A 115,343-nucleotide genomic window follows, 5' to 3' on the forward strand; every position below is an offset into this window, starting at 1 on the left:
GCTAATAGATATGATGGACATCAATATAAGACCTATAAATATGAATTGGACACTAAGAACAGTCTTACTTCAAATAACGTAGATGATATTGTTGAAGATAACAATGGATTAATATGGTTAGCTACTAGCAAGGGATTAAACAAGCTTGATCCCAGTACTGAAAAGATAACAAGGTATACAAGTGATGAGAATAATGTCAATACTTTATCCAGTAGTAATGTATGGGCTCTTTTAAAGGATAGGGATGGCAATATATGGGTTGGAACAACAGCAGGGCTGGATATATATAATAAGGCTACAGATAGTTTCTATAGGTATAACAATAATCCAAAGGATGATAATAGTTTAAGTAATAATTTTATAACATGTTTGTTTCAAGATTTGGATGGATTGATATGGATAGGAACTAAAAATGGACTTAATAGTTATGATCCTTCTAAAAAACAATTTACAAGATATTTTAGTAACGAAAATTCAGATGGAAGCAATAATAATTATATAACAAAGATATGCGAAGATAGTAGTGGAAATATATGGGTAGGTACAAATGGTAGCGGACTAAGAAAATACAACAAGTATAAGAATACCTATGTAGAGTATAGAAATAAAGTTGAGGATAAAAGTTCAATTCCATCAAATAGTATCCAAGCCTTATATAAGGATTCCTTAGGAAGCTTATGGATAGGAACAAATAATGGCTTGAGTAAATACGATAGCGTTACAAATAAGTTTGTTAACTATAAAAACAAGTACTATGATCCAAAGAGCCTCGTAAATGATGATGTCGTAAGTATATATCAAGATAGATCAGGACTTATTTGGGTAGGAACCAATAAAGGAATAAGTACTTTTCAGACTTATGTGAATTTTAAAAATTATTCTATGAACCCTGCAGAAAAAAATGGCTTAAGTGATGATATGATAAGCGGTGTATATGAAGATAATGAAGGAATGCTTTGGATTGGAACAAATTCTGGAACTCTAAATATGGTTAATAGATCTACTGGTGAGGTTAAGTACTATGAAAATGGGTCTAACTCTAAAATAACAAGTTTAAGTGGAGATTCTGAGGGCCATATTTGGGTATCTACTGAAAATGGGTTGTATGATTTCAACAAAAATACTAAAGAGTTTAAATTATATACTACTAGTGGTAAGAATGATAAAACTGAAAATACTTCTATTGCAGATAAAAATGTTAAGTTTACATATGAAGATAAGAGTGGAATTCTTTGGATCTGTACTAGAGATGGCTTGGATTCTTTAGACATAAGAAGTGGGCAAGTTACTCATTATAAAGATCTATTTAAGCAGAATGGTGTAACCGATAGCTTTATTTCGTACATATATGAAGATAGTGAAGGTGTAATGTGGGTTGGCTGTGGTCTAGATGGTGGACTTATAAGATTTGATAGAAAATCAAATAAGATAAAGATATACAGAAATAATAGCAATGATAAAAATTCTCTTACTTCTAATAGCGTAAAATCTATAGCAGAGGATAAGCTAGGCAACATATGGATTGCTACGAATCATGGGTTAAATAAACTAAATAAGGAAAAAGAGCAATTTGAAAGATATACAGAAAAGGACGGACTTGTTAACAACTATTTGTACGGTGTTTTAATAGATGAATATAATAATCCATGGGTAAGCACTAATGGAGGAATTTCAAAGTTTGACGTAAATAAAAATACCTTTATAAATTATGATGAATCAGATGGACTTCAAGGGAACGAGTTTAATGAATATTCTTTTTATAAAAGTTTTTCTGGAGAAATGTTTTTTGGAGGTATAAATGGATTAAATAGTTTTTATCCTTCGGAAATCATTCAAACAGGATATACACCAACTGTTTCCATACAGAAGCTTAAAGTTTTCAATAACGATATTAATATTGAGAATGAAGTGCAACTTAAGTATAATGAAAACTACTTTACTTTTAATTTCTTTGTTACTGACTACAAGAATACAAATAAAAATGAATATGCCTATATGTTAGAAGGCGTGGATAAGGATTGGGTTTATTCATCCAACAGAAACATAGCGTCATATACTAATATAAATAGTGGTACTTATGTATTTAAAGTAAAAGGGAAAAATAGTAGTGGAGTTTGGAGTAAGCCTGTCAGTGTAAAAATTATAATAAGTAAACCACCATGGAAATCAATTTATGCTTATTTGATATATGCGCTTATATTGGCAGCTATTATATATTTCATATGGAATTATGTAAATATCTTGGAGAACTTGGTTAAACAAAGAACTTCGGAGCTTAAAAGTAAATTTGAAGAAAATGAGCAATTATATGCGAAATTAATCGACAATGAAAAATTTAAAAATAATTACTTTATTAATTTATCTCATGAATTAAGGACTCCGTTAAATGTTATTCTTTCAGCAGTCCAATTGGTAAACAACTATGATGAGGAACAGAATCGGATAAGTAGATATAAACTTAAAAGCTATATGGATATTGTGGATAGAAATTCTAATAGATTATTAAAGGTTATTAATGATTTAATAGACTCATCAAAAATAGAAGCTGGGCAATATAAGCTTAGATTTATTGAGACTGATATAATTAATGTAGTTGAAGAAACAGCACTTTCAATGAAAGAATATATTGAAAATAACGGATTGGAGCTTATAATTGATCCAGATATTGAGGAGAAAAAGATTGAATGTGCTCCTACAGAAATTGAAAGATGTGTTATAAATCTTCTTTCCAATGCTGTTAAATTTACAAATAAAGGTGGGCGGATTACGGTTTTAATAAATGACTTAGGTGAGGATGTAAGAATAACCGTAAAAGACACAGGAATTGGTATATCACAAGAAGATCAAGACATGATATTCCAAAGATTTAGCCAAGTAGATAATAATTCTATGACTAATAAAATGGGAAGTGGAATTGGTTTGACTTTAGTGAAAAATTTGGTTGATTTACACAATGGAACAATAAGAGTGAGAAGTAAATTAAACGAAGGTAGCGAATTTATAATGACATTACCAACAAAAGTAGTATAGAATATATAGATGATTCCTAATGACCATATTTAGTTATTAGGAATCATCTATTTAAAAAAACTATTCATAGAATTTGTTATCATTTACTATAACAAATTTAGTTTTTGATTATAAAATATTATTATAATCAATTGTATTTTAGAAATAATAATTATGTTATTCCGGATAGAATTAATCGAGATCTAGAAAGATTGTTTATAGTAAGATAGTAGGGCGATACTATCAGAGTATGGATATATTGATAGAAATATATAGTTATTAATATTTATAAATGAACATAAAGAGACATTCATAGAAATTAAAATGCAAATTAAATTAGGAAGTTGTACATCTGTAGTTGATTATATTATTTTAAATTTTGTATAATATATATAGAATATATACAATAGGCATATATATAGGTTTTTATACATCAGTAATGTGCTTTGTTAATATTTTAAGCTTCTATAGGGTTTCCAGCTCAACTATTAATTTATACATGCTAAAAGTCATATGTACGTAATTTTCGAACAAGTATAAATTAAGTTTCGACACAGGAGCCCTTTATCAAGAATGATATTAATATATAAATTTAGTTATGAAGTGGTTAGTTTAAAGATATACCAGTTCAAAACGAAATCTATTTTTGAAACTCTCACGGCTTCTGGTAAGAGGATTTAAAAATATAAGTTTTGTTACGAATTGGTACATCCATAAAGAATAAAAACATAAGAATGTAGGATGGGTGATTTTGTGAAAGTTTCAACTAAAGGAAGATATGGATTAAAAGCATTAATAGATTTAGCTATTAACTCAGGAGAAGAAACTGTTACTATTAAGAGTATTTCAGAGAGACAAAATATATCAGAAGGATATCTTGAACAAATATTTTGTGTGCTTAGAAGAAGTGGCTTAGTAATTGGCAGAAAGGGTGCGCAAGGAGGATACTCTTTACCTAAGTCTCCTAGTGAGATAACGGTAGGAGAGATACTAAGGATTCTAGAAGGTAGTTTGGTTTTAGTAGATATAAATCATGATAAGGATATAGATAGTTTAGATAAGTGTATAAATGATAATCTTTGGGATATGATAAATAAGAAAATAAATGATTATTTTGATTCAATAACCCTTGAAGATTTGGTTAATAAGTACAAAGATAGTACTGATAGCATCGTATACTTTATTTAAGAGAGTATTAAAGGGCTTTATTATTGAATAAAGTCCTTTAATTTTATCTAAATACACTAGATTAGTTATTTTGGTTATACTAATCTAGTGTATTTAATTTGGGCTTATCTATAAAGAGTTCATATGTCGAAACTTAATTTATACTTATTCGAAAATTACGGCTTCTGGGAATTTTCGGACATGTATAAATTAATAGTTGAGCTAGGAACTCTATAACATAAATTTTGATGCAAATATAATAAAGATTTAATAGTATATTAAGATTGATTTGCTATAATAAGAATAATAGAGATGTTTTAGAATTTTCAATAAATTTATATAAATATTTTGAACACTAGGAAGGAGTAAAGGTTAAATGGATGATAAAATAGTAGATTTTAATGAGCTCAAAAATAAAGCGAAGGATAAGGATGTAGATAAGTTCGAAGATTATATCTACGGTCTGTATTACTCGGTAGCTCAAGGTACACTATCTATGGCTGATTTTACTACAAAAATAATGAAGTATATGGAAGAGAATAATATTTCACAAGAAAAATTCTTTAATATGCAAAAGAAGCTTATGGAGAGATATGGATTTGATTCTAGCTTTTTAGAAAACCAAGCTAAAATCTTAGGTATTAATCCTAATTCTGTTGGAAACTTGGGGGCAGGTCAAAATTATGAAGCTATGAGAAAAACTATTAGTTTTACTGAAAAATATAAAGGTAAAACAATTCCTAAAAGTGTACTTACTTACAGAGTTAGTAATAAGGTAAATGAGTTAGAGCTAATATTGGAAGGCGATAGTGTCATATTAAAAAGTAATAAGAAGATTGATCTTCAAGATGTAGAATTAAACGAATTTTTATGTTCATATAAGAAACTTCAAGATGATAAAAATTTAAAGATATCTATTTGTGAGAACGTGGGAGAGTATGAATATTAATTATTGTAAGGAGCATGATAAAATGTTTTTATGTTTTTAAGAATTATGCGCAATATATGCAAGTTTATAAAAATATATTACAAAATGACTCTACAAGTGTGATTTTTTAGAGTAGATTACAAAAATATACTTTTCATGAAAAAATATAGTGTAAATCAGTGTTTTAGTGTTGAAATTTACAAGATAATATGCTATATTTTTTTCAGTTATAATAATATCCAATTATGAATAATTATAACTAAGGATGAATAAGTTTGAAATTAATTTATTTATCTGTTAATAAATAAAACTTCTTTTTTGGCAGTGAAGCCAATAAGGGGGTTTTCTTTTTTCTAAATTTAAAAATTAATAAAAAAGGAGTTGTTAAGGTGTGACAGAGGATGTTTTTCTTCAATTGTCTAATGTTAGTAAAAGCTTTGATAGAGGTGAAAATGTTATAAATGATTTGAACCTTGATATTAGGAAGGGTGAATTTTTAACTTTACTCGGTCCTAGTGGTTGTGGTAAAACTACTACACTAAGAATGATTGCTGGTTTTGAATCACCAAGTGCTGGAGATATTGTAATTGATGGAGATAATATGACAGATAAATCTCCACATGAGAGATGTGTAAATACAGTATTTCAAAACTACGCATTGTTTCCACATATGAATATTTTTGATAACATAGCCTTTGGGTTAAAAATGAAGAAAGTTTCAAAGAGTGATATTAAGAGTAAAGTAGCTGAAATGCTGGCCATGGTTCAACTAGAAGGCTTTGAGTATAGAATGCCTTCGCAGTTAAGTGGGGGGCAGATGCAGCGTGTTGCTATAGCTAGAGCAGTAGTAAACAATCCTAAAGTTTTACTCTTGGATGAACCATTAGGCGCGTTAGATTTAAAGCTTAGAAAGCAGATGCAATTGGAACTCAAGCATCTTCAGAAGCAGCTTGGAATAACTTTTGTTTTTGTAACTCATGATCAAGAAGAGGCATTAACTATGTCCGATAGAATTGTGGTTATGAATAAAGGTATTATTGAACAAATAGGAACTCCAGAAGAACTTTATGAGAATCCTAAAACAAGATTCGTAGCTGATTTTTTAGGTGAAACTAATCTTTTAGATGGAGAAGCTATAAAAATTAAGGAAACTGAGGTTCTGCTTAACCTTGAACAAGAGCAAGATATAATAAGGATTCCGAATAAAAGTTATGAAATAGGTGATAAATTTACTGTTTCAATCAGACCTGAAAGGATAAAGATAAAGGAAAATCCAGAAGAAAATGATGTATGGCTTCAGTGCAAATTTAAGGAGAGAATTTACATAGGTTCAAGTGTGAAAACAGTGGTACTACTAAAAAATGGAAAAGAAATAGTAGTAAATGAACCCATAGGTCATGACTATAAGTTTAAGGATTTGAGTAAGGATATATTTGTAACTTGGAATCCACAAAATACAGTAGTTATAAAAGCGTAAGAGGTGATTATATTGAAAAAGAAAATTTTTAAAGATAATCTCTTAGCGAAGCTTACAACTACAGCTCCTATAGCATTATGGATGTTAGGTTTTTTCTTAATTCCATTAGTACTTATTGTTATAGTAAGCTTTTGTATTAGAGGTGAAGTAGGAGATGTAGTTTATTCTTTCACTGGTGATAATTATAAGAGACTTATAAATACTTTGTATATAACTATATTTTTTAAATCTCTACTTATTGCAATTGGAACAACAGTAATCTGCTTAATATTTGGATATCCATTTGCATTTATAATTGCAAGAGCAAATAAAGCTATAAAACCAATATTGCTGCTATTAATAATACTTCCTTTTTGGACAAACTCATTAGTTAGAACTTATGCGATGATTATATTACTACGTACAGAAGGAATTATAAATACTTTGTTGTTAAATATAGGAATGATAAAAGTACCGCTTCATCTAATGTATAATAACACTGCCGTAATGATAGGTATGCTTTACATGATGTTCCCATTTATGGTACTACCATTATATTCTTCTATAGAAAAGCTTGATATGAGAATTCTAGAAGCAGCTGATGATTTAGGAGCTGGACCGATGGACAAGTTCTTGAAAATTACACTTCCTTTGACAAAAGGAGGGATACTTTCCGGTTCGTTATTAGTTTTTGTCCCTACCCTTGGATTGTTTTTTGTTACAGATTTAATGGGGGGAAGCAAAGTTGTACTTATGAGTAACCTTATAAAAAATCAGTTTTTAACTGCTAGAGATTGGCCTTTTGGAGCCGCTATTTCAGTAGTGTTGATAATTATAATGATTGCGCTTATAAGCTTATATACAAAGCTTGGTGGTAAGGTTGATAAAAGGGAGGTGCTTTAATTATGAAAAAGAAAAAAGGAAACATATTAAAGATATCCTATGCCTTTCTAATGTATATGTTCTTGTATGTACCAATAATGGTACTCATAGCATTTTCCTTCAATTCATCTAAGTTAAATGTAGTTTGGACAGGATTTACTTTTAAATGGTATCAAAGTTTAATTCATAATGCAGGAATATTAGAAGCAGTTAAGAATTCCTTTATAATAGCCATTGTTAGTACTATAATATCTGTTGTAATTGGTACACTTGCTTCAGTTGGTTTATATAGATATGAGTTTAGAGGGAAAAAGGTTCTTGATACCATTCTATATATACCACTTGTTATACCTGAAATAGTCATGGGGATTTCTCTTCTTGCCTTCTTTTCTATAGTGAAAATGGATTTAGGTAGGTTATCTCTTATAATTGCACATGTGACTTTTAGTGTAGCTTATGTTGTAGCTGTAGTAAGAACAAGATTAGATGGTTTTGATAAGGCTGTAGAAGAAGCGGCTATGGATTTAGGTGCTAGTGCACTTAAAACTTTCTTTTATGTTACCTTACCGATAATTATGCCAGGTGTTATAGCAGGAGGATTACTTGCATTTACATTATCTTTGGATGATGTAATAATAAGTTTTTTCGTAGCCGGTCCAGGAAGCGTAACCTTACCTTTAAAGATATTTTCAATGGTCAAGTTTGGCGTTACTCCTGAAATAAATGCATTATCTACAATAATATTGCTTTTTACAGTTATAATAATTGTACTTTCAGTAGTGATGAGAAATGTGAATTTAAGTATGAAAAGGGTAGGTGGTATACTTACTGCTATATTTGTATTAGTTGGGGGCTCAAGCTATGGGGTGTGGGCATATGCTAAGGCTAATGAAGAACCGGAGCAAGTTCTTAATGTTTTCAATTGGTCAGAATATTTACCACAGTCAGTAATTGATAAGTTTGAGCAGACCTATAATATTAAAGTGAACTATAGTACTTTTTCTTCAAATGAAGAGATGTTAGCAAAGCTTATGGCTGGTGGAGGACAGTATGATATAGCTGTTGCCAGTGATTTTATGGTTGAGATATTAAAAAAGCAAAATTTAATTCAACCTATGAATACAGATGCTTTACCTAATTTAAAGAATATCGGCAGTCAATTTTTAAACTTACCTTTTGATGAAGGAAATAAGTATAGTGTGCCTTATATGTGGCTTGCAGGTATAATAGCTTATGATAGTTCAAAAGTTCCAGAGGGAACTATAACTAGTTATGCTGATCTTTGGAAACCGGAATTTAAAAATTCGCTTACGATTTTAGATGATGAAAGAGCTATTATTGGAATGACTTTAAAGAGATTAGGTTATTCCTTAAATGAGACAAGTCCTGAAGCTTTAAAAAAAGCAAAAGATGAACTGAAAAAACTTCAACCTAACGTTAAATCTTATGATAGTGATAGTCCTAAAACAAGCTTAATTAATGGTGAATCAAAAGTAATATTTGCTTGGGGAGCAGAAGCCAGCCTTGCTAAACGAGATAATCCTAATGTTAAGTATGTGATTCCTAAGGAAGGACTTTTCCTACAACAAGATAATTTTGTTATTCCACAAGGAGCTAAGAACGTAAAGGCTGCAGAACAGTTCATTAATTTCATTATGGAACCTGAGATAAGTGCGGAAATATCTCAATATTTTCCTTATGGAAATCCTAACACAGCAGCTTATCCATATATAGGCGATAAAATAATGAAAGATGAAGCGGTTTATCCTGCTGATGATGAGGTTAAAAAGGGAGAATATCTAAAAGACATTGGAGATCACGTAACTGAGTTTGATAAGATTTGGTCTGAAGTGAAACAATAATTTTAAATATTCGCGCTGTTAAAGCACTGCGTTGAAATTAATTGGTTAATCATCCGACGCTTAAATGAGCTTACGCAAAGAATTAATATGATTTTGTCATATTCCATGGCTAAAACTGTAAACTCACTACGTTCGAACAGTACAGTTTCTTAACGCCATTCCATCTGAAAAAATCATTTAATTCTAATAGCTCGCTCATATAGCGTCTCCTGTATAACCAATTAATTTCAACAATATTCTTAAACATAGCCTAAATATTAGCACATAAATTTAAGTATTAAGTGGTTCACCTATATAGAAATGTAAAATAGAGCGAAGTAAGCTAGTTCGCTCTATTTTTAATGTAAAGTATAAAATTTTTATAGCGGCTAAAAGTAGAGGTCTTAATGCGATATTTTACAAAGGTAAATTTGTTGGTTTAATTAAGTTTATATAAAAAATATAAAAATATTTAAAAAAATACTGAAAAATGTTTTCTTAAAAGCATTTTTCATTTATTATAATAAAGGTAGATAAATTTAATGGTCAATTTATCAAAATATAAAGGGTATAATTATCTGAGAGATATAACAACTCCATAACTAAGAAAAAAGTTTCAATTATAGATTTGAAATGTGAGTTGATATATTAAATTACAAATATCTGCATGTAACAACAAATGAAAGGAAATGAATTGAATTGATGGACATTTTAATATCTTTAGTTTTAAGTTTAATAGCATATTTGGCAGGATCTATACCTACGGGATACATTTTGATTAAAAAAATTAAAGGAATAGATATAAGAACGGTTGGAAGTGGCAATATTGGTTCTACCAACGTAAGAAGGATAGGTGGAACTTATATATCACTAGCGACTCAAGTTGTTGATATATTAAAGGGATTGCTTCCAGTAGCAATAACAAGCTACTTAATAAATAAAGGAATTATAAGTATTAATTTTGATAAAAATATATTACTTGCAATTGTAGGCATTAGCGCTATAGTAGGACATAACTATCCTATATTTCTGAAATTTAAAGGTGGAAAAGGTGTTAACACTACTGTAGGCGTCTTTTTGTTTTTAGCTCCTAAAGCGTTAATTGCTGCGGCAGTAGTTTTCTTTATATTAAAGCTAGCTACATCAATTGTATCCATTAGATCTATGATTCTTGCTGTTGCACTAATTGTAGCTGCAATATTATTTAGATATCCGAATCCTGTAGTGCTTTCTACTGTATTTACTGCAGCTCTTTTAATATTTAGACATAAAGCAAATATAAAGAGAATAATAAATGGTGAAGAAAAATAACCACTTAATTTTAGTCGTCATATTAAACATAGCAAGATTTAAGCTATATTAAACTGAAAAGTTTAATATAGCTTTTTGTATTTTTATGAAATTATAACAAAATAAAACTTATGGCTGGTTAAATTTAAGTGTGAAAAAGAAGAAATATACTGAGTTAAATGAAATAATAAGATATTTGATAGAAAATAGGAAAAAAGTTAACTGAAATATAAAAATATAGTGATTTTTTACATAAATAGGAATATAATTAATTGTATGTTTATATACAAATGTTAACTTTATATAAAACGGGGGCGGTTTAGGTGGATTTTTATAATCCTAACGAAAAGATAAGGCTCATGAGAAAGCAGTTTGGAATCAATCAATCACTTTTAGAAGATGTTAATATGACAAGAGCATTTATCAGTATGATGGAAAGTGGTAAAAGAAAAATAAGCAGGAAGAGTTCTGAACTATTAGCAAAGAAATTTAACTCGATAGCTAAAGAAATGTCTATTAATATAAATCTAGATGATGAATATTTTTATAGGCGTCCAGAAGAAGACGCAAGATTCTTCTGTGAAAAGGCGCTTTTAAAAGAAGAAGTAACGCATGAAGAACTTAAAGAAATTATAGATGTGGCAAAAACATATCAGTTAAGTGATATGTTAATTAATGCATATAAGGTTAATGGAGAGATATGTTTTGTAGAGGCAGATTATATGAATGCCTTTACTAATTTCAGTAGCGCACTGGGAAAATGTAAGGAAATTAATCAAAAATCATTGCAACCATATATTTATAATGCTATGGGTGTTTGTAAAATTAGAAGAAATGAAGATGAAGAAGCAGTTTTTTATTTTAGCCAAGCCTTATGGTATGCCAAAGAACAAAATAATGATTTGTATTTCATAAAAGCTAGTTACAATTTAGCTTTAGGATATTCAAAAATGAAAGAATATGAAAAATGCCTAGAAGTAATAGAAAAAAATATTCTAGAAAAGGATATAAGTGCAGAAATAGAAGAGCTGTTAAAGGCTAGAATATTAAAGGCTAATACTTATTTAAGAACTGGTGAAAAAGAAAAAGTTCTTTGTGAATATCTAAAAATAATTGATAGTCTAAGGGAAGATGATATAGATACAAGATCAATGATTTACAATAATATTGCCGAATATCATTATAATAATGAACAATTTGAAGAAAGTTTAAAATACATTGATAGAGCACAAAAATTAAGAAATAGAGAGTCTATTTCTACTATTCTAGATACAAAAGCAAAGATATTCTTAAAGCAAGGGCTATATAATGAAGGTATTATGATATTAGAATTAGCTATAAGTTTTGCGGAGGAATATAAACAGTTTACAGTTTTGTTCGAAGTGTATAAACACTTAATAAACGTATATGAACTTATAGGTGATTTAGAAAAGGTAAAGGAAGCAGCGAAGATGCTCTTAGATACTTTGGATAAAAATAATATTGATAAGGGAAGAAGCTATGCTATATATAAGCTTATAGAAATAAACACAACAGAAGGGAATGTTGAAGAAAGTCTTAGTTTATTACATAAATTGAAGCCTATATTAATAGATGAATAAGAATATTTGATTGTGTTTAAATTTCAACAATAATATTAAACATAATCTTAATAAAATATATTTATGAGGTGATTAATAATGAAAAAGAAGTTTGCAAGGTTAGTTTTAGTAGTTATATTACTAGGAGTATTTATGGTTCCAACAATAAATATTATAAACCATAGTGGTAATTTAGGACAAACAACAATAAATATGATTGCAGACCCAGAACCATCACTTTAAAAGTAGGGTTAAAAGGTATTGAAATTTCCATTTTGGAAATGCTATAATTAAAGCATCTTAAAGTAACAAGGAGAATGTTTATGAATGCTGAGGTTTCAAACTAAGTAAATTGAATAAGGTCTAAATTTTGCAAAAGAAGTCTAATTTTAGGCTTATTTGTGTTGCACTTTTAGACATAACTTAGTGAAACATCATAAGCAGCATTCTTTTATAGGGTATATGTGGCTGTGTTTGTACACAGCTTTTTTTTACTGTATAGGAAATTATAAAATTTTCAAGTTAGCTAAACTTAGAAATTTCAATGCTTTTAGAAATTTTTTATGGTTATACAGTAAAAAATAAAGCTTATTTACCTGCCAAATTTTCCTCATATGCATTCGGAAAGGCAGAGGCGTTAATAAGCTCTCAGATATGGATGTACTACTTCATAATAAAATTTATATTTTCAAACTCTCATCTAAGAAATAAGATGGAGGTTAAATATAGATTTCAGAGTGAAGTGTTGTATCTTTGAAGATATACCTAATGAGATATAAAATGAAATGCAAAGCTGTAAGTGAAGAAGTTTTTCACTTGCAGCTTTTTTGTTTTATATGAAATTATAAAATTTTCAAAGTAGCTATACTTAGATGTTTCAATGATTTTAGAAGTTTTTTATGATTAAAGTTGCATTAACGATTTTTATATAAAAATTTTCACTAAGACTATGTTTAAGTGATAGATAGTTTTAAAAGCAGTATAAAGTTAAATATTAAAAAAATCCTAGGAGGAATGAGATATGAGCATTGTAGGTAAATCAATCAAAGGTAAAAGAGCAAATCAAAACTATAAAAATATCGGAGGAATAAAAATTGAATAATAAAGCAGTTGAAATATTAGAGTTTAATAAAATAAAGGACGTATTAAAGGAATTTGCATTATCAGATTTGGCTAAAGAAAAGATAGATAAGTTAGAACCATATATGGATATAAATGTTGCTAAAAGGCATATGAGAGAAACAACAGAGGTAAGAGCAATAGTAAATATAAGTTCAAGTATTCCTATTCATAGTTTAAAAGGAATAACTATCATTCAAGAAAAGCTGAAAAAGGGTATGATACTTTCTGCAGAAGAGCTTGAGTCCATAGGTAGTTTATTAAAAGATGTAAGAAGACTTAAGAACTTTATGAAAACAAAAGAACAAGTAGCACCAACAGTAAGTTCCTATGGTTTATCATTATATGAAATGGAAGAAGTAGAGTTAGAAATCGAAAAATCAATTTCTAGGGGTATGGTAGATGATAGGGCAAGTAATAAGCTTCAAAAGATTAGAAAAAAGATATTTATTTTAGAAGAGAGAATCAAATCTAAGTTAGATAATATTTTAAGAAACGACAAATATAAAAGTTATATTCAAGATTCATTAGTAAGTCAAAGGAATGGAAGATATGTTATTCCTATTAAAAGTGAGCATAAAAGAAATTTCGATGGCAGTATTCATGATAAATCTCAAAGTGGATCTACCGTATTTATTGAACCAGCTGAAGTAAAGAAATATCAAGATGAACTTGAGGGGGAAAAGTTTGAAGAAGAGAAAGAAGTATATAGAATTCTGTCTGAACTTACTGCTATGGTTGCCTCCTATGAGAGAGAGCTTAATATAAATATCGAGGGGATGAGTTATTATGATTTCCTGTTCGCAAAAGGAAGATATAGTAAGTCTATCGATGGAAATGAGGTCACATTCAATTCTCAGAATATAATAAAGATAAACTCAGGAAGGCATCCTTTACTAGGAAATAATGCCGTTCCTTTAGATTTTACTATAGGTGAAGAGTATAAAGGACTTGTAATTACAGGGCCTAATACAGGTGGAAAAACAGTAGCGTTAAAGACAGTTGGACTGTTAAGCATGATGGCTCAGTCAGGACTGCATGTTTCGGCAGGGAAAAATAGTGAATTTGCGATGTTAGGGGATATACTAGCAGATATAGGTGATGGGCAGAGCATTGAACAAAGTCTAAGTACCTTCTCTTCTCATATAAAAAATATTATAAATATTCTAGAGATGGCAGATAAATATACCTTGGTAATATTAGATGAGGTTGGATCAGGAACAGATCCAGGAGAAGGTATGGGAATAGCCGTAGCTGTTTTAGAAAAACTTTATGAGAAAGGCTCAATTATCTGTGCTACTACTCACTATAATGAAATAAAAGATTTTGCTAAAGATCACAAAGGCTTTATCAATGGTTCTATGGAATTTGATGTAAATACACTGAAGCCAAAGTACAAACTTAATATAGGTAGACCTGGTGAAAGTAATGCGTTTTTAATAGCGCTTAGGCTAGGAATGGATAGCAAAATAATAGAAAGAGCTCATGAGGTAACTTATAAGGAAAATAAAGATTATGGTGATATAATCTTTGACAAAAAGGTTTTAGAAAAAGATGAGATAGAAGAGGAGAAGGAAAAACACTATCAACAAGTTTCTAATATAAAATCTTCTAATAAGATTAACCAAAAGATAGAGAGACAAAAACAAAGTCAGAAGCCAATGTTTGAAATAGGTGACTCAGTATTTATTAGCTTCATGAATAGAACTGGCATTATATGCGAAGAAGAAAATTCAAAAGGCGAATATGGAGTTATGGTAATGAAAAAGAAAATAAAGATTAACAAAAAGAGACTTTCTAAATATATTAGTAAAGGTGAGCTTTATCCGGAAGATTATGACTTTGATATAGTGTTTAAAAGTAAGAAATACAGGAAAGTGAATAAACTTTTAAATAAAGGAAAAAAAGAAGGATTAATACTTGAAGAAGAGTAGCTAAATAAAATGTAAAAGTAATAAAAAGTTAACATTTATTTCTAAACAAAACTGTTGTATTTCTTACTGATTTGTTGTAAACTTTCGTATTGGGAAGAATATTATTGCTTATAAACTTAATAATGTTCACTTATATAAATCTAGCAATATGGGCTAGATGTATCTACCGAGCTACCGTAAAAAGCTCTTGGCTATAAGTAAAAATACAGTCATCAGTTATTTTGAGGAGGATGGTTATTATGAAATATGATATCATTATTGTAGGTGCAGGCCCATCAGGAGTATTTACAGCATTAGAACTAGTAAGACAAAACAAAGATAAGAAAATCTTAATTGTTGAAAAAGGAAAAAGTGTAGATAAGAGACATTGCCCAAAAGAAAAAACAAAATACTGTGTAAATTGTAAGCCTTATTGTCATATAACTACAGGATTTTCTGGCGCTGGCGCTTTTTCAGATGGAAAGTTATCTCTAAGCTATGAGGTAGGTGGAGATCTACCAGAACTTATAGGAGCAAATGTAGCACAAGAATTTATAGATTATACTGATAATATATATTTAGAATTTGGAGCAGATCCGAAAATTGAAGGACTTGGTCATGAGGAAGAAGTAAAGGAAATAAGAAGGAAAGCCATAGAAGCAGGGTTAAAGCTAGTGGATTGCCCTATTAGACACCTTGGAACTGAAAAGGCTCATGAACTTTATTATAGAATAGAAAACTATTTGATAGAAGCAGGAATAGAAATAAGATTTGATACTTTAGTCACAGATTTAATAATAGAAGATGGGGAAGCTAAAGGTATTAAGATAACAGATGCTATGACAAAATCACAGGATGAGGAAGTATTTGGTGATAAGGTTATTGTAGGTACTGGAAGAAAAGGTGCTGACTGGCTTAATGATATGTGTGTTAAGCATGATATAAATCATTATGCTGGAACTGTAGACATAGGGGTTCGTGTGGAATTAAGAAATGAAGTAATGGAAAAGGTTAATGAAGTTCTTTATGAATCAAAACTTATAGGCTATCCAGCACCTTTTAAAAATAAGGTTAGGACCTTCTGTCAAAATCCAGGAGGCTTTGTTGCCCAAGAGAATTATGATGATAATATAGCAATAGTTAATGGTCATTCCTTTAAAGAAAAGAAATCAAATAATACAAACTTAGCTATACTAAGTTCTCATAATTTTTCAAAACCATTTAATCAACCTATAGAATATGGTAAAAAAGTAGCTCAACTTGTAAATATGCTTGGTAATGGAAAGATTTTAGTTCAAAGATATGGTGACATATTAGACGGAAAGAGAACTTGGGATCATGAACTGGATAGATCAAATGTTAGATATACATTGCCAGATGCTGTGGCAGGAGATCTAACTTCAGCTATCCCTTATAGAACTATGACTAATATACTTAATTTTATTCAAGCTATGAATGTTGTAGTGCCTGGTTTTGCAAGTAGTGAAACTTTATTATATGGACCTGAAATAAAGTTTTATAGCAATAAGATTACTTTAGATGAAAAATTTGAAACAAATATAAAAAATCTTCACTGTTTAGGAGACTCCAGCGGGTGGACAAGAGGGCTTATGATGGCTTCAGTGATGGGAATACTAATGGGTAGATACCTTTGTGAAGAATAGAAGAATAATTAAAATTTAGGCTGAGAATTTTTTCTCGGCCTATTTTTATATAGATAACTATATAATTAAACTTATTTTTAAGAGTATTGAAAGTTTAAGTTTGTGGAAAATTAGAGTTATAGTGAATTTATTACTTGGGCTCAATAATAGTATTGGTAGTAGAATATAGTTTAATCCGTGTTTTAAAGATAAAAGTAAGAATGTATAAAGCATATTCGTTTATAAATACAGTAAGTTGATTTCTAGTGGGAAAAGTTGATAAAATAGTATTAAGACAGCCAGGCATCTATATAAAAAATACACGGGTGCCCATAAATTTTTAGTAGATAAGAAAATAGATAATTATAGAATTATAGCATTATGACATTGTAAAAATATAACAATATAAAAATATAGAAAATATGCGGGTTTCGACGTCAGCATAGGGGTGAATTAGATGAAGAGAGCAGATGAGAGAAATTTTAGAAAGATAAAGAATCAAATTAAACAAATTGATGAAATAGTAAGACATACTAAAACAAATGCATTATGGGAACATGAAGCTTCAGTTAGAAAAAAGCTTAAGGAGCTAAGTCAATTTAGAAGAGAAGAACTTAGGGATTATGATGAAGTATATGAAGGTTATGTTGATGTTTTAAATTATATTTCTGAGAGACTTCTTGAGGATTATAATAAAAAGAATAATTCATTTTTTGATTTTTATTCGATTGTAAGAAACAATTTTGAAAGCTATGTTAGCTCGGGGATTATAGGTGTTCTTATTGCTGAACATATACCAAAGATAATATCAGAAGAGTTTGATGAAGTATTCCCTAGAAATCCTAAGGATGAATATAGGAGAGCCAGAGCTATAAAAAGAAAGATATTTTTACACCTTGGAGACACTAATACTGGAAAAACCTATAATTCAATGCAAAGATTAAAGCAATGCGAAAAAGGGATATACTTGTCTCCTTTAAGAATACTTGCGTTAGAAAATTATGAAAGACTTAACAACGAAGGTGTAAAATGCAACCTTATAACTGGTGAAGAAGAAATAATACATGAAGATGCGAAGCATATTTCTTGCACAATAGAGAAACTTGATATAAATGAACAATATGAGATAGCTATAATAGACGAGATTCAAATGATAGATGATGATCAGAGAGGGGCTGCCTGGACCCGAGCGTTGCTTGGACTTAGATGTAAAGAGATACATGTCTGCGGTGCAAAAAATTCAAAAGAACTTTTGCTTGAAATACTAGAAGACTGTGAGGATGACTATGAGATAATTGAATATAAAAGACAGATTCCTTTGATAGTAGACGAGAAAGCTTTCACATTAAAAGACATAAATCCAGGTGATGCTCTAGTTGTATTTTCCAAGAAGAGAGTATTAGAGCTTGGAATGCATTACTCTTCTTTGGGTATGAGAGCCAGCTTGATATATGGAGATCTTCCACCTGAAGTAAGAAGAAAGCAATATGAAAGTTTTATAAGCGGCAGCAGTAAAATATTGATATCTACAGATGCTATAGGTATGGGCGTTAACCTTCCAATAAAAAGAATAGTATTCATGGATATAAAGAAATTTGATGGAAATGAAATTAGATTTCTTAAAAGTCAGGAAGTAAAGCAAATAGGTGGTAGAGCAGGAAGAAAAGGAATTTATGATGAAGGCTTCGTTGCTTGTAGTGGCAATAACCAGAATTTTATTGAAGAGAATCTTTTAGTAGAAGATCAAGTAATAGAAGAAGCAGTTCTAGGACCAAGTGAAGAAATATTAAAAATAAAGAGCTTATCTTTAAGAGAAAAGTTAGCTTTGTGGAGTACAAAAAAAGAAAAACTACATTATTATAGAAAAATGGATGTTAGTGAATATTTAGTTATCCTTGATGCCGTAAAAGGCTATAAGATACCGGAAGAAAAGCAATGGAAGCTTATGAGAATTCCGATAGATATATCAAACGAGGATATAATGAATGCTTTTATAAATTATGTAGATGAGCATTTTGTTGCTAAAAGTAATACACTGACAAAGCCTGGTCTTAAGTTTTATGATTTAAAAGAATTGGAGAACTATTATCAAAAAATCAATTTGTATTACTCATTCTCAAGAAATTTTAAGCTTGATTTTGATGAAGAATGGGTATATGAAGAAAGAAAAAATGTGAGTGAAGAAATTAACAAGATACTATTGAATTTATAAAAGTAGCCTAATGATTGTGCTAAATCATTAGGCTGTTTTTTGTTTCAGAAGTTATAGTTTGAATTTACAGCTAATACTTTAAAAGAATTTTTATCTTCAAGATATTCTATGATGCTTATACTTCCGTTTGGAATATCTAGTGCAGCTCTATTTTGAAGTGGCATCTGTAAGATAGTGCATAAAATTACTTTAATAACAGCGCCGTGAGATACCATAGCTATATTGCTATTATTGTAAGGTAAAAGAGAATAGAGTGCATTAAAAACTCTTTCCTTAAGCTCCAGATAAGATTCGCCTTCAGGAGGAGCAATAGCTGCAATATCTTTTGACCAAGTTTCTAAAAACTCTTTATACTCAATTTTTATTTCATCCCAGGTCTTACCTTCCCATTGACCAAGATTGATCTCTTTAAATTCATTTATAATATCCACATTGATATTAAGTTTCTTAGCAAGAGGTTCTGAAGTCTTTAGAGCTCTTTTTAAGGGGCTTGAATATATTTTTCTAATATCACAATTTTTTAAGGTCTCAGCAATATTATTAGCCTGTTCTAGTCCTTTAGAATTTAATTCTTCATCTTTACTTCCTTGATATCTAAAGTTTTGATTCCATTCTGTCTGCCCGTGTCTTATTAAATAAATAATCATATATTTATCACCTCTTTTTCATGCAATGAGTTAAGAAAGTTGTATTATATATAGTTAAGATGAGTAATAATTAATATTTTAAATAAAATAATGCTACTTATTTAAAGAATATATCATATAAGAATTGTAAAAGTAAGATTATTAAAAAACAAACAATATTAGTTGATTATTAAATTATATAGCAAGTTTATAAAAGAATACAAGTAGCTGATACCAACGGGTTAAATGTTTTCATAATTCCGATTGGTGGTTTTAACATATAGTATATACCAATTAAAATAGTAATATTTGCTTTAAAATTGTGAAAATACAAAAAAATAGTACATGCTAAATTTGGCTGTATTAGACGTTTTTCGACTATAAATAGGTAATTAACATGAATAGAATCATTACATCTTACAATATGTTAATATATTATGAATTTAAATCAATTTAAAGAATTTGAAGCTTATATCACACACTGATATAATACGAAATTGTTCCATTAATAATTTAGAAATATTTTCGGGAGAGGATTCTTATGGAAAAGATAAAAAGAAAGGTTATTGGTGAGCCCTTAAAATCATCACAAATCACACATGAAAAGTTTAGTGTATTCAGAGGTCTTCCAATACTATCATCTGATGCAATTTCTTCAGTCGCATATGCTTGTGAAGAAATACTTATAGTGCTCATTCCAGTAATGGGTATTCTTTCATACAAGTACTTGATATATGTTACTGCTGCAATAATTGCATTATTATGTATCTTGATTTTTTCTTATAGACAAACTATCGATAGCTACCCTAAAGGTGGAGGTTCATATATAGTTTCAAGAGAGAACTTAGGTGTAACACCAAGCTTACTAGCAGGTGCATCACTTACTACAGATTATATATTAACTGTAGCTGTAAGTTCCACAGCTGGTGTTGCAGCAATTACTTCAGCATTTCCGGCACTGCTAGAGTTTAGAGTTCCATTAACTTTACTTATAATAACTATAATGACTGTTGGTAATTTAAGAGGCGTTAGGGAATCAGCTAAGTTATTCAGCGTACCTACATACTTCTTTCTGTTCATTAGTTTATTAATGATAGCAGTTGGTGTAATTAAATATCTTATATACGGATATGTTCCAGTTGAGACAGCTCAAGTAGCACAAATGCAAAATACAATTGGAGACATGACATTGTTCTTATTCTTGAGAGCTTTCGCAGCAGGTTGTACAGCTCTTACAGGTATAGAAGCGGTTAGTGATGGAGTTGCTAACTTCAAAGCACCTGCAACTAAGAATGCAAAAAGAGTATTAAGTCTGTTGTTTTTAATAGTTGTCATAATATTTGGTGGAGTATCTTACCTATCAACAATTTATCATACAACGGCTGGTGGAGATAAAACAGTTATATCTCAAATTGCTGGTCAAGTTTTTGGGCAAAATAGTTTATTATTTTTCGTAATGCAATTTGCTACTACTTTGATCCTTATAATGGCTGCGAATACAGCTTTTTCAGATTTTCCATTATTGCTTTCTTTTATAGCTAAGGACGGATTTGCACCAAGACAGTTTGCTAAAAGAGGAGATAGATTAAGCTTCTCAAATGGTATAATATTACTTGCAGTTGCAGCAGCTATATTGGTAATTGTATTTAAGGGTGAAAACCACTTAATGTTACCTCTATATGCTATTGGTGTATTTATATCCTTTACTTTATCTCAAAGTGGTATGGTAATGAGATGGGTTAGAACAAAAGCACCAGGTTGGAAGCATAAAGCTTTTATAAATGGTTTAGGAGCAACAATAACATTTATAACTTTAATCGTAATATCTATAGTTAAGTTTAAGCATGGAGCATGGGTAGTTATAATCCTTATCCCATCATTAATGCTTCTTATGAAGAGAATAAGAAGACATTACGCTAAAGTTGCTAGACAATTAAGCTTAGATAATAACTACTTCCCAGTATTTAATAGTAATGCTGCTAAAAGATTTATAGTTCCAGTAGGAGCTTTAAATGAAGCTGTTGTAAAAACAATAAACTATGCAAAATGTTTATCTGATGATATAACTGCTTTCCATGCATCTACGGATGAAGAGGAAACAGCAAAGCTTAAAGAAAAATGGGATAAATATGAAATGGGAATTCCTCTTATTATAAGAGACGTTGATTATAGAGAAGTTGTTAATCCATTAGTAGATTTTATAGAGAATAGTGATTTTAGACCAAGTAAAAAGGATATGGTTACTGTTGTAATACCTCAGTTCAATGCAGAGAAATGGTGGGGAAATGCACTGCATAACCAAACTGCAATGTTCTTAAGAAGTACCTTACTTAAGAGAAGAAACATAGCTGTTATATCTGTTCCATTTATTATAGAAAATGATTATGATACTGAAAACATGGAAAAAGTATTAGAAGAGTATACTGATAAAGAGTGTTTTAAGTGTAAAGAAACAAAAGAAACTCATGAAAAAGAGTGCAAAATCGAAAAGACTGAGCAAATTGATAAGAATAGTAAAGAAAGCAATTAATAGAAAAAAAGAGAAAAGTGATAAAAAATAGAGATAATAGGAGAAAATTAGAGTTATAGCCTATCGGTTTTCTCCTATTATCCTAATTGGATATTTGAACCTATAGACTTTTCTTGTATAATTATAGCAAACATAATTGAATATTTAGGTCTTTTATCAAGAACGGTGGAGGGACTGGCCCTTTGAAGCCTAGCAACAGCTAGCAGTCATTAGCTAGAATTGTGCTAAATCCTGCAGGATTATATTCCTGAGAGATAATAGATATATGCTAAACACATTGAAATTGTATATTTGCAATGTTTTTTAAGCTATTTCTCTATCTCTATAGAAAAATAGCTTTTATTTTTTATTAAGTATTTTTCTATAGAGATAGTTTTAAAGATGTACTAGTTCGTTTGGAAACTGCGAAGTTTTAATACGAAGTGGTACATCTATAACGGATTATTTTCTGATAAAAGACTGCCTATGATTTTTTTAAAGTCATATTAGGTGGTCTTTTTTTCTATATATAAACTACTTCATATTAGAATTTATCCAAATAAAGATTCGTAGAACCATCGAAATCTTTATTTGGAGTTTGAGGACTGAAGTAGTTTATCAGTTCAGCGGAATAGATAATCTAGTTCTATCCAATAAACCTAAGTAACATTTGTGTTAACTATTAATGGTAATGGGATTATCAAATTTAGATTTCATTTGGAACTAGTTTATCGATATATAGATTTTAATTTGGGGAGGTAAGTCAGGTATGACTATATACTGTAAAGCAAAATTAGTGGGAGCAGATTTAATAAAATATAATAAAAATATTGTAATAGACAGAGTTGAAAAGAACTTACCTAAAATAGGGATTCTAAATTTAATGCCAAATAAGTACGAGACAGAAAGGCAGCTTTTAGAATTGCTATCTAGAACTTCTTTAAGTATGGAAGTTAAGTTTATAAGGCTTGTAACGCATGAATGCAAGTCTGTACCAAAAGAATACTTAATTGAAAATTATGAAGCTTTTAATGATATTAAAAATGAATTGGATTGTTTAATTATAACAGGAGCACCAGTAGAAAAATTAGATTTTGAAGAAGTATCTTATATAGATGAATTAAATGAAATACTTAATTTTGCTAAGGAGAGTAATAAAAAATCCATATTTATATGTTGGGGGGCTCAAGCGGCATTAAATCATTATCATGGAATTCGTAAAGAACTTTGTGATGAGAAAATTTTTGGAATATTTGACCATAATAAGTTGGAAAGTCACTGGGTTCTAGAAGGTGTAAGTAATAATCTTTTTGCTCCTCATTCTAGACATACAAAACTAGTAAGTGAAGATGTAGAAGCTTGTAAGGCTTTAAAGGTTATAGCAAAATCAGATGAAGCAGGAGAATATGTAATAGTTGATGACAATTCTTTGTATATACTAGGTCATTGTGAATATCATAAGGAAACTTTAAAAAATGAGTATTTTAGAGATTTGAACAAGGGATTACCGATAAATATACCAAAAAATTATTTTGTAGAGAATGATCCTTGTAATGACATAATTGAAAGCTGGAAAGAAGATGGAATAAGGTTATATGATAACTGGCTTAAAAATTTTATAGTAGGACTTTAATGAAAAGGGAGGCTTATATGAAAAAGATAGCAGTATTAGGTTACGGTGTGGTTGGAACAGGACTTATAGAATTAATAGAAAAGAACAAAAGTAAAGATGAAGAAGCTGAAATTCATGTTGAAACAATACTAGTAAAACATAAAGAAAAGCATCTTAAGAAAAAACTAAGTGATAAAATAACAGATAGTTTTGAGGAAGTTTTTTCTAAGGATTGGGATATACTTGTAGAGGTGATCGGTGGAATTAACCCTGCGTACCAATACGTAAAGAAAGCTTTAAGCCTTGGAAAGCATGTGGTTACTGCTAATAAGGATTTGATTGCAGAATATGGTGATGAGCTTTTTCAATTAGCTAAGGATAATAGAGTTTCATTAAAGTTTGAAGCTTCAGTTGCAGGTGGAATACCAATTATAAAACCTCTTACTGAATCCTTAAGCGGTAATGAAATAAGAAGCGTAAAAGGCATAATAAATGGGACTACTAATTTCATACTTTCGAAGATGTATGAAGAAGGGGTGGAGTATGAAGAGGCTCTGAGAGAAGCACAGGTGCTAGGTTTTGCTGAAGCAAATCCAGATTCAGATGTATTGGGGTACGATGCAGCTAGAAAGCTTGCTATCTTATCAACTTTAGCATTTAAAAAGAGAGTTTTTTGGAAGGATATAGATGTAGAAGGTATAACATCTATAGATAGTAAGGATTTCGCATATGCCAAGAGAGCGAACTGTAAAATAAAGCTATTATCTTATAGCAAGAAGGAAGAAAATAAGGTTTTTGCTTCTGTGAAACCTGTGCTGATAGATAGTGAATCTGACTTTTACAGAGTAAACAATGAAGTTAATTCAGTTATTGTTAGCGGAGATGCCGTTGGCGAATTAGTGTTTAAAGGAAGTGGAGCAGGTATGCTTCCTACAGCTTCAGCTGTATATGGAGATATTATTGATCTAGCTCTAAATAAAAATAGTATTGTAATAAATAGCTTCTCAGAAGATAAGTTTAATATAGAGTCAAATTTAAAAGAAAAAGTACAAAGTCTTATAAGAATTCATACAGATAATAAGGAGAATCTTATTAAAGAATTGAATGGAAGATTTTTGACCGCTGAGTTTATTGATATATTTGATAATGAGATAGGCTTGTTGGTTGATGGATATACAGAAGGTGAGATAGAAGAAGGTTTAATCTTATTAAAGGAGCTATCCTACGTCAACAATGTAAAAAGAATACTAAAAGTAAGCTAGCGAAAAGTCAACTGAATATAGTTGACTTTTTTCATTGTTAATACATTGAAAAAGCACTGCAAATCTAAAAAAAGTAGCATTGTAAATACCTGAGATAATCCTATAATTTAAAAGTGAAATACATTATATAGATAAAATACTTCGATCCTTAAACCCCAAATAAAGATTCCGATGGTTCTACGAATGTTTATTTGGATAAATTTTAATATGAAGTGATTTATCTACAGCAGAGGATTTAATATTACGGATTATAGAGTATTGAAAAAAGGGTGTTTAAAAAGAGATGGGGGGGTTATATGGTCACTATTGAAAATAAATCTGATTTAGTAAGGTTGACAGAAGAGTTTCTGCAGCCAATGATGAGTAAGTTTTCAGAAGGCAAAGCATATTTAAATTTTGGGGTTACAGAAGCTCATTATGGTAAAAAAGTAGCTGGCTTTGAAGCTTTTTCGAGACCTTTATGGGCAGTGTTTTTTAGTCTGGTAAGCGGAGAAGAATTAAAAGAGCTAGATTGCTTTATTGAAGGAATTAAAAACGGTACTAATCCTAAACATAATGAGTATTGGGGCGAGGTGAAAGACTACTCGCAGAAACTGGTTGAGATGACTGTATATGGAGTAGGGTTAATAATGGCTGGTGATAAACTGTTATCTCGCTTTAATGAAGAAGAGAAAGCGAATTTTTTAAATTGGCTCAGTGTAGAGATACAAAGAGAAGTGCCTGATAACAACTGGCATTTCTTTAGAGTACTTGTTTCTATAGGACTAAAGAAAGTAGGATGGAAATTTGATAAAAAAATTTTAGAAGAAAGCTTGGAACGCATCGAAGAGTTTTATATAGGTGATGGGTGGTATTCAGATGGTCTAACAAACCAGAGAGATTATTATATATCTTTTGCAATGCATTTTTATGGACTTATATATGCTAAGGCTATGAAGAAAGAAGATCCAGAGAGAACTAAAATATTTAAGCGAAGAGCATATATTTTTGCCAAAGATTTTATTTACTGGTTCGATAAAGAAGGAAAAGCACTTCCTTTTGGAAGAAGCCTAACTTATAGATTTGCACAATGTGCTTTTTGGAGTGCTGTAGTATATGCAGACTTGAAGCCTTATTCGTTAGGTGTAATGAAGGGAATTATATTAAGACATTTAAGATGGTGGATAAAGCAGCCTATACTTTCCGATGAAGGGTTATTAACAATTGGATATGGGTATGGAAATATATCTATGGCTGAGGAGTATAATGCACCAGGATCTCCTTATTGGGCATTTAAGAGCTTTTTAATATTAGCGTTAAAAGAAGATGATGAATTTTGGACAGTGAAAGAAGAGCCTTTGCCGAGACTTGATGAAATACACACTATTAAACCAGCGTATATGATATTAAACCATGACGAAGGCTCAAAACACGTATTCTGCTTGACTTCAGGACAATATGCAAATTTTGAGCCTAACCATACTCAAGAAAAGTATACAAAGTTTGCATATTCCAACCATTTTGGGTTTAATATTTCTAAAGATAATTATAGCATTGAAAAGTTTGCATTTGATTCTACATTAGCTTTAAGCGAAAGAGATAATTATTATAGAGCGAGGCGTAGATGTGATAGGATTAAAATAGAAGGAAATACTATTTTTTCAGAATGGCATCCGTGGGAAGATGTAAGGGTGCAAACTTGGTTAATTGCTTTGGGACAATGGCATGTGAGAATTCATAAAATCAATACCAAGAGAAAGCTTGATATCATAGAAGGCGGATTTCCAGTAGTAGCAGTGGAGTCACGAGATAGTTATGTAGATAAAGAATATTTCATTTGTAATGGAGAAAATGGGATTTCAGCAATAGTAGATTTACTTAATAATAGAGATGTATTATGTAAGTATACGCCCCCAAATGCCAATATTATATATCCAAGCAAGATGAAGATTCCGGGATTATATGCAAATATAGATGTAGGTGGGTATATTTTTGGTTCAGCTGTGCTCGCACATCCAGATGAAGATACTTTTCAAGAGTTGTGGAAAAACATGCCTTCTTTATCAATTAGTAAAGATTCTGTGGAAGTGGTTTACAATGATTTAGTTACTAGTATAAAGTTATAAGAAAATTGAAAAACAATGATAAATGGTGTTATAATATTTTGTACAAAATATTATAATGAGGTGAACATATGAGCGGTATAGCTGGAAATGGATGCGAGATAGTTGTTCCATTTAATGAACGAAAGTCACTTGATGAGATAGAAAGAAGTCTTAGAAAGACTTATAAGAAAAATATATGGTCAAAATTTGTAAGAGCAATTAAAGATTTTGAGATGATAAAAGAGGGAGATAAAATAGCTGTAGCAATATCTGGTGGTAAAGATTCTATGCTTATGGCTAAGCTATTTCAAGAACTTAAAAGACACGGACAGATGAATTTTGAACTAGAGTTTATCGTTATGGATCCAGGTTATCATCCGCAAATTAAAGAGCTACTTATAAGTAACTGTGAGCATCTTAATATACCTATAACAATTTTTGAGTCAGGTATATTTGATATAGTAGACAAGATAGCACAGGATTATCCATGCTATATGTGTGCGAAAATGAGAAGAGGAGCACTTTATAATAGAGCAAAGCAATTAGGTTGCAATAAACTTGCCTTAGGGCATCATTACAATGATGTTATTGAAACTACAATGTTAAATATACTTTATGGAGCTAGTTTTAAGACAATGCTTCCAAAATTGAAGTCTGATAACTTTGAAGGTATGGAGCTTATAAGACCGATGTATTACGTGGAAGAAACATATATAAAGAGATTCACTCAGAATGCTGGAATATGGCCACTTAATTGTGCTTGTATGGTTGCTGCAAAGAAGGTCGGAAACAAGAGATATGAAATAAAAGAAATGATAGAGAACTTGAAAAAGGACTTCAAAGATGTAGAAAAGTCTATATTTAACGCAGCTAAGAATGTAAACATGAATTCAATAATCGGATGGGAAAAAGATGGTGTAAAGCATTCATATTTAGAGGAGTATGATGATAGTAGCATTGGAGAGAACTTAGTGGCTAATGAAGATGATGAAGTTTAAAATTCTAAATTGAATTAAAAAATCGCTTCTATTACATCTTTAGTAATACAATTAAAATAAAGTGGGATAATAACCTTTGATAAACATATTGTTTAAGGAGGGTTATTATGGCTACCAAAAAGAATAAAGATAAAAGTAAACAAGTGGATGGAAGAATAAGCATGGAGATTCAGTCAGATGTAGTTCATGAGCATACATCACATACAGATAATCAACCTAAAGCCAAATATCAAAAAAAATAAAGTTTCTCTTAAAGAAGTCGTTTTTTGAATGACTTCTTTTTTTATTCTTTAGGAAATTATGTCTCAATTATATCTGTGGATAATTATGCGAACAGACTTAAGATATAGTATAAGTTAAAGAATAAAAAAAGAAGAATATGTCGCCTGTAAGATTCTTCACATACGTTCAGAAAAGGCAGATGCGCTAAAAAAGCTCGCTTCAGCAACCTTTTTACCAAAATTGGCCTTGAATAACTACTATCCTTATTGGATATAATTACAATTGTACATTTTATGGAATGAAATTCTTATTGTAGAGAATTTATATATTAAAATTTGGTTTTTATTTAATTGAAAAAGATTAATTTATAGTTTTTTATATGTATACATTTGTAAACTGAATCTGAAAGACATAGCAGTACAATTAGGAGAGGCATATAAATGGAAAATAGAGTGGTAGCAACTCAATTAGATAATAATAAAAACTTCATAAAAGGTAAGCTTGGTGGTAGTGGAGATGTAATGTATAGAGAGTTTACTATACCGATGTTTGGGGATAAAAATGCATTGGCTGTTTATATTGATGGTTTAGTTGGTGCTAAAGAGATAGATGACATCCTACTAAGACCTCTTATGTCGAGAAAAAATGAAAGCATAAATCCTCAAGACAATAATGCCTTAGATCAATTGATAAGTAAAGGGGTTATATCTAAATCCGTTACTACATCAAAAGATTTTGAGAAACTCCTCGATAGCTTATTAGCTGGGGATACTATTGTTTTTATAGATACTATAGATCAAGGTATGATTATATCAACTCGTGGATTTCAGATGAGAAGTTTAGCAGAACCAAGCAATGAAGCTAGCATAAGAGGAGCGAAAGATAGTTTTATAGAAAGCATTAGAGCTAATACTGCATTAATTAGAAGACGAATTAGGGATTATGATTTGAGATTTGACTCATTAAAGGTAGGGGAAAGAACTAAAACTGATATTGCTTTAGCTTATATAGATTCAATTGTAAACAAAGATGTGTTAAAAGAATTAAATGACAGGTTAAATAGAATTGATATTGATGCTGTTTTGGATAGTGCGTATATAGAGGAAATGATAGAAGATTCTCCTTTTTCTTTGTTTCCGCAAATTGAAGTAACTGAGAGACCAGATAAAGCATGTGCTTCAATACTAGAAGGAAAAATAATTGTAATTGTTGATAATAGCCCTTTTGTCTTGATATTACCTGTTGTATTTTGGCAGTTTTTTCAGGCATCGGACGATTATTATGAAAGATTTCAAATAGCCACTTTTTTAAGATGGTTAAGAGTAGGTGCATTGGTTATGTCGATGACGCTTTCATCTATATATGTTATGCTAGTTTCTTTCCATCAGGAGATGCTGCCTACACCATTAGCTTTGAATATTGCCTCATCTAGAGAAGGGGTACCTTTTCCAGCAATTCTGGAAGCAATGTTTATGGAAGTTATGTTTGAAATTATGAGGGAAGCAGGATTACGTATGCCTAAGCCAATAGGGCAGGCTGTAGGTATTGTTGGAGCTCTTGTAATTGGTGAAGCAGCAGTTAATGCAGGGCTTGTAGGTCCACTACTTGTTATTATGGTAGCAGGCTCGGCAATAAGTTCCTTTGCAATACCTGCTTATAGTGCTTCCTATTCCTTGCGACTAACGAGATTTTTTATTCTTATTTGTACTGGAATCTTTGGAATTTTAGGATTCTTGGGCTCAGGTATCTTTATAACACTTCACTTATTATCACTACGTTCGTTTGGGGTGCAGTTCTTAGGGACATTAGATCCAGTACTTTCTAGAGGTAGAAGGGATACGTTGTTTAAGGCGCCATTATGGGCTATGAAAAAACGATCTTCTATTTATGGATCACAAGAAGCGTATAGGCAGTCTAAGAAAGGAAATAAACCAGAGAAGCCAAAAAAATGATTTGGTATATGCATTTTAGAAAGTGGTGATTACATATGAAGAAGCTTAGAGGATTATGTGTGATTTTAGAGATATGTATAACTGCAACGCTTTTTCAAGGTTGTTGGGATATGAGAGAAATCAATGAGTTAGGATTAGTTATGGCTGTTGGTATAGATAAAAAAGATGAAGATGAGTTTTCAGTAACCGTACAAGTGGCAAAACCTAATGAAGCTGGTGGAGGGAATAAAGGACCAAGTGGTGAACCTATGTGGGTAGGAACAGCGGATGGTAAGACGATTTTTGATGCAATAAGAAATGTTGCAAAGATGTCTTCTAGAAGAATCATGTGGGCTCACAATAATATTATCGTAATTGGAGAGAATCTTGCAAGAGATAGTATAACTCCAGTTGTAGATTTTTTCACACACAATAGTGAATTAAGAATGAAAACATGGATAGCTGTGGTAAAAGGAGAAGCGAGGCCGTATATCGAAGCAAAGACAGGTATGGAAAGTATTCCTGCATTATCTTTAGCTAGACTCTACAAATATGGTGAGTTACCTGCAAAAAGTATTAAATCTGACATGCTAACAGTTTTTAGAGATTATAAGAGTGATTCACAACAACCAATCATATCTCGGTTAAATATGGTAACTAATGCTTCTAAGAAAGACACTCAAGTTGAGTTAGCGGGTTCAGGAGTATTAAAAGATGATAAACTAGTAGGTTTCTTAACTCCAGATGAAACGAGAGGAATTAACTTTGTTAGGGAAAAAGTTAAAAGTTCCATAGTATCAGTTGCTTTAACCTTGTTAAACAATAAAAGGGTTACGGTAGAACTTCATGATATTAAAACAAAAATTAAATCTACAGTTGTTGGTGATACACCTCAGATTGTTATAAACATTAGCGCTGTAGGTGAGATTACTGAGCAAGATGAAGTATCCAATGTATCAATAGATATATTTAAAAAAGAAGTAGAAAATTTAATACAAGCAAAAATTAAAGGTGATACTGAAGATGCAATAAAAAAGCTTCAAACAGAATTTAATAGCGACGTAGTTGCCTTTGGAAGGTTTGTTCATATACAAAATAAAGAGCAGTGGGATAAAACTATTAAATATAAATGGAACGAAACTTTTAAAAAGACTGCAGCAAAAGTAAATGTAAAAATAAATATTGATTCAAGTTCTTTATATCAAATACCAATTCAAAACGAAAAAGCTAATGGAGGAGAAAAGGTTGAAGGCAAAGATAAGTAGGTTACAGTATTTTTTTATGATTCCGAATCTTATTTACGGGAAGGCTATAGGGATAACTTCTGGAATAGTAGTAAGGAAAGTAGGCGGAGATGCCTGGAGTGCTATGTTAATTGGCTTTCTAATAGGGACTTTAATCGTGATGCTAACTAGTATAATTGCAATTAGACTTGGTGAAGAGAGTATAGTACAATTTACGAGAAAAGCAATGGGGCCAAGATCTTCATACCTACTTGGTATAATATTAGGTATATATTTTGCTGTAGCTTTCACTATCTCTTCAAATGTTCTTATGTTACATTTGAAAGAATATCTACTCCCTCAAACACCATTTTTAATGCTATGTATAGTATACATAGCATTATGTACGTATGGTGCATTGTTAGGAATAGAAGTAATAATTAGATTTTCTTTTTTTGGATTCATAATGACAATGTTAATAAATATAACTATGATACTTGGGACCTTTAGGGATTTTAGGGTTCAAAACTTGCAGCCAATATTTGATAGAGGAATATTAGCTAATATTATAGCTAGTCCATATGTCTTTCTTGATATATCAATGATTATATTATCAATACTGATTATATATCCAATGCTAAATAATAAGCAGAAGATTACTAAAATAACAGTATGGGGTACCCTGCTAGGAATAATTAGTGTTATAATATGGCCAGTTTTTGAGACAGGAGTCCTTGGCGCTGATGTAATGAAACAGTTTGTAGTAGTTTGTATGCAACAGGTAAGAAGTGCAGAATTAACGCAGTATTTACCTAGATATGAATTAATAATGGTTAGTTTTTTTGTTTGGGGTCTTTTTGTGCAGTCAGTTGTGATGCTGTACTGTTCAATGTATAGTTTCAAGCAATCAACAAGAGTAAAAAAAGATCCGTTGATATTGATGCCATTAGCTATAGTATGTGTATTTATTACTAATTATCTGGGAAAAGATCATAATGATTATATAAAATTTCTGGCTAATATATGGACGCCCGTATCTGTAATTTTAGGTGTAGGGTTACCTCTAGTTTTAGCAATAATAATGATTTTAAGAAGAAGAAAATTACAATAAGGATAAATATGCAAAAAAATCGCTAAAGATTGCTGCTTTAGCGATTTTTCTATTTATTATCTATCTAATTTAGTTAAAATCAATGATGCGGATACGGAGTTAATTGAATTTAATATTATTGGGCTTTCTGAGTTGTTAATTAATTCTACTGTTTCTGAAGTAGATAGTGGAATTATAGCCTGACCTACAATAAGGTTGGTATCAGTAGGGGTAGAATAAACTGTTGTCGAAATTATTTGAGTACCATTAATTCTAAGTGCTATACTTTGAAGATTAACATCTGCAGCTATAACTATAAATCTAGCTTCATATAATCCTGAAGTCACAATTGATACAAAAGTTGAAATAGGTGTAAATCCAAAACCGTTTTGAACTGCTCCGTTGAAAGCAACTGGAGAACCTGGATTTACTACTCCGCCTATATTATTGAAGAAATATCCAAAAGCCACTAAGCCTAGACCAGTGGCTCCAGTAGCACCGGTTGATCCGGTAACGCCAGTAGGGCCGGTGATGCCAGTAGGACCAGTAACGCCAGTAGGACCAGTAGCGCCAGTAGGACCAGTAACGCCAGTTGGACCAGTAATACCAGTAGGACCAGTTGCTCCAGTAGGGCCAGTAATACCGGTAGGGCCAGTGACACCGGTACGACCAGTAACACCAGTAGGACCAGTGACGCCAGTAGCGCCAGTAGGACCAGTAGCGCCAGTAGGACCAGTAACACCGGTAGGGCCAGTAACACCAGTAGGACCAGTAACGCCAGTAGGACCGGTAACACCAGTAGGACCAGTAACGCCAGTAGGGCCAGTAAGACCAGTAATACCGGTAGGACCAGTAACGCCAGTAGGACCAGTAACACCAGTAGGGCCTGTTGCGCCGGTAGGACCAGTAGCGCCAGTAGGACCAGTAACGCCAGTAGCTCCAGTAGGACCAGTAGCGCCAGTAGGACCAGTGACACCGGTACGACCAGTAACACCAGTAGGACCAGTAACACCAGTAGCGCCAGTAGGACCAGTAACGCCAGTAGGACCAGTAGCGCCAGTAGGACCAGTAACACCAGTAGGACCAGTAACGCCAGTAGCGCCAGTAGGACCAGTAGCGCCAGTAGGACCAGTAGCGCCAGTAGGACCAGTAACACCAGTAGGACCAGTAACGCCAGTAGCTCCAGTAGGACCAGTAGCGCCAGTAGGACCAGTAACACCAGTAGGACCAGTAACACCAGTAGGACCAGTAACGCCAGTAGCTCCAGTAGGACCAGTAGCGCCAGTAGGACCAGTAGCGCCAGTAGGACCAGTAGCGCCAGTAGGACCAGTAACACCAGTAGGACCAGTAACGCCGGTAGTGCCAGTAGCGCCAGTAGGACCAGTGACGCCGGTACGGCCAGTAACTCCGGTAGGACCAGTAACACCGGTAGGACCAGTAACACCAGTAGGACCAGTTGCACCAGTAGGACCTACGATTGGTTGATAAAATATTTTTAGTATAGGTGGATTTGAACTTTCTTTTGAAGAAAATGCTACTAGAGAATTTGTGACATTTTCACAGCCGCGTATTGTGATTCCGTAATTATCATAAAAACCCAGAGCCCAACCTTTAACTAAGTCTGTTATGTCTATACCAATATAAGAATATCTGTCAGACACGCTTATTTGCCTGGTATATCCAGTAGACTCGAAGGTAGGAGCATTATTCCAAATTACTGAGTTTTCATTGAAATTTTGTGTGTTTCGATATATTGTAATTTCAGAATCTCTAAAAGTACAATCTTTTAAATTGATATCATCAACATATAAGTATAATGTTGCTCTTGATATCATTGTTCCAAAAGGGATGTCTGGGTTTAGATTGAACTTTATTAAGGATCTAAATATATTAGAATGGCAATTATGCCTAGTATAATTACCAACTAATAAAAATGGTGCTGAAGAAAAGTTTTCGTTGGGATTTAAGCTTGAAACATAAATGTCGTCGGTTGGCAACACATTAATATAAGCCATATTTTTAAAATCACCTCACTATAGTGATAGTATTAGATAACCACATTTGGCATATTACTATGGATGTACCACTTCGTATTAAAATTTATATTTTTAAATTCTCTCACCAGAAACCGTGAGAGTTTTAAAAATAGATTTCGTTCGAACTGATATATCTTTAGTAATATAATTATTGAGTAAGTTAATGTAGTGGAATCATAAAAACTATAAAACGATAACCGGACATCATGGTTTAATGTATAATTATCTAGTATACAATATGTAATAACAAGGTAAAATGTGTCTAAAAATGCCATAAATAACTTATACTAAGGAGTGATATTATGTGTGGTAGATTCTATCTAGAAGAATCTTCTCATAAGGGGCTTAACTTGGATGATAGGATAAGTGTAGAGTACGGAGAAAAACTTCCATCAAATAAAGCTTTAATTATGACTTATAACGAAAGTAATACTATGAAATGGGGACTTCCATATGATAATAAGCTTGTTATAAATGCCAGATCAGAAAGCTTATTTAGTAAAAAGATGTTTTTAGAGCTAATAAAGAGTAAAAGATGTGTTATCCCTGCCAATTGGTTTTATGATTGGAAGAATGGTGTTAAGTATAAAATAAGCCTTAAAGAAGAACAAATTTTTTATATGGCAGGAATATATGGTAAGTACATAAATAAAGAAAATAAAGTGGAAAATGGATTTGTTATAATAACAGCTAGTGCAAATAAAGAAATGAGTGAAATTCACCATAGAATCCCTGTAATGCTTAATGAAGAAGAAAAATATACTTATCTTAATCCAGATAGCGATATGGGTGATATAAAAGAGTTGTTAAGAGCAGTTAAAGATGGTTCATTGGATATAGTAGCAGATAGTGGTAGTGAACAACTATCGTTATTTTAAGCTTAATGTTCGTGATTTTACGAATTTGAGAGAAATACAAAAGTTAATGGAAAAAATATTTAACATACCTGTAATTAAAGTACTGCCTGAAAAATATAATAAAAATGTGATATAAATAAAAAAATATAAAATTTCTATTGATTTTTTCTTCGACATGTTATAACATACTTTTGTAAGGTAAATGCGAATAATTAATTAACAATTTCATATAACGTTCACATCGTATATGCTTAATAATATGGATTAAGCGTTTCTACCGGGAGGCCATAAACTACCTGACTACGAATGTGCAGTTGCTATTAAAATTATATATTTATAGTTTTAATATTTTAGTGATTGTATATTCCTGGGCAGACTATAGCTCAGGAATTTTTTTGTTGTTAAGAAAGGCAGGTACGTAAAGAAATCACAAATGAAAGTCACATTAGCGATTTTTACTGAATAGAAAATTATAGGATTTTAATGCTAGCTAAACTTTGAAATTTCAAGTGGTTAAGATGAATTTTCAGAGAATACAGTAAAAATAAAATTTATTCGCCTGCCAAATTTTCCTCATATGCATTCGGAAAGGCAGATGCGCAAAAAACTCACTGAAGAAAGTCACTTCAGAGACTTTTTTACTTGAAAGGATGTAGATTATGAAACTACTTAAGGAAAAGATTCTAACTGATGGAAGAGCAAGAGGCTCAAATATTTTAAAAGTGGATAGTTTCTTAAATCATCAATTGGATATAAGATTATTAAATGAAATAGGTAAAGAATTTAGAAGCAGATTTAAGCAAGATAAAGTGGACAAGATAATGACAATAGAGGCATCTGGAATTGGTATAGCCAGTATAGCTTCCCAGTATTTTGATTATGTTCCAGTAGTTTTTGCAAAAAAAGCTGAAAGTTTAAATATTGACAAAGAAGTTTATGAATCAAAAGTACACTCTTTTACAAAGAATAAAGATTATAACGTTATGGTAGGAAAGCAGTTCTTAAAGGAAGGCGAAAATGTTTTAATAATAGATGACTTTCTTGCTAATGGATGCGCAGCCATAGGACTTATAGATATAGTTAAGCAAGCAGGTGCAAACGTAATTGGTGTTGGGATAGTTATTGAAAAGGGATTTCAGGATGGAAGAAAGAAGATTGAAGAATTAGGATACAAAGTTGAATCTCTTGCAATAATAGAGAAAATGGAAGAGGGAAAAATTTATTTTAAATAAATTTACATAGTCTACTTAATTATCAAAGCTTAGGGAGGAAATAAAATGAAAAGATTTTTAAAAATAATGTGTAGTGCAGTAGTTGCTTCATCTTTACTTCTAGTTGGATGTGCAAGTAAGAGCCAAAATAACAGTAGCACTGATAAAGGTAGCGATAAGAAGCCAGTAGTAGGTTTCCTATACGTTGGACCTGTTGGAGATGGTGGATTTACATATTCACATGATCAAGGAAGACTTTACTTAGAAAAAGAATTAGGGGTTAAAACAGTAGCAAAAGAATCAGTTAAAGAAGATAAAGCTGAAGTTGAAAAAGCTGTTGAAGATATGATAGAACAAGGTGTTACAGTAATATTTGGAACAAGTTTTGGATTCCAAGAAGGTATGCTTTCAGAAGCAAAGAAGCATCCAGAAGTTAAATTTATGCACTGTTCAGGTTATGAAACAGCTGACAACATGGGTCAATACTTTGGTAAGATTCATGAAATGATGTACTTAAATGGTATAGTTGCTGGTCTTAAGACAAAGTCTAATACATTAGGTTTCGTTGGAGCATTTCCTATCCCAGAAGTTATAAGAAACATAAATGCATTTACACTTGGTGCACAATCAGTAAACAAAAATGTAAAAGTTAAAGTAAACTGGACTAACACTTGGTATGATCCTGCAAAAGAAAAAGATGCTGCAACAGCTTTAATAGATGCAGGTGCTGACGTAATAGCACAACATCAAGATACTGCAGGTCCACAACAAGCAGCAGAAGCAAAAGGTGTATACTCAGTTGGATATAACACAGATATGAGCAAGACAGCTCCAAAGGCTAATATGACATCAGCAGTTTGGAACTGGGGTCCTTACTATGTAAAAGTTGTTAAGTCAATAATGGATGGTTCATGGAAGTCAGGAAAGTATTGGGGAGAATACGCTGACGGAGTAGTTGATTTAGCTCCACTTACAGCTAATGCACCAGAAAATGCTAAAGCAGCAGTAGAAAAAGCAGAAGCTGATATAAAAGCAGGTAAGGGTATATTTGTAGGACCAATAAATGATCAAAAAGGTGCTGTAAAAGTTGAAGCAGGAAAAACTTTAACTGATGATGAAGTTTGGAACATGAACTGGTTTGTTCAAGGAGTAGAAGGAACTATTCCAAATCAATAATAGACAGTATATAAAATTTTGGATTTGAGCTGAAGAATTCTATTCTTCAGTTCTCTTATATTGTGGAGGAAGATATGAATAAAAAGCCTTTAATTGCATTAAAAGGAATTAGTAAAACTTTCGGAAAAGTGGCTGCAAATAAGAATATTCATCTTGATATTTACGGTGGAGAAATTCATGCACTTCTAGGAGAGAATGGAGCAGGTAAAAGTACTCTAATAAGTGTTATATCAGGTGTATATATGCCTGATGGAGGAACTATGGAGTGGAACGGAGAAAAAGTAAACTTCACTTCTCCGAAGGAAGCAATGAAATATGGAGTAGGTACTATATATCAGCACTTTAAACTTGTAGAAGCTATGACTGCAAGAGAAAATATATTACTAGGACAAAAGGGCAAGATTTTTAGAAATGATAATAAAGTAGACAAAGATATAAAGAATATAATTGAAACTTATACTTTAGATGTAGATTTAGATAAGTATGTTATGGATATGTCTGTAGGGGAAAGACAAAATCTTGAAATATTAAAGGTGCTATATAGAGGAGCAAAGCTTTTGATATTAGACGAGCCTACTACTGTGTTTACACCTCAAGAGACGGAAAAACTTTTCAAGATTATGAGAAAAATGAAAGAGCAAGGGTGTGCTCTAATATTTATCTCTCATAAAATGGATGAAGTAATGGAGATCTGCGATAAGATAACAATACTTAGGAAAGGTGAAACTGTTAAAACCTTAGATAAAGTTGGTACTAATCCAAAGGAATTAACTGAAGCTATGGTAGGTAGAGCGGTAGACTTATCCATAGAAAAAGTGGAATGTACTAGAGAAGAAAAACTACTAACTGTAGATAATCTTGTGGTTTTAAATGAAGAAAAAGCCGAGGCAGTAAAATCAATTTCCTTCGAAATAAAAGCTGGAGAAGTATTTGGAATAGCTGGAATTGCTGGTTCTGGACAAAAAGAGTTATGTGAGGCTATTGCAGGAATAGCTAGTGTTAAATCAGGTGGTATTGTATTTGAAGGTGAAAATCTAGTAGGGAAAAACCCAAGAGAATTTGTTAAAAGAGGTATAAGCATGAGTTTTATACCAGAAGATAGACTTGGAATGGGTTTAGTTGGGTCTATGGATATGGTTGATAACATGCTGTTAAAAACTTATTACTCTGAAAAAGGCTTCTTGATAAATAGAAAACCAGTTGCAGAAAAGGCTAAAGCTTTAAAAGGAACATTAGATATAAAAACACCAAGCATTCATTATCCAATAAAATATCTATCTGGGGGAAACATTCAAAAAATACTTTTAGGTAGAGAACTAAGTTCAAATCCAAAGCTTTTGATTATGGCTTATCCAGTAAGAGGATTAGATATAAACACGTGCTTTATTATCTATAATCTTATAAATGAAGCTAAATCTAAAGGTACTGCAGTCCTATTTATAGGTGAAGACTTAGATGTTTTAATGCAGCTTTGCGATAGAATCATGGTAATGTGTGATGGAGCTTCTAGCGGAATAATAAATTCAGAAGATGCTACCAGAGAAAAACTTGGACTTATGATGGTTGGAGCAGATGAATAGGAGTAGGAGGGAATAGCTTTGGCAAGACTAATAAAAAGAGAAGAGATAAGTAAAACTACAAGAATTAAGGTAATGGCAATTGCTATATTATTGGCATTTGTAGTTGCAGGGATATTTTTAGCTATACTTGGTTATGAACCTTTAAGTGTTTTTGGATCAATGATAAAAGGGTCTTTTGGTTCAATTTATAGAGTTAGACAAACTATTATAAGAGCAATACCTTTAGTCATTGCTTCTATAGGAATTTCAGTGGCATTTAAAATGCTATTTTGGAATATCGGTGGAGAAGGGCAGATTTTTATGGGAGCTTTAGGAGCTGCACTAGTTGCACTTAACATGCCAAATCTCTCAAAACCAGTACTACTTTTACTAATGCTAGTAGCTTCAATCGTATTAGGCGGACTATGGGCACTACTATCAGGGATTTTAAAGGTTTATTTTAATACAAATGAAACAATAATAACACTAATGCTTAATTATATAGCTTTAAAGTTTATAACATATTTACAGTATGGACCACTTAGAGATAAAAAAGCTATGAATTTTCCTAAGATACCTAATTTCTCCGATAATGCTATATTGCCTAAATTATTCAACATACATATTGGTTGGATATTTGCAATAATAATTGTTATAGTATTTTATTTTGTTATGAAGCATTCAAAACTTGGATATGAGATATCAGTTATAGGGGAAAGTCATAACACTGCAAGATATGCAGGAATAAGTATAAATAAAACTATATTAAAGGCAATATTTATTAGTGGAGCACTTTGTGGAATTGTTGGATTTATTCAAGCTTCTGCAGTTAGTGGTACACTTTCTACAGAAATCACTGGAGGAGTTGGAAATACAGCAATTATAATTGCTTGGTTATCTAATCTTAATTCCATTGTTATTCTAATAGTATCAGTTCTGTTTGCAGCTCTATTAGAAGGTGGTAATTATATACAAACAGCATTTGGCATACCTAATGCTGCTGCATCAGTGATACAGGCATTGATATTGTTCTTCGTTCTTGGAAGTGACTTGTTTATGCGATATAAAATTTCTTTTAGGAGGAATGAATAATGAATGTGATATCATTTTTACATGCTACAATAGTAGCTGGAACTCCTCTGTTATTAGCTACTCTAGGTGAAATACTTACTGAAAAGGTTGGTAATCTGAACCTAGGTGTAGAAGGAATGATGCTAATGGGAGCTGTAATGGGATTTATAGTAGGTTATAGTACGGGAAATCCATATATGGCACTTTTAGCTGCAATGATTGCTGGAGGATTAGGTGGTTTTATTTATGGAGTGTTAACTGTAGGATTAAGAGCTAATCAAGTAGTTACCGGGTTAACTTTAACCATATTTGGTACAGGACTTTCTAGTCTTTTAGGACAAAAGGTTGTTGGGCAGGTAGTTCCTAATACAATTAAGAACTTTTTTGCTCCGGTAAGTATTCCTGTCCTTAGTAAGATTCCATATATAGGACCGATACTTTTTACACAAGATGTGTTTGTTTATATATCGTATTTATTAGCAATAATTACTGGTATTTATCTATATAACACTAGAGCGGGATTGAATTTAAGAGCTGTTGGAGAAAATGCTGCAGCAGCCGATGCGGTGAGTATTAATGTTAGTCTATATAAGTATATAAACATAACCATAGGTGGTGCTTTAGCTGGACTTGGGGGGGCATATCTTTCACTAGTTTATGTTCCTGCATGGCAAGAAAATATAGTTGCAGGTAGAGGATGGATTGCTGTAGCCCTAGTTATCTTTGCAGCGTGGAATCCTTATAAAGCAATAATAGGTGCATATTTATTTGGTGGATTAGATATAATAGGGTTTAGACTGGGAAAAGTAGTTATAAACCAATACTTCTTATCAATGCTACCATACTTAGTAACTATCGTAGTTTTAGTATTTGTGTCAGCTAAAAAATCAAAGAAAAATTCTCCTCCTAAAGGCCTTGGAAATAGTTACTTTAGAGAAGAAAGATAAATAAATATATTTCTATTGATTTTTAATCCTTTGTGTGTTATATTCTACTAGATAACAAAAAACCTTTAAACCAGTCCAGAGAGGCTGTAAGGAGTAGGATATAATTACAGGAACTTTTATGTGGTTTTATAACTTCTTACAGTAGTAAGAAGTTTTTTTTATTATAATAAGCACTTTAATTTAGTCCAGAGAGGCTAAAAAGGAAGCGAAAGCTTCCCCAATATTTAATCAAGGGGGATTTTTTTATGGCAAGTAATGCAATAAAGAGACAAGAAGTAGTAAATTTAAAAGCAGGAAGTATAGATGTTAATGAAAAACTTCCGTTAAAGACAGCAATTCCGTTAAGTTTTCAACATTTGTTTGCAATGTTTGGATCTTCAGTTCTAGTACCAATTCTTTTTAATGTAGATCCAGCTATAGTGTTATTCTTTAATGGAATAGGAACATTGCTTTATGCCTTTATAACTAAGAAAAAGATACCTGCATACTTAGGATCAAGTTTTGCTTTCATAGCACCAGTTTTTGCTTTGATGGGTAAAGGGTTAAGTTTCGCAGAAGTACAAAGTGGATTCGTTGTTGTGGGAATTGTATTTTCCGTAGTAGCTTTAATAATAGGTGTAACTGGTGTAGGCTGGATAAAAAAGGTGTTTCCACCTGCATCTATGGGTGCAATAGTTGCTATAATAGGTCTTGAATTAGTACCAGTAGCTGCTGATATGGCAGGATTTGCAGTAGGCGGATCAAATACAAAAGTATTTAATCCAACATGGGCACTTATATCAATGATAACTTTATTAACAGTAATATTCTGTTCAGTATTATGCAGAGGATTTATGAAAATCATTCCTATACTTATAGGTATAGTGGTAGGGTATATAGCTGCAATTGCAATGGGAATAGTTGATTTCTCAGCTGTAAGCAATGCAAGTCTAATAGCAGTGCCAAAGTTTACATTAGTAAAGTTTAATTTGACAGCAATCATAACAATAGTACCAGCAGCTTTCGTTGTAATAGCAGAACATATAGGTCACTTAGCAGTAACAGGAAATATAGTTGGAAGAGATCTGACTGAAGATCCAGGTCTTCATAAATCAATGTTAGGTGATGGATTATCAACAATACTATCAGGTCTTTTTGGATCAGTTCCAACAACTACATATGGTGAAAATATAGGTGTACTTGCAATAACTAAAGTATATAGTGTATATGTAATAATGGGAGCAGGAGCATTATCAATAGTTCTTGGATTCTCAGGAAAACTTGCAGCACTAATAAGAAGTGTACCTACTCCAGTAATCGGAGGAATATCACTTCTACTATTTGGTACCATAGCAATAGCAGGTTTTAGAACTTTCGTAGAAGAAAAAGTTGATTTCTCAAAGCAAAGAAACTTAATGTTAACTTCAGTAATCTTCGTAGTAGGATTAAGCGGAATGAAGATGACTATAGGAACTGTGGAAGTAAAAGGAATGGTATTAGCAACACTTGTAGCGGTAGTGCTTAACTTAGTGTTTATAATATTCGATAAATTAGGATTAATGAACGAAACAGAATAGAGGTTCTATTACTAGAACGATAGTCAGTATGATATCCAATCTAAAAAAGTTATAAATTCATGAATGTTACTAGTGTCATGAATTTAGCTTTAAGATTGGATATTTTTTTGCTGTATAGGAAATATAATATATAAATAGAGTTACATCAAGAAGTCGTTTACAATGTAATTGTCATTCAAAGGTGGCAGTGTTCCTTTGTTTGGAGGTAATTAAGAATTTACTGGTTAATAATTCTTTAAGTGAAACATAAGTTCCAATTAGATTATATTATTACTTAAATGGATAATTAAACAAGTATCATAAAGTTAAATTTTAGTTAAGTAAATGATGATAATGTTAAAAAAACACACATTAAGTTATTAAAGTTAAAAAGTGAATGAAATAATTAAAATTATTAATAAAACTTAACACAATCTTAACAAACAACTTGTATCATTAATAGAGTTGAGCAAATAAAAGTTAGATCATAGGAGGAAGCTATGTTTAATTTATCACCTAAAAACGACAAATTTTTTGATTTATTTATTTCATTTTCCGAGATCATAAGTGATGCAGCACATGCACTTGATGATTTTGTGAAGTCTCCAAATGAGGCAAATGAGAAATACGAGCACTTAAGAGATATCGAACACAGAGGCGATGATGAGCTACACAAAATTCTTGAGGAAGTAAATAACAGCTTTATCACACCTATCGATAGAGAAGATATTTTTATCATTGGTAAAGCACTTGATGATGTAGTTGATTATATCGAAGATACTGCAGCAAGATTTTTAATGTACAATGTTAATGAAGTTAATGAAAGTGCATTACTTATTTCAGCTAATATTGTAAAAGCAAGCGATGAAATCAAACTTTTAATGCAAGCTTTTAAAAATATGAAGAATACAGCTGAGATAAAAAATAAGATAGTAGAAGTTAATAAACTTGAAAATGATTGCGATAGAATATACAGAGAAAGCATGAAAGCACTATTTAGTGGTGGAACAAAGGAAATCAAAATAATCATTTGGAAGGATATTTATGAATCTTTAGAAGATGCAATAGATTCATGTGAAAAGCTTGCAAATGTTATTGAAGGAGTTGTAACAAAGCATGTCTAGTTCTGTATTAGTAGTAACTATAATTGTTGTTATTTTAGCGTTAGGCTTTGACTTCATAAATGGTTTCCATGATACTGCTAATTCTATAGCTACATCCGTATCTACAAGAGTTCTAACTCCTAAGCAGGCTATATTAATGTCAGCTGTTCTAAACTTTGTAGGTGCATTTATAAGTACTAAGGTTGCTAAGACAGTTGGATCAGATATAGTTGATCCGAGTTTAATACCTCAAACAGTAGTGCTTGCAGCTTTAGTTGCAGCTATAATATGGAATCTTGTTACTTGGTATTTCGCTATACCTAGCAGTTCTTCACATGCACTTATTGGAGGACTTATAGGATCAGCTATAGTATTTAAGGCAAGTTTTGCAGTTGTTAACTGGCATAATGTTTTATTTAAAATAGTTTTATGGTTATTTTTATCACCAGTTATCGGTTTTGTAATAGGTTATATATTTATGACTCTTTTAAACTGGATTTTAAGAAAAGCAAAGCCACATCAGGTTACAAAGTCATTTTCAAAGCTACAGATATTATCAGCTGCTTTGATGGCATTTAACCATGGTGGAAATGATGCACAAAAATCAATGGGTATAATTTCTGCAGCTTTATTAAGTGGAGGACTTATAACTACATTCCATGTTCCTTTCTGGGTGAAAGCTGGATGTGCTGCTGCAATGGCATTAGGTACATCTGTAGGTGGATGGAAGATAATAAAGACAATGGGAGTTAATATGGCAAAACTTGCACCTGTAAATGGTTTTGCAGCTGAAACAAGTGCTGCTGCTGTAATATTTAGTGCTACTATGCTTAACGCCCCAGTAAGTACTACTCATATAATTTCAGGTTCCATTATGGGTGTTGGAGCTTCAAAGAGATTTTCATCTGTTAGATGGAGTCTAGCTCAAAATATAATGTGGACATGGGTTATAACTATTCCAATATGTGCTACTCTAGGTGGGTTAGCAATATTTATAATTAAGCTTTTATAATTTACGGAATTTTAATTACATAATATAAATTTTTGTTCCAAAGTACCTATAGCTTTGTGATGCTGATATAAATCAAGCATTTCACAAAGTATAGTTACTTTGGAACTTTTTATTATACAGGAATACAAAAGGTTTCTAGGTTCCATTTAATTTCAAAACCATACTTTAGTAGCACTTGTTTTTATGATTGTTGCATAACTTGATTAAGTAAATCTGGATAGTTAGTAATTATTCCGTCTATTCCTAAGTTCAGGAGTTTTTTCATATATTCAACTTCATTAACTGTATATGTGTTTATTTGAAAGCCTTCAGATTTAATATCATCCACCAATTTCTTATTTAGAACTGAAAAAAACTGAGGATGCATAGCATCAGCTCCACAAAGTCTGCAATAATCACCAGGTTTATATATCCAACAATCATATAGAAGACCAGTTTTATATGAATTATCTAATGTCTTAATATTTACCATAGAATAATGATTAAAAGAGGATAATATTATTTTATCTTTTTGATAACTATATTTATCAAGCAGCTTTAAAATGATATGCTCTAGGCCTTCATATGGAATTATACTGTTTTTTAGCTCTAAATTTATAACTAAATCATTTTCTTTTGAAAATGCAATGAAGTCTTCTAACGCTGGAATTTTCTGTCCGTTACCGAAGTCAAACTTTAATAATTCTGAATAAGTATAGTCTTTCACTAATCCAGATCCGTTAGAGGTCCTATCTAAGGTTTCATCGTGAATCAATACAGGAACACCATCTTTGGTAAGCTGTACATCTGTTTCAATGCCATTACAATAAGCTTCAGAAGCTTTTTTAAATGCTAGCATAGTATTTTCAGGGTATTTGCCACTAAAGCCTCTATGTGCAATATTAAGAGTCATAACATCACCTCATAATTATTTTAAAATAAGTTTAATACATTATTTTTTTACTGTAAAGTAAGTATGAAATTTTATAAGTTAACTAAACTTAGATTATGTTGAAATATAAACTTTGATTTTTTACTAAAACATTGGTAAAATTTTATTAAATAATACTACATGTAATGCTTAGAAGATTATTAATAAAATTAGGAGATAATAGTAGAAGATATGGCAACAATAAAAGATATAGCAAGCAAAGCTGGTGTTTCTATAGCAACTGTATCAAGAGTACTAAATTTTGATGATACTTTGAATGTGTCTGATGTCACCAAAAAGAAAATTTTTGAGGTAGCAGAAGAATTAAATTATATGACCATGAAGCAAAGAAAAAATAAGAAAAGCTCCTATCAAATAGGACTAATTCATTGGTACACTGATCGAGAAGAATTACTTGATCCTTACTATATGTCAATTAGGATGTCAATAGAAAGAAAATTTAGTGAAGAGAGTATAAGCTTCACAAGAATCAATGAAGTGGCTGATAATATGTATAGCGTTGATGGGATAATTGCAATAGGAAAGTTTGGAGAGGAAGATATAGATAAATTTAAAGATTTATCTAAAAATATTGTATTTGTAGACTGTTCTCCAAATGAGGAAATTTATGATTCTGTAGTTATAGATTTTAGGAGAGCAGTTAATGAGGTTTTAAACTATCTAACAAATCTTGGTCATGAAAGAATAGCATATATCGGTGGACGTGAAGCAATTAATGATGGTAAAGAAGATATAGTAGATTATAGAGAGGTTACATATACACAATACATGAGAGATATCAACTTGTACAGATCCGAATACATAAGGATAGGTAATTTTACTCCTGGTAGCGGATATGAGCTGATGAACAGTTTGTTGAAACAGGATGTTATGCCTAGTGCAGTTTTTATAGCTAGTGATTCTATGGCAATAGGAGCGTATAAGGCAATAAATGAAAGAGGATTATCAATTCCAAAAGACATAAGTATTGTAGGATTTAATGATATATCCACAGCTCAATTTATTGTTCCGCCTCTAACTACAATAAAAGCACATACTGAGTTTATGGGAGAAATAGCATTTGACCTTTTAATGGAAAGATTAAAAAAGGATAGAGAAATCTGTAAAAAGGTTATAGTTCCTACGAAACTAATTGTTAGGGATAGTTGCATGGAGGTAAACCGTAGATAAACTATTTAATGTTTAAAACTATCAAAATAAAGACTAGTAAATCAATGAAATCTTTATTTTGAGTTGGAGCATTGAAGTAGTCTCTATAAATAACGCCAATGAATGCATATAAATAATTGCAAAAGATAAGGATGAAAAAAAGTGAAATACAGGAATACTAAAGATGATAGATTAAGAAGGCTTTTTGTTATACTATATATTATACAGATTGCTCTTCTAAGGATTTTCACTGATAGAAGCATTTTTTTTATAGGTATTGTTTTAGGCACTATTGCTTTAATAATTATATATTTTATGGTGAAAAAATATACTGTAAAAAAAATGATGAAGTATAAGATGAACAATATTGATAAATTAAGTGGTGAAGACTTCGAGGAGTTTTTAGCTTTGAAGTTTAAGAAATTAGGATATAAGGTTAAATTAACCCCAACAACTGCTGATTATGGTGCGGATTTAGTAATAAAAAAAGATAAATCAAAGATAGTTGTTCAAGCTAAAAGATGGAATAGCAAGGTTGGAGTAGAGGCAGTTCAGCAAGTAGTAGCTTCTATGAAATATTATAATGCGGATAGATCAATGGTGATAACGAACAGCTATTTTACTGAAAATGCAAAAATACTGGCTAAATACAATGAAGTGGAATTATATGATAGAGGGAAACTTTATAATATTGTAGAAGCTCAAAATAATAACACAATATTTAATGAAAAAATATGTCCTAAATGCGGAGCTAATTTGGTTCTCAGAAACGGAAGATTTGGACATTTTTATGGTTGCGAAGGTTACCCAAGATGTAGTTTTACAATGAGTATAGAAGGCTCTTATAACTATCATGATGCAAAATAGTAGAGAAAGTTTATTGAAACAAAACTGAAATTATCTTTTTAGAAGCTACTTTGTTCTGAGATTGATGATAAGGGTGTAAAATTATACAATTATAGTTGAAGTATAACTTGAGATAACTGATTAAAAATAAAGTGAATCCAGTAAAAACAATTATAAAAGGTAAATTAAAAAAATAAGGAGAAGCAAATGCAAGTAGAAATTTTCTTAAATGGAGTAAAAGAACCTGTAGTTTACAAAGGTGATAGAATAGATGTGCTAGACTTTAAAATGAACAATATAGATTATAAGCAAATAAGATGCTTTGTAAACGGATTTAGTAAAAGTGAACTAATAGAGAAAAAACTGATAAAAAGAATATCAGAGAAATCTGAATAAAAAATTGGACTATCTCCAAAACTAATTATAATAGTTTGGAGGTGATTTTATGTCTAAAAAAAATCAACAATCATCATGGAATAGTAAAAGATTTAAGAGTCCTCAAAAGAATGAACAGGAACCAGTAAAAGAAATTCAAAATAAGCATAGAGATAAGTAATCTCAATATAATAGATGGTAAAAGACTGCTTCTAAAATGAAGCAGTCTTTTATTTTGCTATGTTAAAGAATATTGTTAAAATTAAGCTCGTTTAAGCATCGGATGTGTAACCACTTAATTTGGCAGCACCGTTATTTAGATAATTTATACATAAAATTTTCAAGTTTAAGACAAATTAATAAAGAAAATACATTAATTTTATAAAGGGGTGTTTATTTTTGAAAAAAAGATTTGTTGTATCTATATTATTAAGTATATCTTTATCTATTCCTACAATAGCGTATGGCATAGATAATCAAACTGCAAATACTAATGTAGATAGTAGAAATCAAGTTAACCAAAACGAAAGCTACCATCATAAAGTAAAGGCTTCAGGAAGAGAAAATAAATTTGAAGCTTTATTAAAAGTTGAAGGATTGAGTGGTGAAAATAAAAAATCACTAGAAGTTGCTTTGCAGAAAAAGCTTGAACTAAAGCAACAATTTTTTAGTTTAGCAGGGAATAAGGTACATGATCAAAAAGGGTTTGACGAATTTAAAAGTCAAGCAAAAGCTATAAAAGACAAAGTAATTAATAAACAAATTACTGAGGAAGAAGGTAAGAAACAGCTCGATGAACTAAGAAATAATAGAAGACAATCATCAGAGATGTGGAAAAACTTAAGTGCTGATGGGAAAAAGAAAATGGAGGAGTTAGAAAAAGAATCCAGAACATTAAGAGAAAATAATAAGAAATATTTTGAAGAATATAAAAAAGCTGCAGAAAGCAAAGATACTGTTAGTATAAATAATGCAGCTAAAAATGTAATCGAAGCAATTAATAAACAAAATTCATTAATGCAAAGAAAAATAGATATTTTGAAGAAAGAAGCTAAATAATCATAATTGATGAAAGTATTATGGTAGTGAGATATGGATTTTGGCTTATCAGATGAAAAAAATATATGTTTTACTTAATGAAACGGTGCATTTTAATGTGCCGTTTTAAATATAAATAAAGGGATTTTATATATTAAGTAATAATAAAGCATAATTTTGTATAAATTAGTACAAGTTTAATTAAAAATACATTATAATTTAAATAGTCAAAATATAAATTATAGTTAATATTAAACTATAAGAAAAGATTAAATATGAAAAGGCGAGAGGAATTATGAAGGGGGATTTAATATTATTACTTGGTATTGCTAATATACCTTTATATAAAATGATTTATGAAACTTTCTTTGAAGAGACCATGAGAAAAGATGATGCTAAGATTAAAAAAAGTTCTGTAATATATAGTATTGGATTAGAACATAAAAATAAAGATGATGGAAGAGGTTCTCTATTTTTATTACTTTGTATTTTAGCTATAGCATTTGAATTTTTTATAATAGAGGGGACAATATCAATTTTTATATCTTAATATATATACTTTTATTTGAAATTAGCTTATAAAGTTTTACTTTAGGAGTGACAACTTCAGGTTAATCTATGAATCGTAAAAATACAGACTACTTCGATTTAGAAATATAAATTCTATTAGAAGATAGGCTGTGTTTTTTTACTGTTAAGACCAGTATAAAAATTTTTGCTAGCTAAACCTAGTAAATCACTTCAGCGACTTTTTTATCATTTATGGATTTAGATTTTAACAGAATCAGAGGATAAGTATTTATCCTCCTAGTTATAAGGTATAGCAATATGTGTTTGTTAAACATAGTATATATAGATTGAATTGAAGAAATAACCATATTTATAAGTTATTATACTAATTTATTTATAAAAGCTAATGAGTTTTTGATATAATAGTATTAAATTATAAAGCTTTTAAAAGTTCTCTATTTAAATTTTTTATTTATTGGTTGGAAGAATATACATATGAGAAATAATTTATGCATTTAAGGAGGCTAATATGAAAAAAGAAAGACCACTTATTGGAATTATGGGAAACCTTTTATCAATAGATAATGGAGCTTTTTTAGGTAGTGAAAGAGTATACGTTACAGATGCATATGTTGATTCAATAATAAGGGCTGGAGGGGCTCCAGTTATTATTCCTCCAGTTCTGGATAAAGTGGCTTTAAATATTATAGTGAATCAAATGGATGGCATATTGTTATCTGGGGGATATGATGTTGACCCTCTTCTTTATGGGGAAGAACCAAAACAAAGACTTGGATTTGTGCATAGAGTAGTAGATGAGGCTACTATAGAAGTGATAAAAGAAGCATATAGCAAAGGTAAATCCATATTTGGAATATGCAAGGGAGCTCAGGTGCTAAATGTGGCTTTTGGAGGAACTGTATATCAAGATATGTCCTATATTGAGGGAAGTTATATAAAACATGAACAAAATGCTCCAAATTTTAAAGGAACTCATCCAGTAACTATTGAAAAAAATAGTAAATTATATAAAATAGTAGGGGGGGACATTTTGGTTAACAGTTATCATCATCAAGCGATAAATGATGTAGCTGACGGTTTTAAGGTGGTAGCAGTGGCAAGTGATGGAGTTATTGAAGCAATTGAGAAAGATGATGATAGTTTCGTTATCGCAGTCCAATGGCACCCAGAAATGATGAGTAAGTATGATAAGATGATGCAGGGGCTTTTTAATAGTTTTGTTAATTCCTGCACTTACAAACATATATAATAGACCAATATGAACCGCTCTATATATGATAAATAAAAAATACGATAAAGGACTGAAAAAATGAAGAGTATATCTGTATACACAGTAGATAGTTTTGCTAATGAAATATTTAAAGGAAACCCAGCTGGAGTTTGCATATTGAATGAGGAATTAGAGGACAGTACTATGCAGCTCATAGCTAAGGAGCTAAAGTTTTCTGAAACAGCTTTTATTATGGCTTTTAAGGATAACATATATAGTATTAGATGGTTCACTCCACAACATGAGGTTGATATATGCGGACATGCTACTTTAGCAGCTTCGCATGTTTTGTTCAATGAAATAAAAATTCCGTTTGATAGTATACTTTACAGTAGCAACAAAGGAATAATCAAGGCTTGTAAAGAGGATAATGAAGAAATAAGTTTAGACTTTCAAATTGATGAACCAGAATCAAATATACCATTTAATTACGAAGAGGTAATAAAATCATTAGGAATCAATAAATACGTAAATGTTTTTTGTGGAAAACTAACAGGAAAGTTAGTATTTGAGTTGGAAAATGAAGAAGAAATAAGAGTTGTTAAACCCGATTTTCATTCAATGAAGGATATACGTATAGAAGGGCTAAAAGGTGTTGGAATAACAGCAAGCTCAGATAATGAATATGATTTTGTTACTAGGTATTTTAACCCTTGGGCTGGAGTAAATGAGGATTATGTAACTGGTTCAGTACATACCTTATTAGCTCAGTATTGGTCTTCAAAGAAAGATAAGAATTTTCTAAAAGCGAAGCAGCTTTCTTCAAGAGAAGGAGAGTTAAATTTGAATATACTTACTAATGGTAGAGTAAAGCTATCTGGAAGAGCTGTACTAGTTTTAAAGGGTGAAATGTTTATATAATAGATATAAAAGACCATATACGCAGGGAATATTGATTCCAGGTGTACATGGTCTTATTTTATTTACTATAGATGGGCCACTCCATGCTTAAATTTATATTTTTGCTTGAAGTTTTTTATCTTTATATAGGAAAGTATAAAGTTTTTAAGTTAGCTAAGTCTTTTCATTTTAAGTTTCTATGATAATTTTTATTAATAGTTAAAATGCTAGGTTTAATTAAGATGTAAAGTTTTACCTAACCTGTATAATCTTGTGTCTTATAGCTGAAACTGAAAATGCTAAAAAGAAAGTGGAGAATACGGCAGGAATAAACAATAATAATATTTTCTCCTGTGATGTATAAAAATATTTTAAAAGGGTTTTATAAACAACTTTATCTGTCAAACAGGATACTAGATATATATCAAGAGAAAGTATAGAGATAAGCGATATTATTTTTGTTACAATAGAATTTTTTATATTTAAATCATAAACGGTAACAAAGAAAATAACAGCTTGTATTAAAATTAATAGAGAATCATACTCTCCAATATATGTTGAAAACTTATTACCATTTCCACTTGAGCCATAGACCTCGAGCATAGTCTCTAATCCTATAACCAATAATAATAATAGTATTCCATGCAATTTTCTTACTTTAGGCTTATATTCGCTTATATAGCATCCTATAAAATAATATGAAACAGGATAGATTGCTCTCCATGAAGTTGGAAAGTGAAGAAGATCGTTAAAGCGGCCATTAAAAAATGCAGGAAATGAAGTCATGATTAATACTATAAATATTAGACCGATTTTTTGTTTTTTAGTTATAAGATTATTATAAATTAAATTGAGGAAAGGGCTTAATAGAAATAATCCTATATATAGCTGTATATACCACGAATAAGGATCAGCGGTAAAGTTTTCTATAGCTGAAATCCAGAACAGGAAATTTCCTTTCTCTTTTGCAATAGTAACTCTAAAAAATATACACAATATTGAATAAAAAAGATATACTACGAGTATTGGAATTATCTTTTTAAAATAACTTCTATTAGGAAGTTTATTTCTCTGCAAATAACCTGTAAGGGTTAAGAACAATGGTACGCACATAATGCAACCCATACGAATGAATGTTTGAATATACATATTCATATTAGTGATAGGCGTTTCGTAAAATTTTGTGTTTAAAAAAAAGTGTACTGATAAGACAAATAATATAGCACAAGCTCTAATTATATCGAGTCCAATATGTCTATCTGATTTCATTATTAATCCTCCCAAATTTATAAATTATCATCCTATAGAAATATAACATATTTTGAAGTATCAGTAAAATTAACGTCAAAATATGTTGTAAATAATTTAGAAAGATAACAAATTTAAGAAAGAAAATATTGGTTATTTAATAACGTAAAACTATACTCTATTTCTTTTTTTATTTTTAAGATAAGCTTCTATATTTTTATAAACCTCTAAGATTAAATTTTGTCTTGCCTCTATGCTTGCCCATGCAATATGAGGTGTTATAAAAAGTTTATCTGAATTTGACACACTTAGTAGAGGATTTGATTTGTCAATTGGTTCCTTGGAGATAACATCTAAACTTGCACCTAAAATTAGATTTTCATCTAATGCTTTCGCTAAAGCTTCTTCATTTATTATCCCACCACGTCCCATATTTAATAATATTGATGTCTTTTTCATTTGAGAAAGCTCTTTATAATCAATAAGATTTTTAGTAAGCTCATTTAACGGGCAATGGATAGATACAACATCACTTTTTAAAAGCAATTCAGCTAGCTCAACTCTTTTGTAAGAGCTGTTGTAGTTTTTGCCTGAAGTTGAATAGTATATAACCTCACATCCAAAAGCTGAAGCTACAGTAGCTACTCCTCTACCAATTTCCCCAAGACCAATTATACCGAAAGTTTTGCCTTTTAACTCCCAAAAGTGTTTATCGATATGTGTAAAAGTTTCGCTATTAGAGTATTCACCTGTTTTAACGTAGTTATCATAATACTTAAGGTTCTCTAGAAGATATAGCAGTGAAGCAAAGGTATGTTGAACAACACTGTTTGTAGAGTAACCTGCTACGTTGGTAACTGCAATGTTTTCGCTGTTTGCGTAGTTTAGGTCTACATTGTTAGTGCCAGTGGCAGTAAGGCATATCAGCTTTAAGTCTGGACATTTAGAAAGGTTAGTTTCATTTAAAATAACTTTATTAGTAATAATAATTTCAGCATTCTTAATTCTGTCTACGACCTGTTCAGGGGTAGTTGTCTCATAAACTTTTAAATCACCAAAAGAATGTAGAACACTTAGATCTATGTCATCTCCTAGAGTTTTAGCATCAAGAATAACAAGATTCATTGTATCTCCTCCATAATCTATAGACTTTTAATTAATATTATATGATAACCAGTTTACAAATTAAATGATAAGTTTGAATAACCTTTAAATTAGGCGCTGTTAAAGCACCGTGTTGAAATTAATTGGTTAATCATCCGACGCTTTAATGAGCTTGCGCAAAGAATTAATATGATTTTGTCATATTCCATGGCTAAAACTGTAAACTCACTACGTTCGAACAGTACAGTTTTACTTTTTAATAATCCATACTTTTTATAAACATTTCATATTTTAAATTTAAGAAAATAAAAATATATTATAGTTTATTTATAACAATTTGCAAATAATAATGAGGGAAAGGTCTGAAAAATGATATTTATATTTGAAAAGTATATGTATAAATATACGGTATACGAGGTGAGATTATTTTATGATGACAAAATATAAGAAACATTATATAGGTTTAATATTTTTAATATGCATTTTTATATGGTCACTTATTAAACCTAAAAGCTACTTGATTTGGATTCTAGAAGCAGCTCCATTAATCATAGGGATTCCTGTGTTGATATTAACTTATAAGAAATTTAAATTTTCTAATCTTACATATATGCTCATACTCATTGCTTCATGTGTAATGCTTGTTGGTGGACACTACAGTTATACGGAAGTTCCCCTTTTTTCATGGATACAAAAAATCTTTAACTTAAGTAGAAATCATTATGATAGAGTTGGACATTTTATCCAAGGAGCAACAGCTGCTTTAATAATCAGAGAAATATTGTGGAAACTTAGAATAGTAAGAGGGAAGTTATGGGTTATTATCATTTCCATATGCATGTGTTTGGCTGTAAGTGCATTTTATGAGATTATAGAATTTGCTATTACTTATGTTGTTGGAGGAGAAGCTGATGCTTTCCTAGGTATGCAAGGAGATATATGGGATGCACAATGGGACATGATTTGTGCATTATCAGGTGCTATAGTATTTAATTTCATATTTTCAGCATTAAGCTATAGTGAAAATAAAAAATAGTATATAGAATTTTTATACTGTATAAAAAGTGTGAAATTTAATTCATATTGTTTCAAAATCTTTTAACATCATGGTGAAAACAATGATATAATAATAAGGTTAGACTTTCTAACCTTATTATTATTTTTTATTCTTTATGAAATTATATCTGTGGATAATTATGCGAACAGACTTAAGACGTAGTATAAGTTAAAGAATAAAAAAGAAGAATATGTCGCCTGTAAGATTCTTAACGTACGCTTAAGAAAAGGCAGATGCGCAAAAAAAAATTACTAAAGAAGATCGCTTTAGCGAATTTTTTGTTATCATAAACTCTTGAAGAAGAGAGATTAAAACCAAGTTTTAAGGAAATGATTTATAAATAGCGTATTTGCTTAATCGTCATCCACTGTAGGAGGTGAATTCTTTGAATTTTAGATATGGAAACTTAGGTGAATTGTGTAAGCCTCATATATTAAAAAAAGGGGAAACTTATTATATAGGAGAATATGTTTTTGATTTTGAGATTCAAGATATAGAGGAAGATTTATCGAGAAGCATAAGGTGCTATGTCGCATCGGAGTATTTTGATCAGTATTTAGTGAATTTTCAAATAGATTTTAAAAATAAGCTTATAGAAGGAAAATGTACCTGTGCGAACTATCTTAAGGATGGAAAGGTATGTAGCCATATAGCAGCAGGATATCTTCATTATTTAAATAAACTAGCTAAGAAAGAAGTAAAGAAAGTTAGTTTAGTAGAGCAAATGATAAAGCTATATGATAACTTAGTTACTACAAAAAAACAAAAAGAACCAGTAAAATTAGAGTTTACTTTAACTCTTAACAAAGAAAACACTTTGCTTGATCTAAAGATTGGAACTGATAAGTTATATTCAGTTAGAGACCTTGAAAGATTTCTTTTAGATATAAGGAAAGAAGATTGCATTTTAGAGTTTGGAAAGGGATTTATTCTGGACCTCAACGAACAATATTTTAATGATTACGATAATAATCTAATCTGTTTTCTTCAAGATTTGCTTTCAATTGGGGAAATTGCATCGGAAAAGGGAGGTTCTAATAAGCTATTTCAAGGTAAATATATAAAATTAGTGGATTCAAGCTTAAAGAGAATACTAGAGCAAAGTAAAGATAAAGGTATAAATATAACTATTGATTCGGATAAATATGAGAATTGTAGAATATCTACGGATGAATTAAAGTTTGAAACAAAAATCGAAGAAGAGCTAGTAGGAATGCGAATTAAGCCTAAGATTAATTTGCCAATTCCAATGACAACTGATTATGAATATATGTTTTATGATAAGAAGATTTACAAATGTGATAAAAGAAATGCAAATAGACTAAAGGCTATATGCACATTCTTTACAGGTAGTGAAAATAATGAACTCATGATACCAAATAGGGAAAAAGGCCTATTTATAGGAAAGATTTTGCCTGTGCTAAATACTATTTCTAATGTAGAACTGCCAGAGACTTTAAGAACGAAGCTGGAGGAGACAGGTGCTCCACTAACTTGTAAGTTCTATTTTGATAAGATAGGTAAACATGTGGAGTTGAAGGTTAAATTTAACTATAAGGTTGTTGAAATAGATGCTGTTTCAGAAAAATATGTACCTAAAGATATATCAGTTATAAGGGATATAGATAAAGAAGAAGAAGTTAAAAACTTATTGATATCAATGGGATTTATAAAGAATAAGGATAATTTAGTTATAAGTGATGAAGAAAAAATAATTGAACTTCAAAATCAAGGTTTAGAGAAATTAGCTGAGTTTGGAGAAATATATTATTCAGAATCTTTCAAAAAATTTAAGGTAATAAAAAAGCTTACATTAAGTGCAAGTACAAGAATTAATGAAGAGGATTTGCTTGAGTTTTCGTTTAATATAGATGAACTAACGAATGAAGAACTTGTTGGGGCTATGAAAGCTTTAAGAAGTGGAAAAAGATACTATAAAGCATCGGATAAAGGGTTTATTATGCTTGATGATCCTATGCTACAAAATTTCAACAGAATTTTAGAATCATTAAATATAAAAGAAAGTAGTCTTTTAAATCCTACAATTGATCTTGATAAATATAATGCTTTATATCTTAATGATAAAATAAATAAATATCTTAATGGCAATATTGTGAAGAGGGATGACAGTTTTTCAAAATTGGTTGATTCTTTTGAGGATATAAACAAGGAAGAAATAATACTTCCACAACAATTGAATTGTGAGATGAGAAATTATCAGATAGATGGCTATAAGTGGTTCAAGACATTGAAAAAGTATGGCTTCGGAGGAATATTGGCAGATGAAATGGGGTTAGGAAAGACTCTTCAAACAATTTCCTTACTTTTATCAGAAAAAGAAAACAAGAAAACTAACCCTTCAGTAGTGATATGCCCAACGTCACTTTTATACAATTGGAAAGAAGAGTTAGAGAGATTTGCACCTTCATTGAAGGTTTTAGTTTACTATGGCAGTAAAGCTAATAGAAATAGGCTAGAGGATGAGTTTAATAATGTTGATGTTATATTAACCACGTACCCTATCGTTAGAATAGACATAGAAGAGTTGAAAAAACATACTTTTAACATAGCAATAATTGATGAAGCTCAGAATATTAAGAACAGTGTTTCTCAGAATTCAAGAAGTGTAAAGGAATTGAAAGCAGAAAATAGATTCGCTTTAACAGGAACACCAATTGAAAATTCACTTATGGAACTTTGGTCTATATTCGATTTTATAATGCCAGGATTCCTTTTTTCTTCAAATTCTTTTAAAAAGAAATATGAGCTTCCTATAATTAAAGACGAAGATAAAACTGCATTAAATGAGCTTTTATCTAAAGTTACTCCATTTATTTTAAGACGTAAGAAAAAAGATGTACTTAGTGAACTGCCCCCTAAGATTGAGAGAAAGGTAGCGGTAGAACTAAACAAGGAACAAAGAAAATTATATTCTACTTACGTAAAGATATTTAAAAACGAGATTGAATCTAATATAGAGAAAAATGGAGTAAATAAGAGTAAGCTTCAGATATTGTCAGCACTTACAAGACTTAGACAATTGTGCTGTGATCCATCAACCTTTATAAATGATTATACAGGGGGAAGCAGTAAGCTGGATACTCTTTATGAACTTATAGAAAGTTGTATCCAAGAAGGCCATAGGATTTTATTATTTTCTCAGTTTACATCGGCACTTAAGAATATAGGGAAACAGCTTCAAGAGACTGGAATATCATACATGTATCTAGATGGTACTATAAAGTCAGAAGAAAGACTGGAATTAGTAAATTCTTTTAATAGTGGCAACAGCTCTGTGTTTTTGATTTCTTTAAAGGCTGGGGGAGCAGGGCTTAATCTTACTTCAGCTGATGTGGTTATTCACTTTGATCCTTGGTGGAATCCAGCTGTGGAGGATCAAGCCACAGATAGAGCTCATAGGATAGGTCAAGAAAATAGTGTTGAAGTAATAAAGCTTATAGCTAAAGGGACTATAGAAGAAAAGATATATAAACTTCAAGAAAAGAAGAAGGATATAATCAATAATGTTATGGAAGAAGAGGCGATAGCTTCATCTGTGATAAGTACCATGAATATTGATGATATAAAAGAACTTTTCAATGAAGTAGAATTTTAATCAATAAAAAAGTGATTGAAGCGACTTTCTTCAGTCACTTTTTTGCGCATCTGCCTTTCCGAATGTATATGAGGAAAATTTGGCAGGCGACATATTCTTCTTTTTTTATTCTTTAGGTTATATTATGTCTGATACATATATTTTTCAATATATAATTGAATCATAATTTTATAAAGAATAAAAAAAGCTGTAGTCATATTCGACTACAGCCTAAATTATTAGTTCATACCTTTGAATTCTAGATATTCATCGTATGTAGATTTTCTATCAACTACTGCTTCTGGAGTTAATTCTATAACTCTGTTTGCAATAGTTTGAACGAATTGGTGGTCATGACAAGCAAATAGAAGCACGCTCTTAAAGTCTATAAGACCATTATTTACAGCTGTTATTGATTCAAGGTCTAAATGGTTTGTTGGTTGATCAAGAATTAACACATTAGCTGAGCTAAGCATCATTCTAGATAACATACAACGAACCTTTTCTCCTCCGGAAAGTACACTTGCTTCCTTTAAAGCTTCTTCTCCAGAGAAAAGCATTCTACCTAAGAAACCTCTTAAATAACTTTCGGACTTCTCATCTGAGTATTGTCTTAACCAATCAACTAAGCTAAGGTTACAGTTATTGAAGTACTCAGTATTATCCTTAGGGAAATAAGCTTGAGAAGTAGTTATACCCCATTTGTAGCTACCGCTATCTGGTTCCATTTCTCCATTAAGAATCTTAAATAAAGTAGTTACAGCTATTTCATCCCCAACGAAAGCTATCTTATCTTCTCTTCCAACCATGAAGCTTACATTATTAAGAACTTTAACACCGTCGATTGTCTTGCTGATTCCATCTACTGTAAGAACATCATTTCCAACTTCTCTTTCAGGTTTGAAGCCAACAAATGGGTATCTTCTGCTTGATGGTTGAATATCATCTAATGTAATCTTATCTAAAAGCTTCTTTCTTGAAGTAGCTTGTTTAGATTTTGAAGCATTAGCACTAAATCTTGCGATAAAGTTTTGAAGATCCTTAATTTTTTCTTCCTTCTTCTTGTTTTGATCCTTTGACATTGCAAGAGCTAATTGGCTTGATTCATACCAGAAATCATAGTTACCAACATAAAGCTTAATCTTTCCAAAGTCAACGTCACAAATATTAGTACATACCATGTTTAAGAAATGTCTATCATGGGATACTACTATTACTGTACCTTCAAAATCAGCTAAGAAGTTTTCAAGCCAGTTAATTGATTTTATATCAAGGTGGTTTGTAGGCTCGTCAAGTATTAGTACGCCAGGCTTACCAAATAAAGCTTGAGCAAGTAAAACCTTTATTTTGTCTCCACCAGTTAGTTCTCCAACATTTTTGTAATGAAGATCAGTTCCAATTCCTAAACCTTGTAGTAGAGAAGAAGCTTCTGATTCTGCTTCCCAACCATTCATGTCAGCAAATTCACCTTCAAGTTCTGAAGCTTTGATACCATCTTCGTCGCTAAAGTCTTCTTTAGCATAAAGGGCATCTTTTTCCTTCATTATTTCATAAAGTCTTTCATTACCTCTGATTACAGTTTCTAAAACTTGTGAATCATCGAATTGGTAGTGATCCTGTTTTAACACGGAAACTCTTACGTTTGGTGCAACTATAACTTCTCCAGTATTTGGTTCAACTTCTCCTGACAAAATCTTAAGGAATGTTGATTTACCAGCACCATTTGCTCCTATAACACCATAACAGTTTCCAGGAGTAAACTTTAAAGTTACATCTTCAAATAGTTTACGGCCGCCATATCTTAAGCCTACATTAACAACATTTATCATTTACACTTTCCTTTCTGTTTAATGACCAATTTTTATAACATTTAAAAGCATCTTATAAGTAATATAAGTAATATAAGTAATGCCTGTTATTACAAAGTGATTTTTATATAATTTAATATATGTGTAAATCTAAGAAAAATAGATTTTATGTATTTATCACACAATTCAAGATTATATCATAATAATATAGGTTTAGTATATATATTACTTTGGAAAAAAAGTAAGCTATCTCATAATGAGATAGCTATATAAGTCTTAATTTAAGCGTAACTTTCAGCTTCAGTAATAAGTTCATCCATTAATTCTCTAACAGATACAATTTTATCTATTCTATGAGCATTGCTTCCGCAGAATATTAAAGCATCCTCTAAATTACCTTCAACTGCATTAATAAGAGCCTTTGTTATACAATATGGGGTAGTAGCAGGGTTACATTTTGTTATGCACTTATAACATTTAGTAACCTTTATATTACCTTCTTTTGTTTTTGAAACAAAAGGATTCATGATAGCGCGGCCAGGCATTCCAACAGGACTTTTAACTATTGCAATGTCATCTAAAGTAGCATTTACATAAGCCATTTTAAAGTTTATATGGGCATCACATTCTTCTGTAGCTACAAATCTTGTTGCCATTTGCACTCCACTAACGCCTAAAGCTAACATTTTAGCAATATCTGTGCCAGTATATACACCACCAGCAGCGATAAGAGGTATAGATTTGTTGTACTTTTCTTCATATATCTTAATTACATTTAATATCTTAGTTAACTCATCTTCTACTGAGTAGTTAGAGTTATTTAGATCTTCAAGTTTAAAGCCTAGATGACCACCAGCTGCAGGACCTTCATAAACAACAGCATCGGGAGCTACCTTATAATTTCTATCCCAAAGCTTCATTATTACGTTAGCTGCTTTGTCAGAAGAAATAATTGGTGCTATTTTAACATTAGAACCTTTACAAAGTTCAGGAAGATGTGTAGGTAGACCTGCACCAGAAATTATGATTTGTGCTCCAGCTTCAATTGATGTCTTTACTAATTCATCGTAATTATTTGCGGCACACATTATATTTACACCTATAATTCCGTCTTTAGCTTTGCTTAAAGCGGTCTTAATATGATTTTTTAATGCTCTTAAATTTGCTTCTAATGGAGATTTTTCAAAATCAGGTTCTTTATAACCTATTTGAGCAGCTGATATTATTCCAATACCTCCGCAAGACGCTACAGCAGATGCTAAGTTTGATAAAGAAACTCCAACACCCATTCCGCCCTGTATTATTGGAACCTTTGCGATTAAATCACCAATTTTCAGTGGTTTTAGTTTCATAAAATATCCCTCTCTCGAATAAAAAAAATATTTTGATAGTCAAAGTATTTATATTATAGTATAGTAATGTATGTAGAGATTAATGTCAACTACAGAATTACCTACCAATTCGAAGATTACTTACCTAAATCAAAAACCATTGATAATAAATTGTAAAAATAGGCTTAAATTAATAAATTATTAAGGAATAAAACTTGCCATATAAGATTTTTTGTAAGAAAATAAAATTAAACTATAAAATTAAGCAAGAAATAATTCTGGGGAGAGTCTTAATGGAAACTATTTTAGAATTTTTTAAGAACAGAGGATTTAAAAGAATAGCTATTTTAGCTGTGATATCTATAATAGCATATTTTTTAAGAGAATTTGCAAATATATTCCTAATCACCTTTATATTGGCTTATCTTATGTATAGAATGCAAAGTTCTATAAACAGAAGAATTAGTAAGTTTGTTAAGGTAGATAGAAGAATAACCATAGCTGTATTATACATATTGCTAATAGCCATTGTTGTATTTGGTATCAGCAGGTATTTGCCAATAATAGTATATCAGGTAGTGCAGATCGTAAAGCAGGCAGTAGCTTTTTATATGGCGCCACACGATAATGTAGTATTGGACTCTATAATTGAACATACAAAGAAATTTGAAATAGGTGGCTCTGTTAATCAATGGGGGGATGCCTTAATAAGATATGTTGCAGATATAAGTAAATGGGGATTTAATATATTTGTTTCCCTAATATTAAGCTTATTTTTCTTATTAGAGCAAAATAAAATAATACAATTCACAAGAAAATTTAAGTACAGCAAACTTTCAAGTTTTTATATAGAGCTAGAATATTTTTGCCAAAAGTTTATTAGATCTTTTGGTAAAGTAATAGAGGTACAGATACTAATTGCAATAATAAACGGAGGATTATCTATAGTTGCTTTAAGTTTTATAGGAATTCCAGATGTATTAGGACTTGGAATAATGATATTCGTTTTAGGACTTATACCAGTTGCAGGAGTTTTCATATCCTTAGTGCCTCTTTCGCTTACTGCATATGCAGCAGGTGGACCAACTAAAGTTGTTTATGTAGTTATAATAATAGCAATACTTCATGCTTTGGAGGGATATGTATTAAATCCAAAGCTAATGTCATCAAAGACGGAACTTCCGGTTTTTTATACCTTTATAATACTTATTATATCTGAACACTTCTTTGGTGTTTGGGGACTTATAATTGGAATACCGGTGTTTATATTTATACTTGACTTAATTGACATTGACGATAAAGATAATTCAAAATGATTAAGTACAGTTTTGGTTATTGATTAAGGAAATATAGTTATTAAGGATGGATAATTTTAGAACTAAAACTATTCTTAAAACTCTGCTGAATTTTCAGCAGAGTTTTAAGAATATAAAATTAGAAGTAAAGTCATCTATCAATAAGACAAATAAGGGGAGAAATATATGTATAACATAGTAAAGATAGAAAGCTTAAATAAAAATTTGTTTGCGATGCAGGTTAGTGCACCAAGAGTAGCTAAATCAGCAAGACCAGGCCAATTTGTAATGCTTAGAATTAATGAAAAAGGAGAAAGACTTCCTTTTTCAATATGTGGTATTGATAAAGAAAATGGAGTTATTACAATAGTATTTAGATTAGTAGGAGATTCAACTAAGGACTTAGCTTCGCTAAAATCAGGAGATGAACTTCTTGATTTTGCAGGCCCTTATGGACAACCATCTCGTTTGATAAATGAAGATAGACAAATTTTAAAAGATAAAAAAATATTGTTTGTTGCTGAAAATTCAGCAGCTACAAGAATTTACACTGAAGCTAAGTATCTTAATGATTTAGGAATTGGGTTTAAAATATCTCTAAACTTTAAGGATAGAAGTAGTTTAGTATACATAGATAAGTTGGAAGAAACAACAAAAGATATTATAATCTCAACTGTAGATGGGTCAGTAGGCATAAAAGGTACTACAATAGATGTGGTAAATAAAATACTAGAAGATGATAAATATGATCTAGTTATTACAATGGGATCTATAGATATGATGGAAGCTATTAGTAATCTTACAAAGAGCAAAGAAATTGAAACTATAGTAAGTTTAACAACCTTAATGCTAGATGGTACTGGTATGTGCGGAGCTTGTAGGGTGACAGTTGGTGGAAAAGTTCTGTTTGCTTGCCAGGATGGACCTGAATTTGATGGACATAAAATAGATTTTGAAGAGGTAAGAAGTAGACAGGACATCTATAAATCTTATGAAGCGAAATCAGAGTTTAGAGAACTATATGGTAAAGAACATAAAATCCAAGAAGAAACTGCATTTGAGGTGAGTGATAATGATTAAATTAGAAAGAGTTCCAGTAAGAGAGCAAGAAGTAAAAATAAGAGTAACTAACTTTAATGAAGTTAATTTAGGTTACGATGAAGAAGAAGCTGTAAGAGAAGCAGACAGATGCCTTCAATGTAAGGTTCCTAAATGTGTAGCTAAATGTCCTGTTAACAATAAGATTCCAAGCTTTATCAAGTCAATAAAAGAAAGAAACTTTAAAGAAGCGGCAGATATTATTGCAACAGCAAACTCACTTCCATCAGTTTGTGGTAGAGTGTGTCCACACGAGCTTCAATGTGAAGGTGGATGTGTAATGGGAATCAAAGGGGAGTCTGTAGCCATAGGAAGGCTAGAAAGATTCGTTGGAGACTGGAGTATTAGAAATGGAATAGAGTTTGAAAGGCCTGAAGTAATACTAGACAAAAAGGTTGCAGTTGTTGGAAGTGGTCCAGCAGGGCTTGCTTGTGCAGGTGACTTAGCAAAGGCTGGCTACCAAGTAACAATATTTGAGGCTCTTCATGAATTTGGAGGAGTATTAGCATGGGGTATTCCTGAGTTTATACTTCCTAAGGAAACTGTTGTTAATAACGAAATTGAAAAGCTTAAAAAACTTGGTGTTAAGTTTGAAAAGAATGTTATGATCGGTAAGACAATAACTATTGACGAACTTCTAGAAGAGGAAGGTTTTGAAGCTGTATTCATAGGAACGGGAGCTGCAATGCCAAGCTTCATGGGAATTCCAGGTGAAGCATTCAATGGAGTGGTTTCAGCTAATGAATTCTTAACAAAGAATAATCTTATGAGAGATTATAAAGCAGATTATAAGACACCACTTATAGTAGGTAAAAAAGTAGTCGTAGTTGGTGGAGGGAATGTTGCTATGGATGCTGTAAGAACTCTTCTTAGAGTTGGTGCAGAGGCACATATGGTTTATAGAAGATCTGAAGCAGAACTTCCAGCTAGAAAAGAAGAAATAGAATATGCAAAAGAAGAAGGCGTTCATTTTCATCTATTAACAAACCCAACCGAAATAGTAGCAGATGAAAATAAGTGGGTAAGCGGAGTAAGATGTATTAAGATGGAGCTAGGTGAACCAGATCAATCTGGAAGAAGAAGTCCGGTTCCAGTGGAAGGTTCAGAGTTTGTTTTAGATGCAGATATGGTTATAATGGCAATAGGAACTAAAGCAGGCTCATTAATCGGCGATACAACTAAAGGATTAGAAACTAATAGATGGAATCTAGTTGTTATTGATGAGGAAACAGGAAGAACTTCAAGAGAGTTTGTATATGCTGGTGGAGATGTTGTAACAGGACCTGCAACAGTAATAAAAGCAATGGGTGCTGGTAGAAAAGCAGCCAAGGCTATAATTGAAGATTTATCAAAATAAAGAATAAATAAGGTGATTTGTGTGAGAAAAGTTAACACAATATTACCTGAAAAGATAGTTTAAAGTGCACACTAAATGTTATGTAAATATAACATTTAGTGTGCTTTTTTACCGTGTTGAAAGTTATAAAACTTTTAGCATAGTTAAATCTAGAAATTTCAATGGGTTTAGAGGCTTTCTATGTTTAATTTCTGGGCTTAAATTATACGTAATCTAAAAAATCTGTTCCTCTATTGCAGTGGCTTCCATGTAGTTTATAAAATTTCTTAGTTTCAGTGCTGTTTCGCGACTTATCTCGTTGCTTTGAAGAAGAGATTGAACCTCATCTCTCTCCGCCTGCAAGGCTTTAAGATGAAGTTTGCTTCTTTGTTTATTAACATTATTTATGTCTTCACCGATAGTAAAGGTAGTTAGTCTTTTTATTATGTCATTATAGTGCTCAATAACAGCTAAAGAAGCTTTTCTATTAGTATCATTAATTTGCTCCTTTATAGCAAAGATTGCTGCCTTTGAGGTTAATACTTTAATTTTCTTTACATCCTTAATGTTGATTGGATTAACATTAAGCTGATTTTTCAAAAACTTAGAGATAAAGTTTTTTATTGAGTCCATCTTATTTAAAGTTTCAATGATTGGTGGCCTAGACAAACAGTTTTCAACCTTAGTTAAGGAATCGTCAATTTTTTCATAAGTAGCTGGAGGAATCTTTTTATCTGCTAATAACCTTCTAACCTCTTTTCGTTCAGTTCTTATGCCTAATAGGAAAATATCCTTTTCTATTTTTCTATCTTCTATAGTGAGTTTTAGATTTTCTATATTTATAGGATTATCATTTTTAATTTTTTCACATATGTTTATTAACGAAGAAGCTGCAAGTTTATTTTCTTTATTTGTTTCATCATTAATAAGCCTAATGGCTGCATTCATAACGCTTTTTAGGGCGTCTTGATTTAACCCTGATGAATTCTTTTCAGCATCATTATTTTCTCTTTTCACAAGCAGCGGTAAAACAAAGCTTGCTGTACATATAGTTAATAATATTACTCCGGCTGATATAAATATAATAATATCACGCTGGGGAAAATATTCTCCATTTTCTAAATAGAAGGGGATAGAAAATGCTCCGGCAAGTGTTACAGCTCCTCGAACACCGGCTAAAGAAGTAAGTACTGAATTTAAAAATCTCTTTGGACTTTCTTCTAAGCTCTCATCTACACTCCATTTTTCATTCCATAAACTATATACCCATACAAATCTTAATAATATTAGAACTAATGAAATAACAACTATATACATAAGTACTTTAAAGTTATTTATGGTATCGTCTCTAAAAATCACTGACATTACAGCAGGAATTTGTAGACCTAAAATTAGAAATACAAGACCGTTAATTATAAATATAAGTACCGACCAAGTGCTGCGAGATACAAATTTTAATTTTGAAATAATTGGCTCAGAATAATCAGCTTGTAAAGAATAAACAATACCTCCAGACACTACAGCAAGGATGCCAGACAATCCAAGTTCTTCTGAAACTAAATATATTACAAAAGGCGATATAATTTGCATTAGTACGTGGAAGGTTGCATCCTCAAGTCCCAGTCTTCTTATAAATGCTGTAACTCTTGCAATTATTAAAGCCAAAACTGCCCCAACTAGAAATCCACCAATAGCTATCACAAAGAAGCTTAGAGCAGCATTTGCAAAGGAAAATACTCCAGTAACTGTTGCAGCAATAGCAAATCTAAAAGCAACTAATCCAGAGGCATCATTAGTAAGTGCTTCACCCTCTAATAATGTCATTATTTTTTCAGGAAGATGGATTCTTTCAGACAATGAACTTACTGCTACCGCATCTGTTGGAGATAAAATGGCTGCTAAAGCAAAAGAAGCTGATAGAGGAATATCAGGTATCATTAAATTAATTATGTATCCAACTACTAATACGGTAACTAAAACCAAACCAAAAGACATTAGGAATACAGGGCTTTTTAGCTTCCAAAGATCTTCTCTAGAAGTCATTTTTCCATCATTGTATAGTAAGGGCGCTATGAATAATACCATAAATAGTTCAGGTTCTAGAGGCATATGGATGCCAGTAGGTAAGATTCCTAAGATGATGCCAAAAGCAATCTGTATGAGAGGTACTGGCACAAATGGAATAAGTCTGCTCAATATATTAGATATTACAATACTCAAAAGCAAAATTAGCACAACAATAAAGATTTCCATAAGTAATCCCTTTCTAGATATAAATCCATAATTAATGCTATTATTTTATCCTTTAATTTAAAGTCTATTAACTTAGTAATGGATTAGGAGAATTTATTTTTATAGAAAAGATTAAGATGTATAGTTTTTATAATCGTAAAAGATAATAAATTTAATTCAGAACAATTTCAATAATATTCTTAAAAAGATCCATTAAAAAAAATCAAAGGTTGGAGGAAGAAATATGGACAGAGTAATATCACTAATTTCAGCATTAAGTATAGCTTTTAGCATATCTACCACCAGCGTATCTGAATTTAAACAGCCAAGAATAATAGATGCCTTCATTTTAGCTTATGATGAGATGTATAAAGGAGATAGTGGGTTAAGTAGTAAGAAATATATAATTCTAGATATGGAATCACTTTACTTTACCGATACAACTTATGAAGAAAGAGAAAAAGCAATTCAATACTTTACTAAGAAATATAATAAAACAGTATTGAATGCTTCCTTGTTTAAGCTTCAACAAATTGGCCTAGCCAGTAACATTGGCTCTCTTAGGATAGATGGAAACTTGCTAATGTTCACTAGCATTAAACCAAATATTGATGGAGGCATTGTGGCAAAAGGATATAACTGGGTCAGTCCTGTTGGAGCAAGTGAGTTTAGGATTATGTTAAAGATTATTGATGGGCAGTGGAAGGTTGTAGAAAGTAAGTTACTTGGTGTTGCTTAGAACAAACATTTTATCTTTAGAGTATTTATGTGCAACATAAGTGAAAAATTAATATAAGGTATTAGGTTGGATTGCTAGTGTGTTAATTATATAACGAAAACTCACATAATCAGTAGAAGATTAACTTAATTTTCAAATTAGTACAATTTTACACTTTCATGCATGAGAATGAGGTGGTTTAGTTGAAATCGATACAAGTTATGTCGAACTATTATAATAATTTTTCCCTCATGCTAGCTTACATAAACTAGATAACGTAATGCTTTAGGTAATAAACAACAATATTATTTATATTACAATTCATAAATAGTATTTATGAATTATGGTTAAAAAATTAATTGGATTAATATAAAGAGCGCCATTATAATAAAGATGTCAGATTGTTAAGTGATTAACTTGACAATCTTTAGTTTGAAAATATGGATATTATATATTTAACTTGAAGGAGAGATTTATTATGGCAGAACGTATAACAGGACATACTGAACTTATTGGATTAATTGCATACCCTATCAGACATTCAAGTTCACCAAGAATGCATAACGAGGCATTTGCAAAGTTAGGATTAGATTATGCTTATCTAGCATTTGAAGTTGATAATAGTACGTTAGAAGATACAATAAAAGGTTTTAGAGCAATGAAGGTAAGGGGAAGTAACGTTTCTATGCCTAATAAAACAGTTGTTCATAAGTATCTAGACAAATTGTCACCAGCAGCTGAACTTTGTGGAGCTGTAAATACTATTGTAAATGATGACGGTGTTTTAACAGGACATATAACAGATGGAATGGGTTATATGGCTGCTTTAAAAGATGCAGGAATTGATGTTATAGGAAAGAAGATGACGATTGTTGGAGCAGGTGGTGCTGCAACTGCTATAGAGATACAAGCGGCTTTAGATGGCGTTGCTGAGTTATCAATTTTTAATATTAAAGATAGTTTCTGGGAGAGAGCTGAACAAACTGTAAGAAATATTAATGAAAAAACAAACTGCAAAGCTACATTATACGATCTATCTGATTTAGATACATTAAAGAAAGAAATAGAAAGCAGTTATCTATTTACAAATGCAACTGGAATGGGAATGAAGCCTTTAGAAGGAAAGACTTATATACCTGATAAATCTTACTTCCGTCCTGAGCTTATAGTAGTAGATATAGTTTATTCTCCAGCTGAAACAGCAATGCTTAAAATGGCAAAAGAAGTTGGATGTAAGACAATGAACGGACTTGGTATGATGTTATTCCAAGGAGCAGCTGCTTTTGAAATGTGGACTGGAAAGCCTATGCCAATTGAATATATGAAGGAAATATTAGAAATAAAATACTAAAGATTAAGGTTCAACAGAATATTAGATTAAGGGGACGAAAAAAATAATGGAACAAAAAATTAACTATAAAAAGTACTATATAACGGCATTTGTACTTTATTTAAACTACTTTATACACGGAATTGGGGTTTCGATTTTAGCACAATATAAGCAACAATTTGCAGCGCAATGGGGAGCGAAACTACTTGCAAATGGTACTTATGATGTCAGCTCTGTTGTAATGGTTATAGCAGCACTTGGACTTGGTCGTTTAGTGGCCCTTCCTTTTGCTGGACCGCTTTCAGATAAGATAGGTCGTAGATTCTCAGCACTTATAGGAATTTCATCTTATATTATATATCTAGTTGGGATAGCATTGTCACCAAATGCATCAGTTGCATATCTTTGTGCTTTAGTTGGTGGTATTGCAAACTCATTTCTAGACACAGGAGTTATACCTGCATGTATGGAAATACTAGTTGAATCTACTGGATTAGCAAGTATTCTAACAAAATTATTTATATCAATTGGACAACTAGGTCTTCCAATGATGATAGGATATGTGGCAGCAAACCATATGTCATATAAAACATTGTTCTTTGTAATGTCTGCATTGTTTATAGTTATAGCGATTTTAGTTTCATTCATGCCAATGCCTAAATCAAGCTCGGAAAGCAATGGACAAACTAAACAAGAATCCTTATTCCAAAAGATAAGGTCAGTAAAGTTTACGCCAACAAGTATTGCACTTATATTAATTGGATTTACATGTACTTCAACTTTCCAACTTTGGTTGAACTGTATACAAGAATTTGCAAAATCAACAGGTCTTAAGAATCCAAGTGTTATCCAATCATATTATTCGATAGGTACTATAGTTGCGGTTATTCTTACTGCAGTGCTTGTAAAACAGACTATAAAACCTGTTAGAATATTAGTTGTATACCCATTGATTGCAATGATCATGTTAATAATTGTTTATGTTGTAAAGACACCACAAATCACTTTAATAGGTGGATTTGTAATTGGTTTCTCAGCTGCAGGTGGTGTATTACAGTTAGCTGTTTCCACTATTAATGACATGTTCCCTAAGATTAAAGGAATAATTACAAGTATTATAATGATAGCATCAAGTGCAGCAAATTACGCAGTGTTATCAGTAGCTGGAGCATTAACTAAGTCTTTCGGAGTAAACGGACCTAAATATGTTTTATTATTAAACATAGGAATAACATTTGTTGGAGTATTACTTGCATTATATGTTAATATGAGTTATAGAAAAGTTTCGGTTGAAAAGAATAGTGCTAGGGCATAATTAAGGAGGCAACTATGAATACAGTTAAGATTAAGAATATAGTATTAGGTGACGGTATTCCAAAGATATGCGTACCTATAGTAGCAAAAACTAAAGAAGATATAATAGCAGAAGCATTAAGTTTTAAGGATATACATGTAGATGTAGTAGAATGGCGTGTTGATTGGTTTGAAGGTGTTTTTGATATTGAAAAAGTTAAGGATGTTTTAAAGGATTTAGTTCCTGCTTTAAATAACATACCGCTTCTATTTACTTTCCGTACATCTAAAGAGGGCGGAGAAAAGGCAATTGAGGCAAGAACATATGCTGAATTAAATAAGGCAGTTGCTGCCACAGGCTTAGTTGACTTAGTAGATGTTGAAGCTTTTACAGGCGATGAAATAGTTAAGGATATAATCGCCAGTGCACATGCTTCAGGAGTTAAGGTTGTTGCATCAAATCATGACTTTGGAAAAACTCCATCAAAGGACGATATAATCTATCGTTTAAGAAAGATGCAGGATTTAGGAGCTGATATTCCTAAGATTGCTGTTATGCCAAAATCAAAGCTAGATGTATTAGAATTACTTGAAGCTACAGTAATAATGTCAGAAAAGTATGCTGATAGACCGATAATAACAATGTCTATGGCTGGAACCGGTGTTATAAGTAGATTAACTGGAGAAGTTTTCGGATCTGCTTTAACTTTTGGAGCTGCTAAGAAGGCTTCAGCACCTGGACAAATTGGTGTAGAAGATCTATATGGAGTATTACAGTTACTACATAAAAGCATAAAGTAATATAGTACCTATAGTAGAAAGACTTTGATTTTAACAATAATATTAATCAGAGTAAATATGAATAATAAAGATAAGGTTATGAACTTCCAACGGTTCATAACCTTATTTGCGTATCTATAAATCTTAATATATAACTATAATATCATTTATTTGCCTATGTTTAAAAATATTGTTGAAATAAAATGGTTATTCAGGAGATGCTATATGAGCGAGCTATTAGAATTAAATGATTTTTTCAGATGTAGTGGCGTTGAAAAACTGTACTGTTAGAACGTAGTGAGTTTACAGTTTTAGCCACGGAATATGACAAAATCATATTAATTCTTTGCGTAAGCTCATTAAAGCATTGGATGAGTAACCATTTTATTTCAAAACTTTGCTTTAATAGCTCTAAATAAGCAAGTCGCTATTTTCACTATTTTTGAAGTGATCTTCTCGTCCGTTCAGAACAAAATCCTTAAATAAGTGAACCGTAGGGCTTAAATATTTATTTTTCATATATGCAAGGTAGATAAATCTTTTATGGGGAGGGTTTACTATCTTAAGAGTTTTCACATCAAACTGCTTTATTACCCATGCATTTGGTACCACAGCAATACCATAGTTGATTGAAACGAGTCCTCCAGCAGCACTATCTTCTTCTACTTCACAAATGATTTTAGGAGAAAAATCTACCTTTGCGAAGAGATCATCAATTATAGGTCTAAGACCACTTAGTTTGTTGTAGTATACAAAAGGATAAGGTTCAGTTTCTTTTAAATCTATAGTATCAAAAGCAGCGAGAGGGTGATCTTTCGAAACAATAAGAACTAATTCTTGTTCTGTGACAGGAATGAAGTTAATGTTAGGTTCATTCTCTACATATGAACAAAAAGCCAAATCAAATTTTTCTTCCTTTAGACCTTGAATAATATTTTTGGTGTTGCCTTGGCTGAAATTAAAAGATATATTTTTGTTTGCTTCTTCGCTAAAGAAGGTTTTAATCATATTTGGAACAAAATGAGGGCCTAAGGTATATATGAAAGCTAAATCTATAGTACCATGAGTTGGATTTACTAGTCTCTTTAACTCTTTTTCTCCCTTTTCTAATTCATTAAGAGAATTAGTCACATAGTTAAGAAAAAAACGACCATACTTTGTAAGTTTGATATTCCTTCCTTGTTTTTCAAATAGAAACACCCCTAATTCTTTTTCTAGTTCAGATATAGCATAAGTTAAATTAGGCTGTGTTATAGATAGTTTTTCTGCTGCTAAAGTAACATGCTCCATACCTGCCAATACTCTAAAATACTCGAGTTGCTTTAAATTCAATGGGGATCACTCCTTAAAATCTGATATAAGTTATTATAATATAATTCATAAAAAATATCTATGGATAAAGCATAAAATATTGATTAGATTTATGATAATACCCATATTATAATTAATTATGTTAGTTTGTTATTTAACAAATTAAGTTGAAGTTGTTAATGGTAATTTGTTTGTATAACAAACTAAAAAATAATGTATTAAAAGAGTAAAAATCAAAAGATTAAATAAAAAAACGTTTAAATTACTTGGTTTTTTAAATGGAGGTCAAAAAAATTATGAAATATAGCAATATTTTTAGTCCATTAAAAGTTAAAAACATGACAATAAAAAACAGAATAATAATGCCACCGATGGGGACAAACTATGCAAGTCAAAACGGTGAAATAAATAGTGATCATATAAAGTACTATGAACAAAGAGCAAAAGGTGGAACTGGATTAATAATAGTGGAAAATGCAGCTGTAGAATTTCCTCTAGGATCAAATGGAACAACTCAGCTTAGAATTGATCATGACAGCTTTATGCCAGCGTTATATAAACTAACAGAGAGAATGCATAAGTATGGTGCTTGTGTAGCAATGCAGATAAACCATTCAGGTGCATCAGCAGTTCCAGATAGAATAGGTTGTCAGCCTGTTTCGTCATCAAACATTCCATCTAAAACTGGTGGAGCAGTTCCAAGACCACTAGAAAAGGAAGAAATACTTAATATAGTTGAGAAATATGGAAAGGCAGCAAAAAGAGTACAAACCGCAGGTTTTGATGCAGTAGAAATACATGCAGGACATTCATATTTAATATGCCAATTCTTATCACCTATATATAATAAGCGTGATGATGAATTTGGTGGTAGTATAGAAAATAGAGCTAGGTTCGCAAGAATGGTAATTGATAGCGTAAGAGCTGCTGTTGGACCAATGTTCCCAATATTCCTTAGAATAAGTGCAGATGAGCTTTTAGAAGGTGGCAATACTTTAGAGGATACTTTAAAGATATTGGAATACCTAAATGAAGAAGTTGATGTATTCAATGTTTCTGCGGCATTAAATGATTCGCTGCAGTACCAGATAGATAATATGAATCTTGAAGATGGATGGCGTTCATACATGTCTAGAGCTGTAAGAGAAAAATTTAATAAACCAACAATAACAACTGGTAACATCAGAAATCCAGAAGTTGCAGAAAATATTCTATCAGAGGGACATGCTGACTTAATAGGAATGGGCCGTGGGCTTATTGCTGATCCAAATTGGGTTCTAAAGGTTAAGAATAATGCAGAAGATACGATAAGAAAATGTCTCTCATGTAATATAGGATGCGCTGGTCATAGAATAGGATTAAATAGACCTATAAGATGTACTATGAACCCTGATACAATAAATGAAGATGAATATAAGAAGTTAAGAGTTAAAAAGCAAACTACTGTAGTTGTAATAGGTGGAGGAACTGCTGGCCTTGAAGCAGCTTGTACTGCAGCAGAAGTAGGATGTACAACATTCCTATTTGAAGAAAAGCCATATTTAGGTGGACTAGCTAAAGAAATTTCAAAGTTACCAGATAAAAAAAGAATTTCTTATTTGCCAGAATACTTAATAAGAAGAGCAGAAGGGTTAAGCAATTTAGTGATTTATACTAATACAAAGGCTGACATTAAAGCTATAGAGAACCTTAAGCCAAATGTTATAGTAAATGCCACTGGTTCTAAACCTCTACTTCCTCCTATTAAAGGCTTACTTGAGCGTATAGATAAAAGTGAAGAAAATATATATTCAATTTTAGGACTTTTAAATAATATGGATAAATTTGAAGATGCTAAAGATAAGAAAGTAGTAGTTATAGGTGGTGGAGCAGTAGGACTAGATGTTGTAGAATATTTTGCTGAAAAGAAAGCAGAAGTTTCTATAGTTGAAATGATGCCTATGCTCGGAAGAGATTTAGATGTAATAACAAAGCTTTCTATGATGGATATAATTGAAAAAAATAAAGTAAATGTTCATACTGGAACAGCTTTAGTAGAAGTTGCATCTGATCATTTTAAGGTAAAGAAAGACGAAAAAGAACAAAACTTAGATTTTGACTATGGATTTGTTTGCTTAGGAATGAGATCAGAGAATCCAATACTAAGTGATCTACAAAAGCATTTTGCAGAAAAAGATGTTGAAGTAATAAATATTGGAGATAGTTCAAGAACTAGAAAAATAATAGATGGCATGGCAGAAGGTAGAGATGTAATTCTTACATTAGAAAAGATAGGATCAATATAAATATAGAACACAATAACCAAACACCTAAAATTCTTGGAAAATAAATACAAGAAATAGGTGTTTGGTTAGTTGGTTTTATTAAATTGGAGGAATTTATGTTTAAAAGTAAGTATTTCAAAACAGCTCTGGGGATATATATTAGTTATTGTATGCTAGGAATGATACTAATCTTACTTTCCTCAAATATGGCATTCTTAACTAAGCAATTTAATACTGATGCTGCAGGTATTAGTTTTCTGATATCAGCAGAAGGGATAGTAAGATCTGCCACATTATATGCTGCAGGGAGATTATCTGATAAGTTTGGAAGAAAGAGATTTTTGTGCTTAGCGCCACTAACAATGGTAGTTTTTCTAGTAGGGATACCTCTTTCACCAAGTTATGGCTTAGCTATTTTGTTTTCAGCTTTTGCAGGTATATCTCATGCTTTTATGGATGCTGCCAGTTATCCAACTTTAATGGAATGTTTTCCAAAGACACCTGGTACTGCAAATGTTTTAATAAAAGCTTTTGTAGCAACTGGAGGAGCACTTTTACCTTTTATAATAGCCTTCTTTGTAGAGAGAAATATGTTTTATGGAAATACATTCTTCTTAATAGCTCTAGTAGTATTTCTTAATGGTCTATTCATAATGGGAAGAAAGTTTCCAAAGCAAAACGACATTGCCGCTACTAATGATGAGGTAGCTTCAAATGTAAGATTTTCATCAGAGCCTGTATTTAGAAAAGAAGGAATAGCCTTAATAATAATAGGATTTACTTCAAATTCTATATATACAGCGTTTCAAATGTGGATGCCAACTTTTGGACAGAAGATCTTGGGAATGAACCAACTAACCTCTCTAAAATTTATAACTTATTATAGTATAGGAGCTATTGTATCTGTATTTATATTAGCAAAACTACTGCAAAAAACAATTAAGCCTATATTAGTAACAGCAGTTTACCCTATAATAGGTATAATTTTTCTTATAATAGTATTAATATTTAAGACAAAAACTGTTGCGACTATAAGTTTTGCTTTAGCAGGTTTTTCATCTGCTGGAGTTTTACAAATGGCACAAACAACTATGGGAGAGTTATTCTGGAGAAATAAAGGTGCAACCATAGCTTTAGTTTCTACCGCTAGTGGTATAGCAGCTGCAGTAATACCAGCATCAACAGGGCTTATATTAAGGCATTTTGGGATTGTATCTGTTTTTTATTTTATGCTGGGTATATATGTAATAGCAATTGTAGCATCTACAATTGCAAAAATGAGATATGATAAAGTGTTTGGGAAAAATAAATAATATTTAGATATGGTGCAGTAATAGGCTTAAAGTCTTTTACTGCACTATTTTTTGTATTTATAAGTTTTTAGTTTATATACGTGTTTAAGTTTTTGTAATGGAACTCTTTAGCTATAAACAATAATATATGATATGCAATATGTAAAAATAAACTTAAATAACTTCCTTAACACACCAGGTATCTCCGGATTGTATAATTTTAAGAGTATTTTCTGTTGTATTGAAGGGGCCAGAAGAAGTTGACCAAAAGAATTTTAATTTAACGATATATTCAGTATCACTTATTTTATTTTTAGAGATAACTTCATATCTATCAAGCCATGGACTTGATACACCATATATCCAATAGGTATCTTTTGGCGCACCTAAATCTTCAATAATCTTTCTTTTTAATTCTTTACAAGCCACTGAGTAGTGGTAAACTCCATTTCTTGTTTTTTCAGTCTTAACCCAGATACTTATCACCTGCTCTGGAGAAGTGGCTCCAAATTCATCAAGGGCTTGTTTGAAAAGTTCAATTTGAGCTTTTGTTTGTTCAGGAGTAATTAAATTATCTTTTTTATGGAGCAGTTGTTCTTTACCAATAGAAATGGGGATATTTTTTTTAATATCTATTTTATCATAAGGTAAATTAGTTAATAGTGTAGACATCAATATGGTAGTAATGATTTTCGGTATTATATTCATAATATCTAATCTCCTCTTTTAATTGATACAGCTATGAGTCATAAGGCTTCGTCATAAAGATTTTTCTATAATTATAATTCCAAACTGAGATAACAATTTATACATGAATATGAAGAGGAGAATATCCGTTAAAAATTAAAAATAAAATAATATTTTTATTGACATGGAGCCAGATTTAGGTTTTATAGTTAAATTAATGAATATGAGATTGGAAAAATATTTTTCTATGGAGGCAAATATGGATATTGGAGAATTTTCAAAAATCACAGCTATAGCAATTGATACACTGAGGTATTATGACAAGATTAAATTACTAATTCCAGCAAAAGTAAATTCCAGAAGAATGTATACTGAAGAAGATGTTGAAAAGGCTTTAATTATAATAAAACTTAAAAAACTTAACTTTTCCCTTGATGAGATAAAAGCTTTTTTTGAATTAGAGAAAAATATAGAGCAGAGTGAAGAAATAAATGACGAGAGCGTAAAGGAAATAGAGGTTTGTCTTAAGATGATTGAATTGAAATACAAGGATATAGAAAGACAAGAAGAGGAACTTAGAATAGTTAAAACTGCTTTGAATAAGATGATTATTAAAACTAATAGTCTAATTAAAAACAGATGTTGTTGAAACGTTGAAATCAAATTAGAGAAGGTGTTTGTATGAATATTGTATTCGTTGTAATAACTGTGCTCTATGGACTGTTGAGTATAATTGCTGGAGCGCTTGGTCTCAAACAAAAGAAGAGTTCAAGGTTAGCTACATTAATGATGATAACTGGTGGAGTGCTATTAATTGTGTCAGTGTTGATTACGAAAAATAACTTGATTTTATCAGCAATAACTCTATTAGTTGGGCTAGTTCTTAATCATATATCTGCAATACTTAGTGGAATTAAGATTTATGGGAAAATAAATGTAGGACATCATATTATAAGACTTATAATATCTGCGGCAGTGATAATTTTATATTTTTTTATTCTTTAGGAATTTATATCTCAATTATATCTATGGATAATTATGCGAACAGACTTAAGACATAATTTAAGTAAAAGAATAAAAAAAGAAGAATATGTCGCCTGTAAGATTCTTCTCATACGTTCAGAAAAGGCAGATGCGCAAAAAAATCCACTAAAGAAGATCACTTTAGCGAATTTTTCATAATAATGGTATAATTTTCATAGTAGTGTACAGGTTCTTTTAGTCAGTTGTTATTTTGTTCACGCTGGAAAATTATTAGATACTAGAATTTTAGAACAAGTATGAATTGATTTTTGCATTGAAGAACCTAAGTGTAAGGAGAAATTATGTATAAGATAATGATAATAGAAGATGAAGAAAAGATAAGAAATATAATAACAGATTCTCTTAAAAAATGGGGATTTGACATTTACTCTGTTGAAGATTTTAGTAATGTGGTTGGAGAATTTGTAAGTTATTCCCCAAGTCTTGTACTAATGGATATAAACCTACCAGTATTTGATGGGTTTCATTGGTGTAATCAAATAAGAAATATATCAAAGGTGCCAGTATTATTCTTATCTTCAAGAAACACAAATATGGACATTGTAATGGCTGTAAATATGGGTGGAGATGATTATATAACTAAGCCTTTCTCTATGGAGGTATTGATAGCCAAGATTAATGCTGTTTTGAGACGAACTTATTCTTACTCTGATGCTTCAATTGATGTAATAAATTATAATGGTGTATTACTTTCACTTAAAGATAATACGCTACTCTATGAAAATAAAAGTACTGAACTCACAAAAAACGAATTTAAAATACTATACGTACTGATGAAAAATCATGAAAGAATAGTAAGTAGAGAAAAAATCATGCAGGAACTATGGGAAGATGAGAGTTTTATAGATGATAATACTTTAACAGTAAACATAAATAGGTTAAGAAGGAAGTTAAATGAGATAGGGTTAGGGGAATATATAAAAACAGTAAAGAATCAGGGGTATATGATAAAATGAGCTTTTTTAGATATTTAAAAGAAAGTTTGAGGTTTTTAGTTTTTTATGTAATTCTTTTGACTTTTATATTACTCTCTCTCTACGTGGACAGAAGCAACAAAGTTTTGAAATCAAATTTAATATATATGATTACTGTTTCAATTATAATGTTAGGATTTTTCATTTTATATGATTATGCTGTTAAAAATAAGAATATAAAAAGTTTGAAGGAAATACAAAAGTCAGAAGATAAGACACCTATATTTACTGAAGCTTTTGAATATAAGGACGAAATTTATCAGTTGATTATTTCTGATTTATATAATGAGTATGTACATTCCTTGAGAAATATAGAAGAAAGTTTTTCGGAGAACGGTGAATTTATGATGAGTTGGGTACATGAAATTAAAACACCGATAACTACTGCGAAGCTTATATTGGATACAATAAGTTTTCAAGAACAATCAACTGTAACATCATTAAAGGAAGAACTTGATAAGATAGATAGTTATGTAGAAAAGGTCCTATATTACTCAAGAAGCAATGATTTTTCAAAGGATTATGTTATAAGCGAAGCTTTCATAAATAATGTTGTTAAGGAAAGTGTGAAGAAACATTCTATAATTTTTATACGGAAACATATTAATTTTTTAAATAAAATTGATGATAGATTGACAGTGGATACAGATAAAAAATGGTTAGCATTTATAATAGATCAGATTGTATCAAATGCTCTTAAATATACCGAAGATGGAGGAACTATAAGTTTTTATACCTCTAAAAACCACAATGAAATAGTTCTTACTATAGAGGACGATGGTATAGGAATAAATAGAGAAGATATAGATAGAATATTTTCTAAGTCTTTTACCGGTAATAACGGCAGGGACAATAATCTTAAAGCTACCGGTATGGGGTTATATCTCGCTAAAAAACTTTCTACAAAGCTAGGCCATAGATTAACGGTAGAATCTGAATATGGAAAAGGGACAAAGTTTAATATTTGTTTTCCTTTATACGGGGATTGATGAAGTGGTTCATCTAAAGATGAACCAGCTCGATCCGAAATCTATTTTTAAAACTCTCACGAGTTTTGGTGAGAGAATTCAAAAATATAAATTCTAATATGAAGTAGTTTATCTATATTACAAAATTGTAAGTTAGAAAAGCAAAATGTAAGCCAAAAAAATGGCAGTACATTTTGTTTTTTTATATACTTTTAATATAGGGTTCAGCAAAGATAGCCTTTTAGAGCTTAAACTTTTGGAATTATTTTAAGAATTGTATCAATGTGATTACGGTGCACCTACAAAATAAATTTGGAGGTATTTATATATGGAAGTATTAAATATAAAAAACTTAAAAAAGGTATATGGATCAAAATTTGGATCAGTGAAATATACAGCTCTGGATAATATAGATCTAAAAATAAATGAAGGTGAATTTGTAGGGATAATGGGCCCTTCAGGTTCAGGAAAAACTACTTTTTTGAATGTAATATCAACCATAGATAAGCCTACTTCAGGGAGTGTATATATTGACGGTAATGATGTAACAAAGCTTAAAGAGCCAAATCTATCAAAGTTTAGAAGAGAGAAACTTGGTTTTATATTTCAAGATTTTAATCTTTTAGACAACATGACGCTTAAGGAAAATATAGTATTACCTTTGGCATTATCCAAAACTTCTTACTCAATTATAGAAAAAAGGTTAGCTGATATTACAAATAAGCTAGGAATAAGTGAAGTGCTTAATAAACATCCTTATGAAGTTTCCGGTGGACAAAAGCAAAGAGCAGCTGCTGCAAGAGCTATGATTTCTAACCCGTCTTTAATACTCGGGGATGAGCCTACAGGAGCGCTTGATTCCAAATCCTCTAAGGAGCTGTTAGGGGCTTTGAATAATTTGAATGAGAATAATAAAGCGACCATTCTTATGGTAACCCACGATGTTTTTGCAGCATCATACTGTAAGAGAGTTATATTTATAAAGGATGGAAAGTTATTTAATGAAATATATAAAGGTGATATGACAAGAAAAGATTTTTATCAAAGAATTTTAAAGATACTTTCTGTTATAGGAGGTGATATTGATGACATTGGTTAGTATTACAACCAGAAATATAAAAAAGAATTTTAAAAATTATTGGTCATATTTTTTAAGTTTATCTTTCAGCGTATTTTCAGTCTATCTTTTTATGTCTATTTTATATAGTAAATATATTCAAGACGAGCTTGGGGACATGAAAAAGTTTATAACATTATTTAATGTTGGGGCAGTAATGATTGTGATGTTTTCAGCATTTTTTATATGGTATTCGAATTCATTTTTTATTAAGTCAAGGAAAAAAGAGTTTGCTACCTATATGCTTCTAGGAATGTCTAAAAATCAAGTTGCAAAGATTAATTTTTATGAAAATACATTTATTACTGCAATTGCACTGATAACTGGTATAGCACTAGGACTAATTTTTAGTAAGTTTTTCATAATGATTCTTTTTTATATGGTTAAAATATCATCAGCTGTGCCTTTTCAGTGGAATTTAAGAGCTATAAAGATGACCTTAAAGATATTTGTAGCTATATATGTTATTATTTCAATCCATGGTTCAATTATTGTAAGGAACAGTAATCTTATAGATTTATTTAATGCATCAAAAAGGGGTGAGAGAGGTTTAAAAGTATCAGCAATAACATTTTTATTTACCATTGTATCAGTTGTTTGTATGTATTTTGGTTATAGTATTGCTATCCAAGAGTTAGGTAGCAATCTACTTAAGGCTCCAATAGTTGTGGCTTTGGTAGTAGTAGGTACCATACTGCTCTTTACTTCTGCCACTTCATTTTTAATATATATAAATAAGAAAAATGAAAAGAGTCTTTTTAAAGGTACTAAGCTTATATCAACTTCACAGCTGTATTTTAGATATAGAGGAAATGTTGGGACTCTCAGTATCATTGCAATAAGTACTACTGTCGCTCTTTGTGCTTTGGTTACCTGTGTGGGATCTTATACAAGAGCTGAAGAAAACTCGAGATATATGAGACCTTTTTCAGTTGAGTATTTTAAAACAAAGGATGAAAATGCTATTTTTGATAGAGTTCTAGCTAATCACAAAGAAATATCAGTTAAATATTCTGACGAACTTGAATTGATTATAGTAAATGCAGAAGATCCTATTAATAATAAAAATTCTGACTTTTATGTTATTAGACAAAGTGATTTTAATAAGATAAACGAACACCAGAAGGTCGACAGAAAAGCAGAATTAGATTATGAAGATGATTGCTACTTCATACAAGTGCAGAGCTTTGCTGCTAATAAAAGTGCATTAAATAAAAGAGTTAACATAAATTTAAAAGATAAAAATTATAGTTTAAAGGTTGCTCAAACAGATATAAAACCTTTTACGGCGCTTGATCACTTTAACCAAACTTTTGTAGTAAAAGACAATATCTATGATTCTATGAAGTTAAACTCCGACAAATCAAAAATTATTAAGCTAAAAGGATATATTCTAGATAATGATTTCAAAGCAGAGAACTTCTTAAAAGACTTAGGAAAAAGCCTTTATAAGGAAAGTGGACTGGTGACTTTCTATGAACATTATACCGATGGTTTAAAGTTATTAGGTATGATGGCATTTATAGGGGTGTTTATAGGTGCATTATTTATAACTGCCACAGGAAGTATAATATACTTTAAGATGGAGATGGAAGCAACAGAAGACAAGGAGAAGTTTATTACCTTAAGTAAAATCGGAGTAAGTAAAAGTGAAATAAAAAGTGCAGTTGCAAAAGAATTAGGATTGCTATTTGGCGCGCCATTTATGGTTGCTGTTATAAACTCACTACCGGCAACCATTGCACTTGGAAAAATGCTTTCTTTAAAGCTTATGAATAGTTTTATTGTGATAGCTTCGGTATATGGGCTTATCTACTGTGTGTATTACTTTGTGACTTTAAATTCTTATACTAAGATTGTAGTTAGTAAGAATGCTTAAAGTTTTTCGAGGAAGAAATTATGGGGACATTTCTAAAGCTTAGGTTACGCATGTTAGAAAATCGTGCAACTATGAATTTTAAGCAGGTATAACGTAATAGTTAAACTAGGAGACCTATAATTAAAGTGGTAAAAATTGAAGATTGTAGCTATATTAATTATTAGAAGTTGATTATTGGACATTGAATTAGGGAATAAAGTATAATATCATATAATTAATAATTATTATTGATTGTACTTTATTCCTTAAGGAGATGATTTTTTGAAGATATATTCATGGAATGTTAATGGGCTTAGAGCCATTATGAAAAAAGACTTTTTAAACTTTGTAGAAACTGATTCACCAGATATACTATGTATACAAGAAACTAAACTGCAAGAAGCAACTTTAGATGATGCAGCTAGAAATATAAAAGGGTACCACTCGTATTTTTCTTTTGCTGAGAAAAAAGGATATAGTGGAGTAGCTACATATTCTAAAGTCGAACCTATAAGTGTTAGCCATGGTATAGGTATTGAAGAGTTTGATAGTGAAGGAAGAATTTTAATAACAGAGTTTGAAGGATTTACTCTGTTTAATATATACTTCCCAAATGGACAGAGCAGTGAGGAAAGATTAGATTATAAGATGAGATTCTATGATGCCTTACTTGAATATTGTAACGAGAGAGTAAAAGAAGGGAAGAAGCTTGTAATCTGTGGTGATTATAACACTGCACATACACCAATGGATATTAAGAATGCAAAGTCAAATGAAAAGACTTCGGGGTTTTTACCAATGGAAAGAGAATGGATGGATAAATTTATTGCTAACGGCTACACAGATACCTTTAGACATTTTAATCCAGAGACTATAAAATACTCATGGTGGAGCTATATGTTTAAATCCAGAGAAAGAAATACAGGATGGAGAATAGACTACCATTTTGTATCCAATAACCTTTTAGAAGAAGTTGTAGGTGCCGATATTCTGAACGAGGTATTTGGTTCAGATCATTGCCCAGTATCCATAGAGTTAAAATAATTTACTGAACGCGTTTAAAATAGTAAAAGCCTCCTTAAGAACATCGTTACGGATTTTCTATAGGAGGCTTTTCTAAAAGGTCTCTTTACAAGACCAATGTTTTAAATTGGGTATAAGTTATGAGATGGAATTGCTTCTCTTACCTTTGTTGAAGAAATCCAAAGTAATGCAATAGCTCCTTTCGAGTTTCCAACGTATTCAACTTCAATTTTATATTCATTTTCACTTTCAAAATCGACCATTTCAAAATCTACTGGTAGTGAATAATAATCTTTAACTCTAAGAATTTCTTTACCATTTAGCTTTACGGTACCATCACCTACACAAACCAACTGCAGTTTGTATCTTTGAGAGATAGGAAGTTTTAATTTCCCAGTCCATCTCACTGAGAAGATTTCGCCCAAATCTTGCGGTCTATCAGTTTTCCAGTTAAAGCTAATATTCTCATCTAATCTCTTTAACCTAAGATCAGTAAAGTTTTTGTTGGCATAATAACTTCCCATTAAACCACCGCATTCAGGTGCGTCTATTTGTATATAAGTCAACTGTCCTCCGGGATAAACTCCATTGTTTGTGACTTTATAATCGTCATGATTGTGCATCGGATAAAATTGAGGGAAAAAGTTACTATTTGGACTTTCTTCTGGTTCATCGCAGATATCTATATAATTTGTTGTATTAATATTTAACACATTTATAGGTTCTGTAGGGATTTCTGCTATAAGTGAAGGGTCATGAGCTTTAAGTTCATGAATTTGTCTACAAACAGAAGGTATACAATTCTGCCCCTTTACTATATATTTTCTGTATATAGGACTCTTGTTTTCGGCATTTATCAAAAGATCATAGGTTTCACCAGAACCAATTGTGCAGGTAAAGCCCATTTCAGTTACAGGGTGTTTCATATGGCTCATATCATTAGAAGTATGATTCATTTCTAAAAATGGACTTATATGTGAATCCTTACCTATAACTCTAAAGTGCCATCCGTGTATATGCCAAGGTATTACTTGGTAACTAATATTTATCATTCTTAGTAAGAAGTTTTCCCCAGTTTTTACATGAACATATGACTCATAATTTAATTGTGCTAAATCAGGATCACTACTATCTGAAAGTGTTTGTGGATGTGGAAGTAAAGAATAAGGGAAAGGTCTTCCGTTTACAAGCCAGAAATTAGGTTTGTAGTCTATAGGATTAAAGTTAGCACCATTTAATACACTATCATGCCAGGTTTGATCAATGTCTGATAATAACATTATATATTCCTTATTGAAAAAGGAATGGATGTTATTATAGGCAAAGTTTCTATTTGTAGCAGAACAAGGTATATCAGAAACAACTTCTCCATTGTTAAGCCATCTTCCGCGCTTATCTTTTCTTATTCCATTCTCTGCCAGACTCTTATAAGATGGATATATTACTAATGCGCCATACATTCCCATTTGTACATGTTCAGAGGCCTCCTGGTGACAATGATACATTAAAGTGCCGGGATGTTCTGCATAAAAATAATAGGTTAGTGTTTCAGGTTTATTACTCCCGTTAAACTCCCACATAGGAACCGCAAACGACATCTCAGGAAAACCATCTAGCTGTGTAGCTACATGGGCCCCATGCATATGAACTGTATGAGGATCCATTATATTAACATACTTCATACCAAGATTGATCAATGTAATATAAATCTTGTCGCCAACTTCTCCCCAAACAATAGGGGATGGTAGATATGCACTTCCCTTCAAAGCATATAAATCATCAAAGTTTTTTCGGTCTTCCCAATTTAAATTCTCGTTTACTACCTTGTCATCGATCCTATATAAACCGCCAACAAATCCGTATATAAGAACTTCAACTTCTGTTGTAGGATCAGGAGGAAGTTCTGAAGATGTAGGTAATTTGGTTTTGCCATCAGTAGCTAGCAAAACATAATGTCTTACAGCCATAGTTATCATCCTTTCATGTACAATATACTTTGCTAATAATTGTACATTAATATATTATATGTAATAATATGTCATATGTTATAAAGATGTACCACTCGATCAAAAATCTATTTTATTTGAAACTAGTTTATCTATATATACGAAAATAAACCACTTCAAATTAAAATAATGAAGTGGTTTATCTTACCTTGCAGAGGGGTAGAGATCAATATGTTTATATATATTAACATTGTCTATAAATTGATGGATACCAATCTAAAGGGCAATGATAATTGCATAAAATTATTACTTTTCAGATGAAACTAGTGAAAATAGTACGCTGTTTTCTAAATGTATATGAGTGAATAGGTCCTTTTCAAGAGCTTCTATCTGAGCATATACAAGCCTGAATGTAGTACAAGTATCTTTTGGTGCTGAGAAATCATTTGTAAGTTCTCTTATTTCTTTAAGTATGTCACCAGCAGCATCATGCTCAGACTCGGTTTCTTTTATAAATTCAGCTACCTTTGTAAGTGTAGTAGTAGATTTATCATCACAATATTTTTCTATCAAAGGAAATAGCACTTCTTCTTCTTTTATTAAATGCTCTTCTAATTCTATTTTTAGGAGTCCAAACAGCTTGTGTAGTTTTAATAGAAGTTCTTGATGATGAGAAAAGTGAGCTTTCAAAATTTTCATCATAAGTAAATCAATATTAGGTAATTGTTTTTTTGTGTAAGCGTGGTGAGTTCTTACTATATGATTTATAATATCGATTGGTGATTCCTTCCTCCAGTCAATATATTCATTATTAGACTGGAGAAATACCTCATAAGATTCATTAAGTTCCTTTAAAATATCTTCAACATTCAGATTTTTTTCAAGTAAAGCAGATTCTAAGTTATCATGACCGCCACAGCAATAATCAATTTTATATTTATTAAATATTTCGCTTGCTAAAGGAAAGTTAGAAACTATTTGACCTAAAGTATCTTTTTTGTCTATTTTGTTTATCATTATTTACCTCCAAATTGTTATATTGCATTAAGTGCAAGACTTCCGATATATTCACAAGCTCTTTCTACTTCATGAAGAGACTCTTCTTTTACAGCAAATCTTATTCTTATAGGGAAAGCAACATCTGACATACCAGTAGATTTTATTACATTAGAAGTTTCTAATACATTGGCATTTGTCTCAAGTAGATAATCTTGTATTACTTCTATAGATTCACCGCTCCAACCGTAAGAACCAAAGGCTGCAACTATTTTATTAGATAAGTCCATTGCTTTCAATTCTTTTAATACATCTTCTAAAGAGCCTATCATATCACCATATCTAGTTGAGCTACCGAAAAGTACTATATCAGAGCTGTTTATATAATCTAATACTTCTTCCTTTGGAGTTTTATTTACATCTACAGTTACAGCAGTTATTCCCTCAGTATTAAGGAAAGCAGCAATGCTTTGTGAAAGTTTTTTAGTATTACTTGTCATAGTAGAATATATTACTGCTGCTGATTTGGTAGTTGTAGTATTTTTGCTTAATTCTGCATATAACTTAACAAACTTTTCTATTTCAGTTCTTAGTATATATCCATGAGATGGAGCTATCATCTTAATATCAAGATCTTTAATCTTGTTTATCATATATTGAACATGCTTTCTATGTGGGTGCATGATTAATGTATAGTAAACCTTAAAGTCCTCAAATATGTCTTCCTTAGCTAAATCATTAAATACTTCTGTATTAGCAATATGTGTGCTGAATATGTCACAAGGGAATAAAATTTTATCTTCAATGCAGTAAGTTATCATAGTTTCTTCAGTGTGAAGATATGGTGTTTCTAAGAATAGTAAAGTCTTACCACCTATATCTAACTTATCTCCATCTTTAACTACTAAGAAATTTCTCTTGTGAAGTTTGTACATTTCTTTTAATTCTTCAACTGCTTTTTCTGTACAAACTATAGTAGCATTCTTAGCTTGAGCTGCAAGACTTCCAAGTCCCCCTGAGTGATCTGGTTCTGTATGGTTTATAACTATATATTGTATTTTCATTAAATCTACAGTTTCTTTTAAATTATCTACGAATTCTTTTCCAAAGCTTATATCTACAGTATCTATAATTGTTGGTTTCTCTGTATTCAATAAGTAGCTGTTATATGTTGTACCTTTTGTTAATGTAAGTCTATGGAATGGAACATCTCTATCGTCTACTTTACCTACGCTATATATGTTTTCTGCAATCATCATTTTATTTATCATAATTAAGCCTCCTAAATTTTATATCAAATTAATTTTTTTTCGTTTGCTATGGCTTAATTATATGAGCATTAGGATTTTAAAAATATGATTCAAATCAAATTTTAAAATAATTATAAAAAACTTTTTTATCTATAAAAATACTAAAGCTCCTGTAAACAAAACAGGAGCTTTAAATAACAATATTAAATTATAAGATTTTTTACATAAAATCATTTAGTTTGCTAGAATCTCGAATGATTAAAGTTTTGTTTCCTACTAAAGATATTACGCCAGAGTCTTGTAGCTTAGTTAGCTTTCTGCTTATAGTTTCGCGAGTAACCCCTATATAGTTAGCCATATCCTCTCTGTTCATAGGTAAGTTAACTTCTATTCCTAAGTCAGTATTGTGCCCGTATTTTTCTCCGAATTCAGAAATAAGATTAGCAACTCTTATGTCAGCATCGTTGGTTGCAAGATTCTGTGCAAGATTTTCAGCTTCCATAAGTCTTTTAGAAACTTCAGTCAATATTTTTACTGATATTTCAGGATTTTCTATTAGTATAGTGTGCATTGCCTCTTTGCTTAAAGAACATATCTTTACAGAAGAGAGAGCATATGCAGAGAAATTATATTTATCTTTTTCATTAAATAGGCTAAGTTCTCCGAAGAAATCACCTGGAGCTAAAACTCGTATTATTTGTTCTTTTCCTTCTTTTGTGACCTTTGTGAGTTTTACTTGCCCTTGATTTATAATTACTAAAGAGTTAGAAAGATCTCCTTCGACACAAATTGATTCACCTTTATTAAAGCTAAGGTGATTTATTTTAGAAACAACCTTAGATAAATGATCTCTGTCAAGTGATGCAAATATGGGAACTTTGCTAGCACAAAGTTTGGTTTTACAACTTTCACATTGAATTTTATTCAAATATATCACCTCGCGAAGTGTTAATAAATATTTATATATTATTTTATCATAGATATATCTTTATATAAACTAATCTATTATTGTAACTTTTGAAAATAGATTTAGCGTTGAAGTGCTTAATCATTAGAAATGGTTTTCATATTTTAAAATGACTCAATAGCTTGGTTTTGAAAGTGGTCGTAAGTAAAATTGCAATTTACAGTTTTTAGTATCAAAAGGAGTTGAATTACGTATATTGTAATAAAAGTGAAGTTTGCTTATGATTTTATTGCATAATTTTAATATTTTTTTATAAAAACTAATTATTATATTGATTTTTTTGACACTTTAGTGATATTATTATTTCACAATATAAATTTTTTTAGATCTTTAAATGAATCATATGGTATAGTAAATTTACCATAATAAAAAATAATATAAGAGTATGTTGTATTGAAATAAAAATTATATATTTATGAAATATAAGAATACTTAAATCATATGGTTAAGAATTATTTATTGAGTAAATGTAGCAATTTTATCTAATATAGCAAAAGTAATATTAAAGGGGGACTGGCTATGTTTTGTAACTTTCCGAAAGAGCAAGGTATGTATGATCCGAGTTTTGAAAAAGATGCCTGTGGTATTGGGGCAATTGCACATATTAAAGGCAAAAAGAACCATGCTATCGTAAAGGATGCATTAGATATTCTTGTTAAGTTAGAGCACAGAGGGGGCGCTGGTGCTGATCCTAATGTAGGAGATGGAGCAGGGATATTGATTCAGGTATCGCACAATTTCTTTACAAAAGTATGTGAGTTTGAATTACCTAAAGAAGGGCACTACGGTGTAGGAATGTTCTTCTTATCAAAAAATAAAGAGAAGAGAGAAAAAGCAAAGGCGCTTTTTGAAAATATTGTTCTTAATGAAGGGCATTGCTTTTTGGGATGGAGAGAAGTTCCTGTTAATCCAGAGGATTTAGGAGACGCATCTAGAGAAGCAATGCCTTTTATAATGCAGGGTTTTGTTGCTTCAAATAGCGATAACTTCGATCCAAAGACTTTTGAAAGAGAACTTTATGTAATTAGAAGATTATTTGAAAAAGAAGCTGTTGAAGCGTATGTTGCTAGTCTTTCATCAAAGACTTTGGTATACAAAGGAATGCTTACAGCAGTTCAAGTAGAAAAGTTTTATCCAGATTTACAAAATGAACTGATGGATACAGCTATAGCTCTTGTTCACTCAAGATTTAGTACTAATACTTTCCCAAGCTGGGAAAGAGCTCATCCTAATAGATACATTATTCATAATGGTGAAATTAACACTATTAGAGGTAATGTAAATTGGATGAATGCAAGAGAATCAGAACTTAAGTCAGATATATTTGGAAATGAATTAAATAAAGTTCTTCCAGTAATCAATAAAAATGGTTCGGATTCTTCAATGCTTGATAATACAATAGAGTTTTTATATATGAATGGAAGAACTCTTCCTCACATAATGATGATGCTTATTCCAGAACCTTGGAGCAAGAATCATGAAATGGATAAAGATAAGAGATCTTTCTATGAGTATAATTCAACAATGATGGAACCTTGGGATGGACCAGCTGCTATAGCATTTACTGATGGAGATATTTTAGGTGCAACTTTAGATAGAAATGGTCTTAGACCTTCAAGATATTATGTAACAAAGGATGATTATTTAATACTATCATCTGAAGTTGGAGTTATGAATGTTGAAAGCGAAAATGTAAAGTATAAGGGAAGACTTACACCTGGTAGAATGCTTCTTGTTGATACAGTTAATGGTGAGCTTATAGATGACAATGATTTAAAGAAAAATTATTCTACTTTAAAACCATATGGAACTTGGGTTAAGGATAATTTGCTGAAGCTTAGAGAAATACCGGAAATCACTGTGTCTGAAGAGAAATTAGAAGAAGCAAAATTAGTTAGACTACAAAAGGCTTTTGGATACACTTATGAAGATGTTACATCTACAATAACTCCTATGTGTGTAAATGCAGATGACCCACTAGTATCCATGGGTGTTGATACACCACTGGCAGTTTTAAGTGATAGACCACAGCTATTATATAACTATTTTAAACAGTTATTTGCTCAGGTTACTAATCCACCTATAGATGCAATAAGAGAAGAGATAGTAACTTCTGTGAGAGTATATCTAGGTGCAGAGTCAAATATACTTTCTGAAGGTGAGGATAACTGTAGAAGAGTGAAGTTAGATAATCCTATATTATCAAATAAGGATTTTAATAAGGTATTATCTATCGAAAATAAAGGGTTTAAAAATGTAATAATACCAACAGTATTCAATAAGGGCAAAGAAGAAGGGAATCTTGAAAAGGCTTTAGATGATATACTAAGAAAAGCTGATGAAGCCATAGAAAATGGAACTTCAATTATAGTTCTTTCTGATAAAACTGTTGATGAAAATAATGTTCCAATCCCAGCTTTACTTGCTGTTTCAGCTTTACATCACCATCTGGTTGATGAAGCGAAGAGAACTAAGGTTAGTATAATTGTAGAATCTGGAGAACCTAGAGAAATTCATCACTTTGCGCTACTTTTAGGTTTTGGTGCTAACGCAATAAATCCTTACATGGCTTATGAATCAATTAGAACTTTAGTTGAGGAAGGTACTGTGGATTTAAGCTTTGATAAGGCAGTTTATAACTACAATAAAGGTGCTTTAAAAGGAATAGTTAAAGTAATTTCTAAGATGGGTATTTCAACAATACAATCCTACAACGGAGCTCAAATTTTTGAAGCAATTGGGATATCAAAGAAGGTAGTGGATAAGTATTTTGCATTAACACCATCTAGAATTGAAGGAATAGATCTTCTTGATATTGAAAAAGAAGCTGTGATAAGACACACACAAGGTTTTGATGCAAGACTTATAGACTTTACTCTTGATTCTGAAGGCGCTCATAAGTTTAGAAGTAATAAAGAAGAACATTTATATAATCCTCTTACAATTCATAAGCTTCAAAATGCATGTAAGACCGGTAATTATAAAGAATTTAAAGAATATACTTCTTTAGTTAGCAATGAAAAAAATAACTTAACATTAAGAAGCTTATTAGATTTAAATTTAGATAATGAAAGTATCTCTATAGATGAGGTTGAATCAGTTGATTCAATAGTTAAGAGATTTAAAACAGGAGCTATGTCCTACGGTTCAATCAGTAAGGAAGCTCACGAATGCTTAGCTATTGCAATGAACAGAATCGGTGGAAGATCAAACACTGGTGAAGGTGGAGAAGAAAGAGAAAGATTTGTTGTTGATGAAAATGGAGATTTAAGATCTTCTGCAATAAAACAAATAGCATCAGGTAGATTCGGAGTTACGTCAGAATACCTTGTTGATGCAAAAGAAATACAGATAAAGATGGCACAAGGTGCAAAACCAGGAGAAGGCGGACAGCTTCCAGCAACTAAGGTTTACCCTTGGGTAGCTAAGGCAAGACATTCAACTACTGGAGTTGGTTTAATATCACCACCACCACATCATGATATATATTCTATAGAAGATTTGGCAGAACTTATATATGATCTTAAGAATGTAAACTCAAGAGCTAGAGTAAGTGTAAAACTTGTTTCAGAAGCTGGAGTCGGTACAGTTGCAGCAGGTGTTGCAAAGGGTGGAGCTGATGTAATTCTAATAAGTGGATATGACGGAGGAACAGGAGCATCACCAAGAACTTCTATAAAGCATGCAGGGTTACCTTGGGAACTTGGACTTGCTGAAGTTCACCAAACTCTAATCTTAAATGGCTTAAGAGAAAGAGTAGTAATAGAAACTGATGGAAAGCTAATGTCAGGAAAAGATGTAGCTATTGCAGCCCTTCTAGGTGCAGAAGAGTTTGGATTTGCTACAGCGCCATTAGTAGTTATGGGTTGTGTGATGATGAGAGTATGTAATCTTGATACTTGTCCTGTTGGAATAGCAACTCAAAATGAAGAATTAAGAAAGAGATTTAAGGGAAAGCCAGAGCATGTTATAAACTTCATGCACTTTATAGCTGAGGAGCTAAGAGAGTATATGGCGAAACTTGGCTTCAGAACAATAGATGAAATGATTGGACGTACTGATAAATTAGTACAAAGATCTATTGGTGGATGGAAAGCTAAGAAAGTAGATCTATCAAGACTGCTATTCAATCCAGAAGTTCCACACGATAAAATCTATAAGTATAAAGAAAGCTATGATCATAAGCTATATAATGTATTAGATTCAAAGGTACTAGTACCAAATTCTTTAGATGCCCTTGAAGGTAAGTCCAATATTAAGTTAGAAGTGAATGTTGGTAACACTGATAGAGTATTTGGTACAATCTTAGGAAGTGAAATAACTAAGAGATATGGTGAAGTAGGATTACCTGAAGACACTATTTGGGTTAAAACAAAGGGTGCAGGAGGACAGAGTTTTGGAGCATTTATTCCTAATGGACTTACATTAGAACTTGAGGGAGATGCTAATGACTATATAGGAAAAGGACTTTCTGGTGGTAAAATCATAGTATACGAGCCAGAAACTGTGACGCTTAACTCAACTGAAAATATATTGGTTGGTAACGTAGCTTTATATGGAGCTACAAGTGGAAAGGCCTTCATAAGAGGGGTTGCTGGAGAGAGATTTGGGGTTAGGAACTCTGGAGCTACAGCAGTAGTTGAAGGTGTTGGTGATCATGGTTGTGAATATATGACTGGTGGAACTGTTGTTATACTGGGTCCAGTGGGAAGAAACTTTGCAGCTGGTATGTCAGGTGGAGTAGTTTATATTCTTGATTCTGAAGGAAAAAAGAGAAAAAATATAAATGAAAGCATGGTTCATATAGAAGAGTTAGATGCATCAGATGAAAAAAATCTACTTTCGCTTCTAGAAGAGCATGAAAAATATACTGCTTCAGCTGAAGCAAAGAAGATAGCTTCAAATTTTGAAGAATATAAGAAAGGCTTCATTAAGATAATGCCTAAGGATTATAAGAATATAATTACCTTAATTAAAGAGTATGTAGCTTCAGGTGCTTCAAAAGAAGAGGCAGAAAGAATGGCCTTTGATGTAATAAAGGGAGTAAGAAAGTAGGAAAGAGGAGGAGTATTATGGGAAAGCCAACCGGTTTTTTAGAATATGATAGGAAAGTTGCAGCTAAGAAAAAACCAAAGGAAAGATTAAAAGATTACAACGAGTTTGTAACTCCTCTTTCCAAAGAGGAACAACAAGTTCAAGGTGCTAGGTGTATGGACTGTGGTATACCATTCTGTCAGTCAGGAATAATGATAAATGGAATGGTATCTGGATGTCCTGTTAATAATCTTATACCTGAATGGAATGATTTAATATATAAAGGGAATTGGAAGAAAGCTATTGAGAGACTTCTAAAGACTAATAACTTTCCAGAATTTACAGGAAGAGTTTGTCCTGCACCTTGTGAATCTGCATGCACTGCTGGAATTAATGGACCAGCAATATCTATAAAAGAAAATGAAAGATCTATTATAGAGAGAGCTTTTGAGGAAGGCTTAATTAAGCCTAATCCTCCAAAGGTAAGATTGGAAAAAAATGTAGCAATAATAGGTTCTGGACCAGCTGGACTTGCTTGTGCAGATCAGCTTAATAAAAGAGGATATAATGTTACAGTTTATGAAAGAAATGACCGTATAGGCGGACTTTTGATGTATGGTATTCCTAACATGAAGCTTGATAAGGCTGTAATTGATAGAAGAGTAAATATCATGAAAGAAGAAGGCATAAACTTTGTAACTAACGCAAATGTAGGAGTTAATGTTGATTCTAAGGAGCTTCTAGAAAAATATGATTCAGTAGTTTTAGCTTGTGGGTCATCAAATCCTAGAGATTTAAAGGCAAAGGGAAGAGAGTTTAAGGGAATATATTATGCAGTAGATTTTCTTAAAGCAACTACAAAGAGCCTTTTAGATTCAAACTTAGAGGATAAGAAATATATATATGCAGAAGGGAAAAATGTTATTGTAATAGGTGGCGGAGACACTGGAACTGACTGTGTTGCGACAAGCCTAAGACATAATTGCAATTCCTTAGTCCAATTTGAAATTATGGGTAAGCAGCCGGAAGAAAGAACTGAAGCTAATCCATGGCCACAATACCCAAGAATTCATAAGGTTGACTACGGTCAAGAAGAATTTATTGATTTGAATGGTAAGGATCCTAGAGAGTTCTTAATCACAGTAAAAGAATTTATAGGTGATGAAGAAGGTAATCTTACTGCAGTAAAGACGGTGAATGTAAACTGGGAAAAAAACGAAAATGGTGCTTTTGTTCCAAAGGAAGTTGAAGGTAGTGAAAAGATCTGGAAAGCAGACATGGTACTACTTGCAATGGGCTTTGTAGGAGCTGAGAAGTATGTAACTGATGGCTTTGAAGTAGAAACTGATGGAAGAACAAATGTAAATGCTCAGTACGGAAAATTCCAAACTAATGTGTCCAAGGTTTTCGCTTGTGGAGATGTAAGAAGAGGTCAAAGTCTTGTAGTATGGGCTATAAATGAAGGAAGAGCTTGTGCAAGAGAAGTAGATAAGTTCTTAGAAGGATATACAACTTTAGTTTAAGATAAAAATACCACTTCATAATTTTGTGAAGTGGTATTTTTCTATTAATAAGAGTTTAAATCATTATAGATTAAGACGAGCATATATGAAAAGTAAAAGTGTTATAAATTTGATTTACATAGAGAGTGAATTTAAATGATGATATAATTAAATAGGCGATGAAGAAATTTATATTTCTACAATATTTTAATTAACAAATATTTTTAGGAGGATCTATGAGAGAAGATATATATCAAAGACTCATAGCATTAACAGAGGAAGAAGAAAAAATATTAAATGGAGAAGAAAATGTTAATAAAAGCTTATATACTGATAATGGTGAATTCATAGTAGATAGCAGAAAACTCCTACAAACAGGAGAACTAATTGATATAAGAAGACATACTAGGTTTGTACGTTTTCCAAAGCATAAACACAATTACATAGAGTTTAATTATGTTTATAAGGGGCAGTTAACACAGAATATAGATGATAGAAAGATTACTTTAAAACAAGGGGAGTTAATCTTTTTAAATCAATACATAACACATGAAATAGAAGCCTCTGAAGAAGAGGATATAATAATAAATTTTATAATTAAACCAGAATTTTTTGACTATATAATAACTCTTTTAGATGATGAAAACCTAATAAGTAAGTTTTTGTTAACTACTCTATATAAGGATTATAGTGAAGGAGAATATTTATATTTTAAAGTAGCAGATAAAAATTATATACAAGAACTTGCAGAGAAAATAATAACAGAGCTTTATGAACCTTCTATAATGAGTAAAGCAACCATTAAACTATTAGTAGGATTACTTTTAGTTGAATTAGTAAAGCGATCTAAAGATATTGAGACTTATTCAGCTAATAATTATGATAAGCTACTCATAATTCAAAGTTTTAAATATATTGATAAATATTATAAGAATGCAAATTTATTTGAACTTGCTAAAAAGTTAAATCAGCCACATTACAAACTCAGCAAACTAATAAAAAAGCATACAAAAATGACTTTCAAAGAGCTTCTTCAAGAGAAAAAGTTAAGTAAGGCAATAGAACTTTTAAAGCTTACCGAGTACTCAATAGTTGAAATAATAGATTTAATAGGCTATGAGAATCCTACTTATTTTTATAAGATATTTAAAGAAAAGTATGGAGTTACACCTAAGGAATATAGAGGAAAAAAGCTGTATGAGGATTAGACGTGTAATATAAAAAAAGAAGATATTTAGTGGTATAAAGACTACTAATATCTTCTTTTTTTTATTTTGAATTTTATTCTAGTCCAATATAATAATCTAATAAATCTTCAATGCTTATAATTCCTACTAGCTTTTCGTTTTCTACAATCGGCATAGAAATAATATTATTTTTCCTTAAACGTTTTGCCACAACAACAATATCTTCATTAGCTTGAGCTAAGATTATTGATTTAGACATAACCCAATCAACTGGACAATCTTCATAGTGTCCTGGGGTTACCATGAATCTGTATATATCTGCTTTAACTACCATCCCAACTAAAACCTCGTTATCATCTATTACAGGCATACCATTCAAATCAAACTCATCCATAAGCTTTAAAGCTTTGTCTATGTCATCGTTTACTTTAAGAGTGATAGGATTAGGCTTTAATATATTACTGATGTTCATGATATCATCTCCCTTAAATATGTTTATATTCTTATTCTACTACAAAAAACTACATTAAAAAACATAGATTCAGAATATTTAGAAAATAATATTGCTCTTTATACACTTTTAAATGTTAAAGCACTGTGCTGAAATTAAGCTAAAAGAATAGGATACAATTTGGAGTAATGGTACAATAAGCAAAATAAAACTACAGCAAAAAAGTACTGGTAATATTTTGATAAGAAGTTATAATTTTAATATACATATTTTGTAATATATTATATAATAATCATGTGTATCAAAGCATAGAAGTAAATATTAAGAGTTATCATCAAAGGGGAAAGATATGAAGAATCTTTATAATCTAAGATATATAATAACAATTTTAATTTTCGGAATTTTTACTTTCATCCTTTTTGGTATTTTTAAGGAACCTGCCAATGTTAAAGAGCAAATAAAACCAGAGATAGTACTTATTTGCCATGTAAAATCAAATCCCTATTGGCAATATATAAAGGCTGGGGCTGAAAAGGCTGCTAAGGAAAGAAATGCAGTTGTTAAGGTTGAGGGGCCTGATTATGCTAATGTTGATGAAGGGCTTAAACTTATTAATATGGCGTATGCAGCTAAGGTTAGTGGGATAATTACATATGTGCAGGAGGAAAGTAAATATAATTCGGTAATTAATAATGTTGTTGACAATGGAATACCTCTTATTACAATTGATTCAGATGCAGAGAAAAGTAAACGTTTAGCATATGTTGGTACAGATAATATTGGCGCAGGTACTGAAGGTGCCAAGGAGATGATAAGGCAAATTGGAACCGAGGGAAATATCGGTATAGTTATAGGTGGTAAAGACGTAACTAATCAAAAAGAAAGAGTTCAGGGCTTTAAAGATTATATAAATAGTAATTCAAAGATAGATATAGTTAGTGTTGAATCTTCCGATTCATATCTACTTGAAGCAGAACTTGCAGCTAAGAAAATACTAACTAAAAACTATAATATAAAAGCTCTATTTTGTACATCGGCTCTTGATGGAGTAGGGGCAGCTAAAGCAGTATCAAGCCTTGGACTTGTAGGGAGAGTAAAGATTGTTGCTTTTGATGACTTGCCTGAAACCTTACAACTTATCGAATCAGGAGTAATTTCTTCCACTATTGTTCAAAGACCGTACCTTATGGGATATAATGCAGTGAATATGATAATGGACATATCTCAAGGTAAGAAAGTAGATAAAGTAAATTTAACAGATGTACAAGTTGTTGATAAAAATAATATAAATGAATACAAGAAAAAACAGGGAGAGTAGAGGATGAAAAATAGTTTAAGAAGGAAGTTCATTATTTTTGCTCTCATTATTATAATCCCGTTAGCTACAAGTAATATTACTGCAGTACTCACAAATAGAAAGATAAATGAGAATTATTCTATTATGCTAAGTAAATTAAACAATATAAACGAAATCAAAAATTTACTTAATGATGCATCAGATAATTTTAATAAATACATACAGACAAATACTGCTCAATGTAGAAATAACTTTAGAAAAGATTTAGATGAAGCATTAAATAAGGTAAATTCCCTTAGAGAGATTTCTGACGCTGAAAGTCAATATATCCTAAGGGATTTAATAAATACTCTTTATAGCTATAGAGCTGAAGGAGAGAAGACAATAGATCTTTATGATAATAGAGGGTCTATTGATACTTATTATGATCATTATGTTTCTACCAAAGAAATTCAGACATATTGTAATAGTTACATTACTAATCTAACGGATAGCTATATTAGTTATAATGATACCTTATATAAAAGCTATGAAGTTAAAGAACGTATTATAAATAAGATTATAATGCTATATATTACGGCAGCGCTGTTGATGAGCATATTATCAACACTGTTCTTTATTAGAAATATAAGCTTAAAGTTGAAACAGCTAGTAAAGGCATCAAAAAAGGTTTCAAATGGGGATTTTGAAATGGTAGGAGGAGAGAAGACTGATATATATGAATTAGATTTGTTATCAGAAGCTTTCAACAGCATGATAAAAAATATAAAAGTATATATAAATTCACTAAAAAGAAATGCTGAGCTCGAAAGAAAAGTAATAGATGATGAGATTACTATTTTAAAATATGAAAATGCACTAAAGTTAAGTCAATTAAAAGTACTTCAATCTCAAATAAATCCACACTTCTTATTTAATACTTTAAATTGCATAAATCAAACAGCCATAAAAGAAAATGCTTCTACAACAGAAGAACTTATAAAATCTGTATCTGGAATTTTAAGATATAGCTTAACAATGATGGAACGAAATGCAACCTTAAAGGAAGAAATTGATGTAGTAAAGCAATATATATTCATACAAAAGGTTCGCTATGATGAAAGAGTTACTTTTATATTAGATTTAAAAGTTGATTTAACAAAAGTAAAGGTTCCAGGAATGACGCTTCAACCTTTTGTAGAAAATGCTTTTATACATGGGATAGAACCGAAGGAAGATGGGGGAAATATAGGGATAACTATATATGAAGAAGGAAGTTATACAATTGTGCTTATTGAAGATAGTGGCTGCGGAATTGATGAAGAGACTCTTAGTAAAATAAGCTCAGAAGATAATTCCAGTGAACACATAGGACATACTACTGGAATGGGGATTAGAAGCACAATTAATAGATTAGAGTTACTATATGATGAGAAAAATTTATTCTCAGTAGAAAGTAAAAAGGGGCTTGGAACAAAAATCTATTTAAAAATTCCTAAAAAGGTGTTGATGTAGACATGGTAAGACTTCTTATTGCTGATGATGAAAAGTATGAAAGAGAATCTATTATAAGTATACTAAGCTGGGAGTTTGGTGATAAACTGGAGGTGCTTGAAGCTCGTAATGGAAGAGAAGCTATCGAGATAGCAGAACAAACTAGACCAGATATTGTTATAACTGATATAAAAATGCCTGGTATAAATGGATTAGTAGCTATTGAAGAGATAAAGAGATCACTACCTAATACTTACTTTATTATTTTGACGGCATATGATTATTTTGACTTTGCAGTGGAGGCTGTGAAAAATAATGTCAAAGAGTATATACTAAAACCTTTTGGAAGACCAGAACTAATTGAGAAAATCAGAAAAGCAGTAGCATGTGTAGATAAAGAGAAAGCTAAAAGAAAAAGCGAAATAGAGAATGCTGAAAAGCTCAATAACTTAATTTCAGTTATGGAAAATGAATTGAGCTACTATATACTAAATAATACCTTTGAAGCTATAGATGAACAGATGTATAAGAATTATTTGAATTTAACTTTTGAAAATACATGTTCAATGGTGATAGAGCTCGAATGTAGAGATACAGAGCTTTTTAACAATCAAATTAAAAGCAAGGTAGGAGAATATATAAAAGGTTATATAAACTTAAAGTATAGGGCCATAGGAACATATAAATCTATTAAAGAATTAGTGTATTTTATAGAAGCTCCAGTAGATCATAGCGATGAAGACAAAAAGATTACCATAGTAAAACTGGCTGTTGATATAAGAAAAGAGGTACAAAGAATATTTGATATATCTATAAATATAGGGATAGGAAGGTGCTATAGCGGACTTGCAGCTATGCATACATCATATAAAGAAGCAGCTACTTCATTAGAAAAAAGATGTGATAATAATATAATTCATATAGAGAATATAAAGGACAATGCTAATGAAAATAATCACAATATAGATAGTAGTAAATCAGTGCTTTTTAAAGATATAGAGAAGTATATAGTTGATAATATGGTGGAGGAACTAGATCTTGACACTGTTGCAGCAAGATTCAATCTTAGTTGCTATTACTTTAGCAGAACTTTCAAAGAGATTATAGGTTATAATTTTTCAGACTATATAAATATTCTTAGGATAAATAAAGCTAAAGAACTTCTTAGAGATAACTCTATAAGCATAAAAGAGATTTGTTTCTCTGTTGGTTATAACGATCCAAATTACTTTAGTAAAGTATTTAAAAAGTATGAAGGGCGAAGCCCTACAGAATTTAGAAAATAAAACATGAGCTCATATAGTAGTGTATTTAAATAATACTTCTATATGGGTATTTTTTTGCAGTAAAAATCTCCGCAAGAGTTTACCAGTGAAAGGCAAGTAAAAACCTTTAGTTAAACGTATTCAAAAACTATAATGAGTCTGTGGTCAAAATAAACTTCAAGGGGGAATAAAAATGAAAAAAGTACTTACTACTCTTTTAGCTTTAGGCTTAATGGCAACCTTAGCTGGTTGTGGTAATTCTGGGACAAAAGCTACAGATGCAGGCGCAGCCACTTCTAGTAAACAGTTAATTGGTGTAGCTATGCCTACTCAATCACTTCAAAGATGGAATCAAGACGGATCCAACATGAAATCAGCGCTAGAAGCAAAAGGATACAAGGTAGAGCTTCAATATGCTAACAATGACGTAAATACTCAGACTCAACAAGTAGAAAATATGATAACTAAAGGTTGTAAGGTTTTAGTTGTGGCTGCAATAGACGGATCAGCAATGACAGATGTTCTTAAGAAAGCAGCAGATAATAACGTAAAGGTAGTAGCTTACGACAGATTGATAATGAAGACACCTAATGTTGACTACTATGCAACATTTGATAACTTCAAGGTTGGAGTAATTCAAGGACAATATATAGAAAAACAACTAGGTTTAAAGGATGGAAAAGGCCCATTTAATATAGAACTATTTGGTGGTTCACCAGATGATAACAACGCTACTTTCTTCTTTAATGGTGCTATGAGCATATTACAACCTTATATTGATAATGGAAAATTAGTTGTTGCAAGTGGCCAAAAAGATTTTACTAAAATTGCAATTCAAGGCTGGGATTCAGCTAAGGCTCAGGCAAGAATGGATAACTTAATTACAGCTAACTATGCAAAGGACAAAAAACTTGATGTAGTACTTTCTCCAAATGATAGTTTAGCTATAGGTATAGTTGCATCTCTTAAAAATGCTGGTTATGGAAGCAGCGACAAACCATATCCAATATTAACAGGTCAAGACTGCGATAAACCAAATGTAATCGCTATGATAAATAAGCAACAATCTATGTCAATATTCAAGGATACTAGAACTCTTGCTTCAAAAGTAGTTGAGATGGTTGACAGTTTAGTACAGGGTAAGGAAGCTGCAGTAAATGATACAAAGACTTATAACAATGGAAGCAAGGTTGTACCATCATTCCTATGCGATCCAGTTTATGCTGATGCTTCAAACTATAAATCAATACTTATAGATAGCGGATACTATAAGGAAGCTGATTTAAAATAGTAAAATATAAACAATAAGTTTAGCCGAGCACAAAGCTAAGGTGCTCGGCTTTATAAACATATTAGGACAGCAGAAAGAAAAGTATCTAATGATGTACCAGTTCTTACCGAAATCCATTTATAAAACTCTCACGGTTTCTGGTGAGAGAATTTAAAAATATAAATTTTATTAAGAAGTGGTACATCTATATATGGGAGGGAAAAAGATGGAGGATTATATTCTTCAAATGAAAGATATAACAAAACTCTTTCCAGGGGTTAAGGCTTTAAATAATGTAAATATAAATGTAAGAAAAGGAGAAGTTCATGCTCTTATAGGAGAGAATGGAGCTGGTAAGTCTACCTTAATGAATGTCCTAAGTGGAATATATCCCTATGGAACTTACACTGGAGATATCATATATGAAGGACAGGAATGCAGATTCACGAATATAAAAGATAGCGAGAAGAAGGGTATAGTAATAATTCATCAAGAACTAGCATTAATACCATATCTATCCATAGCTGAGAACATATTCTTAGGAAATGAAAGAGAAAAAAATAATATTATAAACTGGCGCGAGACAAAAGATAAAGCTTCAGAAATGCTAAATAGGATAGGACTTAATGAAAATCCTAATACAAAGATTATAGATATAGGTGTAGGAAAACAGCAGCTTGTAGAAATAGCAAAGGCTTTAGCTAAGAATGTTAAGCTCTTAATATTAGACGAGCCTACTGCTGCTTTAAATGAAGAAGATTCAGATCATTTATTAAATTTAATATTAGAATTACAAAAAGAAGGTATTTCTTCAATACTTATTTCCCATAAACTTAATGAGGTTGTGAAAGTGGCTGATAGGGTAACAGTAATAAGAGATGGAGCTACTATAGAAACTTTAGAAAATGACGGTGATATAAGTGAAGATAGAATAATAAAGGGAATGGTTGGACGTGACCTTACTCACAGATTCCCAGAACATACTCCTAATATTGGAGATGTAGTTTTTGAGGTTAAAGATTGGAATGTACATGATCCATTGATACCACAAAGGAAAGTTATCAAGGATATGAATATAAAAGTTAAAAAAGGCGAAATCGTTGGACTTTCAGGTCTTATGGGGGCAGGAAGAACAGAATTTGCTATGAGCATCTTTGGGAAGGCTTATGGTACTCATATAACAGGGAAAATATTTAAAGATGGCAAAGAAATTACCGTTAACACCATCAGACAGGCTATAGAACATGGTATAGCTTATACTACAGAGGATAGAAAAACTGCAGGTTTAAACCTAATAGATAATATAAAGAATAATATTACTATAGCTAATTTATTTAAGATAAGTAAGAATTTTGTTATAGATAAATCAAGTCAGACTAATGTTGCTGAAGAATATAGGCAAAAGCTCAATATAAAAACACCAAGCATATTGCAGGTTGTAGGAAATCTTTCTGGAGGAAATCAACAGAAAGTTGTACTTAGTAAATGGATCTTTACTGAGCCTGATGTCCTTATCCTAGATGAGCCTACAAGAGGAATAGATATAGGTGCAAAATATGAAATATATAAGATTATAAATGACTTAGCGGATAGTGGAAAGTCAGTTATATTTATATCATCTGAGTTACCGGAAATACTAGGTGTTTGTGATAGGATTTATGTTATTAATGACGGAAAAATAGTGGGCGAACTAGATAAAAAAGATGCATCTCAGGAGTCCATAATGAAATGCATAATGAATAGTAATAGGGAGGTTATATAAATGCAAACAGTTCAAAAATCTGGAGATAATACTAAGCATAATTTATTAGATGTAATTAAAAGTACCTTCAGGAGTAATGTAAGACAGTATGCAATGCTTATAGCATTGGTAGTTATTATAATCATATTTCAGATTTTAACCAATGGGATATTGTTGGTTCCAATGAATGTAGCAAATTTAATACTTCAAAATAGCTATGTATTTATTTTAGCCATTGGTATGACGCTTTGTATTTTAACTGGTGGAAATATAGACCTTTCTGTCGGTTCAGTGTGTGCTTTTATAGGAGCATTACTTGGAACTTTTATAGTAAGTATGAAAATGAATATATGGTTAGCAATAGTATTTTGCCTAGTAGCGGGTTTAATAATTGGGATATGGCAGGGATTTTGGATAGCTTATGTAAGAATACCAGCATTTATAGTAACACTTGCAGGTATGCTTATATTTAGAGGACTTACAATAACTATGCTTAAAGGGTTAACTCTATCTCCATTCCCAGAGAGTTTTCAAAAGTTAAGTGGAGGATATATACCAGACATTTTTAAAGGGGCCTCAGCTTTGAACCTAACAGCAATCATAGCTGGAATTATAATTTCTATAGTTTATATATTGTTAGAGGTAAAGAAGTGGTCTGCAAGTAAAAAGAATGAGTATGAAAGTAATTCTTTATATCTTTTGATTGGTAAAATTGCTGTAGTAGTTTTAGCTACGAACTTAGTGTTTTATTGGTTTGCAAAATATAAGGGGATTCCAGTTATATTTGTTATAGTTGGTGTATTAGTATTCGTGTATTCTTTCTTTGCTAATAATACTATTCAAGGAAGATACCTTTATGCTATGGGAGGAAACGAGAAGGCAGCAAAGCTTTCAGGTATAAATACAAATAGAGTACTTTTCTTCTCATACGTAAATATGGCAGTATTAAGTGCTGTAGCTAGTATAGCGTTTACTTCAAGACTTAATGCAGCAGCACCTCAATCAGGAACAAACTTTGAGCTTGATGCTATAGCAGCTTGTTTTATAGGTGGAGCTTCAGCTTATGGTGGTGTCGGTACAGTAATAGGAGCTATAATAGGAGCTCTAGTAATGGGTGTACTAAATAATGGTATGTCTATAATGGGTGTTGGAAGTGACATGCAGATGACTATAAAGGGATTTGTATTATTGATGGCAGTTGCTTTTGATGTATTTTCAAAGTCAAAGAGATAGATTTACTAGAGTTAAAAGGAGAGCGGATGCTCTCCTTTTTCTATTTATAAGCAAAGTGCAAATAAGGATAATAAATTAAACAAACCTAGACATTATATAATCCTAATACAAAAACTATAATTTACTTGTGTAAATGATTTCGAAGCTAAGGAGGATAAATTATGGAATATCATTTAGCCATTGATATCGGGGCTTCTAGCGGAAGACACATCTTGGGATATATTGAAGATGGACAAATGAAGATAGAAGAAGTTTATAGATTTGAAAATGGAATAAAGAAAATTGATGATGAATATTGCTGGGATTTAAAAGGTCTATTCCAAGAGATAAAGAATGGAATTAATAAGTGTAAAGAAATTGGGAAATTACCTAAAAGTATAGGAATAGATACTTGGGCAGTAGATTTTGTTCTATTAGATAAAGAAAATAAAGTGCTAGGAAACACTGTTGCATATAGAGATGATAGAACTGAAGGGATAATGGAAGAAGTATTTGAGACTATTCCTAAAGATATGCTTTATCTATATACAGGAATACAGTTTCAAAGATTCAATACAATATATCAGTTAATGGCAATTAAGAATAAAAAGCCAGAGATATTAGAAAATGCAAAAGCATTTTTAATGGTTCCTGATTACTTAAACTTCCTTTTAACTGGAGTTAAAGCAAATGAATATACGAATGCTACAAGCACTCAGCTGGTAAACTCTTTTGATAGAACTTGGGATGATAAAATTTTAGAGCAGCTTGGAATTGATAAATCCATATTCCAAGAAATAAAGCTTCCTAAGACCAGTCTTGGAAATCTTAGAAAAGAATTAGTAGAAGAGTTTGGATTTGATATGGAGGTTATACTTCCTGCAACGCATGATACTGGTTCAGCTTTTATAGCTTCGGTATGTAATGATAATGACAGTGTGTACCTAAGCTCAGGAACATGGTCGCTAATGGGAGTAGAGAATCACTTTCCGATATGTGTACCTCAATCTATGAATTATAACTTCACTAATGAAGGTGGAATAGATTATAGATTTAGATTCTTAAAGAACATAATGGGACTTTGGATAATACAAGAGGTAAGAAAAAATTATGATAATAAATATTCCTTTGCGGAATTAGTGGTGAAGGCTAGGGAATCAGAAGATTTTAATTCGATTATAGATGTTAATCATGATAGATTCTTAAATCCAGAAAATATGATTGAAGAAATAAAGGAGTACTGCAGAGAAACAAATCAACAGGTTCCAGAAACTGTTGGACAAGTGGCCTACTGTGTTTATAATAGCTTAAGCTCAAGCTACAAAGAATCAATTGCAGAACTTGAAGAAATATTTGAAAAACAATATAAGAAAATAAATGTTTTTGGTGGTGGATGCCAAAATGAACTCCTCAATGAACTTCTTGCAAAAGTGACACAAAAAGAAGTATTAGCGGGACCAGTAGAAGCTACTGCTATAGGAAACATAGTTGCTCAGCTTCTAAGCTACGAAAAGGTAGCAAACCTTGAAGAAGCAAGAAAGCTTATAGCAAAATCTTTCGAGATAAAGACTTATATACCTTAGGTTTCGTGACATTTAAAGCTGTTAAAAGCTGTACAAAATAGAGGATGTTTGTTTAGGGGATAAGCATTAGTTGAAGTCTATATAACTGTACAGTTTATATAAATAAGTATTTGTAAGACTGTTTATAAGTATTAGGGATAATGCAGGACATGGATTAATGAAAATAAATAATTAATTAAAGATGAAAAGGAGAGCTATCATGAATATAAAAGAAAAATACGAAGTTGCAAAGCAAGAATATGCAAAGTTTGGTATCGATGTAGATAAAGTATTACAAGACCTTCAAAAGGTTAAGGTTTCAGTACACTGTTGGCAAGGTGATGATGTAACTGGTTTTGAAGTAAGTCAAAATGCACTATCAGGTGGTATACAAGCTACAGGTAACTATCCTGGAAGAGCTACAAATCCTGAACAACTAAGAGCTGACTTAGACAAAGCATTAAGTTTAATACCAGGAAAGCATAAGGTCAACTTGCATGCTATATATGCTGAGACTAATGGTCAAGTAGTTGAAAGAGATGAACTTAAGCCAGAACACTTTGAAAATTGGGTGAACTGGGCTAAGGAAAGAGGATTAGGTTTAGATTTTAACCCAACAATATTTTCTCATCCAAAGGCTAGCGATGGATTAACTTTATCGCATCCAAACAAAGAAGTAAGAGATTTCTGGATAAGACATGCAATTGGTTCAAGAAAGATTGGTGAATACTTCGGTAAGGAACTTGGACAAACTTGTTTAACAAACCTTTGGATTCCAGATGGATATAAAGATATTCCAAGTGATCGTTTAGGACCAAGAAAGAGACTTAAAGACTCCTTAGATCAGATATTTGCAGAAAAGATAGATTCAAACTACAACTTAGACGCAGTAGAATCAAAGGTATTTGGAATAGGAGCAGAATCTTATACAGTTGGTTCAAGTGAATTCTATATAAACTATGCTGCTAAAAATGGAATTCTATCATTGTTAGACACAGGACATTATCACCCAACAGAAGTAGTTTCTGATAAGATATCTTCAATGTTATTATTCTCTGAAAAAGTTGCTCTTCATGTAAGTCGTCCAGTGCGTTGGGATAGTGACCATGTTGTTATATTAGATGATGAACTTAAAGAAATAGCTAAGGAAATAGTAAGAAATGATGCTTTAGATAGAGTAATAATAGGATTAGATTTCTTCGATGCAAGCATAAACCGTATAGCTGCTTGGGTAATAGGAACTCGTAACATGCTTAAAGCTTTACTTTCTGCAATGCTTACACCTCACGAAGAGTTAATAAGACTTCAAGAGGAAGGAAACTTCACAGAAAGATTAGCATTAATGGAAGAGTTAAAGACCTATCCATTAGGAGATATATGGAACTACTACTGTGAAATAAACAATGTTCCAGTTAAAGAAGAATGGATAAATGAAGTTAAAGAATATGAAAAAACAATATTAGCAGAAAGAAAGTAGGTATAATGATGGCACTACAAGATATGAATTTCATAAAAACATTTACTAAGATAACTAATGATGCATGGCTTAAGGGTTGGCATGAAAGAAATGGTGGAAATATAACTTACAGACTAACAGAAGAAGAAACTAATGGAGTACAGAAATATATAGATGATTCAAGAGAATATACTCCAATAGGCATAAAGGTTGAAAATCTAGCAAATGAAATCTTCTTAGTTACTGGAAGTGGAAAGTTCATAAGAAATGTATCAGTTTGTTTAGAAGAAAACGTTGGCCTTATTAAGATAGATGAAAAAGGTGAAAACTACAAGATAGTATGGGGACTTGTAAATGGTGCTAGACCAACAAGTGAACTTCCTTCACATCTTAACAGTCACTCAATAAAGAAGGCTGCAACAAATGGAAAACATAGAGTTATAATGCATTCACACACTACAAATCTAATAGCATTAACTTTTGTTCTTCCTCTGGATGGACAAGTGTTTACAAGAGAGTTATGGGAGATGGCTACAGAGTGTCCAGTGGTATTTCCAAGTGGTATCGGTGTAGTTCCTTGGATGGTACCAGGTGGAGCAGAAATTGCTGAAGCTACAGGTGAACTTATGAAGTCACATGACATAGTTATATGGGCTCATCATGGAACATTCTGTTCAGGAGAAGATTTAGATCTTACTTTCGGACTAATGGACACAGTAGAAAAATCTGCTGAAATATTAGTTAAAGTATTATCTATGGGTGGAAAGAAACAAACAATAACTTCAGATAACTTTAGAGATTTAGCAAGAGACTTTAAGGTTGAACTGGATGAAAAATACCTACAATAATTAAAACTATAACATTGTTATAAATTTTATTTTTAAACGATATTTTGGGAGGAGAATTTTTATGGTAAATCGTATAGTTCTTAATGAAACATCTTATTTTGGACAAGGTTCTATCAGTGTAATAGGAGAAGAAGCAAAGAACAGACAATTTAAGAAAGCCTTTGTAGTAACTGATAAAGATCTATTAAAGTTTAATGTTGCTCAAAAGGTTACAAGAGTTCTTGAAGAAGCAAGTGTTCCTTATGTTATATATGATAATGTAAAACCAAATCCAACAATTGAAAATGTTCTAACAGGGGTTAAGGCTTATGCAGAGTCAGGAGCTGACTTCATACTAGCTATAGGTGGAGGATCTTCAATAGATACAGCTAAAGGAATCGGTATCGTAACTAACAATCCAGAATTCTCAGATGTTAAGTCTCTTGAAGGAGTAGCTGCAACTAAGAATAAATCAGTTCCAATAATAGCAGTACCAACAACAGCTGGAACTGCAGCAGAAGTAACTATAAACTACGTTATAACTGATGAAGAAGCAGTAAAGAAGATGGTTTGTGTAGATCCTAAGGATATCCCAGTTCTTGCTGTAATAGATCCAGAAATGATGACTTCAATGCCTAAGGGTTTAACAGCTGCAACTGGAATGGACGCTTTAACTCATGCTATTGAAGGATATACAACTAAAGGTGCTTGGGTTATGACTGATATGTTTGAATTAAAGGCAATAGAACTTATAGCTAATAACCTTCCAAAGGCAGTAGAAAACGGTAATGATGTTGAAGCTAGAGATGGAATGGCTACAGCTCAATATATAGCTGGAATGGGATTTTCAAATGTAGGACTTGGAATAGTTCATTCAATGGCTCATCAATTAGGAGCTGTATATGACACTCCTCATGGTGTTGCTAATGCACTGTTACTACCATATGTTATGGAATACAATGCACCAGCTACTGGAGAAAAGTATAGAGAAATCGCTCGTCAAATGGGTGTTGAAAATGTAGACTCAATGACTCAAGAAGAATATAGAAGAGCAGCAGTAGATGCAGTAGTTACTCTTTCAAAGAGCATTGGTATACCACAAAAGTTAGCTGAAATAGGAGCTAAGGAAGAAGATTTAGAAAAGCTTGCTAAGATGGCATATGCTGATGTTTGTACTCCTGGAAATCCAAGAGATACAAATGTTGAAGAGATATTAGAATTATACAAGAAGGCTTTTAAGTAAAATAGGATTAAAAAAACCAATGAGCTACTGAGTTCATTGGTTTTTCTGTTTCTATATTATTAAACATAGCCATAATTATTTTACTAGCATTATTAGGATGTTTAGAAAATCAAACTATATTGATTTGTAAATCTATTCACATTTCTTCGTAAAGATAGATGAGTAAAAAAATTGATATACATAGTTATAAGCAGTATAATTATAGAATAGATAAAATACTTAAAATTGAGAGATTTATTATGAGAGGTATCATTGATTTTGTTAATTCGGAACAAGGTAAGAAAACAAAAGATTTAAGTTATCTTGTTATGTTTTTCATACTCATTATATTGCCTGCAATAAACTTTATTTCTAAATACATATCAAATGCCTACTTCTATATATTCCTTATAATAGTATTTCATTTTGTAGTTGTAGGGTATCTTATATATGTAATAAAGGCGTTTCTAAAATATAAGCGGATATCAAATAACTAAACCTATCAAATTAGAACATTAGGCATCAAAGAAAGGATTTCTAAATATGGAACAGTACTTTAAAATAATATCTGATGTGACCAAAAAAAGCACAGAGAATGATTTTATGTTCGTGTTTTTTAATGGAAATATATTAGTTAAGATAGAAGAAAATTCTATAAAAATTCCTTTGTTGAAGGAGCTAAAACCATTAAACATAAAATATGAGGAGCAGTTCTTTATCGGAGAAATTGTAGAGAATGGCTGTTTTGCTACAGAGACTCATTCTGAAATTGAGACATCTGAGGGCTTTGAACTAATGTCCTTAAGAGACTTTGCGAATACAGTAAATGAATGCCTATTTTCTGCGGCAGGAAGAGCAAATCAAATACTTCACTGGAACAGAACTAATAAGTTCTGTGGGAAATGTGGAGGAAATACTGTAACTAAAGAAGATGAAATTGCGAAAGTATGCCAAAAGTGTAATCATGTAATGTATCCTGTGATATGTCCAGCTATTATAGTTGCGGTTATGAAAGGTGAACAGATCTTACTTGCTCACAATAGCAATTTCAAGAACAATATGTATAGCTTAATCGCAGGTTTTGTTGAAGCAGGAGAAGATCTAGAAAGCGCAGTTAAGAGAGAGGTTCTTGAAGAAGTTGGTATAAATATTAAGAACATAAGATATCATAATAGTTCTCCATGGCCTTTCCCAAACTCACTGATGCTTGGATTCATAGCAGAATATGAATCTGGTGAGATAAAGGTAGATGGAAAAGAAATATTATATGCAGATTGGTTTGAAAAGGATAGCTTACCAAACTTGCCAGAGAAATTTTCTTTAGCAAGAAGGATAATTGATGGAGTTATATAAATTTAATTTCAACAATAGCCTTAAACATGGCAAAAACAAAACACTCATGATAAGAAGTGAAATATGCTTATCATGAGTATTTTGTTTAAATTGAAGATTTAAAAAAGTATTATAGTCTGTGCGACTTTTATTGAGTTAATCTTATACCTAATTCAAAAGCTTTCTTTAGGTCTTTAGGAAATTGTTCATCTCTAACTTTAATCTTATGGTCTACATCAAACATCGTTGAATCATATTTTGAATAATCGTCAAATTGGTAAGTATCGTTTGCAAATAAGGATTCCGCTTGGCCAAAGAATCTCTTTAACATTTCCTCAGTATTTTTGAATTTATCTTCATATCCAACAGCACTCATATACTCACTAGGAACATTCATTGTGTAAATCAATCCTACAGATAATTTTTTATTGAAATGGAATGAATGATTTTTGTCATATGCTAGGTATTGGAATAGGAAACGTTCTAAAAATGACCTCATCTCACCTGTTACTTCTCCAAAATATATTGGTGAACCAAGTATAAGGGCATCAGCTTCTTCAATTTTTCTGAGTACTGATTGTAAATCATCGTTAACAGCACATTTTCTGTGACTTTGTCCACCTATTCGCTTACAAGCAAAACAGCTAATACAGCCCTTATAACTTAAATCATAAAGATTGATAAGTTCAACTTCTGCTCCTTGTGTTTTTGCTCCTTCAAGAGCTTCTTTTAACATTTTAGCAGTGTTCTTAGTTTTTCTAGGACTGCCGTTTAAAGCAATAACCTTCATATTAATATCTCCTCCAACGTAATACTTGATGATAGCCTCATTGCTTAGACCTGGTTCGTCTTTAATTGACTTTATATAATAAATTATATATCCTAATATAAAAAGAAGTAAGTATGCACTTATTTGTTATATACTTAACAAAAAGTAAGTATTGTTATAATATTAGTTTATACACGGTGAAATATTAGGGGGAAATCATGAAAAAGTTTAATGATAGATATGGAGAATGCCCAATGTATTATACCATTTCTGTGTTAGAAGGAAAGTGGAAGTGGATAATACTGTGGGAGATATATAGGCATGAGATAGTTAGATATAGCAAATTAAAAGAAAAGCTTCAAACAATTGCCCATAAGACCTTAAGTCAGCAGCTTAAGGAATTAGAAGCCGATAAAATAATAAATAGAAAGCAATATAACGAGGTACCGCCTAAGGTTGAATATTCTCTTACAGAAAGGGGAAAGAGTCTCATTCCTGTACTTGAGATAATGTCAAAGTGGGGATCAGAAAATATGATAAAGGAAGTGAATGAGTGAATGAAAGAGTTGCAATTCCTAGGAATTGGAAGTGCATTTAACACAGAATTAGGAAATACTAGTGCGTTTATAAAAGAAGGTAAAAGCTTACTTCTTATTGATTGTGGGGGAACTATATTTCATAGATTAAAAGAGTTGAATATGTTTTCGGGCGTGAAGGATATATCAGTAATAATTACGCATACACATCCCGATCATGCTGGAAGCTTAGGAGAGGTAATATTTTATGCGTATTACATTCTTAATATTAAGGCGAAAATATATTTTCCTAATGAGAAGTTTATAAAAACTTTCTTTGGTACAGTGGGAGTAAGCGATGAGATGTACATAATGAACGGAAAAAGCAACATCTCAATAGAGATTGATAATATTGGCATGGTTGGTTTACAGTTTGTAGAATCTAATCACGTAGAAACATTACCTTCTTTCGGATTTATAATGAAGTTAGATGGAAAAAATATATATTATAGTGGTGACACAAATAATGTAAATCCATTAATTGTAGAAAAGCTTGAAAACGGTGAGCTTGACATCGTATATCATGATACTAGCGGGTTAGATTTCGAAAAGTATAGTCATACATCTTTTAGAAAAATTAAAGAAGCATTTAGGAAGGAACTAAGAGAGAAGGTTTATTGCATGCACTTAGATGAACATATTAGCAAGCAGGAAATAATAAATAGTGGATTTAATGTAGTTAGAAGATATAACAAAGTTTAGAAAAATAATATATATTTTATTTTGATATGTGTAAGGAGTCAACTATGGATTTTAGAAAAGAACAGGATATGCTTGGATATAGAGATATTGATGATTCTAAGTATTACGGTATTAATACTGTAAGAGCTATGGAAAACTTTGATCTTGGAAATAGATACGTTAATATAGATTTTGTTAAAGATATTGCACTTATAAAAAAAGCAGCTGCGCTTGTAAATTCTAGACTTAAGAAACTGGAAGAAGAGAAGGGGAAGGCGATAGTAAAAGCTTCAGAGGAAATTGTAGAAGGTTTGTTTGATGATAGCTTTAAGATAAATGCCTTTCAAGGAGGAGCTGGAACTTCAACAAACATGAATGTGAATGAAGTCATAGCCAATAGAGCATTAGAGCTATTAGGGGAAGAAAAAGGGAACTATGATGTGATTCATCCATTGAATCATGTAAATATGTCGCAATCTAC

89 protein-coding genes and 3 riboswitches (2 of these 92 running past the window's edge) are annotated in these 115,343 nt (G+C 31.3%); of the genes, 73 read left to right on the top strand and 16 right to left on the bottom strand.

The features are described from left to right. The 12 genes from bsdtw1_RS04050 to bsdtw1_RS04105 all read left to right on the top strand — a co-directional run. On the top strand, nt 1–3,030 hold the 3' portion of the coding sequence (locus bsdtw1_RS04050; protein ID WP_183276322.1) for a ligand-binding sensor domain-containing protein. Its footprint begins 141 nt before the window's first position; the window shows 3,030 of its 3,171 coding nt (coding positions 142–3,171); its start codon lies off the left edge, out of view; its stop codon occupies nt 3,028–3,030. 732 nt (nt 3,031–3,762) lie between these two features. After that, a complete protein-coding gene (locus bsdtw1_RS04055; RefSeq protein ID WP_183276323.1) occupies nt 3,763–4,197 on the top strand; it encodes an RrF2 family transcriptional regulator in 435 nt (144 codons plus the stop codon). Between the two features lie 355 nt (nt 4,198–4,552). Further along, nucleotides 4,553–5,125 carry a DUF3867 domain-containing protein gene (locus bsdtw1_RS04060; RefSeq protein ID WP_183276324.1) on the top strand — a complete coding sequence of 191 codons (573 nt, stop codon included), beginning with the start codon at nt 4,553–4,555 and terminating at the stop codon, nt 5,123–5,125. A gap of 370 nt (nt 5,126–5,495) precedes the next feature. Beyond that, entirely contained in the window at nt 5,496–6,581 is a 1,086-nt protein-coding gene (locus bsdtw1_RS04065; RefSeq protein ID WP_183276325.1) for an ABC transporter ATP-binding protein, read from the top strand. A 12-nt stretch (nt 6,582–6,593) separates the two neighbouring features. Continuing rightward, complete coding sequence (locus bsdtw1_RS04070) at nt 6,594–7,463, top strand: ABC transporter permease (RefSeq protein WP_371874652.1); 870 nt, start codon at nt 6,594–6,596, stop codon at nt 7,461–7,463. A 2-nt stretch (nt 7,464–7,465) separates the two neighbouring features. Continuing rightward, on the top strand, nt 7,466–9,304 hold the full coding sequence (locus bsdtw1_RS04075) for an extracellular solute-binding protein (RefSeq protein WP_183276326.1): 1,839 nt from the start codon (nt 7,466–7,468) through the stop codon (nt 9,302–9,304). 681 nt (nt 9,305–9,985) lie between these two features. Further along, nucleotides 9,986–10,594 (top strand): glycerol-3-phosphate 1-O-acyltransferase PlsY, encoded by a 609-nt coding sequence (gene plsY / locus bsdtw1_RS04080; protein WP_183276327.1) that lies wholly within the window; start codon nt 9,986–9,988, stop codon nt 10,592–10,594. Nucleotides 10,595–10,896: 302 nt separating this feature from the next. Then, nucleotides 10,897–12,174 carry a helix-turn-helix transcriptional regulator gene (locus bsdtw1_RS04085; protein ID WP_183276328.1) on the top strand — a complete coding sequence of 426 codons (1,278 nt, stop codon included), beginning with the start codon at nt 10,897–10,899 and terminating at the stop codon, nt 12,172–12,174. A 78-nt stretch (nt 12,175–12,252) separates the two neighbouring features. Next, entirely contained in the window at nt 12,253–12,396 is a 144-nt protein-coding gene (locus bsdtw1_RS04090) for a hypothetical protein (protein ID WP_183276329.1), read from the top strand. An 851-nt stretch (nt 12,397–13,247) separates the two neighbouring features. Then, the gene (locus tag bsdtw1_RS04095) at nt 13,248–15,206 is read left to right on the top strand and encodes an endonuclease MutS2 (protein ID WP_183276330.1); all 1,959 of its coding nucleotides are present in this window, start codon (nt 13,248–13,250) and stop codon (nt 15,204–15,206) included. 110 nt (nt 15,207–15,316) lie between these two features. Beyond that, nucleotides 15,317–15,420, top strand: a riboswitch (purine riboswitch). Nucleotides 15,421–15,445: 25 nt separating this feature from the next. Next, entirely contained in the window at nt 15,446–16,849 is a 1,404-nt protein-coding gene (locus tag bsdtw1_RS04100) for an NAD(P)/FAD-dependent oxidoreductase (RefSeq protein WP_183276331.1), read from the top strand. A 436-nt stretch (nt 16,850–17,285) separates the two neighbouring features. Continuing rightward, nucleotides 17,286–19,040, top strand: a complete 1,755-nt coding sequence (locus bsdtw1_RS04105; RefSeq protein ID WP_183276332.1) for a helicase-related protein — start codon at nt 17,286–17,288, stop codon at nt 19,038–19,040. 44 nt (nt 19,041–19,084) lie between these two features. Here the strand turns inward: bsdtw1_RS04105 and cobC are convergent, their stop codons facing one another. Beyond that, nucleotides 19,085–19,687, bottom strand: coding sequence for an alpha-ribazole phosphatase (gene cobC / locus bsdtw1_RS04110; protein ID WP_183276333.1), 603 nt, complete (start codon nt 19,685–19,687; stop codon nt 19,085–19,087). Nucleotides 19,688–20,207: 520 nt separating this feature from the next. Here cobC and bsdtw1_RS04115 point away from each other — a divergent pair. The 9 genes from bsdtw1_RS04115 (at nt 20,208) to bsdtw1_RS04150 (ending at nt 32,618) form a co-directional block, all read left to right on the top strand. Next, nucleotides 20,208–22,196 (top strand): APC family permease, encoded by a 1,989-nt coding sequence (locus bsdtw1_RS04115; RefSeq protein WP_183276334.1) that lies wholly within the window; start codon nt 20,208–20,210, stop codon nt 22,194–22,196. 150 nt (nt 22,197–22,346) lie between these two features. Beyond that, nucleotides 22,347–22,457, top strand: a riboswitch (SAM riboswitch). Nucleotides 22,458–22,944: 487 nt separating this feature from the next. After that, the gene (locus bsdtw1_RS04120) at nt 22,945–23,808 is read left to right on the top strand and encodes a homoserine O-acetyltransferase/O-succinyltransferase family protein (RefSeq protein ID WP_183276335.1); all 864 of its coding nucleotides are present in this window, start codon (nt 22,945–22,947) and stop codon (nt 23,806–23,808) included. Between the two features lie 17 nt (nt 23,809–23,825). Beyond that, nucleotides 23,826–25,049 carry a homoserine dehydrogenase gene (locus bsdtw1_RS04125; RefSeq protein ID WP_183276336.1) on the top strand — a complete coding sequence of 408 codons (1,224 nt, stop codon included), beginning with the start codon at nt 23,826–23,828 and terminating at the stop codon, nt 25,047–25,049. A 296-nt stretch (nt 25,050–25,345) separates the two neighbouring features. Beyond that, nucleotides 25,346–27,154, top strand: a complete 1,809-nt coding sequence (locus bsdtw1_RS04130; RefSeq protein WP_183276337.1) for a DUF2264 domain-containing protein — start codon at nt 25,346–25,348, stop codon at nt 27,152–27,154. Between the two features lie 68 nt (nt 27,155–27,222). Continuing rightward, nucleotides 27,223–28,131: a tRNA 2-thiocytidine biosynthesis TtcA family protein gene (locus tag bsdtw1_RS04135; protein WP_183276338.1), complete on the top strand. Its 909-nt coding sequence runs from the start codon at nt 27,223–27,225 to the stop codon at nt 28,129–28,131. Nucleotides 28,132–28,238: 107 nt separating this feature from the next. Next, nucleotides 28,239–28,373, top strand: a complete 135-nt coding sequence (locus tag bsdtw1_RS23585; protein ID WP_261853618.1) for a hypothetical protein — start codon at nt 28,239–28,241, stop codon at nt 28,371–28,373. Between the two features lie 420 nt (nt 28,374–28,793). Then, a complete protein-coding gene (locus tag bsdtw1_RS04140; RefSeq protein ID WP_183276339.1) occupies nt 28,794–30,305 on the top strand; it encodes a spore germination protein in 1,512 nt (503 codons plus the stop codon). 35 nt (nt 30,306–30,340) lie between these two features. Further along, the gene (locus tag bsdtw1_RS04145) at nt 30,341–31,549 is read left to right on the top strand and encodes a Ger(x)C family spore germination protein (protein ID WP_183276340.1); all 1,209 of its coding nucleotides are present in this window, start codon (nt 30,341–30,343) and stop codon (nt 31,547–31,549) included. Beyond that, a complete protein-coding gene (locus bsdtw1_RS04150; protein WP_183276341.1) occupies nt 31,530–32,618 on the top strand; it encodes a GerAB/ArcD/ProY family transporter in 1,089 nt (362 codons plus the stop codon). Before bsdtw1_RS04145 ends, bsdtw1_RS04150 begins: the two co-directional genes overlap by 20 nt. Before the next feature lie 56 nt (nt 32,619–32,674). Here bsdtw1_RS04150 and bsdtw1_RS04155 read toward each other — a convergent pair whose 3' ends face one another. After that, nucleotides 32,675–34,612, bottom strand: coding sequence for a DNRLRE domain-containing protein (locus bsdtw1_RS04155; RefSeq protein ID WP_183276342.1), 1,938 nt, complete (start codon nt 34,610–34,612; stop codon nt 32,675–32,677). Nucleotides 34,613–34,935: 323 nt separating this feature from the next. Here bsdtw1_RS04155 and bsdtw1_RS04160 point away from each other — a divergent pair, with 323 nt between their 5' ends. The 9 genes from bsdtw1_RS04160 (at nt 34,936) to bsdtw1_RS04200 (ending at nt 45,104) form a co-directional block, all read left to right on the top strand. Next, nucleotides 34,936–35,511, top strand: a complete 576-nt coding sequence (locus tag bsdtw1_RS04160; RefSeq protein WP_183276343.1) for an SOS response-associated peptidase — start codon at nt 34,936–34,938, stop codon at nt 35,509–35,511. A gap of 200 nt (nt 35,512–35,711) precedes the next feature. Next, nucleotides 35,712–35,814: riboswitch (purine riboswitch) on the top strand. 335 nt (nt 35,815–36,149) lie between these two features. Beyond that, nucleotides 36,150–36,722: a xanthine phosphoribosyltransferase gene (locus tag bsdtw1_RS04165; protein WP_183276344.1), complete on the top strand. Its 573-nt coding sequence runs from the start codon at nt 36,150–36,152 to the stop codon at nt 36,720–36,722. A 45-nt stretch (nt 36,723–36,767) separates the two neighbouring features. Further along, on the top strand, nt 36,768–37,877 hold the full coding sequence (locus bsdtw1_RS04170) for a BMP family ABC transporter substrate-binding protein (protein WP_183276345.1): 1,110 nt from the start codon (nt 36,768–36,770) through the stop codon (nt 37,875–37,877). Nucleotides 37,878–37,951: 74 nt separating this feature from the next. Further along, nucleotides 37,952–39,457: an ABC transporter ATP-binding protein gene (locus bsdtw1_RS04175; protein WP_183276346.1), complete on the top strand. Its 1,506-nt coding sequence runs from the start codon at nt 37,952–37,954 to the stop codon at nt 39,455–39,457. Nucleotides 39,458–39,475: 18 nt separating this feature from the next. Next, nucleotides 39,476–40,528 carry an ABC transporter permease gene (locus bsdtw1_RS04180; protein ID WP_183276347.1) on the top strand — a complete coding sequence of 351 codons (1,053 nt, stop codon included), beginning with the start codon at nt 39,476–39,478 and terminating at the stop codon, nt 40,526–40,528. Beyond that, entirely contained in the window at nt 40,528–41,454 is a 927-nt protein-coding gene (locus bsdtw1_RS04185) for an ABC transporter permease (RefSeq protein WP_183276348.1), read from the top strand. Before bsdtw1_RS04180 ends, bsdtw1_RS04185 begins: the two co-directional genes overlap by 1 nt. 245 nt (nt 41,455–41,699) lie before the next feature. Further along, complete coding sequence (uraA, locus tag bsdtw1_RS04190) at nt 41,700–43,010, top strand: uracil permease (protein WP_183276349.1); 1,311 nt, start codon at nt 41,700–41,702, stop codon at nt 43,008–43,010. A 479-nt stretch (nt 43,011–43,489) separates the two neighbouring features. Further along, a complete protein-coding gene (locus bsdtw1_RS04195; protein WP_183276350.1) occupies nt 43,490–44,113 on the top strand; it encodes a DUF47 domain-containing protein in 624 nt (207 codons plus the stop codon). Further along, nucleotides 44,106–45,104, top strand: a complete 999-nt coding sequence (locus bsdtw1_RS04200) for an inorganic phosphate transporter (protein ID WP_183276351.1) — start codon at nt 44,106–44,108, stop codon at nt 45,102–45,104. The genes bsdtw1_RS04195 and bsdtw1_RS04200 overlap by 8 nt, the downstream gene beginning before the upstream one ends. Before the next feature lie 181 nt (nt 45,105–45,285). On the opposite strand, the gene bsdtw1_RS04205 is transcribed toward bsdtw1_RS04200, so the two are convergent. Next, nucleotides 45,286–45,996, bottom strand: a complete 711-nt coding sequence (locus bsdtw1_RS04205; RefSeq protein ID WP_183276352.1) for a glycerophosphodiester phosphodiesterase — start codon at nt 45,994–45,996, stop codon at nt 45,286–45,288. A gap of 210 nt (nt 45,997–46,206) precedes the next feature. On the opposite strand from bsdtw1_RS04205, the gene bsdtw1_RS04210 reads away from it, so the two are divergent. The 7 genes from bsdtw1_RS04210 (at nt 46,207) to bsdtw1_RS04240 (ending at nt 52,105) form a co-directional block, all read left to right on the top strand. Next, on the top strand, nt 46,207–47,205 hold the full coding sequence (locus bsdtw1_RS04210) for a LacI family DNA-binding transcriptional regulator (protein ID WP_183276353.1): 999 nt from the start codon (nt 46,207–46,209) through the stop codon (nt 47,203–47,205). Nucleotides 47,206–47,346: 141 nt separating this feature from the next. Beyond that, a complete protein-coding gene (locus tag bsdtw1_RS04215; protein WP_183276354.1) occupies nt 47,347–48,051 on the top strand; it encodes a restriction endonuclease in 705 nt (234 codons plus the stop codon). Between the two features lie 186 nt (nt 48,052–48,237). Beyond that, entirely contained in the window at nt 48,238–48,426 is a 189-nt protein-coding gene (locus tag bsdtw1_RS04220) for a hypothetical protein (protein WP_183276355.1), read from the top strand. A gap of 378 nt (nt 48,427–48,804) precedes the next feature. After that, nucleotides 48,805–49,464 carry a hypothetical protein gene (locus bsdtw1_RS04225; protein WP_183276356.1) on the top strand — a complete coding sequence of 220 codons (660 nt, stop codon included), beginning with the start codon at nt 48,805–48,807 and terminating at the stop codon, nt 49,462–49,464. A gap of 274 nt (nt 49,465–49,738) precedes the next feature. Further along, nucleotides 49,739–49,993 (top strand): hypothetical protein, encoded by a 255-nt coding sequence (locus tag bsdtw1_RS04230; RefSeq protein WP_183276357.1) that lies wholly within the window; start codon nt 49,739–49,741, stop codon nt 49,991–49,993. A 489-nt stretch (nt 49,994–50,482) separates the two neighbouring features. After that, nucleotides 50,483–51,223 carry a gamma-glutamyl-gamma-aminobutyrate hydrolase family protein gene (locus tag bsdtw1_RS04235; RefSeq protein WP_183276358.1) on the top strand — a complete coding sequence of 247 codons (741 nt, stop codon included), beginning with the start codon at nt 50,483–50,485 and terminating at the stop codon, nt 51,221–51,223. A 60-nt stretch (nt 51,224–51,283) separates the two neighbouring features. After that, nucleotides 51,284–52,105, top strand: coding sequence for a PhzF family phenazine biosynthesis protein (locus tag bsdtw1_RS04240; RefSeq protein ID WP_183276359.1), 822 nt, complete (start codon nt 51,284–51,286; stop codon nt 52,103–52,105). A 231-nt stretch (nt 52,106–52,336) separates the two neighbouring features. Here the strand turns inward: bsdtw1_RS04240 and bsdtw1_RS04245 are convergent, their stop codons facing one another. Together bsdtw1_RS04245 and bsdtw1_RS04250 are read right to left on the bottom strand one after the other, a co-directional pair. Next, nucleotides 52,337–53,353: an acyltransferase gene (locus tag bsdtw1_RS04245; protein ID WP_183276360.1), complete on the bottom strand. Its 1,017-nt coding sequence runs from the start codon at nt 53,351–53,353 to the stop codon at nt 52,337–52,339. A 150-nt stretch (nt 53,354–53,503) separates the two neighbouring features. Continuing rightward, entirely contained in the window at nt 53,504–54,457 is a 954-nt protein-coding gene (locus tag bsdtw1_RS04250; protein WP_183276361.1) for a D-2-hydroxyacid dehydrogenase, read from the bottom strand. A 409-nt stretch (nt 54,458–54,866) separates the two neighbouring features. Here bsdtw1_RS04250 and bsdtw1_RS04255 point away from each other — a divergent pair, with 409 nt between their 5' ends. Next, entirely contained in the window at nt 54,867–55,472 is a 606-nt protein-coding gene (locus bsdtw1_RS04255) for a DUF2238 domain-containing protein (protein ID WP_183276362.1), read from the top strand. 406 nt (nt 55,473–55,878) lie between these two features. Then, nucleotides 55,879–59,109, top strand: a complete 3,231-nt coding sequence (locus tag bsdtw1_RS04260; RefSeq protein WP_183276363.1) for a DEAD/DEAH box helicase — start codon at nt 55,879–55,881, stop codon at nt 59,107–59,109. A 218-nt stretch (nt 59,110–59,327) separates the two neighbouring features. On the opposite strand, the gene bsdtw1_RS04265 is transcribed toward bsdtw1_RS04260, so the two are convergent. Both bsdtw1_RS04265 and bsdtw1_RS04270 read right to left on the bottom strand, forming a co-directional pair. Beyond that, a complete protein-coding gene (locus bsdtw1_RS04265; RefSeq protein WP_183276364.1) occupies nt 59,328–60,917 on the bottom strand; it encodes an ABC-F family ATP-binding cassette domain-containing protein in 1,590 nt (529 codons plus the stop codon). Nucleotides 60,918–61,177: 260 nt separating this feature from the next. Further along, nucleotides 61,178–62,248 carry an NAD(P)H-dependent flavin oxidoreductase gene (locus tag bsdtw1_RS04270; RefSeq protein WP_183276365.1) on the bottom strand — a complete coding sequence of 357 codons (1,071 nt, stop codon included), beginning with the start codon at nt 62,246–62,248 and terminating at the stop codon, nt 61,178–61,180. Between the two features lie 272 nt (nt 62,249–62,520). On the opposite strand from bsdtw1_RS04270, the gene bsdtw1_RS04275 reads away from it, so the two are divergent. From bsdtw1_RS04275 to gltA, 3 genes are all read left to right on the top strand, one after another. Further along, entirely contained in the window at nt 62,521–63,543 is a 1,023-nt protein-coding gene (locus tag bsdtw1_RS04275) for an AI-2E family transporter (protein WP_183276366.1), read from the top strand. Nucleotides 63,544–63,708: 165 nt separating this feature from the next. Further along, the gene (locus bsdtw1_RS04280) at nt 63,709–64,602 is read left to right on the top strand and encodes a sulfide/dihydroorotate dehydrogenase-like FAD/NAD-binding protein (RefSeq protein ID WP_183276367.1); all 894 of its coding nucleotides are present in this window, start codon (nt 63,709–63,711) and stop codon (nt 64,600–64,602) included. Then, nucleotides 64,595–65,977: an NADPH-dependent glutamate synthase gene (gltA, locus tag bsdtw1_RS04285; protein ID WP_183276368.1), complete on the top strand. Its 1,383-nt coding sequence runs from the start codon at nt 64,595–64,597 to the stop codon at nt 65,975–65,977. The genes bsdtw1_RS04280 and gltA overlap by 8 nt, the downstream gene beginning before the upstream one ends. Before the next feature lie 213 nt (nt 65,978–66,190). On the opposite strand, the gene bsdtw1_RS04290 is transcribed toward gltA, so the two are convergent. Beyond that, on the bottom strand, nt 66,191–68,209 hold the full coding sequence (locus bsdtw1_RS04290; RefSeq protein WP_183276369.1) for a Na+/H+ antiporter: 2,019 nt from the start codon (nt 68,207–68,209) through the stop codon (nt 66,191–66,193). A 223-nt stretch (nt 68,210–68,432) separates the two neighbouring features. On the opposite strand from bsdtw1_RS04290, the gene bsdtw1_RS04295 reads away from it, so the two are divergent. From bsdtw1_RS04295 to aroD, 4 genes are all read left to right on the top strand, one after another. Continuing rightward, a complete protein-coding gene (locus bsdtw1_RS04295; RefSeq protein ID WP_183276370.1) occupies nt 68,433–68,927 on the top strand; it encodes a hypothetical protein in 495 nt (164 codons plus the stop codon). Nucleotides 68,928–69,384: 457 nt separating this feature from the next. Next, nucleotides 69,385–70,257, top strand: a complete 873-nt coding sequence (locus bsdtw1_RS04300; protein ID WP_183276371.1) for a shikimate dehydrogenase — start codon at nt 69,385–69,387, stop codon at nt 70,255–70,257. 46 nt (nt 70,258–70,303) lie between these two features. Beyond that, a complete protein-coding gene (locus bsdtw1_RS04305; protein WP_371874654.1) occupies nt 70,304–71,551 on the top strand; it encodes an MFS transporter in 1,248 nt (415 codons plus the stop codon). A gap of 14 nt (nt 71,552–71,565) precedes the next feature. Beyond that, entirely contained in the window at nt 71,566–72,330 is a 765-nt protein-coding gene (gene aroD, locus bsdtw1_RS04310) for a type I 3-dehydroquinate dehydratase (RefSeq protein ID WP_183276372.1), read from the top strand. A 390-nt stretch (nt 72,331–72,720) separates the two neighbouring features. Here aroD and bsdtw1_RS04315 read toward each other — a convergent pair whose 3' ends face one another. Continuing rightward, on the bottom strand, nt 72,721–73,641 hold the full coding sequence (locus tag bsdtw1_RS04315; RefSeq protein ID WP_183276373.1) for a LysR family transcriptional regulator: 921 nt from the start codon (nt 73,639–73,641) through the stop codon (nt 72,721–72,723). Between the two features lie 272 nt (nt 73,642–73,913). Between bsdtw1_RS04315 and bsdtw1_RS04320 the strand changes: the two genes are divergently transcribed. Both bsdtw1_RS04320 and bsdtw1_RS04325 read left to right on the top strand, forming a co-directional pair. After that, nucleotides 73,914–75,905 (top strand): oxidoreductase, encoded by a 1,992-nt coding sequence (locus bsdtw1_RS04320; protein WP_183279733.1) that lies wholly within the window; start codon nt 73,914–73,916, stop codon nt 75,903–75,905. A gap of 95 nt (nt 75,906–76,000) precedes the next feature. Continuing rightward, the gene (locus bsdtw1_RS04325; RefSeq protein WP_183276374.1) at nt 76,001–77,197 is read left to right on the top strand and encodes an MFS transporter; all 1,197 of its coding nucleotides are present in this window, start codon (nt 76,001–76,003) and stop codon (nt 77,195–77,197) included. 153 nt (nt 77,198–77,350) lie between these two features. Here bsdtw1_RS04325 and bsdtw1_RS04330 read toward each other — a convergent pair whose 3' ends face one another. Beyond that, on the bottom strand, nt 77,351–77,884 hold the full coding sequence (locus bsdtw1_RS04330; protein ID WP_183276375.1) for a hypothetical protein: 534 nt from the start codon (nt 77,882–77,884) through the stop codon (nt 77,351–77,353). Nucleotides 77,885–78,122: 238 nt separating this feature from the next. Here bsdtw1_RS04330 and bsdtw1_RS04335 point away from each other — a divergent pair, with 238 nt between their 5' ends. The 7 genes from bsdtw1_RS04335 (at nt 78,123) to bsdtw1_RS04365 (ending at nt 84,868) form a co-directional block, all read left to right on the top strand. Continuing rightward, nucleotides 78,123–78,512 carry a helix-turn-helix domain-containing protein gene (locus bsdtw1_RS04335; RefSeq protein ID WP_183276376.1) on the top strand — a complete coding sequence of 130 codons (390 nt, stop codon included), beginning with the start codon at nt 78,123–78,125 and terminating at the stop codon, nt 78,510–78,512. A gap of 32 nt (nt 78,513–78,544) precedes the next feature. After that, nucleotides 78,545–78,868 (top strand): hypothetical protein, encoded by a 324-nt coding sequence (locus bsdtw1_RS04340; protein ID WP_183276377.1) that lies wholly within the window; start codon nt 78,545–78,547, stop codon nt 78,866–78,868. A 320-nt stretch (nt 78,869–79,188) separates the two neighbouring features. Further along, complete coding sequence (locus bsdtw1_RS04345) at nt 79,189–79,863, top strand: response regulator transcription factor (RefSeq protein WP_183276378.1); 675 nt, start codon at nt 79,189–79,191, stop codon at nt 79,861–79,863. A gap of 104 nt (nt 79,864–79,967) precedes the next feature. Further along, on the top strand, nt 79,968–80,870 hold the full coding sequence (locus bsdtw1_RS04350) for a sensor histidine kinase (RefSeq protein ID WP_244638108.1): 903 nt from the start codon (nt 79,968–79,970) through the stop codon (nt 80,868–80,870). Between the two features lie 307 nt (nt 80,871–81,177). Then, complete coding sequence (locus tag bsdtw1_RS04355; protein ID WP_183276380.1) at nt 81,178–81,948, top strand: ABC transporter ATP-binding protein; 771 nt, start codon at nt 81,178–81,180, stop codon at nt 81,946–81,948. Then, nucleotides 81,935–83,845 carry an FtsX-like permease family protein gene (locus bsdtw1_RS04360; RefSeq protein ID WP_183276381.1) on the top strand — a complete coding sequence of 637 codons (1,911 nt, stop codon included), beginning with the start codon at nt 81,935–81,937 and terminating at the stop codon, nt 83,843–83,845. The genes bsdtw1_RS04355 and bsdtw1_RS04360 overlap by 14 nt, the downstream gene beginning before the upstream one ends. 261 nt (nt 83,846–84,106) lie before the next feature. Then, nucleotides 84,107–84,868: an exodeoxyribonuclease III gene (locus bsdtw1_RS04365; RefSeq protein WP_183276382.1), complete on the top strand. Its 762-nt coding sequence runs from the start codon at nt 84,107–84,109 to the stop codon at nt 84,866–84,868. A gap of 101 nt (nt 84,869–84,969) precedes the next feature. On the opposite strand, the gene bsdtw1_RS04370 is transcribed toward bsdtw1_RS04365, so the two are convergent. The 4 genes from bsdtw1_RS04370 to bsdtw1_RS04385 form a co-directional block, all read right to left on the bottom strand. After that, nucleotides 84,970–86,814, bottom strand: a complete 1,845-nt coding sequence (locus tag bsdtw1_RS04370) for a multicopper oxidase domain-containing protein (RefSeq protein WP_183276383.1) — start codon at nt 86,812–86,814, stop codon at nt 84,970–84,972. A 285-nt stretch (nt 86,815–87,099) separates the two neighbouring features. Further along, the gene (ric, locus tag bsdtw1_RS04375) at nt 87,100–87,810 is read right to left on the bottom strand and encodes an iron-sulfur cluster repair di-iron protein (protein WP_183276384.1); all 711 of its coding nucleotides are present in this window, start codon (nt 87,808–87,810) and stop codon (nt 87,100–87,102) included. A gap of 17 nt (nt 87,811–87,827) precedes the next feature. After that, nucleotides 87,828–89,060 carry an FprA family A-type flavoprotein gene (locus tag bsdtw1_RS04380; protein WP_183276385.1) on the bottom strand — a complete coding sequence of 411 codons (1,233 nt, stop codon included), beginning with the start codon at nt 89,058–89,060 and terminating at the stop codon, nt 87,828–87,830. Between the two features lie 199 nt (nt 89,061–89,259). Beyond that, nucleotides 89,260–89,967, bottom strand: a complete 708-nt coding sequence (locus bsdtw1_RS04385) for a Crp/Fnr family transcriptional regulator (protein WP_183276386.1) — start codon at nt 89,965–89,967, stop codon at nt 89,260–89,262. Between the two features lie 558 nt (nt 89,968–90,525). Here bsdtw1_RS04385 and gltB point away from each other — a divergent pair. From gltB to bsdtw1_RS04400, 3 genes are all read left to right on the top strand, one after another. Beyond that, a complete protein-coding gene (gltB, locus tag bsdtw1_RS04390) occupies nt 90,526–95,061 on the top strand; it encodes a glutamate synthase large subunit (RefSeq protein ID WP_183276387.1) in 4,536 nt (1,511 codons plus the stop codon). A 17-nt stretch (nt 95,062–95,078) separates the two neighbouring features. Next, nucleotides 95,079–96,563, top strand: a complete 1,485-nt coding sequence (locus bsdtw1_RS04395) for a glutamate synthase subunit beta (RefSeq protein WP_183276388.1) — start codon at nt 95,079–95,081, stop codon at nt 96,561–96,563. 215 nt (nt 96,564–96,778) lie between these two features. Beyond that, nucleotides 96,779–97,750 carry an AraC family transcriptional regulator gene (locus bsdtw1_RS04400; RefSeq protein ID WP_183276389.1) on the top strand — a complete coding sequence of 324 codons (972 nt, stop codon included), beginning with the start codon at nt 96,779–96,781 and terminating at the stop codon, nt 97,748–97,750. A gap of 73 nt (nt 97,751–97,823) precedes the next feature. Here bsdtw1_RS04400 and bsdtw1_RS04405 read toward each other — a convergent pair whose 3' ends face one another. Then, entirely contained in the window at nt 97,824–98,201 is a 378-nt protein-coding gene (locus bsdtw1_RS04405) for a CBS domain-containing protein (RefSeq protein ID WP_183276390.1), read from the bottom strand. A gap of 328 nt (nt 98,202–98,529) precedes the next feature. Between bsdtw1_RS04405 and bsdtw1_RS04410 the strand changes: the two genes are divergently transcribed. From bsdtw1_RS04410 to nudC, 12 genes are all read left to right on the top strand, one after another. After that, on the top strand, nt 98,530–99,498 hold the full coding sequence (locus tag bsdtw1_RS04410) for a sugar-binding protein (protein ID WP_183276391.1): 969 nt from the start codon (nt 98,530–98,532) through the stop codon (nt 99,496–99,498). Between the two features lie 3 nt (nt 99,499–99,501). Then, nucleotides 99,502–100,971 (top strand): sensor histidine kinase, encoded by a 1,470-nt coding sequence (locus tag bsdtw1_RS04415; RefSeq protein ID WP_183276392.1) that lies wholly within the window; start codon nt 99,502–99,504, stop codon nt 100,969–100,971. Nucleotides 100,972–100,973: 2 nt separating this feature from the next. Next, nucleotides 100,974–102,236: a response regulator gene (locus bsdtw1_RS04420; protein WP_183276393.1), complete on the top strand. Its 1,263-nt coding sequence runs from the start codon at nt 100,974–100,976 to the stop codon at nt 102,234–102,236. 172 nt (nt 102,237–102,408) lie between these two features. Beyond that, a complete protein-coding gene (chvE, locus tag bsdtw1_RS04425) occupies nt 102,409–103,506 on the top strand; it encodes a multiple monosaccharide ABC transporter substrate-binding protein (protein WP_183276394.1) in 1,098 nt (365 codons plus the stop codon). 205 nt (nt 103,507–103,711) lie between these two features. Then, nucleotides 103,712–105,247, top strand: a complete 1,536-nt coding sequence (mmsA, locus tag bsdtw1_RS04430) for a multiple monosaccharide ABC transporter ATP-binding protein (protein WP_183276395.1) — start codon at nt 103,712–103,714, stop codon at nt 105,245–105,247. Beyond that, nucleotides 105,248–106,459, top strand: a complete 1,212-nt coding sequence (gene mmsB / locus bsdtw1_RS04435) for a multiple monosaccharide ABC transporter permease (RefSeq protein WP_183276396.1) — start codon at nt 105,248–105,250, stop codon at nt 106,457–106,459. Between the two features lie 161 nt (nt 106,460–106,620). Beyond that, the gene (gene rhaB, locus bsdtw1_RS04440) at nt 106,621–108,021 is read left to right on the top strand and encodes a rhamnulokinase (protein WP_183276397.1); all 1,401 of its coding nucleotides are present in this window, start codon (nt 106,621–106,623) and stop codon (nt 108,019–108,021) included. Nucleotides 108,022–108,220: 199 nt separating this feature from the next. After that, a complete protein-coding gene (rhaA, locus tag bsdtw1_RS04445) occupies nt 108,221–109,477 on the top strand; it encodes an L-rhamnose isomerase (RefSeq protein ID WP_183276398.1) in 1,257 nt (418 codons plus the stop codon). Nucleotides 109,478–109,485: 8 nt separating this feature from the next. Further along, on the top strand, nt 109,486–110,304 hold the full coding sequence (gene rhaD / locus bsdtw1_RS04450) for a rhamnulose-1-phosphate aldolase (protein ID WP_183276399.1): 819 nt from the start codon (nt 109,486–109,488) through the stop codon (nt 110,302–110,304). A 61-nt stretch (nt 110,305–110,365) separates the two neighbouring features. Then, the gene (gene fucO, locus bsdtw1_RS04455; protein WP_183276400.1) at nt 110,366–111,526 is read left to right on the top strand and encodes a lactaldehyde reductase; all 1,161 of its coding nucleotides are present in this window, start codon (nt 110,366–110,368) and stop codon (nt 111,524–111,526) included. Nucleotides 111,527–111,765: 239 nt separating this feature from the next. After that, the gene (locus tag bsdtw1_RS04460) at nt 111,766–112,002 is read left to right on the top strand and encodes a hypothetical protein (RefSeq protein ID WP_183276401.1); all 237 of its coding nucleotides are present in this window, start codon (nt 111,766–111,768) and stop codon (nt 112,000–112,002) included. 46 nt (nt 112,003–112,048) lie between these two features. After that, entirely contained in the window at nt 112,049–112,858 is an 810-nt protein-coding gene (nudC, locus tag bsdtw1_RS04465; RefSeq protein ID WP_183276402.1) for an NAD(+) diphosphatase, read from the top strand. 127 nt (nt 112,859–112,985) lie between these two features. Here the strand turns inward: nudC and bsdtw1_RS04470 are convergent, their stop codons facing one another. Further along, on the bottom strand, nt 112,986–113,627 hold the full coding sequence (locus bsdtw1_RS04470; RefSeq protein ID WP_183276403.1) for a flavodoxin family protein: 642 nt from the start codon (nt 113,625–113,627) through the stop codon (nt 112,986–112,988). 197 nt (nt 113,628–113,824) lie between these two features. Here bsdtw1_RS04470 and bsdtw1_RS04475 point away from each other — a divergent pair, with 197 nt between their 5' ends. The 3 genes in view from bsdtw1_RS04475 to bsdtw1_RS04485 are tightly spaced (at most 44 nt apart) and all read left to right on the top strand, a layout consistent with a single transcriptional unit that may run on beyond the window. Next, nucleotides 113,825–114,163 carry a winged helix-turn-helix transcriptional regulator gene (locus tag bsdtw1_RS04475; RefSeq protein ID WP_183276404.1) on the top strand — a complete coding sequence of 113 codons (339 nt, stop codon included), beginning with the start codon at nt 113,825–113,827 and terminating at the stop codon, nt 114,161–114,163. After that, entirely contained in the window at nt 114,164–114,883 is a 720-nt protein-coding gene (locus bsdtw1_RS04480) for an MBL fold metallo-hydrolase (RefSeq protein WP_183276405.1), read from the top strand. A gap of 44 nt (nt 114,884–114,927) precedes the next feature. Next, a protein-coding gene (locus bsdtw1_RS04485; RefSeq protein WP_183276406.1) for an aspartate ammonia-lyase crosses the window boundary here: on the top strand, nt 114,928–115,343 show its 5' portion. The gene runs 982 nt beyond the window's last position; 416 of the gene's 1,398 nt are visible here — the first part of the coding sequence; it begins with the start codon at nt 114,928–114,930; its stop codon lies beyond the right edge, outside the window.

This window comes from Clostridium fungisolvens, assembly GCF_014193895.1.
Lineage (GTDB): Bacteria > Bacillota > Clostridia > Clostridiales > Clostridiaceae > Clostridium_AR > Clostridium_AR fungisolvens.

Bases quoted from the DNA above. Each gene is read 5' to 3' on its own strand.
- bsdtw1_RS04105 (WP_183276332.1), top strand. From the start codon at position 17,286: ATGAAGAGAGCAGATGAGAGAAATTTTAGAAAGATAAAGAATCAAATT.
- bsdtw1_RS04415 (WP_183276392.1), top strand. From the start codon at position 99,502: ATGAAAAATAGTTTAAGAAGGAAGTTCATTATTTTTGCTCTCATTATT.
- bsdtw1_RS04140 (WP_183276339.1), top strand. From the start codon at position 28,794: ATGGAAAATAGAGTGGTAGCAACTCAATTAGATAATAATAAAAACTTC.
- bsdtw1_RS04340 (WP_183276377.1), top strand. From the start codon at position 78,545: ATGAATATTGTATTCGTTGTAATAACTGTGCTCTATGGACTGTTGAGT.
- bsdtw1_RS23585 (WP_261853618.1), top strand. From the start codon at position 28,239: ATGGCTACCAAAAAGAATAAAGATAAAAGTAAACAAGTGGATGGAAGA.
- bsdtw1_RS04195 (WP_183276350.1), top strand. From the start codon at position 43,490: ATGTTTAATTTATCACCTAAAAACGACAAATTTTTTGATTTATTTATT.
- bsdtw1_RS04475 (WP_183276404.1), top strand. From the start codon at position 113,825: ATGAAAAAGTTTAATGATAGATATGGAGAATGCCCAATGTATTATACC.
- fucO (WP_183276400.1), top strand. From the start codon at position 110,366: ATGGTAAATCGTATAGTTCTTAATGAAACATCTTATTTTGGACAAGGT.
- bsdtw1_RS04395 (WP_183276388.1), top strand. From the start codon at position 95,079: ATGGGAAAGCCAACCGGTTTTTTAGAATATGATAGGAAAGTTGCAGCT.
- bsdtw1_RS04325 (WP_183276374.1), top strand. From the start codon at position 76,001: ATGTTTAAAAGTAAGTATTTCAAAACAGCTCTGGGGATATATATTAGT.
- bsdtw1_RS04380 (WP_183276385.1), bottom strand. From the start codon at position 89,060: ATGATAAATAAAATGATGATTGCAGAAAACATATATAGCGTAGGTAAA.
- bsdtw1_RS04210 (WP_183276353.1), top strand. From the start codon at position 46,207: ATGGCAACAATAAAAGATATAGCAAGCAAAGCTGGTGTTTCTATAGCA.
- ric (WP_183276384.1), bottom strand. From the start codon at position 87,810: ATGATAAACAAAATAGACAAAAAAGATACTTTAGGTCAAATAGTTTCT.
- mmsB (WP_183276396.1), top strand. From the start codon at position 105,248: ATGCAAACAGTTCAAAAATCTGGAGATAATACTAAGCATAATTTATTA.
- bsdtw1_RS04240 (WP_183276359.1), top strand. From the start codon at position 51,284: ATGAAGAGTATATCTGTATACACAGTAGATAGTTTTGCTAATGAAATA.
- bsdtw1_RS04170 (WP_183276345.1), top strand. From the start codon at position 36,768: ATGAAAAGATTTTTAAAAATAATGTGTAGTGCAGTAGTTGCTTCATCT.
- bsdtw1_RS04135 (WP_183276338.1), top strand. From the start codon at position 27,223: ATGAGCGGTATAGCTGGAAATGGATGCGAGATAGTTGTTCCATTTAAT.
- bsdtw1_RS04305 (WP_371874654.1), top strand. From the start codon at position 70,304: ATGGAACAAAAAATTAACTATAAAAAGTACTATATAACGGCATTTGTA.
- bsdtw1_RS04470 (WP_183276403.1), bottom strand. From the start codon at position 113,627: ATGAAGGTTATTGCTTTAAACGGCAGTCCTAGAAAAACTAAGAACACT.
- bsdtw1_RS04175 (WP_183276346.1), top strand. From the start codon at position 37,952: ATGAATAAAAAGCCTTTAATTGCATTAAAAGGAATTAGTAAAACTTTC.
- bsdtw1_RS04355 (WP_183276380.1), top strand. From the start codon at position 81,178: ATGGAAGTATTAAATATAAAAAACTTAAAAAAGGTATATGGATCAAAA.
- bsdtw1_RS04370 (WP_183276383.1), bottom strand. From the start codon at position 86,814: ATGGCTGTAAGACATTATGTTTTGCTAGCTACTGATGGCAAAACCAAA.
- bsdtw1_RS04075 (WP_183276326.1), top strand. From the start codon at position 7,466: ATGAAAAAGAAAAAAGGAAACATATTAAAGATATCCTATGCCTTTCTA.
- bsdtw1_RS04275 (WP_183276366.1), top strand. From the start codon at position 62,521: ATGGAAACTATTTTAGAATTTTTTAAGAACAGAGGATTTAAAAGAATA.
- bsdtw1_RS04205 (WP_183276352.1), bottom strand. From the start codon at position 45,996: ATGACTCTTAATATTGCACATAGAGGCTTTAGTGGCAAATACCCTGAA.
- bsdtw1_RS04265 (WP_183276364.1), bottom strand. From the start codon at position 60,917: ATGATAAATGTTGTTAATGTAGGCTTAAGATATGGCGGCCGTAAACTA.
- aroD (WP_183276372.1), top strand. From the start codon at position 71,566: ATGAATACAGTTAAGATTAAGAATATAGTATTAGGTGACGGTATTCCA.
- bsdtw1_RS04185 (WP_183276348.1), top strand. From the start codon at position 40,528: ATGAATGTGATATCATTTTTACATGCTACAATAGTAGCTGGAACTCCT.
- rhaB (WP_183276397.1), top strand. From the start codon at position 106,621: ATGGAATATCATTTAGCCATTGATATCGGGGCTTCTAGCGGAAGACAC.
- bsdtw1_RS04245 (WP_183276360.1), bottom strand. From the start codon at position 53,353: ATGAAATCAGATAGACATATTGGACTCGATATAATTAGAGCTTGTGCT.
- mmsA (WP_183276395.1), top strand. From the start codon at position 103,712: ATGGAGGATTATATTCTTCAAATGAAAGATATAACAAAACTCTTTCCA.
- bsdtw1_RS04280 (WP_183276367.1), top strand. From the start codon at position 63,709: ATGTATAACATAGTAAAGATAGAAAGCTTAAATAAAAATTTGTTTGCG.
- bsdtw1_RS04100 (WP_183276331.1), top strand. From the start codon at position 15,446: ATGAAATATGATATCATTATTGTAGGTGCAGGCCCATCAGGAGTATTT.
- bsdtw1_RS04250 (WP_183276361.1), bottom strand. From the start codon at position 54,457: ATGAATCTTGTTATTCTTGATGCTAAAACTCTAGGAGATGACATAGAT.
- bsdtw1_RS04160 (WP_183276343.1), top strand. From the start codon at position 34,936: ATGTGTGGTAGATTCTATCTAGAAGAATCTTCTCATAAGGGGCTTAAC.
- bsdtw1_RS04115 (WP_183276334.1), top strand. From the start codon at position 20,208: ATGGAAAAGATAAAAAGAAAGGTTATTGGTGAGCCCTTAAAATCATCA.
- gltB (WP_183276387.1), top strand. From the start codon at position 90,526: ATGTTTTGTAACTTTCCGAAAGAGCAAGGTATGTATGATCCGAGTTTT.
- rhaD (WP_183276399.1), top strand. From the start codon at position 109,486: ATGGCACTACAAGATATGAATTTCATAAAAACATTTACTAAGATAACT.
- cobC (WP_183276333.1), bottom strand. From the start codon at position 19,687: ATGATTATTTATTTAATAAGACACGGGCAGACAGAATGGAATCAAAAC.
- rhaA (WP_183276398.1), top strand. From the start codon at position 108,221: ATGAATATAAAAGAAAAATACGAAGTTGCAAAGCAAGAATATGCAAAG.
- bsdtw1_RS04255 (WP_183276362.1), top strand. From the start codon at position 54,867: ATGATGACAAAATATAAGAAACATTATATAGGTTTAATATTTTTAATA.
- bsdtw1_RS04270 (WP_183276365.1), bottom strand. From the start codon at position 62,248: ATGAAACTAAAACCACTGAAAATTGGTGATTTAATCGCAAAGGTTCCA.
- bsdtw1_RS04360 (WP_183276381.1), top strand. From the start codon at position 81,935: ATGACATTGGTTAGTATTACAACCAGAAATATAAAAAAGAATTTTAAA.
- bsdtw1_RS04480 (WP_183276405.1), top strand. From the start codon at position 114,164: ATGAAAGAGTTGCAATTCCTAGGAATTGGAAGTGCATTTAACACAGAA.
- bsdtw1_RS04125 (WP_183276336.1), top strand. From the start codon at position 23,826: ATGAAAAAGATAGCAGTATTAGGTTACGGTGTGGTTGGAACAGGACTT.
- bsdtw1_RS04235 (WP_183276358.1), top strand. From the start codon at position 50,483: ATGAAAAAAGAAAGACCACTTATTGGAATTATGGGAAACCTTTTATCA.
- bsdtw1_RS04290 (WP_183276369.1), bottom strand. From the start codon at position 68,209: ATGGAAATCTTTATTGTTGTGCTAATTTTGCTTTTGAGTATTGTAATA.
- bsdtw1_RS04420 (WP_183276393.1), top strand. From the start codon at position 100,974: ATGGTAAGACTTCTTATTGCTGATGATGAAAAGTATGAAAGAGAATCT.
- bsdtw1_RS04295 (WP_183276370.1), top strand. From the start codon at position 68,433: ATGGACAGAGTAATATCACTAATTTCAGCATTAAGTATAGCTTTTAGC.
- bsdtw1_RS04165 (WP_183276344.1), top strand. From the start codon at position 36,150: ATGAAACTACTTAAGGAAAAGATTCTAACTGATGGAAGAGCAAGAGGC.
- gltA (WP_183276368.1), top strand. From the start codon at position 64,595: ATGATTAAATTAGAAAGAGTTCCAGTAAGAGAGCAAGAAGTAAAAATA.
- bsdtw1_RS04120 (WP_183276335.1), top strand. From the start codon at position 22,945: ATGACTATATACTGTAAAGCAAAATTAGTGGGAGCAGATTTAATAAAA.
- nudC (WP_183276402.1), top strand. From the start codon at position 112,049: ATGGAACAGTACTTTAAAATAATATCTGATGTGACCAAAAAAAGCACA.
- bsdtw1_RS04330 (WP_183276375.1), bottom strand. From the start codon at position 77,884: ATGAATATAATACCGAAAATCATTACTACCATATTGATGTCTACACTA.
- bsdtw1_RS04220 (WP_183276355.1), top strand. From the start codon at position 48,238: ATGCAAGTAGAAATTTTCTTAAATGGAGTAAAAGAACCTGTAGTTTAC.
- bsdtw1_RS04335 (WP_183276376.1), top strand. From the start codon at position 78,123: ATGGATATTGGAGAATTTTCAAAAATCACAGCTATAGCAATTGATACA.
- bsdtw1_RS04130 (WP_183276337.1), top strand. From the start codon at position 25,346: ATGGTCACTATTGAAAATAAATCTGATTTAGTAAGGTTGACAGAAGAG.
- bsdtw1_RS04345 (WP_183276378.1), top strand. From the start codon at position 79,189: ATGTATAAGATAATGATAATAGAAGATGAAGAAAAGATAAGAAATATA.
- chvE (WP_183276394.1), top strand. From the start codon at position 102,409: ATGAAAAAAGTACTTACTACTCTTTTAGCTTTAGGCTTAATGGCAACC.
- bsdtw1_RS04410 (WP_183276391.1), top strand. From the start codon at position 98,530: ATGAAGAATCTTTATAATCTAAGATATATAATAACAATTTTAATTTTC.
- bsdtw1_RS04145 (WP_183276340.1), top strand. From the start codon at position 30,341: ATGAAGAAGCTTAGAGGATTATGTGTGATTTTAGAGATATGTATAACT.
- bsdtw1_RS04230 (WP_183276357.1), top strand. From the start codon at position 49,739: ATGAAGGGGGATTTAATATTATTACTTGGTATTGCTAATATACCTTTA.
- bsdtw1_RS04090 (WP_183276329.1), top strand. From the start codon at position 12,253: ATGAAAAAGAAGTTTGCAAGGTTAGTTTTAGTAGTTATATTACTAGGA.
- bsdtw1_RS04460 (WP_183276401.1), top strand. From the start codon at position 111,766: ATGAGAGGTATCATTGATTTTGTTAATTCGGAACAAGGTAAGAAAACA.
- bsdtw1_RS04405 (WP_183276390.1), bottom strand. From the start codon at position 98,201: ATGAACATCAGTAATATATTAAAGCCTAATCCTATCACTCTTAAAGTA.
- plsY (WP_183276327.1), top strand. From the start codon at position 9,986: ATGGACATTTTAATATCTTTAGTTTTAAGTTTAATAGCATATTTGGCA.
- bsdtw1_RS04300 (WP_183276371.1), top strand. From the start codon at position 69,385: ATGGCAGAACGTATAACAGGACATACTGAACTTATTGGATTAATTGCA.
- bsdtw1_RS04060 (WP_183276324.1), top strand. From the start codon at position 4,553: ATGGATGATAAAATAGTAGATTTTAATGAGCTCAAAAATAAAGCGAAG.
- uraA (WP_183276349.1), top strand. From the start codon at position 41,700: ATGGCAAGTAATGCAATAAAGAGACAAGAAGTAGTAAATTTAAAAGCA.
- bsdtw1_RS04200 (WP_183276351.1), top strand. From the start codon at position 44,106: ATGTCTAGTTCTGTATTAGTAGTAACTATAATTGTTGTTATTTTAGCG.
- bsdtw1_RS04155 (WP_183276342.1), bottom strand. From the start codon at position 34,612: ATGGCTTATATTAATGTGTTGCCAACCGACGACATTTATGTTTCAAGC.
- bsdtw1_RS04400 (WP_183276389.1), top strand. From the start codon at position 96,779: ATGAGAGAAGATATATATCAAAGACTCATAGCATTAACAGAGGAAGAA.